Source organism: Rothia sp. HMSC066H02 (genome assembly GCF_001814995.1).
GTDB classification, from domain to species: Bacteria; Actinomycetota; Actinomycetes; order Actinomycetales; family Micrococcaceae; genus Rothia; species Rothia mucilaginosa.
Window position 1 is genome coordinate 115,343 of the sequence record NZ_KV818688.1, and the last position, 89,265, is coordinate 204,607.

The window sequence follows — 89,265 nt, forward strand, 5'->3', positions numbered from 1 at the left end:
TCCGCAATCCCGCAACGTCGTCTTCGACATCATTCGTGAACAGCGTGAACTCGGCACCGCTATCGTACTCACCACGCACCTGATTGACGACGCGCAGAAGCTCGCCGACTACGTGTACATCATTGAAAACGGCACCACCGTTCAGGAAGGCACCGTCTCTGAGCTTATCGCCAGCGACGGCACGAACCGCCTGCGCTACACCCTGGATGCGCCCACCCCCACCCGCGAGCAGCTACTGCCCGCGCATCTGCGTGCCGGTGTGGAGCTCATCGAGAAGGTGCCCTACACCCCGGCTCGTGACGGCGCACCCTCCGTGCCCGGTGAGTATGAGCTGGTCGGCGCGCTACGCCCCGAGCATCTGGCGGCGTTCACCTCGGCGCTCGCCGAACGTTACCTCATGCCGATTTCTCTCACCATGGAACCGAAGACTCTTGAGGATGTCTTCCTCGACATTTCAGGACGTGATATCCGATGAGCAACACCGCACGCACTAACAACGAGCGAGCAGAACTTCAGGCAGAAGAGAGCCGGGCGGAAGAACGCACCGCGAACACCCGCCCCAAGGTCTCTTCTATTGACGAAGATGAGGAGTACATTCCCCCGCGCGCGAACTACCCGCTCGTGCGCGTGATTGAGCAGGGCCGCTACGAGACGATGGCGATGCTCCGCAACGGCGAGCAGCTGATGCTCAACATTATTTTTCCCGTCATGGCGCTTTTCGCCCTGCGGTTCACCGGTCTGATTGATGAGTACGCGAACTCGGTCGGGGTATCCCGCATGGATGCGGCGGTTCCCGGCGTTCTGGCGCTCTGCGTGATTTCTACGGCGCTGTCCGGTCAGGGCATTGCGACCGGTTTTGATCGCCGCTATGGCGTGCTGCGATTCCTGGCAACCACTCCCCTGGGCCGTAACGGCCTGATCATGGGCAAGTGCATTGCGGTGCTGGTGGTCGTGGCGATTCAGTTCACACTGGTGGCGGCACTCGGGTACGGTCTAGGCTGGCGCCCGGACGCTATCGCCGTCTCGCGCTCCATCATCACGATGCTCATGGGCGCTGGCGCGTTTACTGCGCTGGGTCTGCTCATCGCCGGTACGGTGCGCGCGGAGGCGACCCTCGCCATCGTGAATATTGCCTGGGTGATTCTTGCCGGTGCCGGCGGCGTGGTGTTCCCGTTGAAGTCCTTCCCCGACTGGTACGCCGGGGTTGTGGCATGGTCGCCCTCGGCGGCTCTGGGTGACGCGTTGCGCGGCAACTTCATTCAGCATCAGTGGCTTGCCGACCCGCACTGGGTCCTCATTGTGTGGACCGTGGTCATTGGGTTTATTGCCTCGCGCAAGTTCAAATGGTCCGACTAGAGGTAGCGCAAATACAGACAGTGCAAGCGCAGACAGTGCAAGAGCAGACAGAGCTTCTTCTCATTGCAAATTAAAAGGCGGGCGCCGGATATGTTTCCGACCATATCCGGCGCCCATACATATAACACAAACCTTTAGCCTCAACCACGCACAAAGTGCACGGTCCGAGACTAAAAGAAAGCACCCTCCTCCAGAACCTTTTATCTCACCACCACAGTAAGATAATCAACGGTTCTTACGCGGAGGAGGGGCTTCAATCACCGAGATGCAGACCGACCCAACCACTGTTTCGGTCTGCAACCTTCCTGCTCAACCTTAACATGAGCTTCACCACTTACACAAAAATTGTTACGTTACTGAACAATATTCAGCGCATAGCTCACCAACACACCCTCACCACGCACCAGCCACACGCCACGAAACCCGGCTGAAACCCGGTTAAAACGCACGGAGTCCGCGCTCCGGCGGCACGTTCTCCCCCGAATCGTCCCCGCATCATCCCCGTTCCCCCCCCCGTATCACCCTGTGAATGTCTGCATTCACACACCGGATACTTCCGCCCAGTGAACTATCCTGTTAAAACGAAAGGGTCGAAACAAACCTCCCGGCGCCCCGCACCTACCCGGGTACCTACCGGCGCGGGAATAAACACCCCCGAAGGCACGTTACACCCGACGGACAGCGCGCTAGCACAAGCCTGCTGGCGCATCCACTCACGTTGTGAAAGGACACCCACGTGGCAGAGAACTTCCAGTGGACAGAAACCGACCAGCGCGCCGTAGATACCGCACGTATCCTCGCCGCAGACGCCGTAGAAAAGGTCGGATCCGGCCACCCCGGCACCGCAATGAGCCTGGCGCCGGTCGCCTACCTGCTCTTCCAGAAGGTCATGAACCAGGATCCCTCCGACGACCGCTGGGAAGGCCGTGACCGCTTCATCCTCTCCCCCGGCCACACCTCCCTCACCCTGTACACTCAGCTGTTCCTCGGCGGCTACGGCCTGGAAATGAGCGACCTGGAAGCCCTGCGCACCTGGGGTGCCCTCACCCCCGGCCACCCCGAATACAAGCACACCAAGGGCGTAGAAATCACCACCGGCCCGCTCGGCCAGGGCCTGGCATCCGCCGTTGGTTTCGCCTACGCACAGCGCCGTATGCGCGGCATGTTCGACCCCGAAGCAGCACCGGGCACCTCCCCCTTCGACCACCACGTCTACGTCATCGCCTCCGAAGGTGACGTGCAGGAAGGCGTCACCGCCGAGGCGTGCGCGCTCGCAGGTCACCAGGAGCTCGGCAACCTGATTGTCGTCTGGGACCGCAACCACATCTCCATTGAGGAAGACACCGACGTTGCCTTCACCGAGGACGTGGCCAAGCGCTACGAGTCCTACGGCTGGGACGTTCAGCGCGTGGACTGGACCCGCACCGGCGACTACGTTGAGGACGTCGCAGAACTGTACGCCGCTATTGAGCGTGCGAAGGCTGTCACCGACAAGCCCTCCTTCATCGAGCTGCGCACCATCATCGGCTACCCCGCCCCCACCAAGCAGAACACCGGCGCAGTGCACGGCTCCAAGCTCGGCGCTGAAGAGGTTGCCGCAACCAAGGAACTGCTCGGCTTCGATCCCGCCAAGAGCTTCTTCATCGAGGAGAACGTCCTGGCACACACCCGCCAGCTTGTCGAGCGCGGCGCCGCCGCACACAAGGCATGGGACGAGAAGTTCGAGGCATGGGCCAAGGCTAACCCCGAGCGCGCCGAACTGTACAAGCGCCTCGTCGCAGGCGAACTGCCCGCAGACTACAAGGCTGCCTTCCCCGTGTTCGAGGCTGGCACCTCCGTGGCAACCCGCGCGGCTTCCGGCACCGTCATCAACGCTATCGCTGACACCTTCCCCGAACTGTGGGGCGGCTCCGCTGACCTCGCCGGCTCGAACCTGACCACCATCAAGGGTGCAGAGTCCTTCAATCCGGCATCGCGCAGCACCGAAGACTGGACCGGCAACCCCTACGGTCGCGTGCTGCACTTCGGTATTCGTGAGCAGGCTGCCGCAGCAATCGTCAACGGCATCGTGCTCTCCTCCCCGACCCGCGCGTTCTCGGGCACCTTCTTCGTGTTCTCCGACTACCAGCGTCCGGCTGTTCGTCTCTCCGCGCTGATGGGCGTTCCCGCACTGTACGTGTGGACCCACGACTCCATCGGTGTGGGCGAGGACGGCCCCACCCACCAGCCGATCGAGCACCTCTCCTCGCTGCGCGCTATCCCCGGCTTCGACGTGGTTCGCCCCGCGGACGCTAACGAAACCGCCGTCGCATGGCGCACCATCCTGGAGAAGTCCGACCGCCCCGCAGGTATCGTGCTCTCCCGTCAGAACCTGCCCGTCTGGGCTCGTGAAGACGTGCACGCAGACGCTGAGGGTGAGAAGTTCGCTTCCGCTGAGGGCACCGCACGCGGCGGCTACATCATGGCTGACACCGAGGGCACCCCGGACGTCATCCTGATCGCTACCGGTTCCGAGGTTGAGCTGGCCGTTCAGGCTCGCGCAACCCTCGCAGAGCAGGGCATCGCCGCCCGCGTGGTTTCCATGCCTTCGCGTGAGTGGTTCGCCGAGCAGAGCGAAGAGTACCGCGAGTCGGTTCTGCCCTCCTCGGTTGCAGCCCGCGTCTCCGTCGAGGCTGGCCTGGCAATGAGCTGGTACGACCTGCTCGGCACCGCCGGCCGCGCCGTATCCATCGAGCACTTCGGTGCATCCGCCGATGCGAAGACCCTGTACCGCGAATTCGGTATCACTGCGGAGGCTGTCGTGGCTGCCGCTAAGGAATCCATCGCCGCCGCTAAGTAGGCAGTAACAACGCCGCGGTAACTGCCGCGCACACTGCGCTCCCCCGTACGGTGGGGTGCGGACGCAACGGGTAGGCTCCGGCTGACCGCTCAGCCGGAGCCTCCCGCCGCCCAGAAGATTTCACTGATATCTCAAATTTCAATTTCGACAAAGAATCGAAGGTTTTCACATGTCTGAGTCCACTCAGAAGCTTTCCGACGCCGGTGTCTCCATCTGGCTTGACGACCTCTCCCGTGAGCGTCTGACCAGCGGCAACCTCGCCGAACTCATCAAGACCCACAACGTCGTCGGTGTGACCACCAACCCCACCATCTTCGCTAGCGCGCTCTCCAAGGGCGCCGCATACGCTGAGCAGATGCGTGAGCTTGCCGCCGCCGGCGCAAGCGTTGAAGAGGCAGTCTTCGCCGCAACCTGCGACGACGTACGCAACGCCTGCGACGTGTTCGCACCCGTCTACAAGGCGTCCAACGGTTTTGACGGCCGCGTCTCCATCGAGGTTGACCCCCGCCTGGCACGCGACGCCGAAGGCACCGCCAAGATGGCACGTGAACTCTACGAGCGCGTGGGCCGCGAAAACGTCATGATCAAGATCCCCGCAACCCAGGAAGGTCTGCGCCCCATCGCGGAGACCCTGGCTGCCGGCATCAGCGTGAACGTGACCCTGATCTTCTCCCTGACCCGTTACCGCGAGGTCATCAACGCCTACATGCTCGGCCTGGAGCAGGCGCTGGAGAACGGTAAGGACCTGTCCACCATCCACTCGGTCGCATCCTTCTTCGTCTCCCGCGTAGACACCGAAATCGATGCACGCCTCGAAGCTGCCGGCGGCGACGCTGTGCAGCTCAAGGGCAAGGCAGGCCTGGCAAACGCACGCCTCGCCTACGAGGTGTTCGAGGAAATGTTCTCCTCCGAGCGTTGGGCACGTCTGCAGGCACACGGCGCGAACGTACAGCGCCCGCTGTGGGCATCCACCGGCGTGAAGGACCCCTCCCTGCCGGACACCCTGTACGTCACCGGCCTGGTTGCACCCAACACCGTGAACACCATGCCCGAGGCAACCCTGAACGCTGTTGCCGACCACGGCGAGGTTACCGGCAACACCATCGTGCCGAACTACTCCGAGTCCAACAACGTTCTGGACGCTATCTCCGCTTACGTCTCCTACCCGGAGGTCGTGGAGAAGCTCGAGGTTGAGGGCCTGTCCAAGTTCGACGTCTCCTGGGAAGAGCTGCTACAGACCGTCCGCGAGGCACTCGAGCAGGCTAAGTAGAACCAGGCGACACAGCCGAATCTACAGCTGCTGAAATTCGGAAGCCACTGAAGTTCAGCAGCCACTGAAATATAGCGCATGACCAATGCGTTCCCGGTGTGCACCACCCGACGCACACCAACCGATATGCACGCCCAACATATTGTGGGCACAGCACCAATCCGCCGGGATTCTCGTAGAGATTCTGACCGGGATTTTCGCCAGGGTTCCCGCAGGGCTTCACCGCCCGCGGCGTCCCAGAGAATCTCGGCGGGTTAGGTGCCCCTCATATCGTCCCGTCAAAAACCGGTACAATACAGGGTACACACCTTCCAGAATGCGGCATCGCCTCCGCGCGACAAGGTACGAACCGCGCGCCGCACGAACCAACCAAGGCAATCAAAGGAATATATTGTGACTATCGGTCATGAAGCGAACCCCCTCAGGGACACTCGCGACCGCCGCATTACCCGCATTGCGGGGCCGTCCGCGCTCGTCTTCTTTGGCGTAACCGGTGACCTGGCCCGCAAGAAGCTGCTTCCGGCAGTGTATGACCTCATGAACCGCGGTTTGCTCCCGCCGAGCTTCGGCCTTGTCGGCTTCGGCCGCCGCCCCTGGAGCGATGACGACTTCCGCGCCTATGTGCGTGAATCTGTTGAGGCAAACGCCCGCACCCCCTTCCGCGAGGACGTATGGAACCAGTTCCAGCAGGGCATGCGATTCGTTGAAGGTGCCTTCAACGACGACGCAGCCTTCGAAAAGCTCAAGAACACCCTCGCCGAACTCGACGAGCGTGGCGCCCACGGCAACCACGCTTTCTACCTCTCCATCCCCCCGAAGGCATTCGAGCAGGTCCTCACCAAGCTCGCCGAACACGACCTCGCATCGCGCGATAACGACACCGTCAACCCCGTCGACGGTTGGCGCCGCGTGGTCATTGAGAAGCCCTTCGGCCACAACCTTGAAAGCGCACGCGAACTGAACTCCATCGTGGAGGCAGTCTTCCCGCCCGACGCCGTGTTCCGCATCGACCACTACCTGGGCAAGGAAACCGTTCAGAACATCCTGGCGATGCGTTTCTCCAACCAGATGTTTGAACCGCTCTGGAACTCCCACTACGTGGATCACGTCCAGATCACCATGGCTGAAGACATCGGCATCGGCTCCCGCGCAGGCTACTACGACGGCGTGGGTGCGGCCCGCGACGTCATCCAGAACCACCTGCTGCAGCTGCTCGCCCTCACCGCCATGGAAGAGCCCCTCAGCCTCGACGCTAAGCACCTGCGCGCCGAGAAGGCGAAGGTCCTCGAAGCAGTCCGCATCGACGATCTGCCGAACTCCTTCGCGCTCGGCCAGTACGCCGCAGGCTACCAGGGCGGCGAGCACGTCAACGGCTTCTTCGACGAGAACGACATCCCCGCAGACTCCCGCACCGAAACCTTCGCAGCGCTGAAGGTGTCCATCGCAAACCGCCGCTGGGAAGGCACCCCCTTCTACCTGCGCGCCGGCAAGCGCCTGGGCCGCCGAGTCACCGAAATTGCCGTGGTCTTCAAGAAGTCCTCCGACCGTCTCTTCGGCGAACGTGAAAACCCGCAGGTCGGCCAGAACGCCATCGTCATCCGAGTGCAGCCTGACGAAGGCATGACCATCCGATTCTCCGCGAAGGTGCCCGGCACCCAGATGGAAATCCGCGACGTCAACATGGACTTCGGCTACGGCCACTCCTTCACCGAAGAGTCCCCCGAAGCCTACGAGCGTCTCATCCTGGACGTTCTGCTCGGCGAGCCGCCGCTGTTCCCCCGCCACGAAGAAGTCGAGCTCTCCTGGAAGATCCTCGACCCCTTCGAAGAGTACTGGGAAGAAAACCGCATTAAGCCTGAACCCTACGAGTCCGGTTCGTGGGGTCCGCGTTCAGCACACGAGATGCTTGAGCGTGACAACCGCGCTTGGAGGCGCCCGTGATCTCGCACCTGCATAACACCACCGTTTCCGCCATCAACAAAGAACTGAGCCACCTGACTGCCGCCAACGGTAGCCTCAGCAGCGGACGAGTTCTCACCCTCGTTGTTCTCGCGGAAAAGGGCCACTCCCGCGAAGCAATGCGCGCCGCAATTCGTGCCTCCCACGAACACCCGAGCCGCATTATTGTGCACATCTCCCACGATCCGCTCGACCCGGACCAGCTGGATGCAGAAATCCACCTCGGCGGCGACACCGGCGCCTCCGAGATGATTGTTCTGCGCGGCTGGGGTAGCGCATCCCGCCCGACCGAAGCACTGATCTCCGGCCTGCTGCTGCCGGACTCCCCGATTGTGGTCTGGTGGCCGCACTCGGTGCCCGAGAACCCGGCACAGCACTCCATCGGTCGTATCGCGCAGCGTCGCATTACCGACTCTGCGCGCGCGGCAGACCCGAAGGAAGCCCTCAAGCACCTCGCCGAGGTGTTCCGTGCAGGCGACACCGACCTGGCGTGGACCCGCCTCACCCTGTGGCGCACCCAGCTGGCAGCGCTCATGGAACAGATGCCTTCCTCCCCCGTACGCCGCGTGGTCGTGTGGGGTTCGGGCAAGTCCCCGTCCGTGGTACTGCTCGGTACGTGGCTCGGCTGGAAGCTTGAAGCACCCGTACACCTCGCCACCATCGGCGCGGCAAACCGCGGCCTGTACCGCGTCAGCATTGAGCGTGAAGACGGTTCGGTGACGATGTTCCGCCCCGGCATTTCCGTGGCAACCATCTCCACCCCGTACGCGCCCGATCAGCAGATTGCGCTGCCGGTGCGTACCCTCGCCGAGTGCATCTCTGAGGAGCTGCGCCGCCTCGACCCGGACGACACCTACGGTGACGTGCTGAAGCAGGCGCTGCGCACCGTCACCCTCGTCGATGACACCTGCCAGCCTGAAGACATGCTGGACCTCGAAGAATACCCGGAGGTTTTCGATGCCTAAGATTCAGAACATGGGCGCATCCACCCCCACCCTGGTGGCGCACCCGACCCGCGACGCTCTCGCAGAGGACGCGGTGACCCGCATCCTCGACATCATTGAGCACGTGCTCTCTGAGCGCACGATCGCCCACATTTCGCTGACCGGCGGCACCATGGGTATCGCCACCTTGAAGGCGTGGGCTGAGAACGAGCGCGTGAAGGATATCGACTGGTCCCGCGTGCACTTCTGGTTCTCCGATGAGCGTTTCGTGCCCGAGCGTAGCCCTGAACGTAATGACGGTCAGGCTATTGAGGTGCTGCTCGCTCCCCTGCTGTCGCACGGCCTGGTTGTGGGCAATGTGCACCGCATGGGCCCCTCCGATATTTTCACCGGCCTTGAGGCTGCCGCCGAGCACTACGCCTTTGAGATGCGTGACTACGCCGGTTCCGCACCGGCTGTGAGCGTGCAGATGCCCGAGGGCGCAACCGAATTGCCGCTGGCTGGCGGTCACGGTGGCGGCGCAGGTCACGAGCACGGCGGCTCCGGCGGCTGTGGTTGTGGTGGCGGCGGTTGCGGCTCTTCCGCACCCGAGCAGTCCATCGAAGATACCACCCTGGACGAATTTGACGCTGAGGCTGCTGAGGCTTCCGAATCCGCCGGTGGTTGCGGATGCGGCGGCGGAGGCTGCGGTGGTGGCGGTGGCGGCCAGTGGCCCGCACCGGTCTTTGACATCACTCTGCTGGGCATGGGCCCGGACGGTCATATTGCTTCCTTGTTCCCGGGCCGTAAGCAGGTTCTGCTGGGTACCGGCCTGCCGGAGGATCCGGTTGAGGGCGGTAAGGCCGTGACCGTGATGGTTTCTGACTCGCCGAAGCCCCCGGCTGAGCGCGTGTCGGTGACCCTGCCGATTATCAATAACTCCCGTAACGTCTTCTTCCTCATCACCGGTGAGGATAAGCAGGATGCGACCAGCCGCCTGCTGGCTGGTGCAAAGCTGGACGCTGAGGACCTGAACGCGGAGCTGCTGCTGGAAACCCCGGCGGTGGGTGCGCGCGGTAAGAAGCAGACCCTGATTTTTGCAACTGAGGAGTCGCTGGCTCCCGAGAACCGCCCGTAAGGTTCGGTTCTGAGCTGCATCAACAAAAGAGTGGAGCCCCGGATAGTTTCGACTATCCGGGGCTTTTCTCTATGGTTTTACACCACCCCGAATGGTACTAGAAGTGGTACTATAAAGTATGCCGAGTATTGAAGATTTAGTTGCGAAGATGGCCTCCAGCCCTCAAAACGTTACTTTCACTCAACTTCAAAAGGTATGCACCCATTTCTTTGGAGCGCCGCGTATCCGCGGATCTCACCACTACTACAGCACCCCCTGGCATGGTGACCCTATTGTCAACATTCAACAGGGAAACTCCGGTAAAGCAAAGAAATACCAAGTCAAGCAGGTTCTAACTGCCATTCGAAAACTGGAGAATAACGATGACTAGTACTCTCCCCCGCCAAGAGCTCTACACCTACCGCGTCGAGTGGTCTGAAGACGACCAGGAATTCGTCGGAACCGTAGCCGAATTTCCCAGCCTCTCATACTTGGCACCGACCTCGACCGAGGCATTCGCAGGTATCCGAGAAGTCGTCGCCGACACCCTCGAAATTCTTGAAGAAGACGGCCGCGAGGCACCCGAACCGTTCTCTCTGCGTTCCTTCTCAGGACGATTCAACTTGCGTGTTTCACCGCAATTGCATCGTCGTCTGGTTCAGCAGGCAGCGCTTTCTCACCAGAGCCTGAACCAGTACGTGAGCCAACAGCTCGAAGCGGTCGCATAAGTAATCCAGGACATCTTCATCATCCAACGAAGATTCCAAAATGTTATGACATGACAAAAGAGTGGAGCCCCGGATAGACATCTATCCGGGGCTCCACTCTTTACTACGCCGCGTTACTGTTCAGCAGCGGCAGGATGCTGCGGCTTCTATTTCTTCGGCTCCTGTTCCTGGGCCTGCTGTTCCTGGGCCTCCTCCGCTTCGTTCTCGAAGCCCACGTAAAGTGCCGCCAGCGACGGAACCGTATCCTCCAGCACCTGCTGCGCCTCCTCAGCGGTCGGGGTGAGCTTCGCGCCGGTCAGCTGCAGGTACTCGCGCACCGTCATGGGCTGCGCCCAGTCAAAATGCTCACGCACGGCGGTGATGTTCGCGCCAGACTGCAACACGTTAATGCCGCGGGCAAGACCAATATCCGTCACCTTCACGATGGCGTCGGTCTCCTCCGGGATGTCGTACGGGTCGCGGTTCTGCAAGTCCACAATGAACGGCAGCACGCCGCGGCTCTCAGCGCGTAGGGTGAACTTGGTGTGCACCTGGCTCACCTCGTGCACCTCGCCCACGCCCACGGCGGGAACCACCATGAAGCCTGCCTGCAGGTCGTTCACCGCGGCCAGGGTGTGTGCTTCCCCGAAACCGGAGTACAGCTGCACCACCGGCACGAGGTAGCACACCTCCGCCTTGAGCGCCTTGCGAGCCTCAATGTCGATGTACTCCCAGGCGCCGCCGGTACCGTCCGTAATATCGCCGGAGTGGTGCGCGTAAATGGCGCCCTGGCTGTTCTTCACGGTCTGCGACCAGTAGCTGATCTTGTCCATGTAGTTGCCTTCGGCGTCGAACATCATCAGCGACAGGTCAATGTCCACGCCCTCATCCCAGAAGCAGAAGAGGCGGATCACACCGGTGGGCGGCAGGTGCACCGTTGAGGTGTTGTAGCGGCCCATACCGTCCAGGGAGGGGCGGGCGCTGCGGGTGTTCAGCGGCATGACCATGTCCCCCACCTCGTCGGGCAGGTAGATGCTGGTCTCGGCAAGACGGCCGGACAGGCCAATCTCGACCAGGCGCTCCAGCAGGTCCAGCACCGCCGGGCTGTACTCGCGCGCCGGAATCATGGTGGCGATGCCGGTCTTGGACAGGTTCATGCGCTGCGGGGCGGCAGGCTCAGCTTTCTGAGTGGACGCCGCGCGGCGCTCCTCACGCTGGCTCACGGAAGGTTCAGAGCCGACCGGAATAGAACGCATCGGGTTCTCCGGGCCGGAATTATCCCCAAAGAACGAACCCAGCGGGTTCGGGATGCCCGCGTTCTGCATGAGGTTCTGAACCCTCGCGACGCCCTCCGGGTTGCGGCGCGCGTAGTCTGCCAGCTCCCGGTCCTCCTGCGCCGCCACAGGGTTGGCGGGGCGCTCCTTCGGCGGGTTCGCGAGCGCGTTACGCTGCAGGGTCACCAGGTTACGAATCTGCACCAGGATAGGTGCGGAAACGCGCGGCGCCACGGCGGCGAACGCATCAAAGATGACCTGCTGGCCGGGGCTCGGCGCGGTATCAATGCCGTAGCGGGGCGCTTCGAAAGCATCCAGGGCGCGAACCAGCTGACGTGCAAACACGCCGGGGCGGGTAGAGAGCAGACGCGCCACGTTCTGCGCATCCCGAGTTGCGTAGGCGCGGTCTACCAGCGACTCGAAGCTGTACACCTCGCCGCGGTACAGGTCGTCAGCCCAGCGGCTCAGCGCGGTCAGTGACGGGTAGTCGCCGGGGTGAATCGCCTTGACGAGGCGCTTGTACATTTCGGCGGCGGGTGCGCTGTCGTAGCGGGCACCGACCGGGTCGGCTTCCAGCACCCGGTTGAGCAGGTGCGCGATGCGGGTGCGTTCGTTACGGCGCAGCTTCAGGCGCGGCGCGATGCTCAGGCTCAGGTCCCCCACCGTGCCGTTGTAACGCAGGCGCGAGTAGGCGGCGGCGAGGGCGAGCGCCTCCTTCATGGTGCGCAGGTGTTCAGCGTCTTCGGGGTGCAGGCAGGCGGCGATGAACACGCGGTTTTCGCGGCTGGTGTTCTCCGGTCGGGCAGCCGGCAGCGCGTCATGCTGGGCGAGGAAACGGCGCAACGCCACGAGGTCGCGCTGGTCGGTCTGGTTGTACGCCTGCTGCTGACCGAGCAGCTGCTGGTAGAGGGCACCCGCCATGATCAGGGCGTTTTGCACGCCGCTGACCATCTGCAGGGGTCGGCGGTTGCGTTCCATGGCCGCGAAGTTGGAGCGGCTCATCGGCTGCTGCCACTCGTAGGGCACGTAGTTCTCGGGCAGGCCGCCAAGGATGCGCTCGGTGCCGTCCGGGTTGTAGTACGGGTTGGAGAGGTAGTGCATGATCTGCTCGGTGTAGCGCTGCTCGTCGGTGAGCGTCAGGGCGCGCAGATCAAAGTCGCGGCGGAACACGCGGCCGGGACGGTACCCGTATTCGTAGGACCAGATGGTTGCAAACAGGGCGAATTCGTTGGCGCTGGCGTTCAGAGCCTGGGCGAGGGACTCAGGGCTGAGGGTCAGACCGCAATTGCTCAGGACGGATACTCGCCCCAGGTCGGTGTCGAATGCGCCGGAGTGGTGCAGCTCGTTAATGCTCGAGTAGTTCGAGCGGTAGTAGGGGCCGTACAGGTCGGTGAAGACGTACACGCCGTAGCGGCGCATCAGGATGAGGCGCACGAGGGGGCTGAGGCCCTCGGGTGCTTCGCCGTGAAGATAGGTGGATTCGTTGAGGTAGGGTGATTCCTGCAGGTAGGGGGATGCGTCGTAGGGAGTGGTCACGGGTCGTCCTTTCCGTTGGTCTCACCCGGCTGTCACCGTCGGTGGTGTGTCTATGTTCTTATCGTAGCGGCGTGGGTGCGGGTTGTCGCTGGGTTTGGTCATCGGTGACCTGCGGGGGTATGTATTCGCGGGGGCAACAGGCGGTTACGTAAGCGGAGCCTGGGCGGTGTTTATCCGTTGTTTGTTAATCGGTCGCTTGCTTATCTGTTAGCCGCCTATCTGTCAGCCGCTCATCTGTTAGCCGCGTGGGAACGGGGTTAAAAGAAAAATGGCGGGAAGCGAAGAATCCGATAAATATAAGAAAAAGATATTTCAGAAAGTAGGACTCTTCATGATCCGCCATTACTTATAGAGTACTCCCGCCCCGCGACGGTGGTCAAGCCGTTTCGTCACCGAAGCATACTAGGGGTTTCTACTAGGGGGTTTCTACCTGCCGGTGAGGCTCTAGCTAAGGGGCAAGTAGCCTCACCGACAGGTAGGTTTTTTCGGGTTAGGACTCCCCGAGCAGCGCAAGCGCGGCCTCTCGGGCGGCAAGCGCCTCCTCAGTGACGCGCGGGGTCACCGCCGCCAAGGCGCGCAGGCTTTTCGCCAGCACCGTGGAGCCCTTCATTTTCGGCTCCAGGACGGCGGGAATCTCAACCGGTGTGCCGTACAGTTCGGCAAGCTCCACCGCAAGCTTCACGATGGGAGCACCTTGCCTCACCTGCGGAACTAACGGAAGGATTTGGCGCACCGTCTGGAAGACAGACCACCCCGCCAAAGGGCTCAGCGAAGCGGCATCGTTCAACGTCTGCACCAGACGATTCACCCCAAACCAGCCGTGTTCCAGAAGGTACCCAAGTTCACTGGCGAAAAGGTGCGCATCCCAGTTGCCGCGGTCAATGAGGGAGGCAATCGTCTCCGCCGTCAACGCGCGACGCTCCGGGGCGTACACTACAGAAGCCCACGCCAGGAAGTTATACGACGGCACACCCAGAGCACGCTCCACCGCACCGAGCGTCTGCATAACCTCCTCAAAACCGTGAAGACGAGAGAACTGATACACGCTCAGCAGCGGCTTATACTGCGCCGCCAGAAGGTCCGGGTTGTGGCGCATCGCCCAGGCGTACCAGCCGCATACTAGGGCAACAGACGGCACCTCGGCATGTTCCAGGGAACGCCCCGGATACTCCACACAGGCACCAGCCACCGCGTATGCCGCCGCCGTGAACGTACTCCGCTCCGTGGCTAGCTCCTCCCCCGGCACCTGCCACAGCTCATAGGTGGAATCATTCACCTCATACTCGCCGTGCAGAACCTTCGGAAACGCCTCACGGTACGACTTGAAACGAATCACCGTACGCTCAAAAGAACGCTCCACCGCAGGTAGCGGCTCAGTCAGCAGAGGCGCAAAGCCCTGCCCAGCCGCGCCCTCGCTACTATAGGGCTGATCCCCGAACGCAACGCGAAGCTGCTCGTGGAACAGCGCCGTCGGCGACCGGTACGCCCAATATTCGCTCCCCTTGCGCGGGTACCCCTTGAAGTGAAAATCAGCACCCTGAAAACGGCCCGTGTGCTCGGCAAGTGCCGCTTGCGGGTCAGGGTCTGCGGCGTGTATATGCTGGACCAGCAACCGGTAGGCGAGGTAGCGCAATTGGTCGCAAACGTCATGCCAGGTACGGCTCAGGTAACGACTCAGATGCTTCTGAAAAGCGGGACTGAACTCAATGACTCGCCCCTCCTGATGCGCCCGGTGCAGGTAGCTCAGCAACGCCGGGATGCGGCGGACAGACTGCTCCCTCTCGTTGAGGTGGTAGAGGGCGAACAGCAGCTCTTCGCAGTCCCGGTCGTTACGAATAGCATCCCGGGTAGCTTCGGAGGCGCGCCCAGCCTGGGGCGCCGCGTTGAGGGCGGCGTTCACCTCCGAGGCTGAGAGCCCAAGGGCAGGGACATCCGGAATCTGCACACTACGGGGCAGCTGATCTGAGGCAGACTGGGTGGAGGCGAGCTGAGCCGAGCCAGGCTGAATCGAACTAGGCTGTGCAGGCACGGTGTCAGGGCACAGCTTCTGGGCGCGATCGCGCAGCTCCAGAGGAAGAACCTCCACAGCATCCTGCGCGTAAACAGACACCTCCCCGGCACATTCCGGCACCGCCCGAACACTCAACTCAAGCACCTTCAAACCGGCAGTCATCAGCTTCTTCTCACGCCGGAACAGCAACTGCGCGGCGGCAGGTAGCGCCTCCGCCACCAGGGTTTGAAGCTCACCAGCAGTCAGCGGCAGCAGACCGGCAGGGGCAGAACCGCCAGATGGCGCGCAGACCTGCAGAACACTCTGCAGCATCTGCGCACCCACAGCAGCCGTGGTCGCCACCGGCGAAGCCAACAACGCCGGAATCAGCGCACCGTGCCGAGCATAGGATTGCGCCTGACCCACCAAAGCCTGCTTACGTTCAGCACCGCGCAGCCCCTTCGGAACCGCCGTCAGAGCCTCAAAGGCACGCGAGAAAACGCGGGCGTTCTGCGGCGCATAATCACGTAGCAACGCCTGAACGCACTCCTGCTCAATCCGGGCTCGATACTGCGGAAAACGCTCCGCCAAATACACCAGCAAATCATGACCGCAAATAGTCAGCTGCGCATCATAAATAAACCAGAGTGCTAGACCATTCGAGGGCATGGCGCCCTCCACGGTAAACAGCGCCCAGATTTTTTCCCAGTGTTCTGGATGCTCCCTGAAAAACTCGGCAATCACCTCATCATCCATAGAGCGCATGGAACGACCCGGCACGATACGCCACAGGAACTCCTGCAGGTATTCGGCGCTCCACGCAGGCGCCGCAGGATGCACGCCTTCAGGCACAGTATTAGGCACCGCTCTCACCCAGTAGCGCAAGCGCGGCCTCGCGGGCGGCAAGCGCCTCCTCAGTCACGCGCGGGGTCACCGCAGCCAGGGCGCGTAGTGCTTTCGCCAGCACCGTGGAGCCTTTCATTTTCGGCTCCAGGACGGCGGGGATCTCAACCGGCGTGCCGTACAGCTCGGCAAGCTCCACCGCCAGGCGCACATAGTCGCCGCCCTTAGTCAGCTCACCGACCATCGGCAACAGCAGGCGCAGAACCTGCAGCACACGCCAACCCGCCAGAACACCGATAGACGACACCTCACGCAGGGTCGCCACCAGGCGGTTAGGAAGAACCATCCCGTCCTCCAGAGCCCACTTCAGGGTCTCTGCGAAGGTGGATGCATCCAGCAGGCCCGCCTCAAAGAGCGCCGCAATGGCTTCTGCCGCCGCCAGACGGTACTCGGGGTTCTTCGCGCTCGCCACGTAACCGAGCAGAGTGCAGGTCGGGGCGCCCACCTGCACGGTGGACTCCCTCAGCGCGCGCATCAGCACGGGAACGGGGGTTACAGTCTTCTCCTCAACACACTGCGAAGCGGCGAACAGGAAGTATGCCGAGAGCAGGTCCGGGTTGTTCTGAAGCAGCCAGGAGGACCACTCGGTGAGTGCCGGGAGGAAGTCACCCAGCCAGCTGTCAACCCTGTCGAGATTCAGCAGATATACGAAGGGAATCAAGGCGGTGTTAAGAGCCTCGTAGGCTATGACCTCCTCGGGGCTCATGCCAGCGGTTGCACGGCTCAGCGCCTCGCGCGCCTCATCTGCGGTATCCACGATGTCGCCCTTGACCTGCCACATGGGCTGGTACTTCACGAATTCCTCAACGTTAAAGTTTTCGAAGCCTGCCTCGCGGAGACGACCCGACCTGCTGGCCTCCTGGTATTCCCAGACCCGTTCATTGTCGAGACCACGGTTGAAGCCGCTCCAGGGCATATCCATGCCAGAAACAGTGCGATAAGTCCAGTCGCTGTAGGTCAGCTGACGGGCGGGTAGCGGGGCGCTCAGCAGACGCACCGTGCGTCCTTCCGTGTGGTACTCTCCCCCGGCGGCGACGGCACGCATCTGCTCACGGAAGATCTCATAGAGGTCGCGGTATCCCTTCAACGGCTTGTAGTCAGCATTCCAGAGATGGTGTTTATTCTGAATAGTCAGACGTATCATCTCTTCCTTGCTCAGGAGCGCGTTACTCGGGCGAGCTCGTGCAACCATCTCACTACGGTCGGAATACTGCAGGAGCGGCGTCAGCTCGGGTAGCTCCCATGACTCGTATCCCGCAGCCTCGGCGTTAGCTTCCAACACGGCGCAGAGCGCAGGCATGTACGCGACGTTGTTGTAGCTGTAATGGTCAGCAATTTTGCGCAGGGTACGAAGCTGCTGCTGTTCCGCCGGTGCCAGCTTGTCGGTCGCGGCAAAGTGGTAAAGACGCGCCAGGTTCTCTCCTCGGGTGCTGGGAGATTCGTCCCCGGTAATTCGACCCGAGGTGGTGTTCGACTCTTCCGTAATGAGGGTGCAGAACTCTTCCAAATTTGCGATGGATGCGACGGGTTCTCGGTGCTCAACGCCGGGCAACAGCACCGGCGGCACCTCTACGGAGGCGCCCGCCGCCTCCGCCTCTTCGGCCTGGGGCAGGCGGTCTTCGGGCAGGCAGGCTTCCGCGGCACCGCGCAGTTCCAGGGGTAGCACCTCGTAGGCTTCGAGGACGCGGTCAGCAACGTAGTTGGCGAGCGCCAGCTGCTCGGCGGTTTGCGCCTTCTTGCGCTTGGCTTTACTCAAACCAGCGTACTGGGTGGCGATGAGCTTGAGCAGGCGCAGGGCGCCGCGCTGAATCTTCTTTTCGGTGCGGTAGAGGTTCGCGCCGAGTGCGTCGATGAGCTGTTCCAGGTCGACCTGTTCGAGGGGCTGCAGGTCGGGGGTCTTCTGCAGGGCGGCGGGTGCGCAGGCTTTGAGGACGTTCTGCAGCATGGTCTGCGCGAACCCGACGGAGGCGCTGGGCTCCGCAGTGAGAACAGCCATGAGCTGCCCGAATCGTGCCCGATTTTCTGCGTCGGTGGGTTGCAGGTCCGTGTAGACGGAGTGGAACGCAGCCGAGTTGAAGGCACTGAAATCGCTGGTCAGGCCGCGTAGCAGGACGTCCAGAATCTCGTCACGAATATCGAAGTATTCGCCCATGAGGCGGCAGAGTTCCGCGCTTTCGCCCATGTGGTTGCCGTAGCCCTTGAAGAGTACCCCCTCGGTGCGGAAGACCGCCCAGAATTCCTGGTCGAGCAGGGTCATGTCGCGGGTGAAGAAGGTCTTGAGCTGGGCGTGGTTGCTGGCGCTTCCCTTCTTCACGCAGGGCAGGGCCTCGTGCAGGAAAAGAACCAGGTATTCGGGGGCCTCGCAGCTCAGGTTGCGGGCGCGAAGCAGCGTATAGCAGGTTTCCCAAATTTTCTTCGAGCGCGCCCAGGAGTTGGGCAACCCCTCAATGAAACGCAGAATCCACTCGTCGGGTCGTTCGGTGGCGCCGAGCAGGAACGCATCAATCAGCTGCTGATCCGGGCGCCCCTCCCAGAGCAGGGTGCGCATGGCGCGACCGGCGGAACGGTGGTATTCCCAAGGGTCGCCGTCGGGGGTGCGCACGAGCGCCCCGGCAACGTAGGCGGCAAGCGGGGTGCGGTTGATGTGGTCGCTACCGATGACGCTCTTGGGGGTGAGGGTTCGGGCGAGGGAGGCGCGCTCCTCCTCGGTAGCGCCGGTGATGACGGCATGGTATTCCTGCACGTCAGTTGATTCTGCCGCCATGAGGGCTTTGAGAGCGGCACGGCGCTCTTCGAGGGTGCGCTCACCTGCGCTGTGCTCGTTAGGGTTATGCGGCTGGGCGGTATCAGTCATCGGTACCTGCTTTCGGAGTTGATGGTGAATGGTTGTGAAGAGTTGAACGGAAGTGTCGAATGGGAGCCGGTTGAGCGGTTAGCCCTGCACCTGGTTGAGGATATTCCGGGCGTACCGCGCTTTCTGCGAAGAACCGGTCAGCGTGCCCAACCAGGCACGCAGCGGCTCATCCACAAGCTGTGCACGGGTGGCAGGGTCGAGAGTCGCCAACGCCTGGCTGAAGGCACCCAGCAGCTTACCGAGCGAGTTTGCCCCGGTATCCAGGTGCGGTATGAGGCGCGCGAAGAAGCGCACCGCCGCCCGCGCATCCAGCTGGGCGAAGTCGGTGAGGGCGAGCGCCCAACGGTTCAGCATCGCCAGTGGCACAAAGTTCACGAAACCTGCGGTGGCATCCTCAAGGCTGAGTTGGTCGTCCAGCACGCGGTGCATGATTTCCACGGCGAGGGAACGAATCTCGACGCGCTGCTCCGAGAAGCCCGCGGCAAACACGAAGGCGCAGGCAGGACCCCACGCGCCGGGGTGCGCCGCCAACGCCAAATACAGGCTCCGGTCAAAGGCGCTGTGGTCCAAGCTGTACCAGTTGCTGCCGGCGCAGTAGTATGCCAGCGGTTCTGCCCGCGAGGGGTAGAGCAGGGCGTACTGTCCTTCTTCGTCGTGGTGGGCGGTGGCGAGTCCGCGGAAAGCGTTCAGCTCGGGGCTGGAAGCGCCGTGCGCCACCCCGTTCAGCTGAAGGCCCCAGCTTTTCTCCCTCTGGGATACCGTGATGGATTCCAGGTAGGGGTTGACGCGCCCGGTGGCGAGGGTGCCGTCAAGGGCGGAGCGGAGCACACGAATCTGGGTAGGTGCAGAGCGCGGAGCGTCCTGCCCAGCGTTCTTCACGTATTGCTCTTCGAGGCTTTCAAGCAGGGTCAGCGCCTCAGCGCGGCGGTGCTCAGCATCCTGGCGCTGCTCGTCGGTAGCGTACGGAGGCAGTACCTCCGGCATGCGCACACGCAGTAGCGCCGCCGTGAAATCCTGGCGCAGGATGGTGGCTCCATCAGCCAGGTTCTTGGCGTACCGGCGCACCAGGGTATCCGGATGCACCCACCCGCCGAACAGCTCAGGGGCGGCGAGCGGGGTGTAGCTCTGCCTGCTCTGCAGCGCACCGAGGGCATCCTTGAATCCGGTGCTGAAGAACGCGGCGTGGCGGGAGTACATGGTGTGCAGGTTCGGCACCGTACCGGGGTCTTCCTTCGGGGTCATCTCCGATGCCTTCGGGCGCTCACGCAGCTTCCCGGCGGCGGCAAGAACCGTCAAATGCGCGCGCATGTCGAACCATGTCAAACCCCAGTGGTTCAGCTTTTTCAGGCAGATAGGAACCAGCTGTTCGAGCAGTTTGGGGCTCTGCGCGACGCCGTCGGCGCTGAGCAGGTAGGCGGTGAGCAGTTCCAGTTCCAGCTCGCATCCGGCGTGCGTTTCGGGTTGGTCTGCTTCGCTGAGCGTATCGGGGGTAGCGCAGGGCGCGACCTGATGGTGCAGGAGCGCGCGGGCGCGTTCTTGCACGTCAGATGCGGTAACGGGGCGCACGGGGATGTCCCAGTACCGGTGGATTACGGCGCGGGAGGCGGCGAGCGCCTCCGCGGCGGCAGCCTCAATGTCAGCAGCTTCAGTGAGGGCTGCGTCTTCCGTACCGCTCCCCTGGCTATTCTCCGGGCTGTACCCATCTTCGAGGAGCGGCGAACCCTGAATCTGCGCCACAACCAGCGGATCGAGCTGGGGTCGGTAGTCGCGGTAGAGTTCGCGGGCACGCTCGGCAAACACGACAGCGTCGGCGCTCGCATCATCTGCGGCGCCCGCCTGCACCCATCCTTCGAGGTGGTTGAGGGCGGCAGCCTGCACCTGCGCGTGGGTGTGGCTGAGCGCCATGACCACGGCGTCTTCGCAGGCGGCAGCGTCGAGGGTGCCCGCCCGGTACAGCGCTTGGAGCATGGTCAGGATTTTGAGTGCGTTTGCTTTGGTTCCGGCGCATACGGCGGGTGCCGCGTAGGCGAAGGCGATAGCATCCAGCACCTGCGGGTTTTTGCTCCAGAGGCGGTGAATATGCTGCACACCAAGGGTCACGCTCGGGCCGATGGGTGAGGAGAACAGCGTCAGAAATTCGCTCTGACGTGCCGCGATTTCTTCGGCGGTGAGTTTGAGCCCGGTGACCAGGCGTGAGAACCAGCCGACCCGGTACGCCGGGAAGTCGCTCATGAGGGAGCTCAGGAGTGCGTCAATGAGGCGGTCACGGCTAATCAGCCCGGTTTCGGTGGCTTCGATGAGGGCGCAGGACCAGCCGGGGTTGTTGACCTTCTGCCCGGGCTTGTAGGAGTCGCGCTGGGTGAGGGATACGTCCCGGTTACCTTCGACGGCGAGCATGCCCCAGATGAGTTCTTCGCGGAGCTGTTCGTCCTCGCGCAGCAGCGGGAGGATCAGCTCGCGGTCGCAGTTGATGAGGGCGGTGTAGTATTCCTCGTTGTGTTCGAGGACCGCCCCACCGTAGAGCTCAGCTAGGCGCATGGCAACGCCTCCGGTGAACCAGCCAAACTCTGCGTAGGCTTTAACGCGGTCCTGCGTGACGGTTCCGGGCGTGTTTTTACCGAGCTGGGAGCCGTAGGGGGTGGTGACAATGTCGAAGTACTGCCAGCGGCGGTAAATCTGTTCGAGGGTGCCGCCGACCGCCAGGATGTTGGCGAGGTTGCGGTTGAAGTGCATGATGTCGCTCCAGGTTTTCTGCTGCCTGGTGAGCGGGTAAATGACTTCGCCGGGGAGCGGCTCGGTGATGACACCTTCGGGGAAGGTGTGCGTTTCGGGGCGTTTGCTCATGATGGTCTTTCGGAAGGAAGCTGAAGCGAGCTTTTGGGGCGTCGTCTTTTAGTGCGGTGCGTGGTGTGTCTAGCCGGCGGCGTGTTCGCGGTAGAGAATACTGACCGCCAGCGCGTGCTTGCAGGGGCCGCGCGTACCGCGGTACTTCAACCACCAGGGGCAGGAGCAGAGGTACCCCTCCACGGCGTACGGGTCGGCGGGCAGCACCACGGTGTACGTATTTGCGCCGCTACGCACACTGTACTCGCCAGTACCGTGCTCTCCCGCACCGACCCGCTCAATAGCGCCGGAGTCGGCGAGCTTTTTCGCGCCGACCAGGCGCGGGTGCATGGCGGTCAGCGCCTCGGGATGCACGGGTAGCGGGCGGTGGAAATACTCGCCAGCGTGCGCGTCAAAACCAACCTGGCCGGAGGAAGCCAGCAGGGCGAGGGCGTCGCGGGTTGCCGCCTCGTCCAGGCCTGCGCGGGCAGACATGACGGGCACATCAATGCGCGGCTCGAAGGAAAGCAGCACGCTAAGCATGTCAGCGTTCTGGGCGGTGTTCGGGTTAGACAGTGCCTGCAGCACGGATCCCTCACCGGAGAACCCGCGTGACTTTTCGGGGCTCAAACCGATGCTCAGGCGTGCGCCGGGCAGGTGCGCCACCCACACGCTGGGTACGGGCGCGTTACCGGCGCTCACGGGCTCACTGTACGCGTCCAGGCGCTGAATGTGGCGGATGAGCGGTTCAAGCACGCGCAGACGCTCGGGGCCCGCCACGCATACGGATCCGGCGGTGGCGCGGGTGGCGAGGCGCAGGGAGCGCACGGCGCGGGTCGCCCACAGGACCGCCTTGGTGCTGGAGTTGCGCGGTAGGGAGTGGATGAAGGTGCGGGCGGCGGCAGCGTCCAGGCTGTGCACGGGGCTCATGCGGGATGAGAGCATCTGCGTTTCCGCAAAGCCTTTGAGCCAACGGATCGGCAGCGGTACCTTTTCTTCCATGACGGAGCCGTCAAGGGTGGTGGTGAGCAGCCCGTCATCGCCGACGTTCAGGTGGATGGGCTCCCCTGCCCTGAGGGAGGCGAGCGCGGCGCGCAGGGGCGGGTTGACGTCTACGTTGGTGACGCCTACGGCGCTGTGGCTGGCGTCGAGTGCGCTGGAGTCAACGTCGAGGCGCGCGTACACTCCGCAGCAGGCGCTGAAGGATTCGAAGCGTAGGCCTTCGGCGGTGCTGGTGACGACTGGGTCTGCGGCGCGTAGGGCTCCGGCGAGGGAGCTGGGCGGCACGTAGAAGCGGGTGCGGGCGACCCTGGCGACGACCAGTAGTGCGGTGGCGTAGACGTCTGCTCGTTCGAGGAAACCGGAGAAGAAGTACGGGTGGGAGGCGGCGCCTTCGGGGGTGCTGCCGCCGCTGGTGGCGAGGCTGAGCGCGCGGGAGTCGGCGCCGTCGATGAGGGCTGACGGGGCGGTGTACGTGTAGTCGAGGGTGTAGGCGCTCATGGCTTCTTTGCCTTTCGTATGTGGTGTATACGTCCTATCATGCCGTAAAGATTCGCGTCCCGCTACCGCTTTCGTCATTGCCGTTTAGTGCATAAAAAATCCCCGGCATTCTCGGTTGAGAAGTGCCGGGGAGAAGCTCTATCCGTTCACCCGTGAAGGTGGGTTCAGGCTAGACCACAATCTGGCCGTTGAAGCGCATTGCCAGGCCGTACAGGACCACTGCGATAACCCAGATGACGATCACGGTGACGGTCAGGCGGATCAGGTTCTTGGACGCCATACCGGAGGAGTTCAGGGAGTTGGTCATACCGCCGCCGAACATGTCGGAGAGGCCGCCGCCCTGACCGCGGTTGAGCAGCACAAGCATCACTGCGATCACGCTGGTGATGGCGATGATGACCATGAGTACGTTCATGATGACGTCCATGGGGACCTTCCTTCGTTGTCTTCTGGTGGGGTGCCTGGGCTGCGGGGCGCAGACAGACGGGTTTAACTATACGCTACAGCCGCCATTCGGTCACGTTGAGGCGGCTTTTTACGCGGCGCGGTTGCTGCGGCGCTGGTATTCGCTGGGGGTCAGCTGCAGTGCGGCGGGTCGGTCGGTGAGCACACGCTGGGCGGTGAGTTCGTCGCCTTCGGTGTCGTAGGCGCGCACGTACCCGCCGTCGATGAGGTAGTAGGTGAACTGCTGCGCGGCTGCCCAGTAGGCGCCTCCTTCAGCGTAGAAGCCCTGGTCTACCCAGTCGCGCAGGGTGAGGGTCACGGGGATTTCCGGTGAGGAGGTGCGGCTGTAGAGCTGGTCGAGGAATGCTTCTCGGCGGCTCTCGAAGTACTGGTATTCGGGCGAGGGTTCCTGGTATTCTGCGCCGCCTGCGTAGCCGATGTTGCCGCCGTCGTTGCCGGGTAGGCGCGGGGCACTCACTTTGCGGTTGCGCAGGTAGCTGTAGAGGATCATGCCGACGAGGGCTGCGATGACCAGGGAAAAACCAAAGCTGAACATGCCGTTAAGTGTACGGGGCGAACCGCGGGGTCGGCGTATTCTGGGCGGGTTTTGCGGTTAGGGGCGAACGCGCCTGCCTCATACACCCGGCTCTTACGCCCGCCGCTAACTCGGTGGCGGAAATGGTTCAGCGCCCGGTCGGATGGGTACCCGCCGGGCGCTGTAACGCTATGAGACGCTGTGGTGCGTCGGGGTTTTATGCGTCGAAGCGCGCGATTGCTGCGAACTCGTCAGCCTGCAGGGATGCGCCGCCGACGAGCACGCCGTCCACGTCTTCCTTGCCCATGATGGAGGGTGCGGAGGAGGACTTGACGGAGCCGCCGTAGAGAACGCGGACCTTCTCTGCAACGTCTGCGGAGTAGAGCTTAGCGATTTCTGCGCGGATTGCTGCGGACATTTCCTGTGCGTCGTCTGCGGTTGCGACCTTGCCGGTGCCGATTGCCCAGACGGGCTCGTATGCGATGACGAGGGTTTCTGCCTGCTCTGCGGTCAGACCTGCGATGGAGCCGCGCAGCTGCTCGAGGGTGTACTCGACGTGGGTGCCTGCTTCGCGGATTTCGAGGGGCTCACCGACGCAGAGGACGGGGGTCAGGCCGTGCTTGTATGCTGCCTGGACCTTTGCTGCGCACAGCTCGTCGCTTTCGTGGTGGTAGGTGCGGCGCTCGGAGTGGCCGACGAGTACGAAGGTTGCGCCGAGCTTGGAGAGGAATGCGCCGGAGATTTCGCCGGTGTATGCGCCGGAGTCGTGGACGGAGAGGTCCTGGCCGCCGTAGAGGATGTCCAGCTTGTCGCCTTCGACGAGGGTCTGCACGGAGCGGATGTCGGTGAAGGGCGGGAAGACGGCTACTTCGGTTGCGGAGAAGTTGAAGTTTGCGTCGTCGAGGGTCCATGCGAGCTTCTGGACGAGGGTGACTGCCTCTGCGTGGTTGAGGTTCATCTTCCAGTTGCCTGCGATGAGGGGCTTACGCGACATAGTTCGCTCCTTAGCTTTCCCGCGCGGTATGCCGGGCGGGGTTGTTGTTCGGAATTTTCCTTTTCTATTTTAGAGGGTTGGCGGCATATTTTCACTGGTTCGGCGCGGTTTTATGCTGTGCCTTGACTATTCTCACCCCGCGTTCGCTGATTGCGCGGAACCCCGGATACGAAGTACCGGCAGGGTGGAGCTTAGGGGCTCTACCCTGCCGGTATTCTGCCGGTGGTGTTTGTCTGCGGTGTGTTAGTACCTGCCGCCGTTGAGAGCGGACAGCAGAAAAGAAAAGGTAATGGCGATAATGATTGCTTCGAGTGCCATCACTCGTGCGCATAAGCCGAGGGACTGTGCCCAGGGCATCTTACGGGTGGCGATTGCTTCGGTAATCCAGGTGACGAGTGCACAGTATGCGAAGGCGATACACACCCAGATAATGATGCTCGCAATAATCAGCAGGGGCGCGTTAGGCCCTGTCGTGTACGTCAGGTATAGCGACATTAGAGGTATCCCGCCGATAGACACTCCAAGGGGAACCGCAACCAGGAGGCAGATAAGCGAGTAGAGGCCCATGCGCTTAGGCTCTGCGGGCGCGGGTGCTACCGCCTCGGCGGGAGCTGCGGATGCGGTGCTTGCTAGAGCCGGGTCATGCTCGGGGCTTTGGAGGGCGGTTGCGGTAGGTACTGCAGTAGCTTCTACCGTGGTGCTTTCTGTGGCATTGTTCTCCGGCAAGGGGCTGCCCTGCATGGTGCTAGCCTGCGCGGGCGCGCTGGGGTTCTGGGGTGACTGTTCCATATGTCTCCTAGTGTGGTTGGTGTGGTTATCGGTGATGTCGTGCGGTTACCGGGAAGGTGGGTTCTTATACCTCTAGCCCTTCGAGGGAGAATCCCGGAGGGTACAGCGGCGTGGCGTCCTTATCGTCTTCCACCAGCACCCAGCGGCCGCGCAGGTGCTCCGCACAGAGGAAAGCGTACTCTTCCTCACCGGTCTTCAAGAACTTATCGATGGGTAACTTCTCCCCCGTTTGGGGCACGTAGAAGACAGCCTCATCACGAATACGTCGCCTTGCCTGGTATCTCAATATCTGCCGACCATTCTTACTGCGGTCATTAATACCGGCGGTGGTAACCTGCAGGCGGTACACATCCTGACCGGCGATAAGCCAGCCGCGATTTTCCCGGTACAGCCGAAGAAGCTCGGGAGAAATGATCTCTTCGGGGTTGATCACTTCAGAGAGCGGCTTGGTATCTCCGGTGTAGTAGAAATAGTTCAGGGCGGCATAAAAGTACGCCTGAAAAATATAGAAACCACCGCGGTTATACTCATTCATTCCCGGCTGCAGAACGGGGTAGGGCACATTCTGGGCTGCATGCTCTTCAGTGGCGGGTACGTACCTGCCGTTGCGCTCGTAGGCGGTGTAGACCATAAACCCCGCTGCGCTTCCACGGTCTACGTAACCAGCATCAAACTTCTCATCAGGTTCTAGAGCGATTAGTGCCCTATCCCATTTAAGAAGACGCATTTCCTGTTTTTCCTCATTGGTGGCGAGGATACCGGCCTGTCGACCGACGATGAGAGCGCCGAGGGTGCCAACGCCTGCTATTGCGAGGGCACGACGAGAAAAACGGGGCTTCCGTGACTCCGACTGATGAGCAAGTAGCTGACCAGAAGATACCGGATGAGCTTCCTGGGAGGAATTCTGCTGGGCGCTCGTCTCCTGTTCCTTACGTTGGGGTCCCATGGTTATACCTCCTTTTCGGGGATGAAGTGAATATCCCATCCGGGATCGAGGAAACGCGAGCGCAGGGTACCGTAGATTGCTCCGTCGCGAAGGAGTCCGCGCGTGTCGAATTCGGTGATGGGCTGTAGCTGCCCGGTGTCTTTCCGGAAGACTTTTGCTTCGGGAAGGATGTCGAATTTGACGTTCCAGTCGAAGATTTTTTGTTCTTCGTTGTGGATGCGCGGTTGTGCTTCGAGAATGTGCATGGTCAAGATTTGTTGGTTGGGGGTGATGACCCACCCTTTTCCGTCGTCAAAGATATCTTGGATGGCGGGGAAGAATAGTTCTTCGGCGGTCATTGCATATTCGAGGCGACGCGAATCGGATGCCAAAAGCATATAGTTTTGGCATTGATAATAGTAGATATTATAGAATTCCAAATCAGCGGACGTTAGAAATTTAGTAAACGTGTAGGTGTAGTCTGGCGGCGGCGCAGAATATGCAGGGTGCTGCTGGTCTGCTGGGGTATAAATTCCAATCATGTCAGTATCGACAAGATGGTATGCTCCCCTATAGTCCTCTTGGTTGAAGAATTTTTTAGTCCACTCCGGGTCGACACTCATTTCCTCTCCTTCCTAAAATATATCTCTTATTACCTAATGCTATTTTGAATTCACGAATCTATTTCGTGTATCCAGCAACAGAAACACCCTTGGGCAACAAAAGGTCACCTTGCAGATTTTCGTCAACGCTTACCCAGCGTCCGTCCAAAAACTCGCCGTAGAAATCTATAGTCGGGTGGCGGTCAGTATGAAACATATCCCGAAAATACTTCACTTCACCGGTATCGCGGTACACAAAATAGGCGTCTCCATATATCGACAATTCCGTCTGCAGCTTGTATATTTTTCGTCCCTGAATCTCTCGGCTACCGTATCCGTGAGTTTCCACCATATACGATTCAATTTCTTGATCCGAAACAATCCACCCCTGGTTATTGGCTATAAATTCGTACACATTGGGAAAGATAACTTTCTCGGGGTCAACAATCTTTGCTAGGGGTTCAAGATCACCGGTCAAATACCCGTAGTTCTTGGCAGCGTTATAGTAGGCGAAGAACAAGTACATACCTGAAATATCGTATGTATTCATCTTCTCGCGGATAACTGGGTAGGGTACATTCTGTGCGGGTGCCTCACGGGTTGCGGGAACGTAGAGACCGTCCTTGCGGTATGCGGTGTACACCAGCCGACCAGATAGACCTGCTGCAGTATTCTTGTAGCTTTCCTCTGCAATTGTTGTTGCAGGCTCGGCGGCGGCTAGTGCTTGGTTTCGCTTCCATGAGGCATCTTCTTGCGCGATTCGCTCGTTTAGCGAAGCTTTCCAGTTTGAGCCAGCCACATACAGACCCGATGCTGCGGCAGTGCCTACTACAGCAGATCCCAGTAACAGGGCACGACGAGAGATTTTGGGGTTCTTTTTCTGCTCTGATGGGTTATTGCCGGTTGAGGATTCCCGAAGAGCAGGAGTGTTATTGTTTTCCTTCACTGTTTTCCTTTCCTTTAGTTCCCCTGCACTGGGCCATATGTGGGGGTAAAGTTGACTTCCCACTTGGGGTCCAGGAATCGACACACCATAGTTCCGTAGATGGACCCACCTGTAACAATGTTGCGAGTGTCAAAATCAGTAATCGGGTAGAGCTTTTTCTCCCCCACGATAAAGACTTTCGCCTCTGGTTTCAGGTCGTATCGAACGTTAATTTCGCATACGTGATTTGCTTCATCCACAATACGGGGCTGAGGTTCAAGAATCGTGAAATTAAGAATTCGCTGGTTCGGGGTAATGACCCAGCCACTAGCGTTGTCGTAGAGCTCTTGGATGGTGGGGAAGAACAATCCGCCTAACATATTTTCAAGATGAAGTCGTCGCGAGTCTCCGGATAGAAGCATATAGTTCTGATAATTTGCATAATAAGTGACCGCGATATTCATGGAAGAAGCCGTCATATTACGCTCATATGTGCTGTTGTAGTATGGCGGCGGCGCAGCGTATGCGGGATGTTCTTCCGTTGCCGGTTCATATATGCCGATATTAAATACATTTTTCGGATCATTGATTGCCTCGCGGTAATCATAATCGTCATGGAATGGTTTTGCGTAGGCATTGTGCTTCGGAGAAGCGCTAGCTGTTGCCGAAGGGGTTTCTTTTGATTTATTATCTTTGGTTTTTGGCGTGGATGAGCAGGCACTCAAAGTTAAGACGCTGCCAACGCCAAGCACGCCCTTCATAAAACCTCTACGAGAGCTACGAAAAATCATAATCACTCCTATTTATCCTTAATAGTGAAAATAATGCATAATAAGCCTATTTTATTTCTTAGTCAGTTCATACATTGCCCGGTCTTTAGCGCTAACATAAGAAGTATTTGTGCCAGTGTAAACACCATCTTTCAGATCACTCTTTCCGTCTTCATGCTTAACAGAATACTGATCCGCATCAGCTATATCCACCGCCGGAGCCTTCGCATGCTTAACGTATTCCTCAGTAGCATTGACATACTCAGTCATCGCATGAGCCTCAATCCAAGGAATAAGATTTTCCCCTTCTCCCTGACGCGCAACAAAGTAGGTCCGATCCGCTGGATCATATAGGCGCGCATCGCGACGACTAGGAACAAACCCAGGCACAGCATCATTGGGATTGATCACCTCGGCATAAATAAATTCATTTTGAAGTTCAGGATTCTTAGCTCCAAGATTCATATTGGGAGCACCGTATGTCACGACGTTAGACACCTTATATTTACTATTAAATTCCTTATTATTAGCCAACGAGTAAGCTACAGCTCCACCCTGAGAGTGACCAACCATCACAACTCGGTCTGCACCCTGAAGCCCGGCCTGTTTCATCGCTTCTTCAACCATCCGATGGTACGGAGACAAATCATGAATAGGCTTATCCGTTGAGTTTGCAGACAAACCCAAGTTATTGCCTACACTGCCAATTTCTCCATTCTTTCCAAAATCAGAAAAATCTGTACCAGGTATATACACATACGCCACTTTCTCTTCTTTTCCACCTACATTTTTAGTATATACATCGATTTGAATAGCGGAATACTTTCGACCACTTTCTCGCTCAATATCCTTTACCCTCTGATTATCATTTACTTCATTAAGTCGTTTCGCAACCTGATTAATATCACGCGGAGGAACAGAGGGAGGATTAGTATATGCAGACATATCTCGTTTCACATTGAGGCTCTCAATACTAGGATGCGCAACATAATCACGATATCCCTTGATTCCCGTCACCATTTCTAGAATATATATTTGGATGTTCCAATCTAGTTCTATCCCAAAACTAGAAAGAATTTTAAAAATACCCAAAAGTGATCCAAAATTTTCTTTTCTTTGAAGTAAAGGTTTACGAATTTCCTGTGGAGTCACTGGACGCAAACCCCACGGGTCAGCCAGAGAAATAGGGTTCCAGCCCACAAACGAATTCACGTCCGCACCGTGCACAATACCCGGAACCGAGCTCAAAGCGTCAGTGGACACAAAACGGCGCACGCTAGCGTCAGCCACACGGAAGCCCATGAAGTCAAGGCCAGCAACATTGACAGAAGAAGCTGCCGGACCAGCACTAACCATGCCAAGACCAGGAACAGTAGGAACAGCAACTACGTCGCTCTCCCACGGGTTAGAAGACATAGACCACCCCAAGCCATAGCCCAGTTCCTCCGCAGAAGACATATTCTCCAGCACAGAACCAGCACTCATTCCGCCCACGCCCAATACCATAGGCGTTGATGAGACAGCGTCCCATGCCAAAGGCGTAGAAGCACCGGGGACATCAACCGTGGTGCTTGTATATACAGAGGCAAGCTCACCAGTCATGTCATGGTGCAGCAACCATTCTTCATCACCCTGGCGAATAGCGTTCACCTGCCCCATGGCATCCCAGCCAAGGGCACGCTCACGGCGCTGCCCGGTCAGCTCGTCCGTGGTCACCTCACGGACGCGCTCACCGGCAGCGTTATAGAAATACTCAGTTCGAGAACGATTCTGAACAGTCCCATAGGCACCATACTGTGCCTCAGAAACAGCGCTGAGTAGACCAACTGAATTATGGCTGAAGGCGCGTTCCAGAAGCAGGGCGTTATTTCCCTGCTCACAATTGCGCTTATACAATGCCTCGGCGACCATCATGCCGTTTTCGTAGGTCCAGGTTCGCTCCTGAACACCATCCGATACAGAGATAAGAGCGCCGGAAGCATCATAACGATACTTCATAGTGCGCACCTCAGAGTTATTTTCTGCATCTTCAAGAGTGCAGACAGCAACCCGAGAAGAAGTATCACGTTCCACACTGGCGGCGAACATGCTCATAGTTGCAGCACCGTTTCCCGCTCCTCGGGCGCCGTTACGCTCTACCTTGTACCCAACGGGAATGTTCTTAACAGGATCAAGTTCCCACATGGCATGAGTATCATCTGTACTCATCGAGGTCAAAGCACCACATGAAGCATGGGTAAATTCCATCTCCCTGATGCGAGCAAAAACGTCCTTAGACTGAGTATGGCGCACTCGACCCGCACCGTCACGCATCCAGTGGACTGAACCGTACGGGTTGCTACTCATTACCAGAACACCATCTGCATCGTAGGTATAGTTCAGCGTATATTCACCGCGCTGCTTAAACGCTTGCAAGGCATGGAGAGTACGCTGGTTCGCATCTGGGACGCGAAGAATACCGGTGGTGTGGTCAGCAATAGACACCGTACTTGAGATGCGCTTCATGCTCATATCACTGTGGGGTACGCGAGTACGGCTCAGCAACCTACCAGATGCAGAGTACTCATAAATGTGCTCTGCCTTTGCATCATTTACCGAAACCTTCAACGTGCCCTGCTGAGAGCCACGTCCACTCATCAAGGAATATTCAAAAGTTCCCTGAACTTCACCATCAACCGTGACTGAGCGGAGTACACCACCACAAGCGTAATCGTACTCAAACGAACGGATACGTTCGCCGTCATTCATCGTCAGAAGACGGCCTGCAGCATCGTAAGAGAAAGTACGTACGAGAGAGTCTGCCGCACTTTCAACCGTAAAACTTGTACCCGAGCGTTCTTCACGCAGAAGACGTCCTGCCGCATCCCATTCGTAGCTCGTTACGATACCCGCAGGCGTAATCCAGCGCAGAGGACGTGCGAGGGCATCATACTCACAGCGGGAGGTGCCACCCAAAGCGTCTTCAACGCTAACAAGGCGACCTGCCGCATCGTATGAGAAAGAACGGGTACCTTCAACGCTATCTTCAATACGCGCAATAAGTCCACGTGAAGTGTAGCTGTAGCAGGTAACCTTCTCCCCCGTATCTTCTTTAATGCGTCGACCAGCAGCATCGTAGGTGTACTGCACAAGACGCAACGAGGCAGTTGAAGTATCTGCAGAATCCCTAATGGTCTTCTCTAACAAACGACCTGCGAGATCGTAAGTAAAGATAGTCTCCAGGTAACCCTCATCAGCATCGAGCTCGCTCGTTTTCTTGAGGGTTTTCTGGCTGGTACAACGGCCCGCCGCGTCATATTCAAAGAAAGTCTCTCGACCAGCTGCACTGATGCTACGACTCATACGTCCCTGAGCATCGTACTCGAAGCTAATTGCCCCGCCATCGGCAGAGCTAATCTGAGCAATCTGACCGTGAGTGTTATATCCAGCCTGCGCAGAGCTATCAGATGAAGAGTTGAGAAGGATAGAGGCATCCGGCATGTTCAGCTTAGGAACGGGCACCCCAAAGAGAGCCGCCATATCCTGGCGGTTCTCAAACATCGTCATAACAGACGGAAGATGAGCAGCAGTAAGGGCGCTATCGCCTCGCGATACGTTATCGCGGGAACCCAAAATAGTGGGAACACGAAGTTCCGGCTGCACCAAGCTCCACGACGCCCAAGGACCCGCAGGACGCTCAGAAGGCTGCTTACCTGCTGAAGCAAGCCCCGCAAGAGAAGAGTTAGAGCGCAAAGATCCAGCGGGACCCAGACCCGGCACCATATTCATCAGAGAATTTGATGCAGAGACAACTCGTCCCAGGGCATCGGTTACAACGGCGTAGTTACCAGGCGCGCCCTCAACTCGCATTGAATACTCACCGTGAGAGCGCGAGTGGGTAATGCTCAAAGCTACACCAGTAGCGTCCACCATGCGACTCAGGTCGCCAGTTAGAGAATATTCGTACTCGGTACGAGCCCCACAGGGGTCAACGATAGCGACGAGCTGCGAGAGTTCGTCGTATTCATAATGGGTCCGGGCTCCTGCGGCATCAGTTATGGAGATAACGTTGCCCCAAGTGTCGCGTTCGACACTGGTTCGATTACCCATAGGGTCAATCACAGCGCTTAGGTGACCAGCTGAGTATTCAAAAGTAGTGATGTTACCTTCAGGGTCGGTCAGCGCTGTCAGGTGCTGCTCGGAGGTCGGCGTAGCGTTCTGAGCTGCTTCTGCATAAGACAAACCCCAACGAGCACCCACCGCATCGACCACCGTGCTGAGTCGCCCACTCGCATCCCACTCAAAATACTGGGTATTGCCGAGAGGATTAGTTACTGAGCTCAGGTTGCCAGCAACATCATACGAATACTGCGTTTGCGCACCGCTAGAGTCCGTGGAGCTCAGAAGCTGTCCACGGTCATTGTAGGTAAAGTGCTGTTTGAATCCTGATTCATCAGTGACGGCGGTGCAATGACCGGCGTTGTCCCATTCAAGATAAGTTGTATTGCCTCCGTTACGGGTAATAGTCAGGGGGTTAGGGTCCAGCGGATTCTGGGAGTAGGTATAGCGCGTTTCGGTGAGGGTGCCTGCACGCCGATTCTTATTCATAATTCGGTGGGCAATCATACGGTCGTACTCATCCCACGTATAACGGTGGACTGCACCTTCCGGAGTATTTTCCGAGACAAGGCGAGCGCGTTCATCGTAGCTACGATGAGTCACAGATCCGTCACGCTCGCAGATATAGGTGCGGTAACCGTAGGAGTTGTATCGCATGGACTGGCGGCTTCCGTCACCAGCCACAAGGGAAACAAGCTGACCGTGTTCGTTTGAGCGCCAAATATTAGCGTGCTCACCGGTTCCGGAATCTTCAATCACGGTCATTAGACCGTGCTCATAGCGGTAGCTAATATTTCGACCATGCTCGGTCTTCTGGGCTACGATGCGACCGTCAGCGTCATAGCTATTCTCAACCTCGCAATATCCCGTTTCATTCCAGACACGGTGGATGAGGTTATCTTCCGTCTGTTCATAACGGCGGGTACCATCAGGTCGCTGAACTTCACAAAGTACGCCAGCAGAATTGTAAATATAGCGCGCATCGTTCAGCTGGCTTTCGACCTGTCCTGATGAATGTTTTTCAGAGGAACCTTCATTGAAGTTATTCAGAGACGCAGCAGATACAAAATCCTGTGCGTCATAGCTGACAACAATGCCCTGCGCGCTAAGAGGCTGAATCAAAGCACTCGGTCGCTGAGCTACGAATTCCCCATCAGCATTAGCCTTTGGGCCACGGTTGTAAAGAGCAACTACAACTGAGCTGGGGTGCCCCTCCATGAAAGCAACCAATTCACCCGAAGGAGCGTACAAATAACGGCTACCAGAATGGTTAGTAACTGACCAGTAGTAGGTGGGTTCAGGCGATTCTGCTACTTCAAAAGATGTCGGCAGTAGACGATGGGCAGACTTGACCGCTTTATTCACAGCAGAGTATAGGGCGCGATAAAGCGCCTCTTGCCCTTCTGTATTTTCTTCGAAGGGCGCAGAGGCTGATTCCACATTATGTGTAGGTGCCTCGTCTAGAGCCGACTCGGTTACCTTCTCCAACCAGTAAGGAGCATTGGGAGTCCGGGCATACCCGCTAGCCGAGTTCATATCACGTTCAAAGACGAGTTCACGACCGTCGGCAGTGTGCCATGAGATGCTGTCAGAGTTTTGCTCAAGCCGGCTATCCAGCATGCTTGACCAGCCCTTACCAAAAGCGCCACGAGGGGTATTCGGGAGAGCAGCGAGAACACTGTTGTAGGTGCGCTCAAGACGCAACACAGGGTTTACACGAGAGCGAAGGTCAACTTCGCTTTCAATGAAGTTACCGGTTGCAACGTTGACGGGGTCATTTGCGTAGCCAGATGAGATATTTACACCGGTAATACTCATTCCAGGAACCTGCAGTAGGTGATGCATGGGAATATCATCATGCATCAGCTCATTCAGAAGGTTCATGTCGAGGCTAACTTGAGCCTTTGCTCCAGGCCCGGAAAGATCAACAGAACCCTCCACCGAAGCACTAGTGAGATTGCCATAAGTTGCAGCATCAAGCATTACCTGAGCAACTTTTCCTAGCCAGGTAGCATCTTCATACACATCTTCAATCCAGGTGTGCAACGCAGCAATCAAAGAATCAGCGTTAAAAGTTCCCCACGAAGTATTCGAACGGAACTGAGCATAGGTGGACGCGACGCGATGTTGTGCCTGGCCAAGTTCAGCATTCATAGAAAAAGTAATCTGACCATACTGATACACATTATGTGGAATGATAGAAACTGTGGAACCAGCAGAGGCAATTGCAGCACGGGTATTCACACGTTGAGTACCCCGAGCGGAGGAGTTTTCCTCCGCCAAACGACCAAGAGTGCTCTGAGAGGCTCCCGAAGATACAGCGCTTCCCTGACCACCGGTAAGGGGGTCAACTACAGGGCGGGGCGTGTAGACCTCAAAACGAGGGGGTAGCGCAGGCATAGGCTGAGGAGGAATCTCGATGTTGAGATCAGGGATATCAACGTTATAAGCACCTTGCTTTTGAAGGTCAAACTCGAATTCACGAGCTTTTTGTTTACGTTCTTTTAGCTCTTCCCATTTAGTAATCTCTTGGCGGATCTGCTCTTCCTCGTGGGCAGCACGAATATAAGTCTCCATATTACGGGCAGCGGTGCTAAAGCACTCTTTAAACTCGCGCAATAGCGCAAACGACGAGGCAAGCTTTGCGGCATATACTCGTGCGTAGCCGCCAGTAAAGCCCAGCAGAGCGAACTGAGCTGCCCCACTTGTACCATCGGCGCCATAGCGAGCAGGAAGCTGATGCTCGATTACTTGAGTTAGATGCGTCAAATGTGTTTTGAGAGCCTCGGCGCTCTCAAAGTCAAAAGGAACAGCTTCAGTGTTAGCGTGGACGTTACCCACGTCTTCAGGCATAGGCTGGACGTTATCCATATATTCACTTCCGGAAGTTGATGTGACAGTGAACGAGCTTCCTCGCCCACATTCGTTGCATGTGTGTTCCCTCTCGGTGACAGTGAGAATCACACACCCTTCAAGGTAACACACGCACGTTCTGCACACGAACTCAGTAGGACGGATTCCACCTCCCCTAGCCAACCGCGAAGAGCCCACCTCAAAAGCCCAGCAAGAAACCCCCGCCAGCACAGTACCAAAAGTACTGCCCAGCGGGGGTTCCTAAAGAAGCCACATAGAGAAAACTACAGCTGCCCGAATCCTTGCGGGTAGATCGGCTCGTAGGTGTTGCGATTGCTGTAGCCGTCGCGGTCAACCACAATCACCCACTGCCCACGCAGATGCTCCACAGCCAGCGAGAAACGCCCCAGATACTTCAAATATTTGCGGATATCTTGCTTCTCCCCCGTCTCCTTAACGTAAAACGCAAGGTCCTTAGCCTTAGTCGTGTACAGGGTGCTCACCAGGATTTTTCGGCTCGTATTTTTAGCCTTTTCACCCGCGATAAGATCATCAGCAACATTGGCGCTCAGCACATTCTTATCAGCCGAAATAACCCACCCTCGCTTCTCCCTGTACAGGCGAAGAATTTCGGGGTGCAGCACCTTTTCCGGGTCCGTAACCTTAGAAAGAGGCTCCGTATCGCCCGTGTGGTAGAAGTAATTCATCGACGCAAAGAAGTACGCCAAGAATGCGTACAAGCCGGCGCGGTCGTAGTTATCCATTCCGGGCTGCTGAATAGGGTACGGCACGTTCTGCGCCGCCTGCGCCTCGGTAGCAGGAATGAAGCGCCCCTTACGTTCGAATGCCGTGTAGACGAGCGGCCCGGAGGAAGGCCCCAAGCTGTGGAGCTCATCGTACTTCTCCGTGGGTTCCAGGCGTACAAATTCCTGGTCACGCTTCTTATCGGCCTGGGACTCCAAGCCTGTCCCGTTGAGCAGTTTAGTGCCCCAGCCAAAACCTATCGCGACGAGGGCGGCACCGGCGAACACGCCAGCTCGTATAAACTTGGCGCGAGAAATCATAGACCTCATGAGCGCTCGTTGCTCGTTGTATCCGGGTCCGCCGTATCCGGGTCCACCAAAGTTATTCATCATGTTGCTCTCCCCTCCCCTAGCTCAAACTATTTTCTGGGATGAATTGGACGGGCCTCCACTCATTCGTGAATTGTGTGCGTAGAGTCCCGTGTATTGCGCCGTCACGGATCAGGCCGCGCGTATCAAAATCGGTGATGGGGTACACCTGGTTTGTGTCTTTGCGGTACACCTGAACTTCGGGAAGAATATCGAACCGCACGTTCCATTCCACAATTTTTAGCGTCTCGTCGATGAGGCGCGGCTGCCCCTCCAGAAGGTTCATGGTCAGAACCTTAGAGGCAGGCGTAATGACCCAGCCTTTACCCTCTTCGTAGAGGTCCTGAATGGCGGGGAAGAACATTTCTTCGCTGATATTGTCGATCCGCAGAACTGCCGGTTCGGAGGCGAGAATCATGTAGTTTTGGCAGGCGTAGTAGTAGCCCAGGTAGGGGCGCAGGTTTGACACCTTGTAAGCATTCGGCGTGTACCTCACGCCCGGGGCGGGTGCCGAGTAGGCGGGGTGGTCCCGGTTTGCGGGTGTGTAGGGCCCGATTACGCAGTCGGCTACATACGGGTATGTTCCGGTGTAGTCTTTTTCGTCAAAGAGTATTTGAGCGTTGACGGTCATTCTTTGCCTCCTTGGATTCGATGTTCACTAGTTGCCGTTTTCATAAGCTGCCGAGGCGGTTCTGGGCTGCTCGGGGCGGTTGGGTTCAACGGCTGGGCTTCTTCGCCCGCCTGTATTCGCTTGTCTGTATTTGTTTGCCTGTGGAGGTGCGTGCGCTCCCTGCTTCGCTCCCCCGCGGCAACCGTATGGGTACCGCCCGGTGAGCGCAGGGAACCTGTACATTTCCAGTCTAGTAAAGCTGCCTCTAAGCATCCCGGATAGAGGCACCAAACCCAGGGAATCCACAGCATATAGCCAGGAAGCAGCCCCAAAACCCCACCCGCATAGGGTAAGCCGGGTATGAGCGGGCATGCAGAAACCCCCGCCGGAACGGTACCGAAATACCGCTCCAGCGGGGGTTCCTTACACTAAAACCGTGTACTAAATCTGTGCACCCAGATTAGGCGCCCAGTGCCTCCAGGCCGGGCAGGGTCTTACCCTCAATGTACTCGAGGGAAGCGCCACCACCGGTGGAGATGTGGCCGAACTGCTCGTCCTTGAAGCCCAGGTTACGAACTGCCGAAGCGGAGTCGCCACCACCAATGATGGAGAATGCGTCAGAGTCGACGATAGCCTGTGCAACCGCGCGGGTACCCTCAGCGAAGGGAGCAATCTCGAACACGCCAACGGGGCCGTTCCAGAAGATGGTCTTTGCAGCCTTAATCTTCTCAGCGAAGATTTCGCGGGTCTTGGGGCCAATGTCCAGACCCTCAGCCTCTGCACCCAGCTTGCCACCGGTCAGGTCCTCAATGGGGCGAACCTCGGTGTTAGCGTCAGCGGAGAATGCGTCAGACCAAACAACATCCACTGCGGTGATGATCTCGGTGCCCTTCTCGGGAGCTTCCTTCAGGTAACGCAGAACGTTCTCGACCTGGTCCTTCTCCAGCAGAGACTGGCCAACCTCGTAGCCCTGTGCGTAGGCGAAGGTGTAACCCATGCCGCCACCGATCAGGATGGTGTCAGCCTTACCGATCAGGTTGTCAATCACGGCGAGCTTATCGGAAACCTTAGCGCCACCCATGACCACAACGAAGGGACGCTCGGGGTCGTTCAGGGTCTTAGCCAGAACGTCAACTTCCTTCTTCACCAGGTCACCCAGGTATGCGGGCAGACGCTTAGCAACGTCGTAGACGGAAGCGTGCTTGCGGTGAACCGCGCCGAATGCGTCGTTCACGTATGCGCCGTTCTCGCCGGTCAGTGCGACCAGCTCGTCAGCGAATTCGCCGCGCTCTGCGTCATCCTTGGAGGTCTCGCGTGCGTCGTAGCGGACGTTCTCAACAACCAGAACTTCGCCGTCAGCCAGGGCTGCTGCCTTAGCCTTTGCGTCCTCGCCGACCAGGTCGGTTGCAACCTTCACGGGCACGGATGCCAGCTCAGCCAGGCGTGCAGCTGCCGGTGCGATGGAGTACTGGGGGTCGACCTTGCCCTTGGGGCGGCCCAGGTGTGCGGTCACGATAACGCGTGCGCCAGCCTTGGCAAGCTTCTCAATGACGGGCAGGGATGCGCGGACGCGGCCGTCGTCGGTGACAACGCCGTCCTTCAGGGGTACGTTCAGGTCGGAACGGACGAGAACGTGGCGGCCTGCGACGCCTTCTTCGAGCAGTTCGGACAGTGCCTTAGCCATAGGATTTCCTCCTGGATAGGTGGGTTTATATACCGTTTCCATCATACCGAATAATAGGGTGTTTGCCAGCCTAAAAAATAGCTTTTATAAGGTGTTTCTCCGCAGAATATCGCGGATATTCGCACTCCCTAAAACCTATTTTCTTACAGTATTTTTGACCCAAAAAGAGCGACGGAAAATAGTATGTTTATACGTTTTTAAGAGGTTTATTCAAGACCCTTACAAAAGAGTCTTGGTACAGCAAACCCCGACTCCCCCGCTTGATGCGGTGGTGCCGGGGTTCACTATGCGTTAGTTACGCGGGGTGACGCTTACACTCGGTGAGCGTCGTAAGCCTATTGGGGCTTAGAGGGATGCCACAACCTTGTTGGTGAACATCACGAGGCGTGCAACGTAGCCGTACTCGTTGTCGTACCAAGCGATAACCTTCACCTGGTCGCCGATGACCTTGGTCAGCGGTGCGTCGAAGACGGTGGAGATGGGCTCACCCTCGATGTCCTTGGACACGATGGGATCCTCGTTGTACTTGATGATGCCCTTCATGGGGCCCTCAGCTGCTGCCTTGACTGCTGCGTTGACTTCCTCAACGGTGACCTCGCGCTCAGCGGTGAAGGTCAGGTCGGTGATGGAGCCGGTGATGGTGGGAACGCGGACTGCGAAGCCGTCCAGCTTACCCTTCAGCTCGGGCAGAACCAGGCCAACAGCTGCTGCTGCACCGGTGGAGGTGGGGACCATGTTCACAGCTGCTGCGCGTGCACGGCGCAGGTCGCGGTGGGGAGCATCCTGCAGACGCTGGTCAGCGGTGTATGCGTGGATGGTGGTCATCAGACCCTGCTTGATGCCGAATGCATCGTTCAGAACCTTAGCCATCGGAGCGAGGCAGTTGGTGGTGCAGGATGCGTTGGAGACGATGTGGTGGTTAGCTGCATCGTACTGGTCGTCGTTCACGCCCATGACGAAGGTGCCGTCGATGTTCTTACCGGGAGCGGAGAGGATAACCTTCTTAGCGCCAGCCTCGATGTGTGCCTTTGCCTTGCTGCCTTCGGTGAAGAAACCGGTGGACTCGAGGACTACGTCAACGCCCAGGTCCTTCCAGGGGAGGTTCTGGGGGTCACGCTCAGCGAGGATCTTGATTTCCTTGCCGTCAACAACCAGTGCGCCTTCCTTGACCTCGACCTCTGCGTTGAAGCGACCCATGATGGAGTCGTACTTGAGCAGGTGTGCCAGGGTTGCAACATCGGTGAGGTCGTTGATTGCGACGATCTCGAAGCCGACGCCCTCGGTCTGAGCTGCGCGGAAGAAGGTGCGGCCGATGCGGCCGAAGCCGTTGATTGCTACGCGTACAGTCACTGGAGTATCTCCTTGTCAGTGCGTTGGTGGCGGTGTACAAATCCGATGCCTTGCAGGCTCTGGTTTAGTCGGATTCGTCCGTGCTCTATGTTGCCCGGTGCGTTCCGCCGTTGTTGGTAACAATCCTACCCTAGTTTGTGTGTGTTTTGGTGTGTTCTATCGAGAAATTTTTGTGAGTTGCGCCATAAAAACCGGCAAAAACCCGTTGTTTTCTGTTGGTTTGCGTTGTGTTCACCCTTAGAAAATGTTGCGATACGGTCACGGCAACATAAACACACATGAAACGCACATTTGCTAAAAACCGCGCCATATCAAGGCAAAATGTGAGGGTAAAAAATACCCTTTCACTTGCGAATGGCTTTCAAAGAGGCCCCGTGAACTCACGGGCAGTGCAAATTCTCACGCGAAAACAGACGACCCCAACGTAAGACACACCACAGCCCAAAACGGGTTAAAAACTCCCCCGGAGCACAGTTTTCGTGTCGCGTTTCGTGTCGCCCGCGGCGCGGCGCGGGGACATGTTACACGGGACGAACTTTGAGCACACCGGATAGGCGGCTAGTACACGATCCTAATAAACAACCAGCCTAATAAACGACCAGCGCCACAGCACCCAGGCCCGAATGAGCAGACAGTACCGGCGGGAGCGCGCTCACCAAAAACTCCGGTGCCGAAGAAGCGACAGAATCATGACCCAGGGAGCTCTCCCCCAGCATCTGCTGAACCTGTTCATACAGCTGCACCGCCTGCGCCGCATTACCCACATGATGCACCGCAACCACCTCACCGCGCGGGGATGCGGCAAGCGAAGAACTAGCGGGGTCGGCGGCGGTAGAGCCCACTGAAGCAGAGCTGAGTGCCGCCGCATGCTGATGCTCACGGCAGGTCTGCACGGTCACCTCCACCAGGCGCTCCAGGGCGCGCGCCGCAGTGCGGGGGCGCTCCACATACGCCAGCTTGCCCTCGGTGATCGTGCCAATCGGCTTAATCTGGAACATCTGACCCACCATCGCCAACGCCGGGGAAACACGGCCACCGCGGCGCAACGCATCCAAGGTCGGGATATAGAAGTAGAGCGTGGACTGCTCGCAGACGGACTGAATGTAGTCCACCAGCTGCGCGGGACTCGGACATTCAACACTCGCGCCTGCGGATGCAGAGTTCAGCACCTCCAGGGCACGCACCACCGCGTGACCGTAGGCACCCGCGACCGTGCGGCTATCCACCACGCTCACACCCTCGGAACCCAGGCGGCTCAGGCGGGCACCGGTGCGCGCCGCCTCCACCGTGCCCGAAAGCTCACCGGACAGATGCACAGACACCACGTGCGTAAAACCGCGCGACGCCAACTCGTCATACACATCAGCGAACACACCCGGCGCGGGCCCGGAAGTGCTCACGGTCTGCCCCATCACGTGCGCGAGCATAATCGCCTCGTCCACCTCGGCGGCGGTCAAATCCTGCAGCTGACGGTCCGGCGCGCCCGGCGTGCGAATAGTCACCGGCATTGGAACCAGCGCAAAATTACCGCGAGCGCTCAGACGCTGAACCAGCTCCGGGTCGAGGGCTGCGGCGCTATCGGTAACCACGGCAATGCGGTTCTCTGCTTTGTTCTCTCGCTCCATATTCCGACCCTTCTTCCGGTTCGTCAGTGCATGATTCGACGACAAACCCTCTCCTAGCGTTCCCTGAACATTATGGCACTCATCACTACTGCAGTACAGCAAAGCCCCGCCGCGCCTCCGGCACGTTCCATGAAACGAACCGAAGCCACAGCGGGGCTTGTACTTTATCTAAGAAACTTCTTTATCTAAGAAGCTTAGATCACGATGTTCACGAGCTTAGGCGCACGCACGATCACCTTGCGGATCTCGGCGTCACCAATCGAACGCTGAACAGCGGCATCCGCCAGAGCCAGCTCCTGAAGCTCCTGCTCGGAGATGTCCTTCGCAACCTCCAGGCGAGCCTTGACCTTGCCCTTAATCTGCACGATAGCGGTGACGGTGTCATCCACCAGCAGAGCCGGGTCAACCTCGGGGAAGCCCGCGGTCAGAACCGGGGTGTCGTGACCGAGAGCGTGCCACATATCCTCAGCGGTGTACGGTGCGTACAGAGACAGCAGAATCGCGATGGTCTCAGCAGCCTTACGGACAGCCGGGTCAGCCGCGCCAGCACCGGAGTCAATAGCCTTACGGGTAGCGTTCACAAGCTCCATGGTCTTAGCAACAACCACGTTGAACTTGCCGTTATCCAGCAGGCCCTGAACCTCGTGCACGGTGCGTGCAATCAGCTTCTGCAGCTCCAGGTCACCGGCGGTTGCATCAACGCCGGGTTCGCTGGTGACGTCCTGGGCCACACGCCATGCGCGAGCCAGGAACTTCTGCGAACCAGCCGGGGAAACATCCGCCCAGTCCACGTCATCCTCGGGCGGGGACGCAAAAATCATGGTGGTGCGGATAGCGTCCACACCGAACTTGTCGAGCTGCTCACCCAGGTTCACGCCGTTACCCAGCGACTTGGACATAGCCTTACCGCCGTTGAGCACCTGACCCTGGTTCATGAGCGCCTTGAACGGCTCATCGTGCTTAATCAGACCCAGGTCGCGAACAACCTTGGTGAAGAAGCGTGCGTACAGCAGGTGCAGAATAGCGTGCTCCACACCGCCAACGTACATGTCGACGGCACCCCACTCGCTCATAGCCTGCGGGTCGAAGGGGCCCTCATCGAAGTTCGGGGAAACGTAACGCAGGAAGTACCAGGAGGAATCCACGAAGGTGTCCATGGTGTCCGAGTCACGGCGAGCCTGCTTGCCACACTCGGGGCAAGGCACAACAGCCCAGTCATCGGCAGCTGCAAGAGGCGACTGGCCCTTAGGAGCCAGCTGCTCACCGCGCAGGTTATCGGGCAGCAACACCGGCAGCTGATCCTCAGGCACCAGAACCTCGCCACAATCCTCACAGTGAATCACGGGGATGGGGGTGCCCCAGAAACGCTGGCGGGACAGCAGCCAGTCACGCAGACGGTAAATGACCTTACCCTCACCGGTGCCGGCAGCCTCAACCAGCTCAATAGCCTTAGTGAGCGCCTCAGCCTTCGGCAGGCCGGTCAGCTCACCGGAATTGATGAGCACGCCGTCACCAGCTGCGGCAACACCGCTGGTAGCCGGGTCCTCAGCACCCTCAACGTCCAGGACCTTCACGATGGGCAGGTCGAACTTCAGGGCGAACTCAAGGTCACGCTGGTCGTGCGCGGGCACAGCCATAATCGCGCCGGTACCGTAGTCAGCGAGCACGTAGTCAGAAGCCCAGACGGGCAGCTTCGCGCCGGTCAGCGGGTTAATCGCGTAGCGGCCGGTGAACACGCCGGTCTTCTCGCGGTCGGAGGACTGGCGGTCAATATCGCTCAGTGCCTTAATGTCTTCGCGGTACTGCTCCAGGGCAGCCTTGTGCTCGGGTGCCACAATCTGCTCGGCGAACGCCGCATCCGCAGCAACCACGATGAAGGTTGCGCCGTACAGGGTGTCCGGGCGGGTGGTGAACACGGTGAAGGACTCAGCAGCCTGGTCCTCGGTCGCCTCAATCTCGAAGCGCACCTCAGCACCCTCGGAGCGGCCAATCCAGTTGCGCTGCATGAGCAGAACACGCTCGGGCCACTTGCCCTCCAGCTGCTCCATGTCATCCAGCAGCTGCTGTGCGTAATCAGTGATCTTGAAGTACCACTGGTTCAGCGACTTCTTAGTCACGGTAGTACCGCAACGCTCACACGCACCGTTGACAACCTGCTCGTTCGCGAGCACGGTCTGGTCCTTGGGGCACCAGTTGACCATGGAGTCCTTACGGTACGCCAGGCCCTTCTTGTAGAACTGCTCAAACAGCCACTGAGTCCACTTGTAGTACTCGGGGTCCGAGGTGTGCAGGCGGCGGCTCCAGTCAGCGGCAATAGCGTAACGCTTGAAGGATTCAGCCTGAGTCTCAATGTTCTTGTACGTCCACTCCTTGGGGTGAGTGTCGTTCTTAATGGCTGCGTTCTCAGCGGGCAGGCCGAAGGAGTCCCAGCCAATCGGGTGCAGAACATCGTAGCCGCACTGCTTGAAGTAGCGGGCGTTCATGTCACCAATAGCGAATGCCTCCGCGTGACCCATGTGAAGGTCACCGGAGGGGTACGGGAACATATCCAGCACATACTTGCGGCCCTTGGGTGCGTGACCGGTGGGCTGGAAAACCTTCGTTTCGTCCCAGTAGGGGCGCCACTTGGCTTCCATAGCGCGGAAGTCGTACGCATTTTCGTTGCGTTCGGTCTCTACCTGAGCAGACACAGCGATTCCTTAAATAAAGACAGGTTGATAAAAACTTAACCCTCCAAGTGTAGCGCGAAACCCGCACCGCGCCAGAGTTGAGGCCGCCTCGACTACCAAATGGACGGCACCACCCACCCGACCACCTGCGCAATCACCCGCCCAACCACCGATGCGTCAGGCGGGTTTCAGAGCCCTTTCAGGCTTCTCCCCTAGAATTAAGAACGGGACTTTGCCGTCCCAGTACCCAACCCGCGAAAGGTACCCATGACCTCCACCGTTACCCCGGACTCCCCCAACACCTCGATTCTTGAGGGTGTGCCCGGCCCGCTCATTCCCGGCACCCGCCACGACGCCCTCATTGGTGAGGGCGCGCAGGCGGTTATGACCCGCTACTGGCAATACGGCAAAGGCATGAACGACGGCACCTTCCCCGAAGGCTCCTACCCTGTGCTGCTCGTGCACGGCTTCCGCGGCGACCACCACGGCCTGGAAATCATCGCGAACTACCTGCTGAAGCTCATCCCGAACGTCAGCATCATCAGCCCCGACCTGCCCGGCTTTGGCCGCTCCGCAGACCTGCCAGAAAACGCCCAGGACGAAAACAGCCATGGCGAAGATAATATCAACGCGTACGTGGCGTGGCTAAACGACTTTGTGGAACACACTAACCCCGCCCGCGAGGATGCACAGCCCCTACCGTTGCACCTGGTCGGCCACTCCTTCGGTTCCATCGTCACCAGCGCCTTCGCCGCCGCACACCCGAACTCGCTCGCACTGCTCTCGCTCATCAACCCCATTAGCGAGCCCGCCCTCGAAGGCAGCCAGCGCGTCGCCTCCCGCCTCGCATCCCTCTACTACCGCGCCGGCGCGGCACTCCCCGAAAAAATCGGCTACCCGCTCCTGCGTTCGCAGCTGATTACCCGCGCCTCCAGCGAAGTCATGATGCGCACCAAAGACAAGGCAATGCGCCGCTTCATCAACGGCCAGCACGCCGCCTACTTCGGCTCCTTCGGCTCCCGCCGCGGAGTGCTCAGCGCCTACGAAGCGTCCATTACGCACACCGCCGCCGAATACGCCGCCGCAATCCGAGTGCCGGTGCAGATGCTCGTCGCCGAAGACGACGACCTGGGCACCCCCGAAACCGCCCGCGCTATGTATTCGACGCTGACTTCCCGCAACTTGCCCGCCTCTTCGACCGGCGCCCGCGAGCGCCTGGACATGATCCCCGAAGTCGGGCACCTTATCCACTACGAAACCCCTCGCCTCGCGGCGGAACTCATCGCCGATTTCGCCGCCGAACACTAATGGAACGAGAAGTAAGGAACCAACATGAAACTCATGGTTGACGCCCGATACACCCGTATCGGCTTTCACGACGGCATCAGCCGCTACACCGCGTCCCTGCTGGGCGCGCTCAAAACCCTCATCGACACCGGTGACGAAGCCGCCACCGACCTCGACCTGACCATGATCATTAGCGACGAACGTCAGCTGGAGATGCTGCCGGATTTGCCGCACGTGAAGATCTGCTCGCCCACCGGCCCGCTCGAGCCGACCGCCTCGTTGCAGCTGAATAAGTACGCGCCGGACGTGGTGTTCTCCCCCATGCAGACCATCGGCTCCACCGGACGCAAATTCAAGCTGATCCTCACCCTGCACGACCTGATCTACTACTCGCACCCGACCCCGCCCGGGTTCCTGCCCGCACCGGTGCGCGTGGGCTGGAGGCTCTTCCACAAGACCTACACCCCGCAGCGCTTCCTGCTCAACCACGGCGACGCGGTCGTGACGGTTTCCGAGTCGACCGCCTCGCTGATTCGTGAGCACGAGCTGACCACCAAGCCGCTGTTCGTGGTGCCCAACGCCCCGCAGCCCGGCAGCGTGGTCTCCCGCCAGACCGCACTGGAACGCGCCACCACCCGCGAAGAGCAGCCCGTCAAGCACCTGGTGTACATGGGCTCGTTCATGCCGTACAAGAACGTGGAAACGCTGCTGCTGGCGATGCGTTCCCTGCCGGATTATCGCCTGCACCTGCTGTCGAAGATGCCGCCGCAGCGCCTGGTGCAGCTCACCGACGAACGCCTCATCGGTGAGAACGTGGAGGTGCACAACGGCGTGAGCGACGAGGAGTACCAGCAGATGCTCCGCCAGGCGCACGCCCTGGTGACTGCCTCCCGCGAGGAGGGTTACGGCCTGCCCGTGGTCGAGGCGCAGGCAGCCGGTTGCCCCGCGGTGATTAGCGACATCCCGATTTTCCGTGAGATTGCGCCGCACGCCGTGTTCGCACCGGTGGACGGTGCCCCGGAGGCACACGCCGCCGACTGGGTGAAGGCGATTCGCTCCCTGGAGGACACCGCCGTTCGCGGGCGCGTGATTATTGACGGCCTGTCGGATGTGCGCCGCTACTCCTGGCGCGACTCGGCACTCAAACTGCTGGAGGTCGTGCGCGGGCTCTAAAGCCTGCGTGGGGCAAAGAAATGCCGCCGCACTCCCCCGAAGCTCGGGAGGGTGCGGCGGCATTCTCGTATTTAGTTTGTGGTTGCCGGTAGGCGTATGCGGCTTGCGGTAAGGGAGTGCAAGGGTGGCTTGCGGCAAAGGTCTACAAGCGGCGGTTCGCTACACACTTCCTCCGCGCCGACGCAGGGAACCCGCCCTCGCAGAGCTCGGGCACCCTGAGGGCGCATCCGGAAGGTGAAGCCTCACCGCATCACACCGGAGCAGGAGTCCTTAGACCGTAGCAAAGCTACCAGTACGAGCCGCTTCCTTCGCAGCCAGCTCATCCGCATGACCGTACGCGTAGAAAATCTTCGCGTCATCCAGCTCAGCAAAACGAGCCAAGTAACGGCACACCGCGCCACGCTGAGCCTTCGTCATCGAGGACAGCAGAACAGGGTCCGGGTGAGTAATGCCGTTGTCGCGGCTCGGTGCCGAATCGCCGAACTCGGGCTCGTAATTAGAGGTGATATTGGTGAAACTCATCGGTGAGTACCTTTCCTTAGGGCGTTTCTTAGTGGAGCGCCGCAACAATGCAGACGCTGCCGGAGGCAACACCGCGAAAAGAACCTACGGAGATCATCGGAAGTCTCTTCGCAGTAGTGGTTGTGATACCTCTAAACTACCCAAGAGCTAATCAATGTTCAAGAACCATCAGGGAACGCCCCCATAGTGGACACGTTCCCGGTTGTCAGGAAGAAATCAGGGGCATCATAGCGGCATGCGACCGCCGAGTTCCCAACCGAACTAAAACCCACCCGAAAGCCAGCGTGAAAGCCAGCCTGAAAAGCAGAAATGCTGCCGCACTCACAAAGAGTGCAGCAGCATTTCAAAAGCTAATTATGCAGGCTACGCCATAGTTGCGTAGAGACCGCGTTCAGCATCCTTACGAGCCAGCTCGTAAGCGTGACCGTACGCGTAGAAAATCTTTGCGTCATCCAGCTCAGCGAAGCGCGCCAAGTAGCGGTAAACAGCTCCTCGTTCTGCGCTGGTCATGTCGGAAAGCAACACGGGGTCCGGGTGCATGACGCCGTAATTGTGTACAGAAGCAGACCCGCCGCATGCAGGTTCGTATGCGGGGGCGATCATAGTCTGAGTCACCAGTATTCATCTTTCGTTGGTGCGCACGGTTGTGAGGCGTACGCGAGGTTGAGTGATAGATACTGCCAACACCACCTCGACAAGCGCCGAAATAGTATCCGCAGTGCTGAATATATTACCGTGGATACGGAGACTACGCCAATTAGAATCATCCAAACCCCAGCAAATCTTAGGTGCACACGAATGCATAAAAATTCTGGGGTGCCCTTCCAACGGCACCGCCTAAGCGCCCTAAACTACAGCGCTCTGCCCTGCTTTACTCTCCTGCTTTTTCTCCCCTGCGAGGTTATGTTCCTCTGCATCCTCAGCGTCTTCATCCTCACCGTCAAGACCCAGAAGGGCCGTCACCATCGGCAAAGGATTGAACTCGCTCAGCTGACCCGTGCGGTCCACCTTGCGCATCATGAACGCACGCTGCAAACGCCGCTGAGTCCACGGCGAAAGCACCATCATCAGCAGCGCCTCCACCACAAAAATGCCGACCAGAATCCACATCAGCAGATCCGAAGAACCCGCCTGCTCGCGCAGCTGCTGAGCATCTGCCACCAGACGGTCAAAACCCTCCGAATGTAGGTGCGACGTATCAAGCCCAGTCAACGCGGACAGGCTCACCGGCGATGCCACATTCAGTAGCACCGACAGCATCAGCAGAAGCACCGCATACAGCCCGTAATGCATGGTGCGCATCCACTTCTTCACGCGCGCAAAACCGTGGTTCAGTTCCGTGCCAATATCGGTGAAAGCCGCCACCTTCTGCGACTGCTCGCCCGTCGGCATCATGTGCGGCACCAGGCGGTGCGAAAGCATCAACGGCACCGGCGAACACGCATCAAAATACTGCATGTGACTATTCACCGACGGGCCCGGCAGGGTCACAAAAGTAACGTCCACATCGGCGGGCTGAGTAATATTTGACCTGCCAATGCTGTCACCACGAGCGGAAATCTCGCACCGGTCAGCCACATCAAGATCCTGCAGCATCGGCGCGTAGGCGCGCACATACAGGTGGCAGGCGCTACGCACCGACATCATGAGCACCAGAATCAGCGCGCCCCAAAACGCCACGGAGGCGGCGGTCAGCTCAGGGACCGCGCCCTCAACACGCAACTGAGCCAGTAGCAGCATGAACACCGCGTACAGCATGAAAACGCCGTGCACGAAGAGCAGCGGAATCAGCCACTTCACGTAGGAGCGCGTGCCGTACGGGTTAACCAGGCGCACATCCGCCGGGGTGTTTACCGAGGTAGTTGCGGAGGTTTTTGCGGAGGTATCTGCGGAGGCGCTTTCCCGGGCGCTCTTGCGGCCAATACGCGCCCTACCCTTGAAGGCACCCGGCACGCTCGCAACCAGGGGTACCACGCTCAACGCTAGGGGCACCAGCATCGTATAGTGCAGCAGCGAACGGTACGGACCAAACAGCAGGGACGCCTCCACCAGCCACGAGAACGCCGCGACCGCGCTCACCCACAGAAGCATGGCGCGGTTACGGTAGCCGCCCGCAGCATCCAGGTGCCCCGGAGTGTCGTTACGGTCACTAGCGATAATGCCAATCGGGACCACGCCACTACCCAGGCCGTAGAAGAAACGAATCGGCTTCTTACCCGCCGCCGCACGACGACGCAGAAGCTCATAGCTCAAATACCCGCCCTGCGAATGGGCAATAATGCCCACCGCATCGCTACGGGAACTCAAATCGTCCAGCTGACGATCCAGACGCGCATAAATACGCTCCAAATCGCGCGACTCCGGGCTGGTCGCCGTCTGAATCAGCTGCGTCGGAATAGCCTTCACCAGCGCCCACAGCTCACGGGCACGACGAGCCAAAACCCAGCCCACAATACCCAGGCCGAGCACCGCCGCCAGACCCGTAAACGCACCCTGCGGAGTACCCAGAGACGCCACAAAAGCATCACGGAACGTCATGAGCGCCATAGCCGCCAGCACCAGCCACAGCGCCACGTTCACAAACCGCGCCGTAGAACGCAGCAGGTGCCCGGCACGCTCACGCCAGGTTACTCCGGGGCGCTCGTAGTAGAAGCAGAACATCAAAAACAGCGGCAAAACCGTCGCCAACCAGGGCAAATGCTCCTTCAACGGGCGGTAATGCTTGGGCCGCCAGAAGCCCTCCTGAAAAAGCAGGCTGCGGCGAGTGACCGTGCGAACCGGGCGCGGCTTCGGCTGAGGCAGGCGCGGAAGCTCAAGATTAGGCAGCTCGATGTTCGAGAAATCGATGTTCGGGAGCTCTACCTTGGGAAGCTCAATTTTCGGCAGCTCAATCTTAGGGAGCTCTACTTTAGGCAGTTCCACCTTGGGTAGGTCTATCTTCGGAAGTTCCACCTTGGGCAGCTCAACCTTCGGAAGTTCAACTTTCGGCAGACTGATTCTTATAGATTCTTTGGGCTCGGAGGCTTCGGCGGGTTCTTCCTGCGCGGAGTTCTCTTCAACCTGCGGGCTTTCCTCAACCGGGTCGGCGGGGTACTCCGTGCGCTCAATCGTCAACGAATACGTCAACTCGCTGTGGTGGCTCAGCGGGTTCACCTCAGCGGCAGACGGGAAGGTATCACCGTCAGGAATCACCTCAACACGAACCCGCGCAGAAGCCTCCTCGGCGGGGTTCTCTTCGGAGGCGGCAGCGGCATCCGCGCCCGTATTCAGCGCCAACAGGGTCTGCACACTATCCGCCACCGGCTTACCAAAATACGCGAGCGTCTCGCCGTGATTCTGATAGCCAATACCGTGAATCAGCAGCACCGCCGCATCATGGTGCTGACCCTTACGGTGCAGGGCACTCTTCGGATGCGCAGAAGCATAATCAGCCAGCCGCCGCTGCTCACCATCAGGCAGCGCACTACCCTTCAGCAGATGAGGCACCTTCGACAAGCCTCTCACCTCCTCAGCGCACAACGCGCCCGCAAACCCGCGTGCTCAACACCAAACCGGAGCGAAAAACCGCCCCTCACTAGAACACTACAGCACGTCCAGGCCGTCACAACGAATCTGAACCGGCCGCTCCCCCACGTTCTTCTTCAACGCCGCAATCGTTGCACGCGTAGCACGCAACTCGCGGGTCACCTGCTGGGCAATGCCGTACGAAAAGAACATCAGGGTACGCCAATCGCCCTGAACCGGCGCCTCCTCAGAATCCTCCTCAAGAGACTCCGACCAGGCAAAATACCCCTGATCCAGAGGAACCGGACCCACAATACGCAACTGCTCACGCACCCGCTCCGGCAACGCAGAAGAGCCCAAGAACTCCTCCATGAAGGCGCGAACATCCGCCTCTGCACCGGTCACCGCAGCCGTACGAACCGCCGGAGGCAAACCCGTCTGGGCGCGCTCCTCCAGCTCCTCGCGTGCAAACCACGCCGGATCCCAACGCACCAGCGCCTGCTCCACCGGCGACGGCGACGCAGTCGTCACCACCGTGCCCTCAAGCGCCGCCGGACGAACCAACGCCGCCGCATTCAACCAGCGGCGCAGGGCAGCCTCCGGGGCACGCAAGGAATCAAAACGAAGCATCTTATCGGCATCCAACAGAAGCGCCGCCGCATAGCCGCCAAAAGCCACCGGCTCAGCACCCGGAGTCGCCACCACCAGCGCAGGCTCAGGACCAACCGACGCACGCACATGGTCACCCGCCGAAGAAATCACCGGAACATTCGGGAACGCACGACCCAGCTCCTCAGCCGTACGAGTCGCACCCGCCGCCGAATAACGCCAATGCGTAAAACCACACTCAGAACAACGCCACTGCTGCGCCAAATGACCGCACCACGAACACGACGGAACCGACGACCCCGAAGCCACCGACAACGGGCCGCTACACTCGCCACAACGCGCCGGCATGCGGCAACGCTCACACGAAAACGACGGAATATAACCACTACGCGCCACCTGCACCAACACAGGACCACGCGCCAACGCACGACGAGCATGCTCAAACGCCAAATGCGGAATACGCGCCATCGCCGCCAACGGGTCACGCGCCAACTCGAACTCCGACCCGGTCGAAAAAATACGCGGCGAAAAATCGCGCACCAGCGCACGCGGCGCACGCACATGAGACGCCCAGCGGGTACGCACCAGACGCGCCGCCTCACTACTCATGCTGAACCCGGCAAACAGCGCCGCAGTATTCTCAGCCGCAGCACGCAGAAGCAACACATCGCGGGCATGACAATACGGGGCGCGCTGCTCCAACAACGAGGAATCACCATCATCCCAGCACACCACCAAACCCAGGTTAGCCACCGGCGCATACGCGGCGGCACGGGTACCAATCACCACCGGAACCCGACCCAAACGCGCCTTCACAAAACCGTGATAGCGAGTATGCGGAGTCGAATCAGAACTCAAGCGCACAAACGAATCAGCGGGCAGAAGCTCGGCGAGCGCCGCCTCCAGAAGATCCAGATTCTTAGCGGTCGGAACCACCGCAATCGCGCCGCGACCGCTCGCAGCAGCGGTTGCGAGCGCGGTCGCCAAAACATCCGCCCACGTATGCTCCAAGTGGCCGGGAAGAACCGTCATCACGGCGCGGGTTGCGGCACCGGTGGCAACATCCTCAATGAACTCCGCACCGTTCTCGTAATCGGAGAAGACGGAGGCGGCATCCGGCGCGTCCGGGTTCAGCGCAGGCGGGTCCAGCACAAAGGGCGCGGGCGCGCCGGAGGTGGCAAGCCAAGCGTACGGGTCAGTTTCGCTGGAGGTAGCGGCATTGGAGGCGGTAGAAGGCTCAGATTCCGTGCTCTCGGGGAGGCTTTCCTGCGGCTTCTCCCTCGCGCCTGCGCTCACCGGGGCGCTCTCGGGAGCATCGGAAGTGCTTACCGGGGCAGAATCACCCAAATACGCCGATTCGTAACCCGGCAGAAGGGGCGCGTACTTCTTATCCAGCGCGGCAATGCGCGGCGGCACCGCCAGGCGTAGCACGTTCGCCACCGTGGAGGCGTAACGGTCGGCAAGCGCCTCGGCAAGCGCAAAAATTTCGGGCGCAACAGAGGGCACACGCGACAGTACCGACTTGAGCGGCAGAAGCGAGGTGCGCGTCCAATCGGTCGTGGCGGCGCGCTCCTCAATGTAGCCGGTCATCTCGTGGCCGTTGAACAGCACGCGCACGCGGGCGCCGGGCACCGCATCCTCACTCAGCTCGACGGGCACGCGGTAATCAAACGTGCGGTCCACCTGCGGTAGGGTGCTATCCACGCGCACACGCGCCACAGGGTTCGGCACGCCGCTCGCCTCCAACTCGGCGGCAACGTTCACCGGCTCCGGGGTAGCCGGAATCAGGGCATCACGAAGAGCAGGAAATCCCTGCAACAGGTCAAGCTGTTGCAGGGATTCCTGCTGAGCACCCAACGGTGCCGAAGAGTTCGATTCAGAACTGCTCTGAGTCACCCGAATCTGCGTGCTCCTCTACCCTGACAGATATTAGGAGGAGGACACTGCCGAACGCAGTGCATCCACGCGGTTCAGGCGCTCCCAGGTGAATTCCGGCTCGGTACGACCGAAGTGGCCGTGAGCTGCGGTCTTCTTGTAGATCGGGCGGCGCAGATCCAGTTCGTTAATGATTGCCAGCGGGCGCAGGTCGAAGACCTCACGCACAGCCTTCTCAATCTTGATCGGGTCGACCTTCTCGGTGCCGAAGGTTTCAACGTACAGACCGACCGGCGCTGCCTGGCCGATAGCGTACGCAACCTGAACCTCGGCGCGGTCGGCAAGACCGGCACCCACAATGTTCTTCGCAACCCAACGCATTGCGTACGCTGCGGAACGGTCCACCTTCGACGGGTCCTTACCGGAGAACGCGCCACCACCGTGACGAGCCGAACCGCCGTAGGTGTCCACAATGATCTTGCGGCCGGTCAGGCCTGCGTCACCCACGGGGCCACCCTGAACGAAGCGGCCAGCGGGGTTCACAATGAACTTAGCGTTGGAGGAATCCAGCTCGACGCTGCCCAGAACCGGTGCGATAACGTGCTTCTCAATATCTGCACGCAGGTCAGCCAGGTCGTAGCTTGCGGTGTGCTGGCTCGAAACAACGACGGTGTCCACAGAGACAGGCACGTTGTTCGAATCGTAGCCGAGGGTCACCTGAGTCTTGCCGTCGGGGCGTAGCTCGGTCAGCAGGCCGTCCTTACGGACCTTGGTCAGACGCTCAGAGAGGCGGTGCGCCAGCCAAATCGGAGCGGGCATCAGCACGTTCGTCTCGTTCGAAGCGTAACCGAACATGATGCCCTGGTCGCCCGCACCCTGGCGGTCGTACTCGTCAGCAGCAATGCCCTGACGAACCTCGAGGGACTCGTACACGCCAGCGTTAATGTCCGGGGACTGCTCACCAATGGACACGGACACGCCGCAGAACTCGCCGTCGAAGCCGCGGGTAGAGGAATCGTAGCCGATACCCAAAATGGTCTCGCGCACGATGGAGGGGATTTCGACGTAGCTGGAGGTGGTCACCTCACCAGCAACATGCACCTGACCGGTGGTTACCATGGTCTCCACAGCAACGTTCGCTGCGGGGTCCTGGGCGATGATGCCGTCAAGGATGGCGTCAGAAATCTGGTCACAAATCTTATCGGGGTGGCCTTCAGTCACCGACTCGCTGGTGAATAGGCGCAGATGGTTATTACTCACGGTTTCCACTCTACTGGTTGAGGGCGCGCGAAGATAGCGCGCTCGTAATGATGACGGTTTCCTTCAATTATGACACGTTTGTTAAGCGCCATTACGAGGCGGGGTGCTGCGTTCACACCCCGGGCGGGCCTTCACTCAGCGCCAGCAGGCACTTAGGCCAGCGCCAGCCAGAGGATTAGGTCAGCGCCGCTAGAATCTTCTGAGCCAACGCCGGACCAATACCCGGCACCGCCGTCAGCTCCTCAGCGCTCGCCTGCTTAATCTGAGCCACCGACCCGAAGTGCTTAATCAGCGCGGATCGCTTCACCTCGCCTAGACCGGGCACCTCATCCAGGGCGGAGGCGACCATCGCCTTACCGCGCTTAGAACGGTGGAAGGTGATAGCGAAACGGTGCGCCTCATCGCGGATGCGCTGCACCAGGTACAGCGCCTGCGAGGTGCGCGGCAGCACGACCGGGTAGTCGTCGTCCGGCAGCCACAGTTCCTCCAGGCGCTTAGCGATGCCGGCAACGTACACGTCCGTAATGCCCAGGTCGCTCAGCGCGGCGGATGCGGCAGCCACCTGAGGCGGGCCGCCGTCCACGAGCACAAGGTTCGGCGGGTAGGCGAACTTCGCAGGCTCGGGCGTGGAGGCGTCAATCTCACCGGAGTGCACGGGCGCAGCTTCGCGTTCTGCCTGCTGCGCCAGGTGCCTCTTGAAACGGCGCGTAATGACGTCGTACATGCTGGCGGTATCGTCACGCGCGGCGTCGCTGGTAATGCTGTAGGTGCGGTAGGCGTTCTTCGCGGGCATGCCGTCCTCAAAGACAACCATGGACGCAACCACGTTCGTGCCCTGCACATGCGAAATGTCGTAGCACTCGATGCGAAGCAGCGGGTCCGGCAGTTCGAGCGCTTCCTGCAACTCCACGAGGGAGGCGCTGCGGGTGGTCAAATCACCGGCGCGACGGCTCTTGTGCAGAGTCAGCGACTGGCGCGCATTCTCAGCGACCGTCTTCATGAGCTCTGCCTTGTCGCCGCGCTGCGGGACGCTAATCTCCACGGGACCGCCACGCACCTCCGCCAGCCAGGACGCCAGCTGCTCCTTATTCTCGGGCTCCACCGGCACGAGCACGGAACGCGGAATATCGTAGCTGTTCAGGCTCTTCTCGGCATCCTTCTGGGAGGCGAGGCTCGCCGCAATATCGCTGTACACCTGCGCGATCAGCTGCTCGATGAGCTGCGCGTCGGTGCTGTCGTTGACCTTCTCCACAATCCAGCCGCGCTGGCCACGGATCCTGCCGCCGCGCACGAAGAACACCTGAACGGATGCCTCCAGGTCGTCCTCAGCGTAGGCGAACAGGTCGGCATCCACGGTCGCGCCAAGCACCACGGCGTTACGCTCAAACGCCTTAGTCAACGCGGCAATATCGTCACGAAGAATCGCGGCACGCTCAAAGTCCATATCAGCTGCGGCGGCTTTCATTTCCGCGGTCAACTGGGCGATATGCTTCTCAGCGCCACCACCCATAAACCGGGTCAGCCCGCGCGCCAACTCGCGATGCTCCTCGGCGCTAATCTTGCCCACGCACGGCGCCGCACACTTATCGATATAACCAAGCAGACAGGGCCGGCCGCTATTCTTCGCGCGGTTAAACACACCGTTCGTGCAGGTGCGCACCGGGAACACGCGCAGCAGCGCATCCAGGGTTTCACGAATCGCCCACGCCTGCGAGTACGGACCAAAATAGCGTACGCCCTTACGGCGCTCGCCGCGGGTCACCATGGCGCGCGGGTACACGTCATTGACGGTAATCGCCAGGTACGGGTACGACTTATCGTCACGGAACGCAATGTTGAATCGCGGCGAAAACTCCTTAATCCAGGTGTATTCGAGCTGCAGCGACTCCATTTCGCTCGCCACCACGGTCCACTCCACGCTCGCCGCCGTATGCACCATCGCGTAAGTCTTCGGGCTCAGCGTCTGCGGGGACGCAAAATAGCTGTTGAGGCGGTTGCGCAGGTTCTTCGCCTTACCCACATAGATAACGCGGCCGTCGGCATCACGGAAACGGTAAACGCCCGGGTCGGTGGGGATTTCGCCGGGGGCGGGGCGGTAGCTGGAAGGCTCTGCCATGGGTACTTTCTCCTCGCTCTACTGGGCTTTCTGCTGGGGTGCCGGGGTCGGTGTGAGCCGCTGCTGGGCTGCCGGGGTCATCCCAGGCTCGCACATACGACAAACCGCGCATCCTACACCCATCTCCCCCAAAGCGAGGGGGTCGGTGCGTGAATGCGCGGTTTAAGTCTACGCGGTATAGGCGGGGCGTGCCCTAGCCTGCGTCACGTGCGGCTGAGGGCGAAACGTTGTACTCGTGCTTTCGTGCCTGACCGGACAACTGAGCAATCTCATTCATGATTGTGTCGGTGGTGACGCGGCGCTGCTTGCCGGTCATCGTCTCGCCAATCTTCTCAAAGTAGAGCGGCTTACCCACACGAATCGTGAAGCGGCGCGGGTAAATCATGTTCGAGCCGGGCTTCTGCAGGCGGTCGGTGCCAATCAGACCAACCGGAACCACGGGTGCGCCGGTCATGTGCGCCAGCCACGCCACACCAATCTTGCCGCGGTACAGGTAGCCGTCGCGGGAGCGGGTGCCCTCGGGGTAAATGCCGAAGACCTTACCCTCCTGCAGCTTCTCCAGGGCAATGTCGAGCGCCTTGAGCGATTCGGAACGGTCGGAGCGGTTCACGGGGATGATGTCCACGGCTTCAAAGAACGCCTTCATCATCCTGCCGCGCGGGCCGGGGGTGTTCACGTACTCAGCCTTGGCGAGGAACGCCACGCGGCGCGGCATCATGGCAGAAATAATGATGGAGTCCAGGAAGGACAGGTGGTTGGAGGCGACAATCACCGGGCCGTTGGCGGGGAAGTTTTCGAGTCCGGTCACGCGGGCGCGGAAGACGGTGCGCAGGATTCCGGTGATTGCTTTCTGGGTGGATTTGTAGAGAAGCACGTGAACTCTCCTGAGGTGCCGATAGATTGCGGGCTGTGGCGGCGGTCCGCCGTGGATGCGGGGTGAGTGACCCCTTCTGAATATACGCCGCCAAAGAGCACAAAATCTGTACTGCAATAACCTGTGCCGTAAAAAATTTGTACTGTGTTTAGTAGCGTCGGGTTTTATTATTCCACACCCGAGTGTAGGAACGTGAGGGGTGCCGCGCTCCCCTTCCACATGCTGGGATGCGCCTCCCGCCCAGGTTCCTGCGAGTGCCCCAATTGAGGGAGTCTGCGCGGCTTCCAGCCCGGCGCATCCTCCCCCGTTACAGGCGGGGAAGTGGCACGGAAGCTAAGGGTTCAACCTCAACGTAATATTTCAGGTTTTCCGCCTTATGATTACTGATTTCCCCGCCAAATAGCCGTGTCACATTATGACGCTACGTCAGCAAAGTTTCGTAAATGCGCATTTAATATGCAAAAATGAGAGCAGGGTGGGCTGTCGCACCTCCCTCAAGGACGATTCACCCTGAACATAGTGAGCCGCCCCTCCAGCGGATGTGCGTCGGGACCACTCCACCTACAAATTCCACGCACACTGGAGACATACACTATGGCTACAAAACCCGTCTCGCGTGCGCAGGCAGCAAAGATTGCCCGCCGCTCAGACACGGTCGGTGCCTATGCCGGAAAAGGCTGGGTACAGGCTGTTGCGTTTGTGATGCTCCTGGGCTTCACCATCATGGCAGTCCTTGCAATGCGCACCTACGCACTCTCCATGCCGCTCCCCGATAAAATCGTCGGCAACGACGGCAAAACTATCGCAACCCAAGAACAGATCCTGCACGGTCAGGAACTGTTCCAGGGACGCGGCCTGCAGCAGTACGGATCCGTCCTCGGCCACGGTGCCTACCTCGGCCCCGACTACACTGCAGAATACCTGCGCCTGACCACCGATGCTGCCGTCAAGGAGTACCGTGAACAGGGCAAGCAGGACCCCCGCGAACTCGTCAAGAACGAGTGGCGCAAGGAGAACAAGTACGACGAGCAGACTAAGACCATCACCTGGTCCGCTGGTGAGACCAAGGGCTACCAGCTCATGCTCAAGCACTACCGCGAAACCCTGATGAAGGGTGACACCTCGCAGGGCCTGTTCCCCAACGCCATTAAGAACGATGAAGAACTGCACGACATCGTCGCATTCTTCGGCTGGACCGCATGGGCATCGGCGGCAGACCGCCCCGACCAGCCCTACTCCTACACCAACAACTGGCCCTCCGAACCCAACGTGGACAACAAGCCCACCGCGGATCTGATGGTCTGGTCGGCACTCTCCCTGATTGCCCTCATCGGTGGTACCGGTCTGATGTTCGCTATCTACGGCCGCTGGTCCCGCGCTATCGGCTGGCACGCGGAAGAGGCACCCGTCCTCGACTTCCGTCAGCCCGACGAAGTTCGCCTGACCCCCTCGCAGAAGGCAGCCTGCCTGCTCTTCGCAACGATCCTGGTGCTGTTCCTGCTGCAGGCTCTGGTGGGTGCGCTCACCGAGCATTACCGTGAAGAACTCACCGGATTCTTCGGTATCGATATGGGCCAGTTGCTGCCCTACACGGTATCCCGAACCTGGCACCTTCAGCTCTCCCTCTTCTGGACTGCAGGCGCGTTCCTGGCGGGCGGTATCTTCATCGCCCCGCTGATTACCCGCCGCGAACCCAAGAAGCAGGGTCTGCTCACCTACGTTCTCATTGGCGCCGTGGTCTTCGTGGTCCTCGGCTCGCTGCTGAACGAATGGTTCTCTCAGAAGGGCCTCATCCCCAAGGAATTCACCGGCTTCTTCTCGCAGCAGTGGGAGTTCCTGGACCTGCCGCGATTCTTCCAGATCCTGCTCACCGCGGGTATGTTCATCTGGATCGTCATCGTCTGGCGTACCCTCTCCGCTCGCCTGAAGGGCTCGAAGAAGACCTCCCTGCCGTGGCTGTTCCTCTTCTCTGGCCTCGCCATCCCTATGTTCTACGCGGTCGGCCTGCTCGCAGGTCAGCGTACTCACGTGACCGTCGCCGAGTTCTGGCGATTCTGGGTGGTTCACCTCTGGGTGGAGGACTTCCTCGAACTGTTCACCACCGTCATGGTGGCGTACATCTTCGTGCTGCTCGGCGTGGTCCGCGAACGCATCGCGATCTCCATCATCATGATGGACGCCGTGCTCTACTCCGTCGGTGGTGTGATCGGTACTCTGCACCACACCTACTTCGTCGGTACCCCCTCCGAGCAGATGGCATTCGGTGCGTTCTTCTCGGCTGCTGAGGTTATCCCGCTGACCTTCCTGACCGTTGAGGCGTGGGGCTTCATGCAGCTGGGTGCTCGCCAGTACTCCAACCGCACCAAGCCTTTCCCGCACCGTTGGGCTGTTATGTTCCTGATTGCTGTGGGCTTCTGGAACTTCCTCGGCGCAGGTGTGTTCGGCTTCCTGATTAACCTGCCGATCGTGTCCTACTTCGAGATTGGTACCGCGCTGACCGCAAACCACGCACACGCATCCATGATGGGTGTGTACGGTATGCTCGCGATCGCATTCGCGGTGTTTGGTCTGCGCTACCTGCTCCCTGAGGACAAGTGGCCTGAGAAGGGTCTGAAGTTCTCCTTCTGGACCCTGAACATTGGTCTGCTGTGGATGTCCTTCATCTCGCTGCTGCCGCTGGGTATTGCTCAGCTGTACAAGTCCGTGGGTGAAGGCTACTACGAGGCTCGTTCCTTCGCGTTCATCCACGACGGTGCTTCCGCCGTGATGGGTTGGATGCGTATGCCCGGTGACGTGATCTTCCTGGTCGGCATTATCCCGCTGATTAAGCTGGCACTGCTGGGTATCAAGGAGATCTTCTCCAAGAACGCTAAGGAAACCGTCCTGGAGCTGCCCGAACCGCCGCTGTACGAGGTGGTTGAGGACGCTCGCATCGCAGAGTTCGCCGGCGCTAAGGCTGCCGAGGAGCTGCCCGAGCAGACCAGCCCCTACCGTAGCGATCGTCGAGGCTAACCATGCCTGAGCAGATTGCTGGAGTTTCTTTCCTCGTGTGGCTGGCCTGCGTGTACGCGCTCGGTCTGGTCGCCGTGGGTTGGGGCTTCGATATTCTCGCCAAGCGCACCAGCCAGCGCATGGTGGCGGCGCGAACCTTCGGGTTCACCTACCACCAGGAGAGCGACGCGTGGCTCTGCCCCGAAGACCAGTGGCTGTGGGCGACCGCATTCGACTCGGATAACCGAGTGATGCGTTACCGCGCCAAGCCCAGCGTGTGCAACACCTGCCCGATTAAGGACAGTTGCACCGTCTCGGCGAACGGCCGCGAGCTCACCCGCGAAGTGGATGAATGGCCCTACTCCGAGTCGGGTCGTTTCCACCGCGGTCTGGCGGTTGCTGTCTCGCTGCTGGGTGTGGTCATCCTGATTGGTGCCGCCATCGTCTGGCACTCCCCGCTGGAGCTTCTGGTGGAGGGTGCCGCCGCGGTGGTCTGCCTGTCGCTGACCTACCCGCTGGCTGTGAAGCTCATGCGTTCCCCCGCGAACTTCGAGAACGATCCGAAGCATATTCAAGCATCCACCGCCGACGAATCGGTGAACGTGAAGATGGACCGTTTCGCGGCGAAGTGGGGTGGCGTGTCGAATGAGCGTAAGCGCCGTACCGAGCAGACCCGCAAGCAGATGATTGCGGATGCAACCCTGCCGGTTCGTACCTCTGTCCTCGACCCGGACCGCCCCGCATGGAGCGGTACCGGCACCTCGGTTAAGCGACTGCACAAGACCACGAACGAGGTCCTGCAGGAGCAGAACCTGGCTGAGGTTGAGGCTGCTGAAAAGCTGGCAGAGCAGATGGCGAAGAAGTAGCGCTGCACAAGTTTTTCCGTTCCGGCGGCTGACCGGTCGATTGGTCCCGTCTGTTAGCTTCGGCGGCCACCCTGCATGGAATTCTCTTTTATTCCTCTTTTGAGTTTTCCATGCGGGGTGCCGCTAAAGCACCGACCGCCGCGATGTACGCCGGGACGGAAAATTCCCCTCCCTAAACTCCCCCACACAGCCCGGTTACCGGGCACCCCCTACTACCTGCACCGTACGAGGCGCGGGCAGGTGGGCACACATACCGTCCTCCCCCAATACTTGTGAAGGAAAACCATGGATCCCGTCACTTTGGCAACTATCCTCATCCCAGTTGCCGTCATTGTTCTTTTTATTCTGATTCGTATGTTCCGCGTCATCCCCGAATACGAGCGTGGCATCTCCTTCCGCTTCGGCCACCTGCGTTCGGAGCTGAAGCCCGGCCTGAACGTCGTCTTCCCCCTCGTCGACTCCCTGCAGCGCGTTGATATGCGTGTTATCACCCTGACCATTCCCCCGCAGGAAGTCATCACCAAGGACAACGTTCCCGCCCGCGTGAACGCCGTGGTCCTCTTCCGCGTGACCAACGCCAAGAACGCCGTGCTTGAGGTTGAGAACTACCCGATTGCCACCAGCCAGATCGCGCAGACCACCCTGCGTTCCCTGCTCGGCCGCGTTGACCTGGACACCCTGCTCGCACACCGCGAGGACCTGAACGAGGACCTGCGCTCCATCATCGGTTCCCGCACCGAGCCGTGGGGTATTCAGGTGGAGCTCGTCGAAATTAAGGACGTTGAGATTCCCGAAGCTATGCAGCGCGCCATGGCTCGCGAGGCTGAGGCTGAGCGTGAGCGCCGCGCAAAGATCATTTCGGCACGCGGTGAACTCGAGGCTTCGAGCGAGCTGAAGGAAGCATCCGACATTCTGAGCCAGTCCCCCGCCTCCCTGCAGCTGCGTTACCTGCAGACCCTGCTGGAGCTGGGTGCCGACCAGAACTCGACCGTGGTCTTCCCGCTGCCCATGGACGTCATTGGCCCCCTCGTGGGTGCACTCAAGGGCGAGAGCAAGTAGACTGTAGACCTTGCACCTTCTGAGGCACCTACGTGCCTATCACAAAAACCTCGAGTACCATAGGTGCTCGAGGTTTTTGCATGCCCGGATCTTTTTTCACCACCGAGGACCACGATGACTACCCGCTTTGCACTTTTTCTTTCCAGGATTCCAACTCCGCACCGCCACGGGCGGATTATGGCGCTTCTCTTAGCATCCCTGGGTGGAGCGGTAGATGTTTTCTCTCATATTCATTACAAAGCTTTGGTTGCCACTCAGACCGGTAATTTTATCCTTCTCATTGCTGATATGAGTCACAGTTCGCAGCACGCTATTCACCTGCGTTGGCTCTCAGTGATCTTCTTTAGCCTGGGGTACCTGGGCGGTCATCTTCTGCACGATCTTTTGGGGCAGAGGGCACACCTGAAACACTGGCGTATTTTTACTCTGGTGCCCTTCCTCCTCGTCTGTTTTGTGACTCCTCTGATTCACCGGGTGAGCGAGCACGGGGTCCAGGTGGGGGCGTTAGCGTTCACTATTGGTCTGCTCATTCATGCACTTGCAGACACCCGTATTGGTGAGAACCCGTTTTCCCTGTTTATGACCAGCGGAAATTGGCGCAAAATGTTAAGCGCATGGTACACGGCCGGCGCCCTCTATACCCGTGCTATAGCTAATGCTTGCAGCACCCGGAGGGAGCGTGTTGTTAGAAGGCGTGTTGAGGCTCGTCACCCGTCAGCGGATACCGCCCCCTCCCTGCCTGAGGACGAAGGACGCCACACCCGCAGGCGTGCTCTGATGACGGCTTTAGATTACTCCCTGGTGGTCGGGGGATTTGTCGCCGGTGTGATTGCGATGGCTCTCCTAGATCAGCTGGTAGGTAGTATCTCTCTGTGGTTTGCCGGGTGTTTGGCAGCTGGAGCTTTCTGGGTGGGGTTCCGGGCCGAGAAAAATGAAGATGCGGAGAACGAAGCTGAGGCTCAGAGCTCAGCTCAATAAATTCAGAACTAGGTTCTGCAGGTCAGAACTAAACCCGGCAACTCAAAGCTAGACCAGCTCCCCTTCCCTGACGCACTAGCCGCGGCGGCTGATTCGCAACGGTGAGACATATAGAAATATCCCGTGCAGATGAGAGTATCTGCACGGGATATTTCTATGCCGAACATTCTTCGCGAAAGCTAGAAGGAAGGTGTTTGGCCCGCCGCGGGGGTTGGATGAGGTGGTTGCGACGGGCCAAACTGGTCGGTTACACGCCGTAGAGGTGCGGGCGCGGCAGGTACATCAGCCAGTTGGGTGAGGGCCGGAATCCTACCGCTAACGGTTTTCACCGACGCCTTAAGCATAACCGGCACAACCCCCGAACCAGCGGTAGCTTGAGTGAAGCATCAATCACCCATCTCACGCCATGCCGGGACGGTATTCAGCCCAAAAATCGGTACCTAAAGCATCGGCACCTAAAGCACCTGCGAGCTGACTGCAGTGCAACCCCTCACGCAGCACCAGTCAGCTAGCGCAGAGCTAGTCTTCTAGCGCAGCGCCCGGCAAACTAACGCAATGCTCGGTGTGCCTGGTCAAAGAACTCACGCTCGTACACGCACGCCGACAGGTACGCCCGCGCCGCACGCACACGCTGAGCCGGTGAAGCCGCCTCAAACGCACGCTCCACCTCCGCGAGGCTACGCGCCACCTCCGCGGCGAACTCTTCGCCACCGTACATGCTCAACCACTCCGCGTACGGATGGTCCGCGTGGTTCTGCGAGGAGAGCACAGCGCCCACCTCTTCGTACAGCCAGTAGCAGGGCAGAACCGCCGCAGCACCGACCACGTAGTCATCACCGGCGGCGGAGGCACGCAGGAAATTCGTGTACCCCATCGTAATCGGTGAGGGCCCACCCAGACGCGCACGGTTCGCCAGCCAGCCCTCGTGCAGCTGCGATTCGGCGGCAATCGCCTCGTGCGCACCGGCGGCCCAGTGCACCTGCGCCTCAGCGATGTCAGCACGCGCCGAGAGAGTCGCGAGCGCACGCGAATAATCACGCAGGTAGAGGGCGTCCTGATCCAGGTAGAAGGAGAACAGGTCCTCGTCGAGGGTTCCGTCACCGAGGGCACGCACGAAGGGCAGGTCCAGGATCTGGTGCCAGGTTTCGCCACCGGCCGCCCAGAGGGCGGCGGTCCAGGGACCGGCGGGCTTTACGACGGCTTCACCGGCGGGCACGGGGCTGACCGGCAGCAGACGCTCCGGGCTGGTGCCGTCCAGAGTATTGCCCTCAGAGTCGGTGGTGGTGAGCAGGTGATGCCACGGGTACGCGGAGGCGGCAGCCTCCAGACGGCGGGCACGGGCGGCGTGGTCCACCGGGCCGTGGCCCTCACCGGAGCCGACCTGTAGCCCGGCACCTGCGGCAATGGATTCGTGGAGCCAGCGGGTGCTCCACTGCAGGGCGCAGTGGGTGTCTTCGCTGGTCAGAACGCTCTGCTCTGCGGTGTGTTCTGCGACTTCGGCGTGCTGGAGCAGCTCCACTCCCAGGCGGGTTGCCAGCGAAGAGGACAGGGAGCATCCGGTGCCGTGCGTATTACGGCTGTCCAGGCGCGGGGTGCGCACGTGCGCGCAGGTGCCGTCCGGGAAGACCGCGGTGTTACCGGCGTCCTGACCACACAGGTGGCCGCCCTTCACAATCACGGTAGTTCCGGTCGCCGCAGCAAGGTTCGCCGCCTGCTCGTGCGCCTCATCAAAAGTCTGAGCGGGCTCCCTCTGGCAAAGCACGGCGAGCTCCGGAATGTTCGGGGTAATCACATTCACGAGCGGCACGAGGTCGCGTAGCGCCTGCTCCGCTTCCGCCTGCAGTAGGCGGTCACCGCTGGATGCAATCATGACCGGGTCGAGCACGACCACGGGCACGGGATGCTCGCTCAGCCAGGTACGGACGGTGCGGATTGTTTCTGCGTCGCCGAGCATGCCGATTTTCACGGCGTCAACCGTGACGTCATCAAAAACGGCGGCAAGCTGCGCGGTCAAAAATTCCAGGGGCGGGGTGAATACTTCACGAACTCCGCACGTGTTTTGGGCGACCAGTGAGGTGGTCACGCACATGCCGTAACCGCCGGATGCGGCAATGGACTTGAGGTCCGCCTGGATGCCTGCACCGCCGGAGGGGTCGGTTCCCGCAATGGAGAGAACCCTCGGCACCCGAGCTGTCTGCGGTGCCTGAGCTGTCTGGGGTGCCCGGGGGTTTCCGGAGGCGCTCACGCCGGGTACAGGGTTGGAGGGGTTGGTGGGTGCGCACGCGGGCGCAGTAGGCTGCTCTGCCATCATCGATAATCCCTTCGCTAGTTCGAACTAGAGCAGGTTCAATGGGTGATTCTCTCAGCCTTGAGTGTTCTTACGCCGTTTCGTGCGCCCGCTGTGCCGTAGCCCTTCGTTGGGCGGTCAGTTGGGCGGTCAGTTGGGCGGGTTAGCGGGTCGCGGGCGTCTCAAGGCACCCCATATCGCTCTGCCAGGTTATCACAACGATTCTCAGTAGCTGAAAGTTTTGCGGGTGACAAGTGAATCTCTCCGAAATTTTCATTTGAGTCTTGCGTTGCGGCGAGGGCTCCCCGCCGCCGATTTCAGCGCACCCTTGTACGGAAACCAGCCGTTAAACACGTAGTGCCCGGCACCGCTTCACGCAGTGCCGGGCACTATCAGCCGGGCTTATCCTCCGGGCTTAGGTCAGGGCGAAAATCTCTGCCGGTGAGCCCTCCGCAATGATCCTACCCTCGTGCAGCAGGACTGCACGGTCAGCCAGAGAGGCGATACGCGCATCGTGCGAAATGATCAGCACCGCACGGTTCGCCAGCACGGCGCTCAGGGACTCGGTTGCGTCCGCGAGCTCCAGCTGGGTGGTGGACTCGTCCAGAATCACGGCGTGCGGGTCGGCAAGCACGATACGTGCCAGTGCCAGCTGCTGAATCTGGTCACGAGTCAGAGGCGAATCCGCGCCGCTCACGACAGTATCCATGCCCTGCGGCAGGGCGCGCCACCAGCGGGCACCGACAGCGTCCAGGGCCTCACCCATCTGCTCGACGGTCGCGTCCGACACGACCACCGTGAAGTTATCGGCGAGAGTGCCGAAGAAGACGTGCGCTTCCTGGGTGCAGACCAGCAGGCGCGGGCGACCATCGGCGGCGGCATCGGTCGGGAAGTCGCCGTGACCGACCGGGCGACCCATCACGGTGATGGTGCCTTCCAGGGCGGTCAGCGAACCACCAATCAGACGAGCCATAGTCGTTTTACCCGAACCGGAGCGGCCCACCAGGGCGAGCGCCTCACCGCGGCGAATCTTCAGGTTGATACCTTCAAGCACCAGGGCGTCCGGCGAGTAGCCATAGGAGACGTCGGTGCAGTCAATGGCGTACTCCGGGTTCTTCACGGCTTCATCAGACACGGCGGCGAACGCTTCGGCACGGTGCTGTGCACGCGCCTCACGCTGCTTCTTCGCCAAGGAGACCACACCGAACACGCGGCCCATGTTCACGAGCATGATGCGCAGGCTGCTGACGTGGTGGTTCAGCATGTCGGCGAGGGTTCGCAGACTGAAAACCATGACCGAGGCGGTCGCTACGGCACCCCAGCTTGCCCAGCCGAGAGCCACGCAGGCGGCACCCCAGAGCATACACAGAATCGTGGGGATCCAGGCGTTGATAGCGTCCACGGTGAAGTACAGCTGGCGGATGCGCACCATGCCCAGTTGCGCGGCGAACTGGCGCTTGTTCTCACCGGCGAAGGCATCTTCGCGGGCGGTATGAACGCCCAGCTCACGGATCGTGGAGGTGCCGCGAATGTTCTCGGTCAGCACGCTGTTGAGGTCGCTCACGCGCTCCTGGGCGGTCTGGTTGCGTGCCGCCATAAGCGGCAGCATCTTCGACATGATGAGGGCAAGACCGGCAATCATGGGCAGCATGATCAGACCCATTGCCGGGCTCACGAACGCCAGGGAGAGCGTGGAGATAATGAAGTACAGCACCACGTAAATCGCGCCGAGCAGGTCCTCGCTGACGGATTTTGCCGCCGAGGACAGGTCGTCGGTCACGCGGGTGAGCAGGTCACCGCTGCCAGCTTCTTCCACGGTGCGTGCATCCAGGTCGAGGGTGCCGTCGAGGGTGTCCTGGTTGGCGTCACGGGTGACGAGCGCACCCAGTCGCGCCGCACTGTACGAGGAGACCATGAGGGTTATCGCCTGCACGATGAACGCCGCCAGGATAATCAGAATCGGCTGCCACGGGTAGCTGGAGAACTTGCCCGCCACCACGTCGTCCACGGTGGCACCAATCTGCAGGGGCACCACCGCACCCATGAGGGTGCTGACCATGTAGATGACGAAGGTGTAGAGGGCTCGCCCCTTATGCGCTGCAAGGTAGTTCCACATGCGGCGTGCCACGTAGGCGGGGCTTTCGATGGGGAGCTGCTTTGCCATGCTAGTTCACCTCCTGATTCTGAGTGGTTTCGGGGGCTTCTGCCTGAGCGGCGGGGTAGCCGTCGCGTTCCATGCGGCGGGTCGTCTCCGCGGTTGTGGAGACAACGTAGACCTGCTCCAAATCCTGCAGCAGGCCGGGGTAGCCGACGGGCAGGCGGTCGCTACCAATCTGGGTTTCCATCGCATCGTAGATGTAGCGCTGGCTGGGTTCGTCCACGGAGTTCAGCGGCTCGGTCAGGATGAGCACCTGCGCGTCCTGTGCGAGTGCGCGGGCGAGCGCCAGACGCTGACGCTGACCACCGGAGAGGTTCGCGCCTTCGCTGGTGATGCGGGCGGCGAAGTAGTCTTCGGGGTTGCGTCCGCCCAGTCGGTAGGCGATTTCGCGGGAGTCGGTAATCTTCAGCAGCTCCTCATCCTTTGCCTGTGCCAGCTCCTCATCGGGGTTCGGCACGGTGCCCAGGCGCAGGTGCTCCTGCAGGGTTCCGGCGAAAATCATGGGGTTGGGTTCGCTCAGCAGCACGCGGCGGCCGGAGGCGTCCTTGAGGTCCTCTCCCCCGCGTCGCAGGGTGCGGGCGAGCGCCTCGGCGTAGTCTTGCGCGGTGAGGTTGTAGTCGCGCGGGTTGACGTACACGATGCGCGGGTTGCTTGCACCGGCGGGGGCGACGGGTACGGGCACCTCGAGGGTGCTCGCCTCGACTGCCTGTTCGGCGCGTGCCAGCTGCGCCATTTCTTCGTCGGTGCGCGGGCTCTTCAGCACGCCCTGGCGTACACCCGCGTGACCTTCGAGGCGGGCGACCTTGGCGAGCGCAATCTTGGCGTATCGCCATGCGGTGAGGAAGTTCTGGGTAATCCAGATGGGGCCGCCCATCATCGCGATAATGGAGGCGACGGTCACCAGGGACGCGGCGGGCGTGTCGGATACCCAGCGGCCGTTTTCGACGTGGCCGGTGAGGGCGAAGCCGATGCCGAGCAGGGTCACGGCACCGCCGAGCAGCACGCGGATGAGGTACATCCAGCGGTGCGTCTTTTCGTAGCGCATGTAGCTGTCGAAAACTTCGTCGGTACCGCGGTGGTAGCGTTCACGCATCTGTTCTTCGGCGCCGAGGCCGGCGATGGTGCGCAGGCCGGTAGCGATATCGGAGGCGCGTGAGGAGGCTTCACCGTCCTTTTCGCGGTATTCGCCAATCTTCGATTCGAGGAAGGTCGAGTACCAGGCGATCACGCCGACCACGATGAGCGTGCCGATGAGGGTGACAATCGCTGTGACGGGGTTGATCAGCCAGAGCTGCACGGCACCGAGGGTCGCGATGATCATGGCGTTGACGAATAGCGGCAGTGAGAAGTAGACGTCCGTAATGCGGCGTACGTCTTTGTTCATGACGGTGACCGCTTCGCCGGAGTCTACGCCAGCGCGGGTGCGCCCCATGAGCCGGTTGATGTAGATGCGCCAGTCGCGGCCAAGTTCCGCGCTGAGGGTCATGGAGGTGCCCCAGCCGAAGAACTCGTTGATCACGATGAAGGTGATGGCTGCGACGACCACCCAGAACATGGGCCAGGCGTCGGGGGCTTTGCCGGCGATGTGCTGGTTGATGAATTGACCCACCATGACGGGGATAAGAATCGCACCGGTACCCGCGGTGGTTTCACCCAGGACGGGGATTGCCCAGCGGTGCCAGGGGTATTTGTATCCGGGTGCGGTGACGCGCAGGGCGAGGCGCTTTTTGAGGGCTTCCTCCTCTGCCTTGCGCTGTTCGCTACCGGTTACTTCCTGTACAACTTTTTTCTGCGCAGTTTTCTTCTGAGCGGCTTTTTCCTGCGTGGTTTTGTTATGCATGGATTCTTCATGCGTAGCTTCTTCACGCGCGGCGTTTTCTTGTGCCTTGTCAGCGTTGTATTCAGTCATTCAACGTCTCTCCTTTCTCTTACCCTATTCCTTTATCAATGTGGCACGCAACACTATTTGCGCAATAGATGGGCGTGTCGTCATTTATGCAACGTATTTTGGGGCGTGCATCAGCCGCTCAATATGCACCGGCGTCAATCGGCGGATTCTGCATCTGCGCGGCAATCTAAGCGGCATGGAGGCCTACGTTTTCGACCTCCTGAGCACCAGGTTTTTGCACCACTGCACCTAAAGCTCTTTGTTCCACACTACACGAATTTTGGGAATTCCCGCATTAGCGCGGCGCCGCGCCCCGTGAACACCCTGTAATCACCCCGCGAGCGCCCGTGAACACCTCACGAAGGCCCTGCGTACCCGCGTGTTCCCTCGTAACGATAACGCCCCCGCGCCCGCCCTATTCCCGATAGACTGGAATCCTCATGAGTATTTTGAATTTTCTTTCTCCCTCGCTGGGCGAGAACCCCGGCGACTACAATCGACGCGATTTCAAGAGCAACCCCCTCACCGCCGAAGAAATCTATGAGGCATTCACCGAGTGGATTTCGACCCGCGGCATGACCCTGTACCCCGCCCAGGACGAGGCCGTTCTGAGCATTGCCGCCGGACATAACGTGGTGCTGGCAACCCCGACCGGTTCGGGTAAGTCCACTGTGGCTGTTGCCGCGCATTTTACGGGCCTGGCGACCGGTCAGCGCTCCTACTACACCGCCCCCATTAAGGCGCTGGTGTCTGAGAAATTCTTCGACCTGATCAATATTTTTGGTGCCGAGAACGTGGGCATGATTACCGGCGACTCCGCCATTAATACGGAGGCACCGATTATCTGCTGCACCGCAGAAATTCTCGCCAATATTGCCCTGCGCGAGGGTAAGGATGCGGACCTGTGCCAGGTCATCATGGACGAGTTCCACTTCTACTCCGATCCGCAGCGCGGTTGGGCGTGGCAGCTTCCCCTGCTGGAGCTTCCGCAGGCGCAGTTCCTGCTGATGAGCGCGACCCTGGGCGATACGACTCGCTTCCAGGAGGAGATGACGGCGCTGACCGGTCGTGAGAGTGACCTGGTGGCCCATTCTGAGCGTCCCATTCCGCTGCATTTCTACTACTCCACCACCCCAGTTCAGGAGACGGTGCAGGAGCTCGTGCAGACCAAGCAGACTCCGGTCTACATTGTGCACTTCTCGCAGAAGGCGGCGCTGGAGCAGGCGAACGCGCTGCTGTCGGTGGCTATTGCCTCGAAGGAAGATAAGGAACGCATCGCGGAGCTGATTGCTAAGTTCCGTTTCGGTCCGGGCTTCGGTAAGGCGCTGAATAAGCTGGTGCGTGCCGGTATCGGTATTCACCACGCGGGCATGCTGCCCAAGTACCGCCGCCTGGTCGAGCAGCTGGCTCAGGAGGGTCTGCTCAAGGTGATTTGCGGTACCGACACCCTGGGTGTGGGTATTAACGTGCCGATTCGTACCGTGCTGATTACGGCGCTGTCGAAGTTTGATGGTGCCCGTAGCCGCCGTCTGCGTGCCCGCGAGTTCCACCAGATTGCTGGACGCGCAGGCCGCGCTGGTTTTGATACCGCCGGCACCGTGGTGGTTCAGGCACCCGAGCACGATATTGAGAACGCGCGCCTGCTGGCTAAAGCTCAGGCGAAGTTCGGCGACGACACCAAGCGCATTAACCAGTCGCTGTCCTCCAAGCGTAAGAAGGCGCCGGAAGGGTTCGTTGGCTGGTCCGAGAAGACCTTCGACCAGCTGGTAGAAGCCGCCCCGGAGCCGCTAACCTCCTCCTTCGACATCACCCACTCGATGCTGCTGAACCTGATGCACCGCCCGGAGAACCCGGTCATTGCCGCGTACCGCATCATTCAGGAGAACCATGAGAGCCCCGCGCGCCGCCGCGAGCTGCTGCGCAAGGCAATCGGCATCTACAAGGAGCTACTGACCGGCGGCGTGATTGAGCGAACCAACACCCCGGACGAGCACGGCTCCTACCTGCGCCTGACCGAGGATCTGCAGGATAACTTTGCCCTGAACCAGCCGCTGTCCGCTTTTGCGGTCGCCGCGCTGGAGCTTCTTGACCCCGAATCCCCCAGCTACGCCCTGGATGCGCTCTCCCTCATTGAGGCGACCCTAGATTCGCCGAACCAGGTGCTGTACGCGCAGGAACGCAAGGCTAAGAATGAGCTGTCGGCACAGTTGAAGGCGGACGGTGTGGACTACACCGAACGCATGAACGAGCTGGACAAGGTCACCTACCCGCAGCCCCTGGCGGAGCTCATCGATCAGGCGTACACAACCTACAAGCAGTCCGCGCCGTGGGTGGCTCGTTTTGAGCCGCGTCCCAAGTCGATCGTGCGTGACATGTACGAACGCGCGATGGGCTTCAACGACTTCGTGCAGTACTACTCGCTCGAACGTGCCGAGGGCGTTCTTCTGCGCTACCTCTCTGACGCATACAAGGCGCTGCGCCACACCATCCCCGATTCTGCCGTGACCGACGAGCTCGACGACATCATCGAGTGGCTCGGCGAGCTGGTACGCCAGACCGACTCCTCCCTGGTGGACGAATGGGAGAAGCTGGCTGCCGGCGAAGACACCGCGACCATTGCGGCCGAGCACGCCTCCATCGAGGAGGAAGAGCCTCCCGCCGTGACGCAGAACCTGCGTGCCTTCCGCGTGATGGTGCGCAACGCCCTCTTCCGCCGTGTGGAGCTCTTCGCTGACGAGCGTGACCGCGCCCTGGGCGCCCTGGACGAGTGGTGCGGCTGGGATGCCGACCGCTGGGCGGACGCCATGGACGACTACTTCGACACCTACGACGACATCTACACGGACGCCGATGCGCGCTCGCCTCGCCTGGTCAGCATGGATGAGGACACCGCCGCTCACCCGGGCGTGTGGAAGGTTCAGCAGAGCTTCGCCGACCCCGAAGATAACTTTGACTTCGGTATTCGTGCCGAGGTTGATCTGGCGGCATCTGATGAGGCGGGTTACCCGGTGCTGAAGATTCTGAGCGTAGGCGAGTTCTAAGACTCCGCCCGAGGCTCTGCCACGATGTTGCCCATAGTGGGCTAGAATACAGAGTATCTATCTATTTGAATGAAAGAAGGTTCACCGTTGACCGTTTCTTCGCTTCCCAAGGTTGAGTACCGCAAGGGTTCGGTCGTCAAGCACGACGGCTACGAGATTACCGACCACTGGTTCCAGGTTCCCCTGACCCACGGTCTGATTTTCTCCAAGGGCAAGGATGCCGCTCTCTCCTCCCGTTTCGCGGACCAGACCATCACCGTGTTCGCCCGCGAGGTTGTGAACACCAACGAGACTCTGACCGTTTCGGCTGATAAGCGTCCTTACATTGTGTACCTGCAGGGCGGCCCCGGTTTCGGTTCGCCGAAGACCGGCTCCATTGGCGGCTGGATCGCTGAGCTGGCGAAGACTCACCGTGTGGTTCTTCTGGATCAGCGCGGTACCGGCATGTCTTCCCCGCTGTCTGCCCGCAACATCACCGCTGTGGGTGACGCGCAGGTTCAGGCTGAGTACACTGAGCTGTTCCGTGCGGACTCCATCATCGCTGACGCGGAGGCTGTCCGTGAGGTGCTGCTGACTGACCGTGCCGACAAGCGCTGGTCCACCATTGGTCAGTCCTTCGGTGGCTTCCTGACCCTGTCCTACCTGTCGTTCGCACCGCAGTCGCTGCGTGACTGCCGCATCACCGCGGGCCTGGCGCCGATTCGCACCTCCGTGGACAACGTCTACCAGCACACCTTCGACCGCATGAAGGAACGTGTTGAGGAGTACTACAGCTGGTTCCCCGAGGACGCCGAGCTGGCGACCCGCATTGCTGAGCACCTGCGCACCCACAAGGAGTACCTGCCCACCGGTGAACGTCTGACCGATCACCGCTTCCAGATGGCTGGTCACTTCCTGGGTGGCCGCTGGCGCGAGCGCGGTCTGCACTACTTCCTGGAGACCGCTTTCGCTGAGGGTAACGACCACCTGTCCGATCAGTTCCTGACCGCTATGGGTGCCGAGGTGACCTTCCAGGCGAACCCGCTGTACGCCCTGATGCACGAGACCATTTACGCTGACGGCCCCGCTGACGGCGTTCTGCCCGGCATCCCCGGCTACGAGCTGTCCCCCTCCCCCGCGCCGACCAACTGGTCTGCTGCTCGCGTGGCGGCTTCCCGCCCCGAGTTCGCACCGGATGCGGACCGTCTGCTCTTCACCGGCGAGCACATCTTCCCCTGGTACTACGAGGAGGATCCCTCGCTGCGTCCGCTGGCTGAGGTTGCAAACCTGCTGGCTGAGAAGAAGGACTGGGGTCGCCTGTACGACCACGCACAGCTGCACAAGAACGAGGTTCCCGTGGTGGCTGCGGCGTACAACCCGGACGTGTACGTGGACTTTGAGCACTCCATGGAGACCGCTCGCTGGGTCGGCAACACTCAGGTGTGGACCTCGAAGACCCACCACCACGACGGTTTTGGTTCTGACTCGCTGACCATTCTGGGTCATCTGAAGAACATGCTGGCTGAGGTTCACAACCAGTAATTCTTCTGAAATATCTCTGATATAGCTAAAGCCCCTCACCCCGGTTGATCCGGTGTGAGGGGCTTTAGTGTTGGCGCCAGCCTGGTGAGGCCGCACGCTCAGTAGCTCAAACTACTTCGAGGAGGAAGCGTGCGCATCCTGTGCGGTGCGGGCACGCATCACGAGGGCATGGTATTCGTCTTCCTTCTCGATCAGCTCGTCACGCAGCTTGGCGGGAATGGCGTTGAGCTTCTCGGTTTCCTGCTGCCAGCGGGCGGTGATGTCCGCACGCTCGGCGGCGGGTGCATCCTCGGGCAGTGCCAGGTACTTCTCGGAGAGCGCCTGAACGCGCTGAATGGTCTGCAGTGCGCGGCCCTTGGGGCTGAGCAGCGAGGCAAGCACGGTAATGATCAGGACGCCCACGATAACCATCAGTGACATTTCGGTGCTGATTTCGACCACGTGCACGGGCTCGCCGTGGTTGATGAACGGCAGGTTGTTCTCGTGCATTGCGTGCAGGATGAGCTTCACACCAATGAACGCGAGGATGGTCGCCAGGCCGTAGGAGAGGTAGACGAGGCGGTCCAGCAGGCCGTCAATGAGGAAGTACAGCTGGCGCAGACCCATGAGGGAGAACGCGGTCGCGGTGAACACAATGTAGACGGACTGGGTGAGGCCGAAGATTGCGGGGATCGAGTCGAGTGCGAAGAGCAGGTCGGAACCGGCGATAGCGACCATGACGAGCATCATGGGGGTCATGACGCGCTTGCCGTTTTCGATGGTGAAGAGCTTGTCGCCGTCGAAGTGGTCGCTGGTCTTCAGGTACTTCTTGGCGAGGCGGACCATGATGTTGTCGGCTTCGTCGTCGCCGTCGCCTTCGGTGATTTCGTCCTTGAGCAGGTTACCTGCGGTCATGAGCAGGACCAGGCCGAAGATGTAGAACACCCAGGCGAAGGAGTTAATGATCGCAGCGCCGGCGAAGATGAAAGTACCGCGCGCCAGGATCGCGAAGACGATACCGAAGAGCAGGACCTTCTGCTGATTCTCACGGGCAACACGGAAGGTGCCCATAATGATCATGAAGACGAAGAGGTTATCGACCGAGAGAGCTTCTTCGGTGATGTAGCCTGCATAGAATTCGGTGGCGGCGGAGGGGCCGTTCACCACGAAAATGTACAGACCGAACAGCAGCGCGATGCCGATGTAAATACTCGACCAGATGGCTGCTTCCTTGACGGTGGGTTCGTGCGCCTTACGGACGTGGAACACGAAGTCGAAGGCCAACAGACCCGCGATGATGAGAATAGTAACCAACCATTGCAACCCGGTAACTTCCATGGGGAGCCTTTCTTGTGGTGTGCGTACAGGACCACAAGTCTCTCCCGCCGGCCTGAATGGAGGTCGGCTCGACTCCCCGGTTAGGCGCCTTCGGCTAACGTGCTGACGATGAGTCGATTGGTGGGATACTCCCTTGCTCGGTGAACGATTATACAGCAGGTTGAGGTTTTCGCACAGGAGCCCCTCCCGGGGGGGGGGTTTTTCAAGAGCGAGGCACGCCGAAGTGTAAAAAGGCACAGCGCAAAAAAGGCGCGGTGTAGAACGTGGTGTATTGCAAATCAGCACGCACAGATCAACACCGCGCAGTAAGCCCACATAAAGGTAGCCCTCCCCGTGAACTATTACGGGGAGGGCTACCTTTATATTTCATTCAGTTAGGAGACCATATTGAAGTTAGGAAACCATGTTGAAGGTCGGCGGGGTGAAAGCAATCGCGTTGACCTGCTTGTTCGTATCAAGCGTGCCGTTCTCCTGAATCGTCGGGACGGTAATAACCACCTCGAACTGGTACATGCCTTCCATGAGCGTATTGCCACGCAACGCAAAACGCGCGGAGATGCCGGTCGCCTTATCATTCACGCTCGACGCAAACGGAATGACCTGACCCTGAACGGTCTGAGTCTTGCCGTTGCGGGTCATAACGGTTGCCTTGCCGGTCGGGTCAGTCGTGAAAATCTGGCGGTCAATGATTTTACCCTCGGGCGAGAAGAGGTAAATGTCCATGGACGGGTGCAGGTGCGTGGTGCCGGTCGTCGCCTCCAGCGCGGAGACGTTGTAGGTCATCACGAACTCACCGCAGTTCAGGTTGAGGTCGCCTTCGGGGCCGTGAGTCGCCTCGTACACGGACATGAGACGGATCGTCGCGGGGTTCGGTGAGGTTGCATTCTCCATGGACCACCACGCCTGACCGGTCTCCGGCGCAGTCACGGGCTTGTTCTTGGTGCGCGACTGCAGGGCGCCACTGGCGGGATTGGTAATCATCCAGCCGCCGACCTGGGTGAAGTCCGGGCCGTGTACTGTCTTGCAATCATCAGCCGAAGCAGCGAATGCGGGTACCGCCGTGGAGGCGGCAATAGCGGGCACAGCCCAAAGCGCGCCGCGGGTGAGGTTGCGGCGGGTAACGGAACGAGCTCCCGTGGTGTGTGCGTCTGAAGAGTTATGAGAAATAGTCACAGATTTTTCTTTATCGTTCGGAAGCATCAAGGTTTTATTTGACACGTAAAACACCTTGATAGTGTACAGCATGTATCTGCACTCAGTAGAACTTCATGAACAATGAGTTACCTCATGGCGAAAAACCCACGTCGGCCCCTAAACGCCGGGCTTAGAACACCGGGTTTAGGCGTGACCCGCCTCCTTCATCAGGCGTAGCTCCTTCTTCAAATCGGCAAGCTCATCACGCAGACGCGCCGCCAACTCAAATTGCAGGTTCTCCGCCGCCACGCGCATCTGCTCGTTCATCTGCTCAATCAAATCCAGCAGATCCTCAGCGGGTGCCGCCGCCAGGCCGTCGGCACGAACGCGCGCCTCCGCACGGGCGAGAAGCTCCTCCGACTCCGGGGTGCTCGTGGCAATCTTCGACGAGGTCGCAGAACCGGTCTTCGCACCCGCACTCACCGTGCGGGCACCCTTCTTACCGCTCTTACGCTGCTGCAGAAGCTCGCGGGTGTCCTCTTCCTCGCGGGCGAGAACATCCGTAATATCGGCAATCTTCTTACGCAGCGGCTGCGGGTCAATGCCGTGCTTACGGTTGTACGCCTGCTGAATCTCGCGGCGGCGGTTCGTCTCATCAATCGCCACGCGCATAGAATCCGTAATCTTATCGGCGTACATGTGCACCTGACCGGACACGTTACGCGCCGCACGACCAATCGTCTGAATCAGCGAAGTGGTCGAACGCAGGAAGCCTTCCTTATCGGCATCCAGAATCGCAACCAGGGACACCTCGGGCAGGTCCAAGCCCTCACGCAGCAGGTTAATACCAACCAGCACATCAAAGGTGCCCAGGCGCAGCTCACGCAGAAGCTCCACGCGGCGCAGGGTATCCACGTCAGAGTGCAGGTACTGCACCTTCACGCCGTGCTGCAGCAGGTATTCGGTCAAATCCTCCGCCATGCGCTTGGTGAGGGTCGTGACCAGCACACGCTCATCACGCTCGACGCGCACGCGAATCTCCTCGAGCAAATCATCAATCTGCCCCTTGGTCGGCTTGACCACAATCTCCGGGTCAATCAGGCCGGTCGGGCGAATAATCTGCTCCACATAACCATCAGCCTGCGACAGCTCATACTTACCGGGGGTCGCCGAAAGGTAAATCGTCTGACCGATACGCTCCAGGAACTCCTCCCACTTCAGCGGGCGGTTATCCATCGCCGACGGCAGACGGAAACCGTGCTCAACCAGGGTGCGCTTACGGGACATATCGCCCTCGTACATGGCACCAATCTGCGGGACCGTCACGTGCGACTCGTCAATAATCAGCAGGAAGTCATCCGGGAAATAATCCAGCAGACAGTTCGGGGCGCTACCGGGGGCACGACCGTCAATATGGCGCGAGTAGTTCTCAATGCCATTGCAGAAGCCCATCTGCTCCATCATTTCCAGGTCGTAGGTGGTGCGCATACGCAGACGCTGCGCCTCCAGCAGCTTGCCCTGGGATTCGAGGGTCTGCAGGCGATCGCGCAGCTCATCCTCAATGGAGGTAATAGCCTTCGCCATGCGCTCCGGGCCAGCAACGTAGTGGCTTGCGGGGAAGACATACATTTCTTCTTCCTCGCGAATCACCTCGCCGGTCAGCGGGTGCAGGGTGTAAATCGCCTCAATCTCATCACCGAAGAACTCAACGCGGATCGCGTTCTCCTCGTACATGGGGATGATTTCGACGGTATCGCCGCGCACACGGAACGTGCCGCGGTGAAAGTCCATGTCGTTACGCGCGTACTGCATCGCCACGAACTGGCGCAGCAGCTCGTCGCGATCAATCTCCTCACCGCGACGCAAAGTCACCATCTGCTTAATGTACTCCTCGGGCGTGCCCAGACCATAAATGCAGGACACGGTCGAAACCACCACCACGTCGCGGCGAGTCAGCAGGGAGTTCGTCGCCGAGTGGCGCAGACGCTCCACCTCCTCATTGATGGAGGAGTCCTTCTCAATGAACGTATCGGTCTGCGGCACGTACGCCTCAGGCTGGTAGTAGTCGTAGTAGGAGACGAAATACTCCACCGCGTTATTCGGCAGAAGCTCACGCAGCTCATTCGCCAGCTGCGCCGCCAGAGTCTTATTCTGCACGAGCACCAGAGTCGGACGCTGCACCGCCTCAATCAGCCAGGCTGCGGTCGCGGACTTACCTGTACCGGTAGCGCCCATCAGCACAATGTCCTTCTCACCGTTCTGCACACGCTCGGTGAGCTCGGCGATAGCCTTCGGCTGATCACCGGCAGGCTGGAAGGGGCTGACCACTTCAAAGGGGGCGACGATGCGGTTAATTTCGGGTGCGTAACTCATGTATCCATCCTAGGGGAAAGCCGCCCAATGCGCCCTAAGATTGGTCGCTCTTTTCTGCTGGCGCAATATAATCACGCGCAATAGTCCATCACAACCATTGGCGTAGCTACCCGTGAAAGTGCCCAAGTTCATAAAAGAAAGGACGCAAAAGATAAGGGGTATTCGACTGGTTCATCTGCGCTACCGGGCAGGAGGCGAGCGAGAGCAATCTCCCGCACGATGACGGTGCTCTTAGGAACAGCGCTCTTAGGGGTGGCCGCCCTCCCCCACAGCCGCCGCCGCTCACGGGCACCGCACCACAGAAGATAAGCGGCAACACATAAAGACTTATGACGGGCGCTCCGCACCCGCACCCTTTGCCTCTTTGATGTGGCTCACATATGTTTAGAGCGCATACACGCAGACAAAACGGGACCACAAGAGCGCACGGAAGGACTCCATGAGCACGACCACGGAGACAGCTTCACAGGCAACCCCGAACGAATCCACAGAAGCGAACCCGGAGGCGAACCCCACCGGCACACCGGCTGCCACCTTAGTTGCCAAAACCGAGCATCGGCGCACCCTCTTCGCGTCCTCGTACCCGCTGATTCTGCTCATCGCCCTCGCCATTCTGCTGGGCGTCACCTATCTCTCACTCATCACCGGCAGGTACCCGCTCGAATTGGATGAGCTTTTCCGCATTCTCGGTAAGAACTGGTTCGGCATGGACCTGAAAGTCTACAAGCCCGCCGAAAACATGCTGTTGACCGTACGTATTCCGCGTCTGCTCGCCGCCGGGCTCATCGGTGCCGCCCTCGCCATTGCGGGTGCCACCTTCCAGGCGGTATTCCGTAACCCGTTGGTCTCCCCGTACCTGCTGGGTGTTTCGCAGGGTGCGTCGGTGGGTGCTGCCTCCGCCATTCTGCTGGGTGTGGGCACGAGCCTCGCCATTCAGGGTTCCGCCCTCGCCGGCGGCCTCGCGGCAGTACTGCTGACCGTGAGCATTCCGCGTCTGCTCAAGAATCAGTCCACGCTCATGCTGGTGCTTTCCGGCGTGATTGTGGGTGGCTTTGGCACCGCCGCGCTGGGTGCGTTGAAGTTCATTGCGAACCCTGAAACTCAGCTGGCGCAGATCGTGTTCTGGCAGATGGGTTCCCTGCAGGACGTACGCGCGGAAGCACTTACGCAGTTTGCGCTGGTGGCGGTGCCCTGCATCCTGCTGCTCCTGGCGATGCGTTGGCGCATCAATATCCTCTCGCTCGGTGACGATGAAGCGCGCACCCTCGGCATTACCCTGACCCGCACCCGCGGTATCACCATTCTGCTGGCGACCCTGGTCACCGCGACCAGCGTGTGTATTGGCGGCCCGATTTCTTGGGTAGGCCTGGTCATTCCGCACCTGTGCCGCCTGCTGGTTGGTAGCGACACGACCAAGCTCATGCCGCTGTCCATTCTGATGGGTGCTTCGTTCATGATGTTCGTCGATACCCTGGCACGTAGCCTCACCAGTGCGGAGGTTCCGCTGAGCGTACTGACCGGTTTCATTGGCACGCCGCTGTACGTGGCGCTACTGCTGCTCGGAAAGGTTCGGGTGAAGTAATGTCTTCTTCCATTCCCGATACTCAGCACCGCACGGATGCGAGCGCAGAGGTTCTGCTACGCCTGGACGATGCGGGCTTCCGTTACGGCCACCGGGGCGGGCACATCAAGCGCCGCCGAACGGATCACCGCGCTGGTCTGCACCGTTCCGGGCACCGCTCCAGCCGCTGGATTTTCCGCAACGTGAACCTGCAGGTGCGCCGCGGTGAGGTCCTCGCCATTCTGGGTCGCAACGGTGTGGGTAAGTCCACCCTGTTGAACTCCCTGATTGGTTTGCACTCGCTCACCGAGGGGACCATTCACCTGGGCGGTGAGCCGCTGGATTCTTTGACCGCAACTGAGCGTGCCCGCCACATCGCCTACCTTCCGCAGATGGAGGGTCGCGGCATCTCCTACACCGTGACCGAGTACCTGCTGATGGGTCGCGCACCCTATATCGGGTTGTTCTCTTCGCCCTCGCGCCGTGACCGTGAGCAGGTGCACACCGTGATGGAGGAGCTGGGTCTACTCGACCTGGCGCACTCCCCGCTGGATCAGCTGTCCGGCGGTCAGCGTCAGCAGGTGGGTATTGCCCGAACCCTGGTGCAAGACGCCCCGCTTATCGTTCTGGACGAGCCGACGAGCGCCCTCGATGTGGCGAATCAGGCGAAGGTTCTGCGGAAAATTCGGCAGCTACGCGACGCCGGGTACGGGGTCATCTTCACGACCCACAACCCGGATCACGCCCTCATGCTGGATGCGACCGTCGCCCTGCTTAGCACACACGATATGCCCGATACCGTGCCAAACGCAGCGCCTCAGGTACCTGCAGATGCGCCAGCTCAGCTTTTGACGGGCCGCGCCTCCAAGGTGCTCACGAGCGAGGTTCTCTCACGCACCTTCAATACCGACCTGACGGTGACTTACTCCCCCGAGCTGGGTCGTTCCAGCGTCCACATGACGAGCCTCGATAGCTGAGCCTTCACAGCGTTTAGTTTTCCGGCGGTGGTTTGGGTGGCACACAAGAGATGCGGTAGAGGTGCCCTATATCTTGTGAGAGGCGTGTCCCTAGCACACCTACCCTACCCAGGCCGCCGCCGGGTTATTCACCTATCCGTTGTACACCACAGAAAGACACATCATGAAAATCACGAAGTTCCACACCGGCATTGCCCTGACCACTTCCCTGCTGCTGGCTGCGCTGACCGGTTGCGGTGCCGCAAACACCGCCTCCTCCTCTGCATCGGGTTCCGCATCAAGCTCGGTGTCCGCTTCCGCCTCCTCTCAGAGCTCGAAGAAGCACACCAGCTTCTTCGTGAAGGATAACGGTGACGGCACCAAGGTCATTAAGGACATTGATGGCAAGGAGGTCACCGTCCCCACCACCCCGGAGCGCATCGCTGACCTGTGGCACGCAAACAACCAGGTGGTTCTGCTGCTCGGCGGCGCTGATAAGCTCGTCTCGACCACCACTGCTGTGAAGTCGCTGGCATGGTTTAAGCAGGTGTACCCCGGTATTGAGAAGGTTGACGCGCCGGTGAAGGGCACCGACGTGAACATGGAGCAGTTGCTCGCCGACAAGCCGGAGGTACTGCTCGCCTCCTCGAAGGAGCAGATTGCGAAGGCAGCTGAGGCGGGTATCCCGGCGGTGCACGTTGAGTTCCAGAACTTCGCTGACCTGGAGCGCACCGTTGAGCTGACCGCCGAGGTTATTGGCACCGATGAGGCGATTGAGCGTGCCGAGAAGTACCTGGCGTACCTGAAGAAGAACGAGAACCTCATCAAGGAGCGCCTTAAGGACGTCACCGAGTCCCCGAAAGTGCTGCACATTGCGGGCGGTTCTGACCTGACGAAGGTGGACGGCTCAAACTCCCTAATTGGTGAATGGATGAAGCTTTCGGGCGCGAAGAACTCCCTGGACGGCGTGGAGAACTTGAAGAACATTTCTCTGGAGCAGATTATTGCCTCGCAGCCGGAGTACATCATCATTGGCGGCGCGGATGCGCAGAAGGGCGTGGACGCGATCAAGGCGGACGCCGCGTGGGCTGACGTTCCGGCGGTGAAGAACGGCAAAATTATTAAGAACCCGGTCGGCACCTTCAACTGGGACCGCTACTCCGCTGAGCAGGCTCTGCAGATTCTGTGGGCGGCGAAGCTGTTCCACCCCGAGAAGTTCTCCGACGTTGACCTGGTGAAGGAGACCCGCGAGTTCTACTCGACCTTCTACGGCTACCAGCTGACCGAGGATGAGGCGCAGCGCATCATCAATGGTCAGGGCCCCGCAACTAACTAATCCGAAACTAGCTCATCCGGCGACTAACTCGCCTGGCGGTAGCTCACCTGGCGACCGGCTAGCTCGTTAAACACGTACCGCCCGGAACCGTGCTCACAGCACGATTCCGGGCGGTATTTTATTGGTTTGTAGCCGTGGGGCGCCGCAGTACTAGTTGACTGCATCGCTAGTTGACGGCAGTGTTAGCGCACCTCCACGGTGGCTCCGGCGAGGCTCATCAGCGCCCGGTTCGTCAGCGGAAGGTACCCGTTCAGGGCGCTCAAAATCAGCTGCATGGTGCGCTCTTCATCCTCCACGCTCAGCCCGCGCGGAATACCCACACCCGGCACGCAGATGCGCTGCTTATACAGGTCAATCACCGCGCACACGGTGCGGTTCGGCACGCCCAACACCGGCAGCATGCCTCGGTGATTGATGGTGCGCAGGCCCTTACCGACCACGGCGGCGGTGCGGATATCCGGGCGGGCACTCCTCGCGAACCGGGAGGCGCCCGCACCGTTCGCAAAAGCGGCAGGGTCGGGAATACTATTCGGCACCGCGCTCTTCTCGTTCAGCACAGACAGCAACGGCTCCCCCACCGCGGCGGTGACCGCCACGTAGCGTACCTGCCGGTCCATGGCGTTGAGGAAGTCCAGTTCCGCGTACTCCTCCACGCGGTAGTTCTCAACCAGGCCGGCTTCACCCGCCCCGGTTTCTTCCACGGTTCGGGTGATGACTTCTTCATCGTAGAAGCTTGCCACGCACACCTGCGGGGCGCCACGCTCAATGCGGGCGCGGCACCGATAGTCGTCGTCGAGCAGCCAGAGGGACAACTCGTAGCCGTCGGGCACATCGCGCACACCCGTCGCGAGCAGCACTTCGCTACCGTCCAGGGAGAACGGCTCCCAGCCTGCCGGTTCAAAAGCGTTGAGGGCACCGTCCAGGGCGGGGTTGCAGGAGCCGAAGCTCGGCGCCTGATCAGCCGGGGTGAACGCCTCGGTGGAGGGCATGGCGATGGTGAGCCCGCGCATCCTGCCGGCGAGGCAGAGCTCAACCGCCATGAGCAGATGGCCCGCACCTTCGCGGCTGAGCGCTGGGCTCTGAACCAGGTGCGCCACACCGGAGTTATCCAGGCTGAGGTGTTCGCCGACTCCGCGGGCGGCGTTGGAGTAGCGGTTGTGCAGGCGCACCAGCTCGTCAATGGGCAGGGCGCGGCCAACGGTGCCGAACGCCTGGGCGATAGCGTGAACGTGTTCGGGGAAGACGCGGCAGAGCCTGCCGAGCTGACGCGCAAATTCTGCCGGACGCTGCGTGAGCACGCCCAGGAGGGTGCCGAGGTTCTGCTGGCGGTAGGCGTTGAGTAGCTGGGCGACGGTGGCGGGTTCAAGCTGCTCGACAGTGCCCATCTTGGGGAGGCGCGCTCCCTGGCGGTTGAGGGTTGCGGTGCCGCCGCGGTTGCCCGCGGACTGCTCTGATGAGTTTTTGCCTGCTTGTGCGTCTACTTGTTGATAGTAGGTTCCCGACTGCGTCACGTTTTCACGACCTTGCGCTCTTCAGAGCGTTCGTTAGCTGATTCTTCGTAAGGTGACGGGCGGGGCTCAGCGCCTACCGGCAGATGGTTCGTGCACACACTCGACCGTCTGCCGGGTCGTATAGTACCGGCATACAGCTGTGCCTCGTTCCTTGAGCAACTAAGCTATAGCTTCAAGACGTCAGCATCAGGACCTCAGCGCTGAGATAGTACCCAGTTCTCGGTGCTGAGATGTCAGCGTTGAGCCCTGCCCGTCAGTGCGGGCGCACGCATTCTCTCGTGGAGGCGTCGGGCTGGGTTACCGCTGGTGACGAACCCGTTGCCCGTGCCGTGGAGGGGCGTGTGCGTTCCGCAACGCTTTTTAGGCTATCAGCTTTAGCGGGCAATTACTAGGGTTAGAGTAAGTATTAACTAAGGTTGGACTACCTTTTGGGTTTTAGGGGCTTTACATGGGTGCTCTAGCCCGGAAATCTAGAACCAGAAATCTAAGACCGGAAATCTGGGAGCGGCAATCTAGAGGCCGGCAACCTAGACCGGCAAATCCACCCACTGCGTATCCCCCCAGGCCACGCTCGCCGCACCGGAACTCAAGCTCACCACCAGCTCCTCGGCACGCGCCAGCTCCTCCGGGCGGTCAAACACGCCCAGGGAAATCGTGGCACCCTCCGCACCGTACTCGGTACCCAGCACGTTCAGACCGGAGGCACGAATCTCGTTCTCCAAGCGGCCAGCATCCGCATGCGAACTGGGCACCTGACCCACACGCAGACGCTCACGCGAATCAAATAGCGCACCATCCAGGGTCTGCACCACCGAATCAGTGTAGGCACGCACCAGACCGCCCGCGCCAAGCTTAATGCCACCGAAATAGCGCACGACCACCGCAACCACATCCGACAGGTCGGTGGTGCCGTCCTCGCGGGTCTGACGCGCCAGCAGTGCCTGCATCATCGGCACACCGGCGGTACCGGCGGGCTCACCATCATCGGAGGAACGCTGAATATCGCGGTCAGCACCAATAATGAACGCCGAACACACGTGGCGGGCGTCGTGGTAGGTCTTGCGCACCGACTCAATGTAGGCGCGCGCCTCCTCAACGGTGCTCACGCGCTTGATGTGACCAATAAATTCGCTACGCTTAATTTCGAGGAGGCTCTCATAGGGCTCATCGCCGCGCGGCACAAGGTAGCGGTTGGCGCGAGTTTCTTCCTGCATGTGTCCTCCTCTAATCAGTACCTATCTATTGTGGCACAGCCCGTCAGGAGCACCGTCCATGTCCCAGCCTTCTTCCCTCGCTTCTACTGCTCTGCGCCGTTACGCCCTCACCGGCGGTATCGGCAGCGGCAAGAGCACCATCGCCTCCCTTTTCGTTGAGCAGGGCGCGTTCCTGGTGGATGCGGACGCTATCTCCCGCTCCCTCATGGAGCCCGGCGAGGCGGTGCTCGCCCGCACGGTCGCGGAGTTCGGTGAGCATCTGCTCGATGAGTACGGCCGCCTCAACCGCCCCGCCCTGGCGCGTATCGTGTTCAATGATGAGCAGGCGCGCCTGCGTCTGAACGCGATTGTGCACCCCGCTATTCGTGAGCGTGCCGCGCAGCTGGTGGAGCAGGCGCAGTCCGAACCCGGTTTTAGCGGCGTGGTGCTGGAGGATATCCCTCTGCTCGTGGAGACCGGTGACCCGTCCGCTTTTGAGGGCGTGGTCGTGGTGCGCACTCCCCTGACGACTCGCCTAGAGCGCCTCGTATCTTCGCGCGGCATGAGTGAGGAGGATGCACGCGCCCGCATCGCCGCGCAGGCAACCGACGAGCAGCGTGAGGCGGTCGCAACCTGGATCATTGATAATGGAGGCTCGCTGGAGGAAACCGCCGAGCAGGTGCGCGCCGTCTGGGAGCAGATGACCGCCGCCTAAGATCCTCCCCAGCAACACCGGGCACAGCAACACCGGGCCCCGGCTCCCCACACACCCAACCCCGACTCGCTCACTCCCAATAACGCAAAGAACCCCCTCACCTCCCAAACGGGAGATGAGGGGGTTCCTCTGCTCTAAGGCACCCCACGCGGGGGTTACCTATCGGCTATTACGCCTGATGAGTGCTCATCTGAGCGGCAGATTAGTTGCCGGTCAGCTTCTTGCGGAGCTCAGCCAGTGCCTCATCCGATGCGAGGGTACCTGCGGAAGCGGGCTCCTCGGAGGAGTAAGAGGTCGGTGCGGGCTCAGCTGCTGCGGGAGCTGCTGCTGCAGCCTCTGCGTCAGCCTCGAGAGCCTTAGCAACCTGAACCTTGTGAGCCTCGAAGCGAGCCTGTGCCTCTGCGTACTGTGCTTCCCAAGCCTCGCGCTGTGCGTCGAAGCCTTCCAGCCACTCGTTAGCCTCGGGGTCGAAGCCCTCGGGGTACTTGTAGTTGCCAGCCTCGTCGTACTCTGCAGCCATGCCGTACAGAGCGGGGTCAAACTCGGTAGCGTTGGGGTCAACGCCCTCGTTTGCCTGCTTGAGGGACAGGGAGATGCGGCGGCGGTCCATGTCAATGTCGATGATCTTAACGAAGACCTCTTCACCAACGGAGACGACCTGCTCAGCCAGGTCAACGTGGCGGGTTGCCAGCTCGGAGATGTGGACGAGGCCCTCGATGCCGTCCTCAACGCGCACGAATGCACCGAAGGGAACGAGCTTGGTGACCTTGCCGGGAACAATCTGACCCAGAGCGTGGGTGCGAGCAAATGCCTGCCACGGATCTTCCTGGGTTGCCTTGAGGGACAGGGACACGCGCTCGCGGTCCAGGTCCACCTCGAGAACCTCGACGGTAACGGGCTGGCCAACCTCGACAACCTCGGAGGGGTGGTCGATGTGCTTCCAGGACAGCTCGGAAACGTGAACCAGACCGTCCACGCCACCCAGGTCCACGAATGCACCGAAGTTGACGATGGAGGAGACAACGCCCTCGCGGACCTGACCCTTCTCCAGCTCGTTGAGGAAGGAGGAGCGAACAGCGGACTGAGTCTCTTCCAGGTATGCACGGCGGGACAGAACAACGTTGTTGCGGTTCTTGTCCAGCTCGATGATCTTAGCTTCGATCTGCTGACCGATGTAGGGAGCGAGGTCGCGGACGCGGCGCATCTCAACGAGGGATGCGGGCAGGAAGCCACGCAGACCGATGTCGAGGATAAGGCCACCCTTGACAACCTCGATAACGGTACCGGTAACGACGCCGTCGTTTTCCTTGACCTTCTCGATGTCGCCCCATGCACGCTCGTACTGTGCGCGCTTCTTGGAGAGGATCAGGCGACCTTCCTTGTCCTCCTTGGTGAGGACGAGTGCCTCAACCTCGGAGCCGAGCTCGACAACCTCAGAGGGGTCGATGTCGTGCTTGATGGACAGCTCGCGGGAGGGGATGACGCCTTCGGTCTTGTAACCGATGTCGAGCAGAACCTCATCGTGGTCGATCTTAACGACCTGGCCGGAGACGAGATCGCCGTCGTTGAAGACCTTAATGGTCTTCTCGACTGCCTCGAGGAATGCCTGCTCGTCGCCGATGTCGTTGATTGCGACCTGAGGGATGTTGGTGCTCATGTAGTGAGGGCTCCAATTGGATTTCTAATAGGTCGACGCTGCCGGTTCGCCGCTCAACACCTCCGGGTGGAGGCACCAACCGGCTCACTGTTTCACCCCGGCGCGCACGGCATAGGGCCGTTAACACCTTTGAACGGAGTGAGGAAACGTCGAGCTGACGGATACTTACAATGTGTACCACCCACCGGAAGCAGATGCTCTCAGCAGGGTGCACGAGCAGTCTGTACCCGTTTTCTTAAGGAGAAAAAGAGCATAGAAAACCCGTACGTTGGTACACGCGATTAATAGTGTACGGGAATCCCGGGCGTGTCGTCAATGGTTACGCGCCCGGGATTCCCGTACTTATTTGCGGTTTTGGAGTTGTGGTTCGCGGAGGGGTTTGCGGAGGGTCGATGCTCGTCCTCGTTCCTCTCAACATGGGAGGGGCGGGGCACCGCATATTTCCTCCGCGCCTACGCAGGGGCACC

57 protein-coding genes and 1 riboswitch (1 of these 58 running past the window's edge) are annotated in these 89,265 nt (G+C 60.0%); of the genes, 21 read left to right on the top strand and 36 right to left on the bottom strand.

What is annotated here, in order from left to right:
- The 9 genes from HMPREF2999_RS07825 to HMPREF2999_RS07860 all read left to right on the top strand — a co-directional run.
- Positions 1–475 carry the 3' portion of an ABC transporter ATP-binding protein gene (locus HMPREF2999_RS07825; protein ID WP_070676307.1) on the top strand. Its footprint begins 659 nt before the window's first position, so the window shows 475 of its 1,134 coding nt (coding positions 660–1,134); its start codon lies off the left edge, out of view; it ends in the stop codon at positions 473–475.
- Positions 472–1,356: an ABC transporter permease gene (locus HMPREF2999_RS07830; protein WP_070676305.1), complete on the top strand. Its 885-nt coding sequence runs from the start codon at positions 472–474 to the stop codon at positions 1,354–1,356. The genes HMPREF2999_RS07825 and HMPREF2999_RS07830 overlap by 4 nt, the downstream gene beginning before the upstream one ends.
- A 736-nt stretch (positions 1,357–2,092) precedes the next feature.
- Positions 2,093–4,195: a transketolase gene (gene tkt / locus HMPREF2999_RS07835; protein ID WP_070676303.1), complete on the top strand. Its 2,103-nt coding sequence runs from the start codon at positions 2,093–2,095 to the stop codon at positions 4,193–4,195.
- 169 nt (positions 4,196–4,364) lie between these two features.
- Positions 4,365–5,465, top strand: a complete 1,101-nt coding sequence (tal, locus tag HMPREF2999_RS07840) for a transaldolase (RefSeq protein WP_070676301.1) — start codon at positions 4,365–4,367, stop codon at positions 5,463–5,465.
- 393 nt (positions 5,466–5,858) lie between these two features.
- Complete coding sequence (zwf, locus tag HMPREF2999_RS07845; protein ID WP_049327154.1) at positions 5,859–7,406, top strand: glucose-6-phosphate dehydrogenase; 1,548 nt, start codon at positions 5,859–5,861, stop codon at positions 7,404–7,406.
- Complete coding sequence (locus HMPREF2999_RS07850) at positions 7,403–8,389, top strand: glucose-6-phosphate dehydrogenase assembly protein OpcA (RefSeq protein WP_049347008.1); 987 nt, start codon at positions 7,403–7,405, stop codon at positions 8,387–8,389. Before zwf ends, HMPREF2999_RS07850 begins: the two co-directional genes overlap by 4 nt.
- On the top strand, positions 8,382–9,485 hold the full coding sequence (locus tag HMPREF2999_RS07855) for a 6-phosphogluconolactonase (RefSeq protein WP_070676300.1): 1,104 nt from the start codon (positions 8,382–8,384) through the stop codon (positions 9,483–9,485). The genes HMPREF2999_RS07850 and HMPREF2999_RS07855 overlap by 8 nt, the downstream gene beginning before the upstream one ends.
- 118 nt (positions 9,486–9,603) lie before the next feature.
- Complete coding sequence (locus HMPREF2999_RS09320) at positions 9,604–9,855, top strand: toxin HicA (RefSeq protein WP_005506120.1); 252 nt, start codon at positions 9,604–9,606, stop codon at positions 9,853–9,855.
- A complete protein-coding gene (locus HMPREF2999_RS07860; RefSeq protein ID WP_070604265.1) occupies positions 9,848–10,192 on the top strand; it encodes a type II toxin-antitoxin system HicB family antitoxin in 345 nt (114 codons plus the stop codon). The genes HMPREF2999_RS09320 and HMPREF2999_RS07860 overlap by 8 nt, the downstream gene beginning before the upstream one ends.
- Before the next feature lie 146 nt (positions 10,193–10,338).
- Here HMPREF2999_RS07860 and HMPREF2999_RS07865 read toward each other — a convergent pair whose 3' ends face one another.
- The 20 genes from HMPREF2999_RS07865 to leuS form a co-directional block, all read right to left on the bottom strand.
- Positions 10,339–12,981 (bottom strand): TerD family protein, encoded by a 2,643-nt coding sequence (locus HMPREF2999_RS07865; protein WP_070676298.1) that lies wholly within the window; start codon positions 12,979–12,981, stop codon positions 10,339–10,341.
- Between the two features lie 490 nt (positions 12,982–13,471).
- Entirely contained in the window at positions 13,472–15,835 is a 2,364-nt protein-coding gene (locus HMPREF2999_RS07870) for a DUF7825 domain-containing protein (protein ID WP_070676857.1), read from the bottom strand.
- On the bottom strand, positions 15,828–18,728 hold the full coding sequence (locus HMPREF2999_RS07875) for an endonuclease (RefSeq protein ID WP_070676296.1): 2,901 nt from the start codon (positions 18,726–18,728) through the stop codon (positions 15,828–15,830). The genes HMPREF2999_RS07870 and HMPREF2999_RS07875 overlap by 8 nt, the downstream gene beginning before the upstream one ends.
- A 78-nt stretch (positions 18,729–18,806) precedes the next feature.
- Positions 18,807–21,572 (bottom strand): DUF6493 family protein, encoded by a 2,766-nt coding sequence (locus HMPREF2999_RS07880; protein ID WP_070676294.1) that lies wholly within the window; start codon positions 21,570–21,572, stop codon positions 18,807–18,809.
- A gap of 69 nt (positions 21,573–21,641) precedes the next feature.
- Positions 21,642–23,051: an SWIM zinc finger family protein gene (locus tag HMPREF2999_RS07885; RefSeq protein WP_070600183.1), complete on the bottom strand. Its 1,410-nt coding sequence runs from the start codon at positions 23,049–23,051 to the stop codon at positions 21,642–21,644.
- A 169-nt stretch (positions 23,052–23,220) separates the two neighbouring features.
- Entirely contained in the window at positions 23,221–23,478 is a 258-nt protein-coding gene (secG, locus tag HMPREF2999_RS07890) for a preprotein translocase subunit SecG (RefSeq protein ID WP_005506130.1), read from the bottom strand.
- Positions 23,479–23,586: 108 nt separating this feature from the next.
- Complete coding sequence (locus tag HMPREF2999_RS07895) at positions 23,587–24,051, bottom strand: hypothetical protein (RefSeq protein ID WP_044143857.1); 465 nt, start codon at positions 24,049–24,051, stop codon at positions 23,587–23,589.
- Positions 24,052–24,247: 196 nt separating this feature from the next.
- The gene (gene tpiA / locus HMPREF2999_RS07900; RefSeq protein WP_005509126.1) at positions 24,248–25,024 is read right to left on the bottom strand and encodes a triose-phosphate isomerase; all 777 of its coding nucleotides are present in this window, start codon (positions 25,022–25,024) and stop codon (positions 24,248–24,250) included.
- Between the two features lie 243 nt (positions 25,025–25,267).
- Complete coding sequence (locus HMPREF2999_RS07905) at positions 25,268–25,813, bottom strand: hypothetical protein (RefSeq protein WP_070676292.1); 546 nt, start codon at positions 25,811–25,813, stop codon at positions 25,268–25,270.
- Positions 25,814–25,877: 64 nt separating this feature from the next.
- Positions 25,878–26,759: a DUF6318 family protein gene (locus HMPREF2999_RS07910; RefSeq protein ID WP_070676290.1), complete on the bottom strand. Its 882-nt coding sequence runs from the start codon at positions 26,757–26,759 to the stop codon at positions 25,878–25,880.
- Positions 26,760–26,761: 2 nt separating this feature from the next.
- Entirely contained in the window at positions 26,762–27,361 is a 600-nt protein-coding gene (locus HMPREF2999_RS07915) for a DUF6318 family protein (protein WP_070676288.1), read from the bottom strand.
- A 58-nt stretch (positions 27,362–27,419) separates the two neighbouring features.
- The gene (locus tag HMPREF2999_RS07920; RefSeq protein ID WP_049341304.1) at positions 27,420–28,286 is read right to left on the bottom strand and encodes a DUF6318 family protein; all 867 of its coding nucleotides are present in this window, start codon (positions 28,284–28,286) and stop codon (positions 27,420–27,422) included.
- Between the two features lie 14 nt (positions 28,287–28,300).
- A complete protein-coding gene (locus HMPREF2999_RS07925) occupies positions 28,301–29,056 on the bottom strand; it encodes a DUF6318 family protein (RefSeq protein WP_083315095.1) in 756 nt (251 codons plus the stop codon).
- A 51-nt stretch (positions 29,057–29,107) separates the two neighbouring features.
- Positions 29,108–36,004, bottom strand: a complete 6,897-nt coding sequence (locus tag HMPREF2999_RS07930; protein ID WP_246823100.1) for a DUF6531 domain-containing protein — start codon at positions 36,002–36,004, stop codon at positions 29,108–29,110.
- A gap of 266 nt (positions 36,005–36,270) precedes the next feature.
- A complete protein-coding gene (locus HMPREF2999_RS07935) occupies positions 36,271–37,059 on the bottom strand; it encodes a DUF6318 family protein (protein ID WP_246823101.1) in 789 nt (262 codons plus the stop codon).
- Between the two features lie 79 nt (positions 37,060–37,138).
- Positions 37,139–37,729 carry a DUF6318 family protein gene (locus HMPREF2999_RS07940; protein WP_070676284.1) on the bottom strand — a complete coding sequence of 197 codons (591 nt, stop codon included), beginning with the start codon at positions 37,727–37,729 and terminating at the stop codon, positions 37,139–37,141.
- Positions 37,730–38,168: 439 nt separating this feature from the next.
- Complete coding sequence (pgk, locus tag HMPREF2999_RS07945) at positions 38,169–39,392, bottom strand: phosphoglycerate kinase (RefSeq protein WP_049360764.1); 1,224 nt, start codon at positions 39,390–39,392, stop codon at positions 38,169–38,171.
- A gap of 345 nt (positions 39,393–39,737) precedes the next feature.
- Entirely contained in the window at positions 39,738–40,742 is a 1,005-nt protein-coding gene (gene gap / locus HMPREF2999_RS07950) for a type I glyceraldehyde-3-phosphate dehydrogenase (RefSeq protein WP_070676282.1), read from the bottom strand.
- A gap of 587 nt (positions 40,743–41,329) precedes the next feature.
- Positions 41,330–42,367: a DegV family protein gene (locus HMPREF2999_RS07955; protein ID WP_070676280.1), complete on the bottom strand. Its 1,038-nt coding sequence runs from the start codon at positions 42,365–42,367 to the stop codon at positions 41,330–41,332.
- A gap of 194 nt (positions 42,368–42,561) precedes the next feature.
- Positions 42,562–45,063 carry a leucine--tRNA ligase gene (gene leuS / locus HMPREF2999_RS07960; RefSeq protein WP_371325963.1) on the bottom strand — a complete coding sequence of 834 codons (2,502 nt, stop codon included), beginning with the start codon at positions 45,061–45,063 and terminating at the stop codon, positions 42,562–42,564.
- Between the two features lie 240 nt (positions 45,064–45,303).
- Here leuS and HMPREF2999_RS07965 point away from each other — a divergent pair, with 240 nt between their 5' ends.
- Both HMPREF2999_RS07965 and HMPREF2999_RS07970 read left to right on the top strand, forming a co-directional pair.
- The gene (locus tag HMPREF2999_RS07965) at positions 45,304–46,344 is read left to right on the top strand and encodes an alpha/beta fold hydrolase (protein WP_070676276.1); all 1,041 of its coding nucleotides are present in this window, start codon (positions 45,304–45,306) and stop codon (positions 46,342–46,344) included.
- A 24-nt stretch (positions 46,345–46,368) separates the two neighbouring features.
- Positions 46,369–47,496 (top strand): glycosyltransferase family 4 protein, encoded by a 1,128-nt coding sequence (locus HMPREF2999_RS07970; protein WP_070676274.1) that lies wholly within the window; start codon positions 46,369–46,371, stop codon positions 47,494–47,496.
- Positions 47,497–47,766: 270 nt separating this feature from the next.
- Here HMPREF2999_RS07970 and HMPREF2999_RS07975 read toward each other — a convergent pair whose 3' ends face one another.
- From HMPREF2999_RS07975 to HMPREF2999_RS08005, 7 genes are all read right to left on the bottom strand, one after another.
- Complete coding sequence (locus HMPREF2999_RS07975) at positions 47,767–48,018, bottom strand: DNA mismatch repair protein (protein WP_070676273.1); 252 nt, start codon at positions 48,016–48,018, stop codon at positions 47,767–47,769.
- A 363-nt stretch (positions 48,019–48,381) separates the two neighbouring features.
- Positions 48,382–48,633: a hypothetical protein gene (locus HMPREF2999_RS07980; RefSeq protein ID WP_049327135.1), complete on the bottom strand. Its 252-nt coding sequence runs from the start codon at positions 48,631–48,633 to the stop codon at positions 48,382–48,384.
- 231 nt (positions 48,634–48,864) lie between these two features.
- Positions 48,865–51,513, bottom strand: coding sequence for an aconitase (locus HMPREF2999_RS07985; RefSeq protein WP_246823111.1), 2,649 nt, complete (start codon positions 51,511–51,513; stop codon positions 48,865–48,867).
- 87 nt (positions 51,514–51,600) lie between these two features.
- Positions 51,601–54,027, bottom strand: coding sequence for a primosomal protein N' family DNA-binding protein (locus HMPREF2999_RS07990; protein WP_070676272.1), 2,427 nt, complete (start codon positions 54,025–54,027; stop codon positions 51,601–51,603).
- 33 nt (positions 54,028–54,060) lie between these two features.
- Positions 54,061–55,266: a methionine adenosyltransferase gene (metK, locus tag HMPREF2999_RS07995; protein WP_005506182.1), complete on the bottom strand. Its 1,206-nt coding sequence runs from the start codon at positions 55,264–55,266 to the stop codon at positions 54,061–54,063.
- 175 nt (positions 55,267–55,441) lie between these two features.
- On the bottom strand, positions 55,442–57,382 hold the full coding sequence (gene uvrC / locus HMPREF2999_RS08000) for an excinuclease ABC subunit UvrC (RefSeq protein ID WP_070676268.1): 1,941 nt from the start codon (positions 57,380–57,382) through the stop codon (positions 55,442–55,444).
- A 193-nt stretch (positions 57,383–57,575) separates the two neighbouring features.
- Positions 57,576–58,256 carry a lysophospholipid acyltransferase family protein gene (locus HMPREF2999_RS08005; RefSeq protein WP_070676265.1) on the bottom strand — a complete coding sequence of 227 codons (681 nt, stop codon included), beginning with the start codon at positions 58,254–58,256 and terminating at the stop codon, positions 57,576–57,578.
- Positions 58,257–58,850: 594 nt separating this feature from the next.
- Between HMPREF2999_RS08005 and HMPREF2999_RS08010 the strand changes: the two genes are divergently transcribed.
- The 4 genes from HMPREF2999_RS08010 (at position 58,851) to HMPREF2999_RS08025 (ending at position 64,150) form a co-directional block, all read left to right on the top strand.
- On the top strand, positions 58,851–61,268 hold the full coding sequence (locus tag HMPREF2999_RS08010; RefSeq protein WP_070676263.1) for a nitric-oxide reductase large subunit: 2,418 nt from the start codon (positions 58,851–58,853) through the stop codon (positions 61,266–61,268).
- A gap of 2 nt (positions 61,269–61,270) precedes the next feature.
- Positions 61,271–62,113, top strand: a complete 843-nt coding sequence (locus HMPREF2999_RS08015; protein ID WP_070676261.1) for a transposase — start codon at positions 61,271–61,273, stop codon at positions 62,111–62,113.
- A gap of 285 nt (positions 62,114–62,398) precedes the next feature.
- The gene (locus HMPREF2999_RS08020) at positions 62,399–63,172 is read left to right on the top strand and encodes a slipin family protein (protein ID WP_005506196.1); all 774 of its coding nucleotides are present in this window, start codon (positions 62,399–62,401) and stop codon (positions 63,170–63,172) included.
- A 114-nt stretch (positions 63,173–63,286) separates the two neighbouring features.
- Positions 63,287–64,150: a YoaK family protein gene (locus HMPREF2999_RS08025; protein ID WP_070676260.1), complete on the top strand. Its 864-nt coding sequence runs from the start codon at positions 63,287–63,289 to the stop codon at positions 64,148–64,150.
- A gap of 547 nt (positions 64,151–64,697) precedes the next feature.
- Here the strand turns inward: HMPREF2999_RS08025 and HMPREF2999_RS08030 are convergent.
- The 3 genes from HMPREF2999_RS08030 to HMPREF2999_RS08040 form a co-directional block, all read right to left on the bottom strand.
- Positions 64,698–66,461 carry a bifunctional hydroxymethylpyrimidine kinase/phosphomethylpyrimidine kinase gene (locus HMPREF2999_RS08030; RefSeq protein WP_083315094.1) on the bottom strand — a complete coding sequence of 588 codons (1,764 nt, stop codon included), beginning with the start codon at positions 66,459–66,461 and terminating at the stop codon, positions 64,698–64,700.
- Positions 66,450–66,642, bottom strand: a riboswitch (TPP riboswitch). Its footprint overlaps the gene before it by 12 nt.
- A gap of 210 nt (positions 66,643–66,852) precedes the next feature.
- Complete coding sequence (locus HMPREF2999_RS08035; RefSeq protein ID WP_070676259.1) at positions 66,853–68,601, bottom strand: ABC transporter ATP-binding protein; 1,749 nt, start codon at positions 68,599–68,601, stop codon at positions 66,853–66,855.
- Between the two features lies 1 nt (position 68,602).
- Positions 68,603–70,504 carry an ABC transporter transmembrane domain-containing protein gene (locus HMPREF2999_RS08040; RefSeq protein WP_070676258.1) on the bottom strand — a complete coding sequence of 634 codons (1,902 nt, stop codon included), beginning with the start codon at positions 70,502–70,504 and terminating at the stop codon, positions 68,603–68,605.
- Between the two features lie 419 nt (positions 70,505–70,923).
- On the opposite strand from HMPREF2999_RS08040, the gene HMPREF2999_RS08045 reads away from it, so the two are divergent.
- Positions 70,924–73,524 carry a DEAD/DEAH box helicase gene (locus HMPREF2999_RS08045; protein ID WP_070676257.1) on the top strand — a complete coding sequence of 867 codons (2,601 nt, stop codon included), beginning with the start codon at positions 70,924–70,926 and terminating at the stop codon, positions 73,522–73,524.
- 69 nt (positions 73,525–73,593) lie between these two features.
- Positions 73,594–75,045: an alpha/beta fold hydrolase gene (locus HMPREF2999_RS08050; RefSeq protein WP_070676256.1), complete on the top strand. Its 1,452-nt coding sequence runs from the start codon at positions 73,594–73,596 to the stop codon at positions 75,043–75,045.
- A gap of 111 nt (positions 75,046–75,156) precedes the next feature.
- On the opposite strand, the gene HMPREF2999_RS08055 is transcribed toward HMPREF2999_RS08050, so the two are convergent.
- From HMPREF2999_RS08055 to uvrB, 3 genes are all read right to left on the bottom strand, one after another.
- Entirely contained in the window at positions 75,157–76,362 is a 1,206-nt protein-coding gene (locus tag HMPREF2999_RS08055; protein WP_070676255.1) for a TerC family protein, read from the bottom strand.
- Between the two features lie 393 nt (positions 76,363–76,755).
- On the bottom strand, positions 76,756–77,535 hold the full coding sequence (locus HMPREF2999_RS08060; protein ID WP_246823103.1) for an ornithinee aminotransferase: 780 nt from the start codon (positions 77,533–77,535) through the stop codon (positions 76,756–76,758).
- Positions 77,536–77,700: 165 nt separating this feature from the next.
- Positions 77,701–79,869 carry an excinuclease ABC subunit UvrB gene (gene uvrB / locus HMPREF2999_RS08065; RefSeq protein ID WP_070676253.1) on the bottom strand — a complete coding sequence of 723 codons (2,169 nt, stop codon included), beginning with the start codon at positions 79,867–79,869 and terminating at the stop codon, positions 77,701–77,703.
- A 439-nt stretch (positions 79,870–80,308) separates the two neighbouring features.
- Between uvrB and HMPREF2999_RS08070 the strand changes: the two genes are divergently transcribed.
- The 3 genes from HMPREF2999_RS08070 to HMPREF2999_RS08080 all read left to right on the top strand — a co-directional run bounded on the left by HMPREF2999_RS08070 (position 80,309) and on the right by HMPREF2999_RS08080 (position 83,722).
- Positions 80,309–81,451, top strand: a complete 1,143-nt coding sequence (locus HMPREF2999_RS08070) for a FecCD family ABC transporter permease (RefSeq protein WP_083315093.1) — start codon at positions 80,309–80,311, stop codon at positions 81,449–81,451.
- Positions 81,451–82,407 carry an ABC transporter ATP-binding protein gene (locus HMPREF2999_RS08075; protein ID WP_083315092.1) on the top strand — a complete coding sequence of 319 codons (957 nt, stop codon included), beginning with the start codon at positions 81,451–81,453 and terminating at the stop codon, positions 82,405–82,407. Before HMPREF2999_RS08070 ends, HMPREF2999_RS08075 begins: the two co-directional genes overlap by 1 nt.
- A 163-nt stretch (positions 82,408–82,570) precedes the next feature.
- A complete protein-coding gene (locus HMPREF2999_RS08080) occupies positions 82,571–83,722 on the top strand; it encodes an ABC transporter substrate-binding protein (protein WP_246823104.1) in 1,152 nt (383 codons plus the stop codon).
- A 182-nt stretch (positions 83,723–83,904) separates the two neighbouring features.
- Here HMPREF2999_RS08080 and HMPREF2999_RS08085 read toward each other — a convergent pair whose 3' ends face one another.
- The gene (locus tag HMPREF2999_RS08085) at positions 83,905–85,233 is read right to left on the bottom strand and encodes a 2-oxoglutarate dehydrogenase (protein ID WP_070676252.1); all 1,329 of its coding nucleotides are present in this window, start codon (positions 85,231–85,233) and stop codon (positions 83,905–83,907) included.
- A gap of 527 nt (positions 85,234–85,760) precedes the next feature.
- Positions 85,761–86,447 carry an IMPACT family protein gene (locus tag HMPREF2999_RS08090; RefSeq protein WP_070676251.1) on the bottom strand — a complete coding sequence of 229 codons (687 nt, stop codon included), beginning with the start codon at positions 86,445–86,447 and terminating at the stop codon, positions 85,761–85,763.
- 58 nt (positions 86,448–86,505) lie between these two features.
- Here HMPREF2999_RS08090 and coaE point away from each other — a divergent pair, with 58 nt between their 5' ends.
- Positions 86,506–87,141, top strand: coding sequence for a dephospho-CoA kinase (gene coaE / locus HMPREF2999_RS08095; RefSeq protein ID WP_070676250.1), 636 nt, complete (start codon positions 86,506–86,508; stop codon positions 87,139–87,141).
- Between the two features lie 202 nt (positions 87,142–87,343).
- On the opposite strand, the gene rpsA is transcribed toward coaE, so the two are convergent.
- Positions 87,344–88,798 (bottom strand): 30S ribosomal protein S1, encoded by a 1,455-nt coding sequence (gene rpsA, locus HMPREF2999_RS08100; RefSeq protein ID WP_005506223.1) that lies wholly within the window; start codon positions 88,796–88,798, stop codon positions 87,344–87,346.
- Between the last annotated feature and the right edge of the window lie 467 nt (positions 88,799–89,265).

Excerpts from the sequence above, each read along its gene's own strand:
- HMPREF2999_RS07830 (WP_070676305.1), top strand. The coding sequence starts at position 472 with ATGAGCAACACCGCACGCACTAACAACGAGCGAGCAGAACTTCAGGCA.
- tal (WP_070676301.1), top strand. The coding sequence starts at position 4,365 with ATGTCTGAGTCCACTCAGAAGCTTTCCGACGCCGGTGTCTCCATCTGG.
- HMPREF2999_RS07855 (WP_070676300.1), top strand. The coding sequence starts at position 8,382 with ATGCCTAAGATTCAGAACATGGGCGCATCCACCCCCACCCTGGTGGCG.
- HMPREF2999_RS09320 (WP_005506120.1), top strand. The coding sequence starts at position 9,604 with ATGCCGAGTATTGAAGATTTAGTTGCGAAGATGGCCTCCAGCCCTCAA.
- HMPREF2999_RS07860 (WP_070604265.1), top strand. The coding sequence starts at position 9,848 with ATGACTAGTACTCTCCCCCGCCAAGAGCTCTACACCTACCGCGTCGAG.
- HMPREF2999_RS07875 (WP_070676296.1), bottom strand. The coding sequence starts at position 18,728 with ATGACTGATACCGCCCAGCCGCATAACCCTAACGAGCACAGCGCAGGT.
- HMPREF2999_RS07880 (WP_070676294.1), bottom strand. The coding sequence starts at position 21,572 with ATGAGCAAACGCCCCGAAACGCACACCTTCCCCGAAGGTGTCATCACC.
- HMPREF2999_RS07885 (WP_070600183.1), bottom strand. The coding sequence starts at position 23,051 with ATGAGCGCCTACACCCTCGACTACACGTACACCGCCCCGTCAGCCCTC.
- secG (WP_005506130.1), bottom strand. The coding sequence starts at position 23,478 with ATGGACGTCATCATGAACGTACTCATGGTCATCATCGCCATCACCAGC.
- HMPREF2999_RS07895 (WP_044143857.1), bottom strand. The coding sequence starts at position 24,051 with ATGTTCAGCTTTGGTTTTTCCCTGGTCATCGCAGCCCTCGTCGGCATG.
- tpiA (WP_005509126.1), bottom strand. The coding sequence starts at position 25,024 with ATGTCGCGTAAGCCCCTCATCGCAGGCAACTGGAAGATGAACCTCAAC.
- HMPREF2999_RS07905 (WP_070676292.1), bottom strand. The coding sequence starts at position 25,813 with ATGGAACAGTCACCCCAGAACCCCAGCGCGCCCGCGCAGGCTAGCACC.
- HMPREF2999_RS07910 (WP_070676290.1), bottom strand. The coding sequence starts at position 26,759 with ATGGGACCCCAACGTAAGGAACAGGAGACGAGCGCCCAGCAGAATTCC.
- HMPREF2999_RS07915 (WP_070676288.1), bottom strand. The coding sequence starts at position 27,361 with ATGAGTGTCGACCCGGAGTGGACTAAAAAATTCTTCAACCAAGAGGAC.
- HMPREF2999_RS07925 (WP_083315095.1), bottom strand. The coding sequence starts at position 29,056 with ATGATTTTTCGTAGCTCTCGTAGAGGTTTTATGAAGGGCGTGCTTGGC.
- HMPREF2999_RS07930 (WP_246823100.1), bottom strand. The coding sequence starts at position 36,004 with ATGGATAACGTCCAGCCTATGCCTGAAGACGTGGGTAACGTCCACGCT.
- HMPREF2999_RS07935 (WP_246823101.1), bottom strand. The coding sequence starts at position 37,059 with ATGAGGTCTATGATTTCTCGCGCCAAGTTTATACGAGCTGGCGTGTTC.
- HMPREF2999_RS07940 (WP_070676284.1), bottom strand. The coding sequence starts at position 37,729 with ATGACCGTCAACGCTCAAATACTCTTTGACGAAAAAGACTACACCGGA.
- pgk (WP_049360764.1), bottom strand. The coding sequence starts at position 39,392 with ATGGCTAAGGCACTGTCCGAACTGCTCGAAGAAGGCGTCGCAGGCCGC.
- HMPREF2999_RS07955 (WP_070676280.1), bottom strand. The coding sequence starts at position 42,367 with ATGGAGCGAGAGAACAAAGCAGAGAACCGCATTGCCGTGGTTACCGAT.
- HMPREF2999_RS07965 (WP_070676276.1), top strand. The coding sequence starts at position 45,304 with ATGACCTCCACCGTTACCCCGGACTCCCCCAACACCTCGATTCTTGAG.
- HMPREF2999_RS07970 (WP_070676274.1), top strand. The coding sequence starts at position 46,369 with ATGAAACTCATGGTTGACGCCCGATACACCCGTATCGGCTTTCACGAC.
- HMPREF2999_RS07975 (WP_070676273.1), bottom strand. The coding sequence starts at position 48,018 with ATGAGTTTCACCAATATCACCTCTAATTACGAGCCCGAGTTCGGCGAT.
- uvrC (WP_070676268.1), bottom strand. The coding sequence starts at position 57,382 with ATGGCAGAGCCTTCCAGCTACCGCCCCGCCCCCGGCGAAATCCCCACC.
- HMPREF2999_RS08010 (WP_070676263.1), top strand. The coding sequence starts at position 58,851 with ATGGCTACAAAACCCGTCTCGCGTGCGCAGGCAGCAAAGATTGCCCGC.
- HMPREF2999_RS08015 (WP_070676261.1), top strand. The coding sequence starts at position 61,271 with ATGCCTGAGCAGATTGCTGGAGTTTCTTTCCTCGTGTGGCTGGCCTGC.
- HMPREF2999_RS08020 (WP_005506196.1), top strand. The coding sequence starts at position 62,399 with ATGGATCCCGTCACTTTGGCAACTATCCTCATCCCAGTTGCCGTCATT.
- HMPREF2999_RS08025 (WP_070676260.1), top strand. The coding sequence starts at position 63,287 with ATGACTACCCGCTTTGCACTTTTTCTTTCCAGGATTCCAACTCCGCAC.
- HMPREF2999_RS08030 (WP_083315094.1), bottom strand. The coding sequence starts at position 66,461 with ATGATGGCAGAGCAGCCTACTGCGCCCGCGTGCGCACCCACCAACCCC.
- HMPREF2999_RS08035 (WP_070676259.1), bottom strand. The coding sequence starts at position 68,601 with ATGGCAAAGCAGCTCCCCATCGAAAGCCCCGCCTACGTGGCACGCCGC.
- HMPREF2999_RS08040 (WP_070676258.1), bottom strand. The coding sequence starts at position 70,504 with ATGACTGAATACAACGCTGACAAGGCACAAGAAAACGCCGCGCGTGAA.
- HMPREF2999_RS08045 (WP_070676257.1), top strand. The coding sequence starts at position 70,924 with ATGAGTATTTTGAATTTTCTTTCTCCCTCGCTGGGCGAGAACCCCGGC.
- HMPREF2999_RS08050 (WP_070676256.1), top strand. The coding sequence starts at position 73,594 with ATGAAAGAAGGTTCACCGTTGACCGTTTCTTCGCTTCCCAAGGTTGAG.
- HMPREF2999_RS08055 (WP_070676255.1), bottom strand. The coding sequence starts at position 76,362 with ATGGAAGTTACCGGGTTGCAATGGTTGGTTACTATTCTCATCATCGCG.
- uvrB (WP_070676253.1), bottom strand. The coding sequence starts at position 79,869 with ATGAGTTACGCACCCGAAATTAACCGCATCGTCGCCCCCTTTGAAGTG.
- HMPREF2999_RS08070 (WP_083315093.1), top strand. The coding sequence starts at position 80,309 with ATGAGCACGACCACGGAGACAGCTTCACAGGCAACCCCGAACGAATCC.
- HMPREF2999_RS08075 (WP_083315092.1), top strand. The coding sequence starts at position 81,451 with ATGTCTTCTTCCATTCCCGATACTCAGCACCGCACGGATGCGAGCGCA.
- HMPREF2999_RS08080 (WP_246823104.1), top strand. The coding sequence starts at position 82,571 with ATGAAAATCACGAAGTTCCACACCGGCATTGCCCTGACCACTTCCCTG.
- HMPREF2999_RS08090 (WP_070676251.1), bottom strand. The coding sequence starts at position 86,447 with ATGCAGGAAGAAACTCGCGCCAACCGCTACCTTGTGCCGCGCGGCGAT.
- coaE (WP_070676250.1), top strand. The coding sequence starts at position 86,506 with ATGTCCCAGCCTTCTTCCCTCGCTTCTACTGCTCTGCGCCGTTACGCC.
- rpsA (WP_005506223.1), bottom strand. The coding sequence starts at position 88,798 with ATGAGCACCAACATCCCTCAGGTCGCAATCAACGACATCGGCGACGAG.